Annotated in this window: 102 protein-coding genes, 5 tRNA genes, 7 rRNA genes, 3 pseudogenes and 1 riboswitch (2 of these 118 cut by a window edge); of the genes and pseudogenes, 86 read left to right on the top strand and 31 right to left on the bottom strand. The window is 48.2% G+C overall.

Annotation, left to right across the window (positions count from 1 at the left end; genetic code table 11):
- Both AC3CIC_RS15020 and AC3CIC_RS15015 read right to left on the bottom strand, forming a co-directional pair.
- Positions 1-948, bottom strand: the 5' portion of a protein-coding gene (locus AC3CIC_RS15020; protein WP_016961988.1) for a hydrolase. 21 nt of this gene lie to the left of the window's left edge; 948 of the gene's 969 nt are visible here — the first part of the coding sequence; its start codon is at positions 946-948; the stop codon falls past the left edge of the window.
- Positions 949-959: 11 nt separating this feature from the next.
- Positions 960-2,342, bottom strand: a complete 1,383-nt coding sequence (locus tag AC3CIC_RS15015; RefSeq protein ID WP_488514970.1) for an aminotransferase-like domain-containing protein — start codon at positions 2,340-2,342, stop codon at positions 960-962.
- Between the two features lie 124 nt (positions 2,343-2,466).
- Between AC3CIC_RS15015 and AC3CIC_RS15010 the strand changes: the two genes are divergently transcribed.
- Positions 2,467-3,069 carry a LysE family translocator gene (locus tag AC3CIC_RS15010; RefSeq protein ID WP_016961990.1) on the top strand — a complete coding sequence of 201 codons (603 nt, stop codon included), beginning with the start codon at positions 2,467-2,469 and terminating at the stop codon, positions 3,067-3,069.
- 12 nt (positions 3,070-3,081) lie between these two features.
- On the opposite strand, the gene AC3CIC_RS15005 is transcribed toward AC3CIC_RS15010, so the two are convergent.
- Together AC3CIC_RS15005 and AC3CIC_RS15000 are read right to left on the bottom strand one after the other, a co-directional pair.
- A complete protein-coding gene (locus tag AC3CIC_RS15005) occupies positions 3,082-3,600 on the bottom strand; it encodes a TIGR02444 family protein (protein ID WP_371732863.1) in 519 nt (172 codons plus the stop codon).
- The gene (locus AC3CIC_RS15000; RefSeq protein WP_016961992.1) at positions 3,543-5,465 is read right to left on the bottom strand and encodes an ABC transporter ATP-binding protein; all 1,923 of its coding nucleotides are present in this window, start codon (positions 5,463-5,465) and stop codon (positions 3,543-3,545) included. Before AC3CIC_RS15000 ends, AC3CIC_RS15005 begins: the two co-directional genes overlap by 58 nt.
- A gap of 258 nt (positions 5,466-5,723) precedes the next feature.
- Between AC3CIC_RS15000 and kefG the strand changes: the two genes are divergently transcribed.
- The 5 genes and pseudogenes from kefG to AC3CIC_RS14975 all read left to right on the top strand — a co-directional run bounded on the left by kefG (position 5,724) and on the right by AC3CIC_RS14975 (position 10,187).
- A complete protein-coding gene (gene kefG, locus AC3CIC_RS14995; protein ID WP_488514969.1) occupies positions 5,724-6,287 on the top strand; it encodes a glutathione-regulated potassium-efflux system ancillary protein KefG in 564 nt (187 codons plus the stop codon).
- Positions 6,287-8,082 (top strand): annotated as a pseudogene (kefB, locus tag AC3CIC_RS14990) (glutathione-regulated potassium-efflux system protein KefB). Before kefG ends, kefB begins: the two are co-directional and overlap by 1 nt.
- Before the next feature lie 73 nt (positions 8,083-8,155).
- On the top strand, positions 8,156-8,365 hold the full coding sequence (locus AC3CIC_RS14985) for a YheV family putative zinc ribbon protein (protein ID WP_016961995.1): 210 nt from the start codon (positions 8,156-8,158) through the stop codon (positions 8,363-8,365).
- A 110-nt stretch (positions 8,366-8,475) separates the two neighbouring features.
- Positions 8,476-9,051 carry a peptidylprolyl isomerase gene (gene slyD, locus AC3CIC_RS14980; protein WP_016961996.1) on the top strand — a complete coding sequence of 192 codons (576 nt, stop codon included), beginning with the start codon at positions 8,476-8,478 and terminating at the stop codon, positions 9,049-9,051.
- 167 nt (positions 9,052-9,218) lie between these two features.
- Positions 9,219-10,187, top strand: coding sequence for an isoaspartyl peptidase/L-asparaginase family protein (locus tag AC3CIC_RS14975; protein WP_488514968.1), 969 nt, complete (start codon positions 9,219-9,221; stop codon positions 10,185-10,187).
- Between the two features lie 70 nt (positions 10,188-10,257).
- Here the strand turns inward: AC3CIC_RS14975 and AC3CIC_RS14970 are convergent, their stop codons facing one another.
- Both AC3CIC_RS14970 and AC3CIC_RS14965 read right to left on the bottom strand, forming a co-directional pair.
- Positions 10,258-10,482, bottom strand: a complete 225-nt coding sequence (locus AC3CIC_RS14970; RefSeq protein ID WP_016961999.1) for a SlyX family protein — start codon at positions 10,480-10,482, stop codon at positions 10,258-10,260.
- Between the two features lie 7 nt (positions 10,483-10,489).
- Positions 10,490-11,473, bottom strand: a complete 984-nt coding sequence (locus tag AC3CIC_RS14965; protein WP_016962000.1) for a WD40 repeat domain-containing protein — start codon at positions 11,471-11,473, stop codon at positions 10,490-10,492.
- A 122-nt stretch (positions 11,474-11,595) separates the two neighbouring features.
- On the opposite strand from AC3CIC_RS14965, the gene fkpA reads away from it, so the two are divergent.
- The 52 genes from fkpA (at position 11,596) to metA (ending at position 47,299) form a co-directional block, all read left to right on the top strand.
- Complete coding sequence (fkpA, locus tag AC3CIC_RS14960; RefSeq protein ID WP_016962001.1) at positions 11,596-12,366, top strand: FKBP-type peptidyl-prolyl cis-trans isomerase; 771 nt, start codon at positions 11,596-11,598, stop codon at positions 12,364-12,366.
- 168 nt (positions 12,367-12,534) lie between these two features.
- Positions 12,535-13,257, top strand: coding sequence for a helix-turn-helix transcriptional regulator (locus AC3CIC_RS14955; protein ID WP_017002710.1), 723 nt, complete (start codon positions 12,535-12,537; stop codon positions 13,255-13,257).
- A complete protein-coding gene (gene tusD, locus AC3CIC_RS14950; protein WP_016962003.1) occupies positions 13,254-13,646 on the top strand; it encodes a sulfurtransferase complex subunit TusD in 393 nt (130 codons plus the stop codon). The genes AC3CIC_RS14955 and tusD overlap by 4 nt, the downstream gene beginning before the upstream one ends.
- 9 nt (positions 13,647-13,655) lie before the next feature.
- Positions 13,656-14,012 (top strand): sulfurtransferase complex subunit TusC, encoded by a 357-nt coding sequence (tusC, locus tag AC3CIC_RS14945; RefSeq protein ID WP_488514967.1) that lies wholly within the window; start codon positions 13,656-13,658, stop codon positions 14,010-14,012.
- A 27-nt stretch (positions 14,013-14,039) separates the two neighbouring features.
- Positions 14,040-14,330, top strand: a complete 291-nt coding sequence (gene tusB, locus AC3CIC_RS14940; RefSeq protein ID WP_488514966.1) for a sulfurtransferase complex subunit TusB — start codon at positions 14,040-14,042, stop codon at positions 14,328-14,330.
- Between the two features lie 179 nt (positions 14,331-14,509).
- Complete coding sequence (rpsL, locus tag AC3CIC_RS14935) at positions 14,510-14,884, top strand: 30S ribosomal protein S12 (protein WP_002535163.1); 375 nt, start codon at positions 14,510-14,512, stop codon at positions 14,882-14,884.
- 97 nt (positions 14,885-14,981) lie between these two features.
- Positions 14,982-15,452, top strand: a complete 471-nt coding sequence (gene rpsG, locus AC3CIC_RS14930; protein WP_016962006.1) for a 30S ribosomal protein S7 — start codon at positions 14,982-14,984, stop codon at positions 15,450-15,452.
- 72 nt (positions 15,453-15,524) lie between these two features.
- Entirely contained in the window at positions 15,525-17,621 is a 2,097-nt protein-coding gene (gene fusA / locus AC3CIC_RS14925) for an elongation factor G (protein WP_016962007.1), read from the top strand.
- 100 nt (positions 17,622-17,721) lie between these two features.
- Entirely contained in the window at positions 17,722-18,906 is a 1,185-nt protein-coding gene (gene tuf, locus AC3CIC_RS14920) for an elongation factor Tu (protein ID WP_016962008.1), read from the top strand.
- Between the two features lie 201 nt (positions 18,907-19,107).
- On the top strand, positions 19,108-19,299 hold the full coding sequence (locus AC3CIC_RS14915; RefSeq protein ID WP_488514965.1) for a (2Fe-2S)-binding protein: 192 nt from the start codon (positions 19,108-19,110) through the stop codon (positions 19,297-19,299).
- A gap of 90 nt (positions 19,300-19,389) precedes the next feature.
- Positions 19,390-19,866: a bacterioferritin gene (gene bfr / locus AC3CIC_RS14910; protein WP_016962009.1), complete on the top strand. Its 477-nt coding sequence runs from the start codon at positions 19,390-19,392 to the stop codon at positions 19,864-19,866.
- 339 nt (positions 19,867-20,205) lie between these two features.
- A complete protein-coding gene (gene rpsJ / locus AC3CIC_RS14905) occupies positions 20,206-20,517 on the top strand; it encodes a 30S ribosomal protein S10 (protein WP_016962010.1) in 312 nt (103 codons plus the stop codon).
- 15 nt (positions 20,518-20,532) lie between these two features.
- Positions 20,533-21,162, top strand: a complete 630-nt coding sequence (rplC, locus tag AC3CIC_RS14900; RefSeq protein ID WP_016962011.1) for a 50S ribosomal protein L3 — start codon at positions 20,533-20,535, stop codon at positions 21,160-21,162.
- Positions 21,163-21,178: 16 nt separating this feature from the next.
- A complete protein-coding gene (gene rplD / locus AC3CIC_RS14895) occupies positions 21,179-21,781 on the top strand; it encodes a 50S ribosomal protein L4 (RefSeq protein ID WP_016962012.1) in 603 nt (200 codons plus the stop codon).
- The gene (gene rplW / locus AC3CIC_RS14890) at positions 21,778-22,080 is read left to right on the top strand and encodes a 50S ribosomal protein L23 (protein WP_016962013.1); all 303 of its coding nucleotides are present in this window, start codon (positions 21,778-21,780) and stop codon (positions 22,078-22,080) included. The genes rplD and rplW overlap by 4 nt, the downstream gene beginning before the upstream one ends.
- A gap of 19 nt (positions 22,081-22,099) precedes the next feature.
- Complete coding sequence (rplB, locus tag AC3CIC_RS14885; protein WP_016962014.1) at positions 22,100-22,924, top strand: 50S ribosomal protein L2; 825 nt, start codon at positions 22,100-22,102, stop codon at positions 22,922-22,924.
- An 18-nt stretch (positions 22,925-22,942) separates the two neighbouring features.
- A complete protein-coding gene (rpsS, locus tag AC3CIC_RS14880; protein ID WP_016962015.1) occupies positions 22,943-23,221 on the top strand; it encodes a 30S ribosomal protein S19 in 279 nt (92 codons plus the stop codon).
- 10 nt (positions 23,222-23,231) lie between these two features.
- The gene (gene rplV / locus AC3CIC_RS14875) at positions 23,232-23,564 is read left to right on the top strand and encodes a 50S ribosomal protein L22 (RefSeq protein WP_016962016.1); all 333 of its coding nucleotides are present in this window, start codon (positions 23,232-23,234) and stop codon (positions 23,562-23,564) included.
- Positions 23,565-23,583: 19 nt separating this feature from the next.
- Positions 23,584-24,273 (top strand): 30S ribosomal protein S3, encoded by a 690-nt coding sequence (rpsC, locus tag AC3CIC_RS14870; protein ID WP_016962017.1) that lies wholly within the window; start codon positions 23,584-23,586, stop codon positions 24,271-24,273.
- Positions 24,274-24,284: 11 nt separating this feature from the next.
- Positions 24,285-24,695 carry a 50S ribosomal protein L16 gene (gene rplP / locus AC3CIC_RS14865; RefSeq protein ID WP_016962018.1) on the top strand — a complete coding sequence of 137 codons (411 nt, stop codon included), beginning with the start codon at positions 24,285-24,287 and terminating at the stop codon, positions 24,693-24,695.
- The gene (rpmC, locus tag AC3CIC_RS14860; RefSeq protein WP_016962019.1) at positions 24,695-24,886 is read left to right on the top strand and encodes a 50S ribosomal protein L29; all 192 of its coding nucleotides are present in this window, start codon (positions 24,695-24,697) and stop codon (positions 24,884-24,886) included. Before rplP ends, rpmC begins: the two co-directional genes overlap by 1 nt.
- Entirely contained in the window at positions 24,886-25,140 is a 255-nt protein-coding gene (gene rpsQ / locus AC3CIC_RS14855; RefSeq protein ID WP_016962020.1) for a 30S ribosomal protein S17, read from the top strand. Before rpmC ends, rpsQ begins: the two co-directional genes overlap by 1 nt.
- 160 nt (positions 25,141-25,300) lie before the next feature.
- Positions 25,301-25,672 (top strand): 50S ribosomal protein L14, encoded by a 372-nt coding sequence (gene rplN, locus AC3CIC_RS14850; RefSeq protein WP_016962021.1) that lies wholly within the window; start codon positions 25,301-25,303, stop codon positions 25,670-25,672.
- A 14-nt stretch (positions 25,673-25,686) separates the two neighbouring features.
- Positions 25,687-26,001 carry a 50S ribosomal protein L24 gene (gene rplX / locus AC3CIC_RS14845; protein WP_016962022.1) on the top strand — a complete coding sequence of 105 codons (315 nt, stop codon included), beginning with the start codon at positions 25,687-25,689 and terminating at the stop codon, positions 25,999-26,001.
- A gap of 14 nt (positions 26,002-26,015) precedes the next feature.
- On the top strand, positions 26,016-26,555 hold the full coding sequence (gene rplE / locus AC3CIC_RS14840; RefSeq protein ID WP_016962023.1) for a 50S ribosomal protein L5: 540 nt from the start codon (positions 26,016-26,018) through the stop codon (positions 26,553-26,555).
- A 17-nt stretch (positions 26,556-26,572) separates the two neighbouring features.
- The gene (gene rpsN, locus AC3CIC_RS14835; protein ID WP_016962024.1) at positions 26,573-26,878 is read left to right on the top strand and encodes a 30S ribosomal protein S14; all 306 of its coding nucleotides are present in this window, start codon (positions 26,573-26,575) and stop codon (positions 26,876-26,878) included.
- Positions 26,879-26,901: 23 nt separating this feature from the next.
- The gene (gene rpsH / locus AC3CIC_RS14830) at positions 26,902-27,294 is read left to right on the top strand and encodes a 30S ribosomal protein S8 (RefSeq protein WP_016962025.1); all 393 of its coding nucleotides are present in this window, start codon (positions 26,902-26,904) and stop codon (positions 27,292-27,294) included.
- 10 nt (positions 27,295-27,304) lie between these two features.
- Positions 27,305-27,838 (top strand): 50S ribosomal protein L6, encoded by a 534-nt coding sequence (rplF, locus tag AC3CIC_RS14825; protein ID WP_394213631.1) that lies wholly within the window; start codon positions 27,305-27,307, stop codon positions 27,836-27,838.
- A gap of 9 nt (positions 27,839-27,847) precedes the next feature.
- Complete coding sequence (gene rplR, locus AC3CIC_RS14820; protein ID WP_016962027.1) at positions 27,848-28,201, top strand: 50S ribosomal protein L18; 354 nt, start codon at positions 27,848-27,850, stop codon at positions 28,199-28,201.
- 13 nt (positions 28,202-28,214) lie between these two features.
- The gene (gene rpsE, locus AC3CIC_RS14815; protein ID WP_016962028.1) at positions 28,215-28,712 is read left to right on the top strand and encodes a 30S ribosomal protein S5; all 498 of its coding nucleotides are present in this window, start codon (positions 28,215-28,217) and stop codon (positions 28,710-28,712) included.
- Between the two features lie 6 nt (positions 28,713-28,718).
- Positions 28,719-28,898, top strand: coding sequence for a 50S ribosomal protein L30 (rpmD, locus tag AC3CIC_RS14810; protein WP_016962029.1), 180 nt, complete (start codon positions 28,719-28,721; stop codon positions 28,896-28,898).
- Between the two features lie 4 nt (positions 28,899-28,902).
- Positions 28,903-29,337 (top strand): 50S ribosomal protein L15, encoded by a 435-nt coding sequence (gene rplO / locus AC3CIC_RS14805; protein WP_016962030.1) that lies wholly within the window; start codon positions 28,903-28,905, stop codon positions 29,335-29,337.
- 22 nt (positions 29,338-29,359) lie between these two features.
- The gene (gene secY / locus AC3CIC_RS14800; RefSeq protein ID WP_017002713.1) at positions 29,360-30,685 is read left to right on the top strand and encodes a preprotein translocase subunit SecY; all 1,326 of its coding nucleotides are present in this window, start codon (positions 29,360-29,362) and stop codon (positions 30,683-30,685) included.
- 26 nt (positions 30,686-30,711) lie between these two features.
- Positions 30,712-30,825 carry a 50S ribosomal protein L36 gene (gene rpmJ, locus AC3CIC_RS14795; RefSeq protein WP_000868186.1) on the top strand — a complete coding sequence of 38 codons (114 nt, stop codon included), beginning with the start codon at positions 30,712-30,714 and terminating at the stop codon, positions 30,823-30,825.
- Positions 30,826-30,972: 147 nt separating this feature from the next.
- The gene (gene rpsM / locus AC3CIC_RS14790) at positions 30,973-31,329 is read left to right on the top strand and encodes a 30S ribosomal protein S13 (protein ID WP_016962032.1); all 357 of its coding nucleotides are present in this window, start codon (positions 30,973-30,975) and stop codon (positions 31,327-31,329) included.
- 19 nt (positions 31,330-31,348) lie between these two features.
- The gene (rpsK, locus tag AC3CIC_RS14785; protein WP_002541534.1) at positions 31,349-31,738 is read left to right on the top strand and encodes a 30S ribosomal protein S11; all 390 of its coding nucleotides are present in this window, start codon (positions 31,349-31,351) and stop codon (positions 31,736-31,738) included.
- A 30-nt stretch (positions 31,739-31,768) separates the two neighbouring features.
- Complete coding sequence (gene rpsD, locus AC3CIC_RS14780) at positions 31,769-32,389, top strand: 30S ribosomal protein S4 (protein WP_016962033.1); 621 nt, start codon at positions 31,769-31,771, stop codon at positions 32,387-32,389.
- Positions 32,390-32,412: 23 nt separating this feature from the next.
- Positions 32,413-33,402 carry a DNA-directed RNA polymerase subunit alpha gene (locus AC3CIC_RS14775; RefSeq protein ID WP_002541536.1) on the top strand — a complete coding sequence of 330 codons (990 nt, stop codon included), beginning with the start codon at positions 32,413-32,415 and terminating at the stop codon, positions 33,400-33,402.
- A 35-nt stretch (positions 33,403-33,437) separates the two neighbouring features.
- Complete coding sequence (gene rplQ / locus AC3CIC_RS14770) at positions 33,438-33,824, top strand: 50S ribosomal protein L17 (RefSeq protein ID WP_016962034.1); 387 nt, start codon at positions 33,438-33,440, stop codon at positions 33,822-33,824.
- Between the two features lie 1,039 nt (positions 33,825-34,863).
- Positions 34,864-36,408: ribosomal RNA gene (locus AC3CIC_RS14765) — 16S ribosomal RNA — on the top strand.
- Between the two features lie 62 nt (positions 36,409-36,470).
- Positions 36,471-36,546: transfer RNA gene (locus tag AC3CIC_RS14760), tRNA-Glu, on the top strand.
- Positions 36,547-36,892: 346 nt separating this feature from the next.
- A 23S ribosomal RNA gene (locus tag AC3CIC_RS14755) occupies positions 36,893-39,786 on the top strand.
- A gap of 123 nt (positions 39,787-39,909) precedes the next feature.
- Positions 39,910-40,025 (top strand): 5S ribosomal RNA (gene rrf, locus AC3CIC_RS14750).
- 423 nt (positions 40,026-40,448) lie between these two features.
- Positions 40,449-41,993 (top strand): 16S ribosomal RNA (locus AC3CIC_RS14745).
- Between the two features lie 111 nt (positions 41,994-42,104).
- Positions 42,105-42,180, top strand: a tRNA-Glu gene (locus AC3CIC_RS14740).
- A 1-nt stretch (position 42,181) separates the two neighbouring features.
- Positions 42,182-42,257 (top strand) — tRNA-Lys (locus AC3CIC_RS14735).
- 30 nt (positions 42,258-42,287) lie between these two features.
- Positions 42,288-42,363: transfer RNA gene (locus AC3CIC_RS14730), tRNA-Val, on the top strand.
- A gap of 413 nt (positions 42,364-42,776) precedes the next feature.
- Positions 42,777-45,670, top strand: a 23S ribosomal RNA gene (locus AC3CIC_RS14725).
- 123 nt (positions 45,671-45,793) lie between these two features.
- Positions 45,794-45,909 (top strand): 5S ribosomal RNA (gene rrf, locus AC3CIC_RS14720).
- Positions 45,910-45,994: 85 nt separating this feature from the next.
- Positions 45,995-46,070 (top strand) — tRNA-Thr (locus AC3CIC_RS14715).
- A gap of 13 nt (positions 46,071-46,083) precedes the next feature.
- Positions 46,084-46,199, top strand: a 5S ribosomal RNA gene (gene rrf / locus AC3CIC_RS14710).
- The 16S, 23S and 5S rRNA genes sit together here with 5 tRNA genes alongside, the layout of an rRNA operon.
- A 152-nt stretch (positions 46,200-46,351) precedes the next feature.
- Positions 46,352-47,299: a homoserine O-acetyltransferase MetA gene (metA, locus tag AC3CIC_RS14705; RefSeq protein WP_394211755.1), complete on the top strand. Its 948-nt coding sequence runs from the start codon at positions 46,352-46,354 to the stop codon at positions 47,297-47,299.
- Positions 47,300-47,337: 38 nt separating this feature from the next.
- Here the strand turns inward: metA and AC3CIC_RS14700 are convergent, their stop codons facing one another.
- Positions 47,338-48,678 carry a cation:proton antiporter gene (locus AC3CIC_RS14700; protein ID WP_488514964.1) on the bottom strand — a complete coding sequence of 447 codons (1,341 nt, stop codon included), beginning with the start codon at positions 48,676-48,678 and terminating at the stop codon, positions 47,338-47,340.
- Between the two features lie 191 nt (positions 48,679-48,869).
- Between AC3CIC_RS14700 and metH the strand changes: the two are divergent.
- Positions 48,870-52,551 (top strand): annotated as a pseudogene (gene metH / locus AC3CIC_RS14695) (methionine synthase).
- Positions 52,552-52,645: 94 nt separating this feature from the next.
- Here metH and lysC read toward each other — a convergent pair.
- The gene (gene lysC / locus AC3CIC_RS14690; RefSeq protein ID WP_488514963.1) at positions 52,646-53,998 is read right to left on the bottom strand and encodes a lysine-sensitive aspartokinase 3; all 1,353 of its coding nucleotides are present in this window, start codon (positions 53,996-53,998) and stop codon (positions 52,646-52,648) included.
- A gap of 107 nt (positions 53,999-54,105) precedes the next feature.
- Positions 54,106-54,281, bottom strand: a riboswitch (Lysine riboswitch).
- Between the two features lie 215 nt (positions 54,282-54,496).
- Between lysC and AC3CIC_RS14685 the strand changes: the two genes are divergently transcribed.
- Positions 54,497-55,615: a pyridoxal-phosphate-dependent aminotransferase family protein gene (locus tag AC3CIC_RS14685; RefSeq protein WP_488514962.1), complete on the top strand. Its 1,119-nt coding sequence runs from the start codon at positions 54,497-54,499 to the stop codon at positions 55,613-55,615.
- 78 nt (positions 55,616-55,693) lie between these two features.
- On the opposite strand, the gene AC3CIC_RS14680 is transcribed toward AC3CIC_RS14685, so the two are convergent.
- The 22 genes from AC3CIC_RS14680 to AC3CIC_RS14575 all read right to left on the bottom strand — a co-directional run bounded on the left by AC3CIC_RS14680 (position 55,694) and on the right by AC3CIC_RS14575 (position 84,584).
- A complete protein-coding gene (locus AC3CIC_RS14680) occupies positions 55,694-57,316 on the bottom strand; it encodes a Wzy polymerase domain-containing protein (protein WP_488515923.1) in 1,623 nt (540 codons plus the stop codon).
- Between the two features lie 78 nt (positions 57,317-57,394).
- Positions 57,395-60,217, bottom strand: coding sequence for an excinuclease ABC subunit UvrA (gene uvrA / locus AC3CIC_RS14675; RefSeq protein ID WP_394211746.1), 2,823 nt, complete (start codon positions 60,215-60,217; stop codon positions 57,395-57,397).
- A gap of 157 nt (positions 60,218-60,374) precedes the next feature.
- Positions 60,375-61,241 carry a UTP--glucose-1-phosphate uridylyltransferase GalU gene (gene galU, locus AC3CIC_RS14670; RefSeq protein WP_488514961.1) on the bottom strand — a complete coding sequence of 289 codons (867 nt, stop codon included), beginning with the start codon at positions 61,239-61,241 and terminating at the stop codon, positions 60,375-60,377.
- A 116-nt stretch (positions 61,242-61,357) separates the two neighbouring features.
- Complete coding sequence (locus AC3CIC_RS14665) at positions 61,358-62,671, bottom strand: flippase (protein ID WP_488514960.1); 1,314 nt, start codon at positions 62,669-62,671, stop codon at positions 61,358-61,360.
- A gap of 10 nt (positions 62,672-62,681) precedes the next feature.
- On the bottom strand, positions 62,682-64,403 hold the full coding sequence (locus AC3CIC_RS14660) for an SLC13 family permease (protein ID WP_488514959.1): 1,722 nt from the start codon (positions 64,401-64,403) through the stop codon (positions 62,682-62,684).
- Between the two features lie 3 nt (positions 64,404-64,406).
- Positions 64,407-65,450 carry a glycosyltransferase family 4 protein gene (locus AC3CIC_RS14655; protein ID WP_488514958.1) on the bottom strand — a complete coding sequence of 348 codons (1,044 nt, stop codon included), beginning with the start codon at positions 65,448-65,450 and terminating at the stop codon, positions 64,407-64,409.
- Positions 65,450-66,262, bottom strand: coding sequence for a putative capsular polysaccharide synthesis family protein (locus tag AC3CIC_RS14650; RefSeq protein ID WP_488514957.1), 813 nt, complete (start codon positions 66,260-66,262; stop codon positions 65,450-65,452). The genes AC3CIC_RS14655 and AC3CIC_RS14650 overlap by 1 nt, the downstream gene beginning before the upstream one ends.
- Positions 66,259-67,509 carry an O-antigen ligase family protein gene (locus AC3CIC_RS14645; RefSeq protein WP_488514956.1) on the bottom strand — a complete coding sequence of 417 codons (1,251 nt, stop codon included), beginning with the start codon at positions 67,507-67,509 and terminating at the stop codon, positions 66,259-66,261. Before AC3CIC_RS14645 ends, AC3CIC_RS14650 begins: the two co-directional genes overlap by 4 nt.
- Positions 67,493-68,566: a glycosyltransferase gene (locus tag AC3CIC_RS14640; protein WP_488515922.1), complete on the bottom strand. Its 1,074-nt coding sequence runs from the start codon at positions 68,564-68,566 to the stop codon at positions 67,493-67,495. The genes AC3CIC_RS14645 and AC3CIC_RS14640 overlap by 17 nt, the downstream gene beginning before the upstream one ends.
- 64 nt (positions 68,567-68,630) lie before the next feature.
- On the bottom strand, positions 68,631-70,040 hold the full coding sequence (cysN, locus tag AC3CIC_RS14635; protein WP_488514955.1) for a sulfate adenylyltransferase subunit CysN: 1,410 nt from the start codon (positions 70,038-70,040) through the stop codon (positions 68,631-68,633).
- 52 nt (positions 70,041-70,092) lie between these two features.
- Positions 70,093-71,010: a sulfate adenylyltransferase subunit CysD gene (gene cysD, locus AC3CIC_RS14630; RefSeq protein WP_016960834.1), complete on the bottom strand. Its 918-nt coding sequence runs from the start codon at positions 71,008-71,010 to the stop codon at positions 70,093-70,095.
- Between the two features lie 14 nt (positions 71,011-71,024).
- Positions 71,025-71,996, bottom strand: a complete 972-nt coding sequence (locus AC3CIC_RS14625) for a DHH family phosphoesterase (RefSeq protein ID WP_488514954.1) — start codon at positions 71,994-71,996, stop codon at positions 71,025-71,027.
- 32 nt (positions 71,997-72,028) lie between these two features.
- Positions 72,029-74,254, bottom strand: coding sequence for a GumC family protein (locus tag AC3CIC_RS14620; protein ID WP_488514953.1), 2,226 nt, complete (start codon positions 74,252-74,254; stop codon positions 72,029-72,031).
- Positions 74,255-74,287: 33 nt separating this feature from the next.
- Positions 74,288-74,779, bottom strand: a complete 492-nt coding sequence (locus AC3CIC_RS14615; protein ID WP_488515921.1) for a polysaccharide biosynthesis/export family protein — start codon at positions 74,777-74,779, stop codon at positions 74,288-74,290.
- Positions 74,780-74,805: 26 nt separating this feature from the next.
- On the bottom strand, positions 74,806-76,020 hold the full coding sequence (locus AC3CIC_RS14610; RefSeq protein ID WP_488514952.1) for an outer membrane beta-barrel protein: 1,215 nt from the start codon (positions 76,018-76,020) through the stop codon (positions 74,806-74,808).
- Between the two features lie 3 nt (positions 76,021-76,023).
- Positions 76,024-77,421 carry an undecaprenyl-phosphate glucose phosphotransferase gene (locus AC3CIC_RS14605; RefSeq protein WP_488514951.1) on the bottom strand — a complete coding sequence of 466 codons (1,398 nt, stop codon included), beginning with the start codon at positions 77,419-77,421 and terminating at the stop codon, positions 76,024-76,026.
- 491 nt (positions 77,422-77,912) lie between these two features.
- Positions 77,913-79,202 (bottom strand): HlyD family type I secretion periplasmic adaptor subunit, encoded by a 1,290-nt coding sequence (locus AC3CIC_RS14600; RefSeq protein ID WP_488514950.1) that lies wholly within the window; start codon positions 79,200-79,202, stop codon positions 77,913-77,915.
- On the bottom strand, positions 79,202-80,914 hold the full coding sequence (locus AC3CIC_RS14595; RefSeq protein WP_488514949.1) for a type I secretion system permease/ATPase: 1,713 nt from the start codon (positions 80,912-80,914) through the stop codon (positions 79,202-79,204). Before AC3CIC_RS14595 ends, AC3CIC_RS14600 begins: the two co-directional genes overlap by 1 nt.
- 122 nt (positions 80,915-81,036) lie before the next feature.
- Entirely contained in the window at positions 81,037-81,654 is a 618-nt protein-coding gene (locus AC3CIC_RS14590; protein ID WP_488514948.1) for a calcium-binding protein, read from the bottom strand.
- A 323-nt stretch (positions 81,655-81,977) separates the two neighbouring features.
- A complete protein-coding gene (locus tag AC3CIC_RS14585; RefSeq protein WP_488514947.1) occupies positions 81,978-82,595 on the bottom strand; it encodes a calcium-binding protein in 618 nt (205 codons plus the stop codon).
- Positions 82,596-83,041: 446 nt separating this feature from the next.
- Positions 83,042-83,659: a calcium-binding protein gene (locus tag AC3CIC_RS14580; RefSeq protein ID WP_488514946.1), complete on the bottom strand. Its 618-nt coding sequence runs from the start codon at positions 83,657-83,659 to the stop codon at positions 83,042-83,044.
- Positions 83,660-83,906: 247 nt separating this feature from the next.
- Positions 83,907-84,584, bottom strand: a complete 678-nt coding sequence (locus tag AC3CIC_RS14575; RefSeq protein ID WP_016960824.1) for a LuxR C-terminal-related transcriptional regulator — start codon at positions 84,582-84,584, stop codon at positions 83,907-83,909.
- 398 nt (positions 84,585-84,982) lie between these two features.
- Here AC3CIC_RS14575 and AC3CIC_RS14570 point away from each other — a divergent pair.
- Positions 84,983-85,518 (top strand): annotated as a pseudogene (locus AC3CIC_RS14570) (single-stranded DNA-binding protein).
- 172 nt (positions 85,519-85,690) lie between these two features.
- Positions 85,691-86,254 (top strand): YbhB/YbcL family Raf kinase inhibitor-like protein, encoded by a 564-nt coding sequence (locus tag AC3CIC_RS14565; RefSeq protein ID WP_488514945.1) that lies wholly within the window; start codon positions 85,691-85,693, stop codon positions 86,252-86,254.
- Positions 86,255-86,345: 91 nt separating this feature from the next.
- On the opposite strand, the gene AC3CIC_RS14560 is transcribed toward AC3CIC_RS14565, so the two are convergent.
- On the bottom strand, positions 86,346-87,224 hold the full coding sequence (locus tag AC3CIC_RS14560; RefSeq protein ID WP_394211719.1) for a LysR family transcriptional regulator: 879 nt from the start codon (positions 87,222-87,224) through the stop codon (positions 86,346-86,348).
- Between the two features lie 219 nt (positions 87,225-87,443).
- On the opposite strand from AC3CIC_RS14560, the gene csrD reads away from it, so the two are divergent.
- The 24 genes from csrD to tldD all read left to right on the top strand — a co-directional run.
- A complete protein-coding gene (gene csrD / locus AC3CIC_RS14555; RefSeq protein WP_488514944.1) occupies positions 87,444-89,396 on the top strand; it encodes an RNase E specificity factor CsrD in 1,953 nt (650 codons plus the stop codon).
- 155 nt (positions 89,397-89,551) lie between these two features.
- Positions 89,552-91,000, top strand: a complete 1,449-nt coding sequence (locus AC3CIC_RS14550) for a type IV pilus biogenesis protein PilM (RefSeq protein WP_488514943.1) — start codon at positions 89,552-89,554, stop codon at positions 90,998-91,000.
- Positions 91,000-91,656, top strand: a complete 657-nt coding sequence (locus tag AC3CIC_RS14545; RefSeq protein ID WP_488514942.1) for an MSHA biogenesis protein MshJ — start codon at positions 91,000-91,002, stop codon at positions 91,654-91,656. The genes AC3CIC_RS14550 and AC3CIC_RS14545 overlap by 1 nt, the downstream gene beginning before the upstream one ends.
- Positions 91,640-91,966: an MSHA biogenesis protein MshK gene (locus AC3CIC_RS14540; protein WP_488514941.1), complete on the top strand. Its 327-nt coding sequence runs from the start codon at positions 91,640-91,642 to the stop codon at positions 91,964-91,966. Before AC3CIC_RS14545 ends, AC3CIC_RS14540 begins: the two co-directional genes overlap by 17 nt.
- A gap of 5 nt (positions 91,967-91,971) precedes the next feature.
- Entirely contained in the window at positions 91,972-93,582 is a 1,611-nt protein-coding gene (gene mshL / locus AC3CIC_RS14535) for a pilus (MSHA type) biogenesis protein MshL (protein WP_488515920.1), read from the top strand.
- Between the two features lie 16 nt (positions 93,583-93,598).
- Complete coding sequence (locus AC3CIC_RS14530; RefSeq protein ID WP_488514940.1) at positions 93,599-94,432, top strand: ExeA family protein; 834 nt, start codon at positions 93,599-93,601, stop codon at positions 94,430-94,432.
- Positions 94,433-94,439: 7 nt separating this feature from the next.
- Complete coding sequence (locus tag AC3CIC_RS14525; protein WP_488514939.1) at positions 94,440-95,615, top strand: tetratricopeptide repeat protein; 1,176 nt, start codon at positions 94,440-94,442, stop codon at positions 95,613-95,615.
- Positions 95,605-97,320 (top strand): GspE/PulE family protein, encoded by a 1,716-nt coding sequence (locus AC3CIC_RS14520; RefSeq protein WP_488514938.1) that lies wholly within the window; start codon positions 95,605-95,607, stop codon positions 97,318-97,320. Before AC3CIC_RS14525 ends, AC3CIC_RS14520 begins: the two co-directional genes overlap by 11 nt.
- Positions 97,320-98,537: a type II secretion system F family protein gene (locus tag AC3CIC_RS14515; RefSeq protein ID WP_488514937.1), complete on the top strand. Its 1,218-nt coding sequence runs from the start codon at positions 97,320-97,322 to the stop codon at positions 98,535-98,537. Before AC3CIC_RS14520 ends, AC3CIC_RS14515 begins: the two co-directional genes overlap by 1 nt.
- A complete protein-coding gene (locus tag AC3CIC_RS14510) occupies positions 98,538-99,134 on the top strand; it encodes a hypothetical protein (protein ID WP_488514936.1) in 597 nt (198 codons plus the stop codon).
- Position 99,135: 1 nt separating this feature from the next.
- The gene (locus AC3CIC_RS14505) at positions 99,136-99,597 is read left to right on the top strand and encodes a prepilin-type N-terminal cleavage/methylation domain-containing protein (RefSeq protein ID WP_488514935.1); all 462 of its coding nucleotides are present in this window, start codon (positions 99,136-99,138) and stop codon (positions 99,595-99,597) included.
- A gap of 7 nt (positions 99,598-99,604) precedes the next feature.
- On the top strand, positions 99,605-100,069 hold the full coding sequence (locus tag AC3CIC_RS14500) for a type II secretion system protein (RefSeq protein WP_488514934.1): 465 nt from the start codon (positions 99,605-99,607) through the stop codon (positions 100,067-100,069).
- Positions 100,056-100,673, top strand: coding sequence for a type IV pilus modification PilV family protein (locus tag AC3CIC_RS14495; protein ID WP_488514933.1), 618 nt, complete (start codon positions 100,056-100,058; stop codon positions 100,671-100,673). The genes AC3CIC_RS14500 and AC3CIC_RS14495 overlap by 14 nt, the downstream gene beginning before the upstream one ends.
- The gene (locus tag AC3CIC_RS14490) at positions 100,673-101,455 is read left to right on the top strand and encodes a PilW family protein (protein ID WP_488514932.1); all 783 of its coding nucleotides are present in this window, start codon (positions 100,673-100,675) and stop codon (positions 101,453-101,455) included. The genes AC3CIC_RS14495 and AC3CIC_RS14490 overlap by 1 nt, the downstream gene beginning before the upstream one ends.
- Positions 101,445-101,885 carry an MSHA biogenesis protein MshP gene (locus AC3CIC_RS14485; protein WP_488514931.1) on the top strand — a complete coding sequence of 147 codons (441 nt, stop codon included), beginning with the start codon at positions 101,445-101,447 and terminating at the stop codon, positions 101,883-101,885. Before AC3CIC_RS14490 ends, AC3CIC_RS14485 begins: the two co-directional genes overlap by 11 nt.
- Positions 101,882-104,893 (top strand): DUF6701 domain-containing protein, encoded by a 3,012-nt coding sequence (locus AC3CIC_RS14480; RefSeq protein WP_488514930.1) that lies wholly within the window; start codon positions 101,882-101,884, stop codon positions 104,891-104,893. The genes AC3CIC_RS14485 and AC3CIC_RS14480 overlap by 4 nt, the downstream gene beginning before the upstream one ends.
- Positions 104,894-105,009: 116 nt before the next feature.
- Positions 105,010-106,053, top strand: coding sequence for a rod shape-determining protein (locus AC3CIC_RS14475; protein WP_016960804.1), 1,044 nt, complete (start codon positions 105,010-105,012; stop codon positions 106,051-106,053).
- Positions 106,054-106,094: 41 nt separating this feature from the next.
- Positions 106,095-107,075 carry a rod shape-determining protein MreC gene (gene mreC / locus AC3CIC_RS14470; protein WP_026024087.1) on the top strand — a complete coding sequence of 327 codons (981 nt, stop codon included), beginning with the start codon at positions 106,095-106,097 and terminating at the stop codon, positions 107,073-107,075.
- Entirely contained in the window at positions 107,068-107,556 is a 489-nt protein-coding gene (gene mreD / locus AC3CIC_RS14465; protein ID WP_016960802.1) for a rod shape-determining protein MreD, read from the top strand. The genes mreC and mreD overlap by 8 nt, the downstream gene beginning before the upstream one ends.
- Before the next feature lie 12 nt (positions 107,557-107,568).
- Entirely contained in the window at positions 107,569-108,156 is a 588-nt protein-coding gene (locus tag AC3CIC_RS14460; RefSeq protein ID WP_017007142.1) for a Maf family protein, read from the top strand.
- A complete protein-coding gene (gene rng / locus AC3CIC_RS14455; RefSeq protein ID WP_016960800.1) occupies positions 108,153-109,622 on the top strand; it encodes a ribonuclease G in 1,470 nt (489 codons plus the stop codon). Before AC3CIC_RS14460 ends, rng begins: the two co-directional genes overlap by 4 nt.
- A gap of 83 nt (positions 109,623-109,705) precedes the next feature.
- Positions 109,706-113,578, top strand: a complete 3,873-nt coding sequence (locus AC3CIC_RS14450; protein WP_488514929.1) for a YhdP family protein — start codon at positions 109,706-109,708, stop codon at positions 113,576-113,578.
- Between the two features lie 2 nt (positions 113,579-113,580).
- Positions 113,581-114,399, top strand: coding sequence for a carbon-nitrogen hydrolase family protein (locus AC3CIC_RS14445; RefSeq protein ID WP_488514928.1), 819 nt, complete (start codon positions 113,581-113,583; stop codon positions 114,397-114,399).
- A gap of 82 nt (positions 114,400-114,481) precedes the next feature.
- On the top strand, positions 114,482-115,343 hold the 5' portion of the coding sequence (tldD, locus tag AC3CIC_RS14440; protein WP_016960797.1) for a metalloprotease TldD. The gene runs 584 nt beyond the window's last position; the window shows 862 of its 1,446 coding nt (coding positions 1-862); its start codon is at positions 114,482-114,484; the stop codon falls past the right edge of the window.

Genomic DNA, 115,343 nt, shown 5'->3' with positions numbered 1-115,343 from the left:
CCAGCGTGGTACTTCCTTCTCAAGCCAAAACTCGGGGTGCTTGAGCGTACCTGACACGAAGCCAACATGACCGCCATACTCTGTTAAATGGTAATCAATGTTATCGGGCAGGTGACCGGTTGGTATCACTGCCTGTGTCATAAATGGGTCATCTTTAGCATGGATCACTTTCAGCGGTGTCGCAATGTCTTGTAAGACAGATAACCCACTGCATAGTTTGTAATAATCCTCCGCGCTTTTAAATGCATGGAGTGGTGCAGTGACGGTTTCATCGAACTGATACAGTGTTGAAATCTTTACTTTCTGACCACTTTTCCAATGACCGATTTCGGGGTGACGTTCGAGCTTTTTCGACAGGGTACGATTCATTGAACGCAGCAAGTAAGCCTGATAAACCTTGGAAAACCCGAGCTGGATGCGCGATGAACAAGCCGCTAAATCGAGAGGCGGGCTGATCACACAGCCGGCGTTAATCAACGGGTCATGGTTAAATTCGGCCAGATAGCGCACCAACATATTGCCGCCCAGTGACACGCCCGTTGCAACCCTAGGTACGTCGGGGAAACGGGTACTGATGTATTCCAGAACAAAGCGCGCATCGCTGGTTTCACCTGAATGGTAGCTGCGTGGCTGGCGGTTAATCAGACCGCTACAGCCTCGAAAATGCATCATGACACCGAGCCAACCTTGTTGTTTGAAGGCGTTGAGCAGGCCATTGGCGTATGGGCTGTAAAAACACCCCGCTAAACCATGAAACAAGATAACAACAGGTTTGCCTTGGGCTTGTTCTGGTGGCTCTGTCCAGCACAGATCGAGAAAGTCACCGTCAGGGGTATCTATGCGCTGCCAGATGGGTTCAAACAAGGCTTTGCGTCTGACAAAGCGAGGCAACAGTGTTTGCACGTGGGGGTTACGTCCCCATTTCATGGGCTCGAAATTTTCAGTCATCAAGGTCACACTCACATCGCAAATTCGGACAGCGGGGGGGTGGCTAGCAATTGTGCCAGCTGCTGGCAGCCGTTTTCCAGCGTTTCTCTATTGGGCGGCGCGCTCACTGCAATCCGCACGCAAGGTGGTGCAGAATACCCCGCTGGCACAAATAGCTCAGAGGATTTGATCTCTAGCCCTTGCGCTTTACAAGCGGTCAGAAATTCGCTCAATGACCATTCATCGGGGAGTCGTAACCAACCATGAAAACCATTGGGATGAAAACGCAGCTCCGCATTGCCAAGATATTGTTGTAGTAATGCCCAGCGTTGTTCCATTTCAGTACGGATAGTTTCTAAAATTTGGTTAGCGCCGCCATTTTCCAACAAGATCGCTGCCATGGCGGTGAGCAAGGGACTGATCATCCAACTGTGATTTTGCAGTGCATTGACAAATTGCGGGTAGAAACGCTCTGGCAGATGCAGAAAACCCAAACGTAACCCTGGTGCCAACGTTTTCGCCATCCCACCTATATAAATCACATCATCTGGCGCCAGATTGACAAAAGGCTGCGGTCGCTCTCGCGGCAGCAATCCGTTCACATCGTCTTCGACAATCACCAATTGCTGAGTTTGACACACGCTAATCAGTGCCTTGCGACGAGATTCGCTCATGATCGCGGTGGTAGGGTTTTGCAGGGTTGGTGTTAAGTACACCATGCGCGGTTGATACTGCTGACAGGCTGCTTGCAGCGAATCAGGCAACATGCCTTCGTCATCCATGTCCACTGGCTTGACCGTAAGTTGAAGTTGACGCGCGAGGCTCATTAAGCCGGGATACGTGAATTTGTCAGCGAGAATGGTATCACCAGCACGACAAAGGGTAAGTAAGCAAAGCTGCATGGCGTTTTGTGCGCCCGAGCAGAACAGCAATCGGCTGGGATCAGTGATGATGCTGTGTTGTGCTAGCCACTGCGACAAAATTTCACGATGACGGACAATGCCAGATGGCGGCTGGTACAGCATCAGGTTATTCAATTCATTGGGGTGTGAAGCCAATTGCTGTAAGGCGTCAGAAAACAAATCGGCGCGATTAATGGCTGGTGGTACGTTGTAGCCAAAGCTGGTGATCCCCGGACGTTCAGGGCTAGCAAAGGTCCAATGCGGTTTGTCGCTGTCACTGACATAAGTGCCCGCGCCGACTTTGGCTTCGACAATACCGCGTCGCTCGGCTTCGGCATAAGCGCGAGTGACGGTGCCAACTGTCACTCCGAGTGCATCCGCCAGTGCGCGATGCGTGGGAAGCTTTGTTCCCATCATTAATTCATGGCGTTGCACTTTGTCAGTGATCGCATCGGCGATTTGTCGATAAAGAGGTGCGCCCTGTTTATCCAACACAATATTCATGATTGTCATGGTGACAATAAACCTTTTGATTGAAAACTTGATCCCTGTTAGCGTAAATTCTGACCAATAATGGTGACTAATTCAACAAAACTGTATGGATTGTATCGATACAATGTGAGCGGGGAGACAATTCATGATGGAACTTTCATTTCTGGCAACACTGGCGATATTCGCTGCCACCATGACAGGCACACCGGGGCCAAACAATATGATGCTGACCGCCTCGGGGGCAAACTTCGGTTATCGTCGCACTGTTCCGCATCTTGTGGGTATTACGCTAGGTGTTGCCTCTCTCATCGCAGTTGTCGCTGGCGGGTTAGGGGTCGTGTTTGAAATGTTCCCATGGGTTCAGCAGGTGATGAAACTGGTGGCGAGCGCGTATTTGTTGCTTTTGTCATGGCGTATCGCCAATGCAGGTGCACCGAATCAGGCTGATTTGAGTGACAGACGCCCAATGACTTTGCTTGAAGGTGCCGCGTTTCAGTACGTGAACCCAAAAGCGTGGGCGATGGCAGTGAGCGCCGTGGGCACATTCACACTTGCAGGTGGCGATTACTGGTGGTCTGCCATGGTGATTGTACTGATTTTTATGGCGGTTGGTTTTCCGCTAACGTCACTTTGGGCTGGCTTTGGTGTCTGGGTAGGTAAAGTGCTGCCCACTGAAAGAAGCTGGATTGTGTTCAATCGCGTGATGGGTTTGTTAACCGCATCATGCTTGTTCTTCATTTGGGCGTAACGGAAAGCGGCGTTATTCCGTCAGGCCGTGCAGGCCTTTGGTCAAGGTTGGATACAGATAGCGGGCAGCGGGGTCGAGCTGTCCGCAATACATCTCAAGTGCTGAAGGACCATTTTCTCGCCATGGTTGTTGATTGATGCAGGCGAGTAGCACTTGTTGTTGAAACTTTTCCAGCGTCAATTCGTAGTTCAGCATTTTTTGGTAAGCGCCGCGTGATAGCTGAGGTTTAAGATCACGTCGCATCAAGCGGTAGCGACCGAGTAGTGTTTCAGATTGGGTGATGGATTGACGAAGCGCAGCCAGCGAGGTGTTGGTCAGTGAAAAGCCTGCATCTTCTAGCCATGCCAATAGCAACGCAACATTGACGTTACCTTTGAACTGGTCTTGAAGTTTCAGGCAGGCATGTTTCACTTCCTGCTGACTGTAGTGTTGCAGGCAAAACTGCCACAGCCCATCGGCGGTGGCATTGTTTTTTAGCGGTTTTGGTGTGCCGCGTCCATCTCTTCCAGTTGTTCCTGAAGATCCATCCATTCCAGTTCGACCTCTTCCAGCGACGATTTTGCATCTGCTTGTTTGCGCAGTAACTCTGTCAGCTTATCTTTATTGGTCACTTCATAAATGGAAGGTTCCGCAAGGGCTGATTCTACTTCGGCGATTGTGGCAGAGTAGGTTTCAAGTTTTGTGTCCAGACTGTCAATTTTCTTGCGTATTGGTGCAGTCAAACGTCGGAACTCGGCTTCAAGGCGCTTTTGTTCTTTGCGCGCGGCTTGGGAGTTGGTGCTGACAGGCTTAGCATTTTCCGCTTGTTCCTGACGACGCTCGGCGCGTTGCTGTTCGGTGAGCCATTGATGGTAGTCATTTAAATCACCGTTAAATTGCGACACTTGATGATCGTGAACCAGATACAAATCATCGGTCGTGGCGCGCAGCAAGTAGCGATCGTGACTGACAATAACCATTGCACCTTCAAATGATTGTAGCGCCAATGTCAGCGCGGAACGCATATCAAGGTCTAAATGGTTCGTTGGTTCATCGAGCAACAGCAGGTTTGGCTTTTGCCACACGATCAATGCCAGCACTAGGCGTGCTTTCTCGCCGCCAGAGAATGGGGCAATGATGTCCAATACCTTTTCGCCGACAAAGCCAAAACTACCGAGATAGTCACGTAACTGTTGTTCGGTTGATTTTGGGGCAAGGCGCATCATATGTTGCAGCGGCGTTTCGTCGGTACGAAGTGTTTCAAGTTGATGCTGCGCAAAGTAGCCAATTTTCACGCCTTGTGAGTATTGAAGCTCACCTGCTTGTGCTGGCAGATCACCAGACAGAAGTTTGATTAGCGTTGATTTACCTGCACCGTTACGACCCAATAGGCCGATACGGCTACCTGGCACTAAATTTAGGTGAATTTTTTCCAAAATCAGCTTGTTAGGATAGCCTGCCGCCACGTCTTTCATCATCAGAATGGGATTTGGCAGGGCGCTCGGCTCGCGAAACTCGAAACTGAAGGGGTTATCGAATTGTGCTGGCAGTACCTTTTCCATGCGCTCCAGTGCTTTGATACGGCTTTGTGCCTGGCGTGCTTTACTGGCTTTGTAACGGAAGCGATCAATGTATGACTGCATGTGCGTCATTTGCTTTTTCTGCTTCTGATACATCGACTGTTGCAACATCAGTTTTTCAGCGCGCATGGTTTCAAACGATGAATAGTTACCGGTGTACTCGTTCAACAAATCGTTTTCGATATGAATGATGCGATTGACCACAGGATCAAGAAAATCGCGGTCATGGGAAATCAATACTAAGGTACCGCGGTAGTTTTGCAGCCATTTCTCTAGCCACATTACGGCGTCTAAATCGAGGTGGTTAGTCGGTTCATCGAGTAGTAAAAGGTCTGAGCGACAAAGCAGAGCTTGAGCGAGGTTAAGACGCATGCGCCAACCGCCCGAGAACTGCGTCAAATTCCACTGCATTTGTTCTTGGCTGAAACCTAGACCGTCTAAGAGCTCTGAAGCGCGGGCTCGAATGCTGTAACCACCCACGGCATCAATCTTGTCGTGGATGACCGCAGCTTGGTGGCCATCATCAATCGCTTCAGCGTGACGCAGTGCCGCTTCTAGCGCACGGTATTCACGATCACCGTCAATGACGTATTCAACGGCTTCGCGCGCTAGGGCTGGTGTTTCTTGCGCGACCCATGCCAGTTGCCAACCACTTGGGAAGTTGCAGCTTCCTGCGTCGAGAGATAGTTCGCCTTTTAGCAATGCAAAAAGGGTAGATTTACCGCAGCCATTTTTACCAACCAGACCGACTTTATCGCCAGGGTGAATGGTGGCCGACGCTTGATTAAGTAGCGGTTTGCCGCCGCGAAGAAGCTGAATATCTGAGAGTGTGATCATGACAACTGACGGCCCCAGCCGTATGCTTTGAAGTAGAGAATTCTGGCGCAGTTATACCATAGGCCAGAAGTTTACTTAAGACGTGATCGCGTGAGGCGATGAAAAGATGCCATATTTACCGTATGGTGGAGAGGATACAGAGAGTGCCTCATGATAAGGCGTTTTGTGTCATCATAAAAAGACGATAAAAAATATTGCGTTAGTGCTTTTGCCTGTTAGATGCCGATGCATCACAGTGATATAGGAATTTGCTGCGAAATGGAAACCACAACGACGTCGCTTTTTCGATCAAAAGTGTTGGTCTTATTTGCTCATCCCGATCCGCATGAATCGGTGGCGAATAAGCGCATGGTTGATACTGCTCGTCAGTTCGAGCATGTGACGATTCACGATCTCTATGCCACGTATCCCGACTTTATTATTGACGTTCACCATGAGCGTGAGCTTTTGCTCGCCCATGATGTGATCGTATTTCAACACCCACTACAAATGTACTCTTGCCCGTCACTGTTAAAAGAATGGATTGATGTGGTGCTTGGCAAAGGCTTTGCACACGGTGGCGGAAATGCGCTGGCTGGCAAGACCTGTCGATTTGTCGTCACGACAGGCGGTGCCGCTGAAGCATTCAGCCAAACCGGTTACAACAAGTACAGCATGGGAGAACTACTTCAGCCGTTTGAACTCACCGCGCTATTGTGTCAAATGCGCTGGGTTGAGCCCTTAGTGCTGCACTGGGCGCGTCGAATAGCCAATGACGATAGAAATGCACACGCAGAGTTATACGCAGATTGGCTGTGTCATCCTGTGTCGGAGGTGGTGTGATGGAGCATAATTTCCTTCTCGATGCACTTATCTTCCTTGTGGCTGCCGTCGTTGCTGTGCCGCTTGCACAACGCCTTGGGATCGGATCTGTGCTTGGTTATCTTATCGCGGGTGTGGTCATTGACCCTGGGGACTTGGCCTTATCAGCGATGTGGAAGCCATATTGCACTTCGCCGAATTGGGCGTGGTATTGCTCTTGTTCCTCATTGGTCTTGAATTGAACCCGAAGAAGTTGCTGCAAATGCGCAAGCCGATCTTGGGGTTGGGCGGTAGTCAGGTGATGATTAGCGCCGTGGTTATCGGCTTGGTGGTAGCAATGTTTGGCGCCTCTAACGTGGACGCCTTAATTGTCGGGATGGGACTTGCCCTTTCGTCGACCGCTATTGCCATGCGCATCATTGAAGAGCAACGCATGATGCGCATTGAAGCCGGGCAATCGGCATTTGCGGTGCTGCTTTTTCAAGATATTGCGGTGATCCCTATGCTAGCTGTGTTACCAGCATTAGCCGGTGGCGCCAGCGGCAGTTGGCTCGATGTGGTCATTATGCTCGGTGCCGTTGTCCTTTTGTTGGTGGGCGGACATTACCTGTTACGACCCCTGTTGCGTTGGGTCGTGATGAGCCGCGTAAAGGAAATGTTTACCATTGCCGCCCTCTTGCTGGTAATCGGGTTTGCGCTTGGTATGCAGGCGTTGGGCTTATCGATGGCACTGGGTACGTTCCTCGCGGGTGTGCTGTTGGCCGAAAGTGAATATCGCCACGAGCTTGAAATTGCCATTGAGCCATTTAAGGGCTTGTTACTCGGTCTGTTTTTTATCGCAGTCGGAATGGCCGTCGATTTGGGTTTATTACTCGAATACCCGATTGAAATATTAAGTGCCGTTGTGGCCTTGATCAGCGTGAAAGCCGCCATCATATATGGATTGGTTCGCATGTTTGGCGGCAGCGCGAAATCGAGAAGTCAGGTGGCGCTTCTGCTCAGTCAGGGCGGCGAGTTTGCATTCGTACTTTTCACCGCCGCACGTGGTGAAGGCTTGCTAGACCCTGATCTCAATGCTTTCTTGTTGGTGGTCGTAAGCTTGTCGATGATGACAACACCCATCTTGCTGATGCTGCAAAATAAATGGTTTGCTCGCACCATTAATGCAGACGTGTCGTTGCCAGAAAACGAACAGTTTGATGATGAAGGTGGGCGCGTCATTATCACCGGGTTTGGCCGATTTGGGCAGGTGGTCGGGCGTTTGCTATTTGCCAACAAAATTAAACTGACAATCCTTGAGCGAGACCCGTCGCAAATCGCTTTGCTGCGTAGGTTTGGCTATAAGGTGTATTACGGCGATGCAACACAGCTGGACTTGCTGCGTGCTGCTGGCGCTGCATCCGCCGAAGCAATTATCATTTGTACGGATTCGCCGGAGGAGGTGATAGAAATTGTGACGATTTGTCAGCATCATTTCCCTAACCTCAAAGTGTTGGCGCGTGCTCGAAGTCGTGTTGAGGCGAATGAATTGCTCGGCCACAATGTGGACGGCTTTGCGCGAGAAACCTTTTTAAGCGCGCTGGATTTAGGTAAACAGACACTGATCGCCTTGGGTATGCATCCGTATAAAGCGAAACGAGCCGAAGCCTTTTTCCGAAAGTTAGATGAAATGCGTTTACATGAAATGCAGCCTCATCACAGTGATGATGTGTCGGCGGCGTCAAGAACGAAAGAAGCCCGTTTAGAGCTGGAAGAGTTGTTCGACCTCGAAATGAAAGGGGATACAGAGCGACACCAAAGCTGGAACAGGGAATAATATCAATCGCCTATCGTGGGATAAACACGGCTGATTTGGCGCTGTAATTGATGGAATAAGTACAAGGACTGACATGAGTAAGAAACGTTTTATTGCTGGCGCAACCTGTCCCTCATGCAAAGAGAGTGACACGATGCGCTGGTGGCAAGAGCATCATGTGGAAATGGTTGAGTGTGTTAAGTGTGGTCATACTGACCGCCGCTCACCAATAGCATCGGAAGCTTCTGAGTCAGATCCAAAGCAAGAAGATGGACAAGTGATAGGGATATTTAAACCGCAGTGATAGTCGTAGCGAACAGTTTTCTGTATTATCGGCGCCGAAATAAGCAGGTGGCCATGATGCAAACTCGCTATGGCAGCACCCAGACTTAAATAACCGCTTCCGGAGTAAAGATGAAAGTCACTAAAGACGTGGTAGTAAGCATTGCTTACCAAGTGAAAAACGAAGACGGTATCGTGGTTGACGAGTCAACACAATCGAACCCATTGCAGTACCTTCAAGGTCACGACAACCTGATCATTGGCCTAGAAAACGCGCTGGAAGGCCGCGAAGTGGGCGAGAAATTTGAAGTGACTGTTACGCCGGAAGACGCGTACGGTGAGCACATGGACGAAATGGTTCAACGTGTTCCTGCTGATGTATTCCAAGGCGTTGACGAAATTACTGTTGGCATGCGCTTCCTCGCGGATACGGACCAAGGTCCAATCCCAGTAGAAGTGACTGAAGTTGATGGCGACGAAGTTGTTGTTGACGGTAACCATATGCTGGCTGGCCAAACGTTGACGTTTGACGTCGAGGTAATTGAACTACGCGAAGCAACAGAAGAAGAGATCGCTCATGGTCATATCCACCAAGAAGGTGGTTGTGGCGGTCACCATGATCATGACCACGAAGGTGGTTGTTGTGGCGGCGAAGACAAAGGCGACGACCACGAATGTTGTGGCGGCGGCGGTTGTGGTTCTCACTAATTGCTGAATGCCTGAGGTCGACTGACTTCTGATTGAAACGCCGTAAGGGAAACCGAGCGGCGTTTTTTTTATTCGTTTTGTGAAAAGAGAAAAGCGCTTTACTTCAACATCATCAAGTTCTTTAATTGCCCACTTAACCTCGAATCTTAAACGCCAAGGAACCATCGATGCCTCAACCTTTCTCTATTGCTATTCACGGCGGTGCTGGCACCATCGAACGTAGCTTGATGACGCCAGAACTTGAGCAAGCTTATCGTGATGTGTTGGCGCAGTCTGTGTTGGCAGGCCATGCTGTGTTGGTGAGCGGTGGTAGTGCGTTAGATGCCACGGTTGCTGCCGTCATGGTGATGGAAGACAGCCCATTATTTAATGCGGGTAAAGGTTCGGTGCTCACTCACGAGGAAACGGTGGAGATGGACGCTTGCGTGATGAATGGACAGAATCTGGATGCGGGTGCAGTGACGCTTATTCGTCATATCAAAAATCCGATTCAGCTTGCCCGCGATGTCATGCTCAAAAGCCCTCATGCCATGCTGGCGGGGGATGGTGCAGAAGCGTTTGCATTTAAAGAATGTGGGTACGACTACACCGAGCAGGATTACTTCTTTACGACGCGCCGTTACAACGAATTAAAAGTGATGAAAAAAACCGGCGGCGTGGCACTGTCAGAAGCGCGTTATCCCGATGAGAAAAAACATGGCACTGTGGGTGCGGTAGCGCTCGATAAAAACGGTAACCTGGCAGCAGCCACAAGCACTGGCGGTTTAACCAACAAGCGCTGGGGGCGCGTGGGTGACACACCTATTGTTGGCGGTGGTAACTATGCGCGCAACGGCAATGTGGCGGTTTCTGCCACGGGTATGGGCGAGTTGTTAATGCGCTGCACAGTGGCTGGTGATATTGCAGGACGCATGCAATATGGAGATGCCTCGATAGAGCAGGCCTGTCGCGATGTCATACACGGCGATTTTCTTGATCTAGGTGGTGAAGGCGGTGTGATTGCGGTTGACGCAAACGGTAAGGTTAACTTTGAACTGAACTGTGCAGGGATGTACCGAGCGACAGTTGACGAAAGTGGAAATGCGCTGGTGGCGATATTTGCAGATGAGGCGTTGAGGGTTGAGAGTAATAGCTAGGCCCTAGAACCTGGGGAAGAATTGCTTGGTTCTTCCTCATACCTAGGACCCGTTATATCCACACCCCACTCTAATAATGCGGTGGCGGCGTTTCTTCATCCATGCCCGCAATGTTAGCCGGTTCCATAGAACGTAGTTTGGAGACCAAAAACGCAATTTGCGTATTCATTCGGTCAATCGCCTTTTGATGGGCAGTCACTGCGTCATTGAGTTCTTCAATGGTGTGCTCTTGAAACGCCTGCTTGATTTCAAGATCTTCAATGTGCTTTTGTAGCTGTTGTTCAAATTCGGTCATGGTGTTTTCAATCTTCCTGCGCTATCCAAGCTTGTGCGATACCGGCTGATGTGCCAGAGATGACGCGTCCGGTTGGATCAATCGCCACATCATACACCACTGCACTTGGCGGCCGGGTATTTTGTTGCTCTACCGCCAACCAACGACCGAGATTATCACCCGTCCCCGTGTCCCAATATTCTATTCTTCGCGCGGGTGTTCCCGTCACCAATTTACTGCCATCGTCTGAAAAACGGGCGGTGGTAAAGTTAGGGTAGCGGTGGAACATCTGCAGCTCGCTTATTGCCTCGCCCGTTGAAAGATCCCAGATGATGGCTGTGTCATCGCCGTCCGCGGAAAAGGCATATTTTCCAGTTCGGTGAAGTTCAACGCGTGTTATACGGTGGCTATGTGCAAATGTATTGATGATCTGCCCGGTTTCAGTGCTCCACAAATAAGCATTGTGGTCATTGCCGCCTGACAGGGCATATTTTCCATTGGGCGAGAGAGACACACTGTTTACTTTTTCTTTATGAGCAAGGAACTCTAAGCGTCTTCCTGTGCCTAAGTCCACGAACAAGGCTTTGCCGTTTGACAGTGCAAGTAGGATTTTCTGGCCGTTGTTGCTGATGTCTAGGCCACGGATGATCCCGTCTGATATCGACCAAAGGCCTTCTGCTTGTCCCCATGCCAAATCCCATACTGCAAAGTTTTGCGATGTGGCAGAGACCGCATAGCGATTGTTGTCAGAGATCTGACTGGCGATCACTGTGCTCTTATCTGGGTCTTGATAGCCAAAATCAGCAAGTTGCTTATTTTGCATTAGGTCCCAGAGAACGATACCTTGTTCAGTAGATGCTATGAGGGCAAAACGCCCATCTCGGCTGAGACTGAAACTGGTTACGCCATCAGGATGAAGCGCCCAACGCTGGGCTTCACGCGTAGAGTGAAAGCATCCTGAAAGTGCTAACAGTGTCAGAAATAAGCAAATTGTGCTGACGAATTGTCGCATCACGCTTGTGTTCCTTATCTTGGACCCCTATAACGTCGAGTATATTGATCGTTTCGGGCTTTCGCATTTTTATCGCGTAAGCGAATGAGAGAAATGTGGTTTTTATACCAACGGAGTAACTAATGAAATCAGTTTTTAAAATGTCATTGCTGGCGGCCACCGTTGCACTGGCCGTAGGTTGTCAAGAAGACGCGAAAGAAGAAACCGTGAAAGTTGAAGCGCCTGTCGCTGTTGAAACCGTTACATTCGCCACTGAAGATGACAAAGCCGCCTATGCAATTGGTGCTTCGTTAGCGCAATATTTAAAAGCAAATCTTGAGCAACAACAAGAAATTGGTTTGGCACTAAGCTCTGATCTGGTGCTTCAAGGTGTACAAGATGCCTTTGCTGATCAATCAAAATTGAGTGAAGAAGAAGCGCAAGTGGCATTGCAAGCGCTAGATCAGCGTGTGGCAGAAATGGCGCAAAAGCAATCGCAAGAGAAAGCAGCGGTTGCAGTGAAAGCCGGTGATGAGTACCGCACACAGTTTGCGAAAACCGATGGTGTAACCACCACAGACTCTGGCTTGATGTACATGGTTGAGAAAATGGGTGACGGTGAGAAACCGGCAGCGGAAGATACCGTTGTTGTGCACTACAAAGGCACCCTGACTGACGGTACGCAATTTGATAGCTCTTACGATCGTAACCAGCCAGCGACTTTCCCACTCAACCGCGTGATCCCAGGTTGGACAGAAGGTGTTCAGTTAATGCCTGTCGGTTCTAAGTTCAAATTCGTGATCCCTTCTGAGTTGGCATACGGCTCACAAGACACGCCTGCTATTCCAGCAAATTCAACGTTAGTGTTTGATGTTGAACTGCTAGAAATCAAAGGCAAACCAGCCGCTAATTAATACGGCCTTAAGCGATAGCATTGGAACACTCAAAACCCCGACGTCTGTCGGGGTTTTTACATCTTTTGAACCAAGTCTGTTAGACTTATCGCTAGATTTTAAAGATTGCAGATTTCGTTTATCTTTTGTCCGTTGATGAGCGAAAACTAACAAAAGGAAAATAGGCCTGTGGTATCAACAGACAGTTTCGGTTCAGATGTGATCGTCGACAGTGACTTTATCGAAAGTAATCCCTTTACCGAACAAGACAACATTATCCTAAAATCCTATGAGGCCGTGGTTGACGGGTTAGCTGCATTGATTGGCCAACACTGTGAAATCGTGCTGCACTCACTGGAAGACTTGAATACGTCAGCGATTAAAATTGCCAACGGCGAGAATACTGGTCGTCAGGTTGGCTCACCTATCACGGATTTGGCGCTACGTATGCTGCGTGATATCGAAGGATCTGAACGCAACTTCTCCCGTGCTTATTTTACGCGTGCCAAGGGCAACACTCTGATGAAATCCATCACGGTGGCTATTCGCAATGGCGAAAATCGTGTCATTGGACTGCTTTGTATCAATATCAATCTGGACGCCCCTTTTTCTCAGGTATTGCAAGCATTTATGCCAACCGAAGAAGCACGTCAGGCGGTTTCTGCGGTTAACTTTGCCAGCGACGTTGACGAGTTAGTGGACCAAACGGTTGAACGCACCATCGAAGAAATCAACGCAGACAAATCCGTATCCAATAACACCAAGAATCGTCAGATCGTTATGGAATTGTTCGATAAAGGTATTTTCGATATCAAAGATGCGATCAACCGTGTGGCAGACCGTCTCAATATTTCTAAGCACACTGTGTATCTGTATATCCGTCAGCGTAAAGGTGAGGATGAGGAAAGATGACACTAGATTACGTCATCGTGGTGAGTGCGCCCGTATATGGCCGACAATCGTCACTGACAGCCTATCGATTTGCTAAGGCGCTAGTGGAGAAAGGGCACACATTATCGCGTGTCTTTTTTTATCAAGATGGTGTGTCTAATGCTTCATCGCTAACCGTGCCTGCCAACGATGAGTTTGATTTGGTTGTGGCATGGCAAACGTTGGCAAAAGAAAACAATACCGAACTGGAAACGTGTGTTGCCGCAGCGTTGCGTCGTGGACAAGTGAGCCAAGATGAAGCCAAGCAACATCAGTTATCGTCATCCAATATGGCAGATGGCTTTTCGCAGGCTGGGTTGGGTGCGCTGTCAGAAGCGATGCTCACTGCCGATCGCGTTGTGCAGTTTTAAGGTTCGAACATGAAGAAACTTGGATTTGTCTTTTCATCAGCACCGCATGGATCTGCAAGTGGGCGTGAAGGGCTTGATGCCGTTTTGGCTACCTCAAACTACAGTGAAAATCTTGTGTTGTTCTTTGTGGGTGATGGTGTCTTGCAACTTCTCTCGCATCAGCAGCCATCTGACATTTTATGTCGTGACTACATTTCAACATTTAAAATGTTGGCACTTTGCGATGTTGAAGACATCTATGTTTGTGAAGCATCGTTGAGTGAACGCGGCTTGAGCAAACCATCGTTAGTTGTCGATGTCGATATAACAACGCCAGAAGTGATCGCTGAACAATTAGCTCAGTGTACCAAAGTACTTCAGTTCTAAAAGTGCTCCAGTTTTAAAGGACAGACGATGCTTCATACAGTCAGTACTTCTCCTTTTTCGTCGTCATCGTTGAGCAATTGTTTGCGCTATTCTGACCCAAACAGCGAGATCTTATTGATCGAAGACGCTGTGATCGCCGCAATTGACAGCGGGGAGTGGCAAGAAGCGTTGACGTTGTCAGGACGTCGTATTTATGTTCTTCATGACGATGTGGTGGCGAGAGGCTTAAGTCGTGAAATTAGTGAGGATTTCGAACTTGTTGATATTAAAGCTTTTGTTTTACTAACAGAGCAACATGTCACGCAAATGAAATGGTGAATATTGTCTCTTTCGACTAGCGTAAAAGCTCAGGATAGCAGCGTTTACAAATTGCTCGATGCAAAGATCGTTGTATAAATCTTGACACCCAAATAGACGACGCCTAAAATTTCGCGTCCCTACTTCTGTGGGGCATAGATTTTTCACACATATACGTAAGTAATATCAGGAGCTATTTAATGGCAACTATTAACCAGCTGGTACGTAAGCCACGCATCAAGCAAGTTGCGAAAAGCAACGTGCCTGCGTTGGAAGCGTGTCCGCAAAAACGTGGTGTTTGTACTCGTGTTTACACTACCACGCCTAAAAAACCTAACTCGGCTCTACGTAAAGTTTGCCGTGTTCGCCTGACCAACGGTTTTGAAGTTACTTCATACATCGGCGGTGAAGGTCACAACCTGCAAGAGCACAGCGTTGTTCTTATCCGCGGCGGTCGTGTAAAAGACCTTCCAGGTGTGCGTTACCACACCGTTCGTGGTGCACTTGACTGTGCAGGCGTTAATGACCGTAAACAAGGTCGTTCTAAGTACGGTGTGAAACGTCCGAAGTCTTAATGGAATCCGTTAAGTAAGGCCAAACACTAATTAATTTGTAATTTTGAAAAAACTGAAAAGTTTTGGATAAAACCTGAAGAAGACAACGGAGAATTCCATGCCACGTCGTCGCGTAATTGGTCAGCGTAAAATCCTTCCGGATCCTAAGTTCGGATCAGAGCTGCTGGCAAAATTTGTAAACATCGTAATGGTTGACGGTAAAAAGTCGACTGCAGAAAAAATCGTTTATGGTGCACTAGAAATCATGGCTGAGCGTTCTGGTAAAGAACATCTGTCTGTGTTTGAACTAGCTCTTGAAAACGTACGCCCTGCGGTAGAGGTTAAATCTCGCCGTGTTGGTGGTTCAACTTACCAAGTACCAGTAGAAGTACGTCCGGTTCGCCGTAACGCACTTGCTATGCGTTGGTTGGTTGAAGCAGCGCGTAAGCGTGGTGAAAAATCTATGGCTCAGCGTCTAGCTAACGAAATGTTAGATGCATCTGAGAACAAAGGTACTGCTGTTAAGAAACGTGAAGACGTTCACCGTATGGCAGAAGCGAACAAAGCGTTTGCTCATTACCGCTGGTAATACCTTTTTAGGCGCGGCTTCTGCCGCGCCTAAACCCAATTCCAAGATCGACCTGAGTAAGAGGATACTACTGTGGCTCGTAAGACACCTATTGAGCGCTACCGTAACATCGGTATTTGCGCGCACGTAGACGCAGGCAAAACTACAACAACAGAGCGTATCCTGTTTTATACCGGTCTATCTCATAAGATTGGTGAAGTGCACGATGGTGCGGCAACCATGGACTGGATGGAGCAGGAGCAAGAGCGTGGTATTACCATTACCTCGGCTGCGACTACAACCTTCTGGCGTGGTATGGATGCACAATTCGCTGAGCATCGCATCAATATCATCGATACCCCTGGACACGTTGACTTCACGATTGAAGTTGAGCGTTCATTACGTGTATTAGATGGTGCAGTCGTTGTATTTTGTGCAGCGTCCGGCGTTGAGCCTCAGTCTGAGACTGTTTGGCGTCAAGCCGACAAATATCAAGTCCCTCGTATGGTTTTCGTCAATAAGATGGATCGTACAGGCGCAGATTATTTGCGCGTAGTTAATCAAATTAAAGATCGACTAGGCGCTAACCCTGTTCCAATTCATTTGAATATTGGCGCAGAAGATGAGTTTCGCGGTGTAATCGACCTGATCAAAATGAAGGCGATTAACTGGAATGAAGCTGATCAGGGTATGACCTTCAGTTATGAAGAGATCCCTGCAGACATGCAAGAGCTGGCTGAAGAGTGGCATCAGAATCTGATAGAAGCCGCTGCTGAAGCAAATGAAGAGCTGATGGATAAATACCTCGAAGACGGGGAATTGACAGAGGCCGAAATCAAGCAAGCTTTGCGTGAACGCACGATTAACAATGAAATCGTACTGGCAACTTGTGGTTCTGCATTTAAGAACAAAGGTGTTCAAGCGGTGCTAGATGCCGTTGTTGAATACCTTCCTTCTCCGGTTGACGTGACAGCAATCAAGGGTGAAGACGAAGATGGCAATGAGATCGACCGTCATGCAGACGATAACGAACCCTTTGCAGCACTAGCATTCAAAATCGCCACTGACCCATTCGTGGGTACATTGACCTTCCTGCGTGTTTACTCAGGTGTGGTTAACACTGGCGACACAGTTTATAACTCTGTGAAGCAAAAACGTGAGCGATTTGGACGTATCGTTCAGATGCACTCAAATAAACGCGAAGAGATCAAAGAGATCTGCGCGGGTGACATCGCTGCGGCAATTGGTCTGAAAGACGTGACGACAGGTGACACTTTATGTGCACTAGAATCTAAAGTGATTCTTGAGCGTATGGAGTTTCCTGAGCCTGTTATTCAGATTGCCGTTGAGCCACGCTCACAAGCTGATCAAGAGAAAATGGGTATCGCGCTGGGTAAGCTGGCGGCAGAAGATCCATCATTCCGCGTTGAAACGGATAAAGAGTCAGGACAAACCCTGATCTCTGGCATGGGAGAATTACACCTCGACATCATTGTCGATCGCATGCGTCGTGAGTTCAGTGTGGAATGTAATGTAGGTAAGCCGCAGGTGGCATATCGCGAAACTATCCGTGGAAGTGCTGAAGTCGAAGGCAAATTCGTCAAGCAGTCCGGTGGTCGCGGTCAGTATGGTCATGTATGGATCAAACTGGAGCCATCTGAACTAGGCGAAGGCTTTGTCTTCGTTGATGAAATCGTTGGTGGTTCAGTACCAAAAGAATACATCAGTTCTGTTGGTAAAGGCATTGAAGAGCAAATGAGTAGCGGTGTACTCGCCGGTTACCCAGTGCTTGACGTGAAAGCGACGTTGTTCGATGGCTCTTACCATGATGTTGACTCTAACGAAATGGCGTTTAAAATCGCTGCATCTATGGCCTTCAAGAAAGGTGCGCTTGAAGCGCAACCTGTTATTCTTGAGCCAATGATGAAAGTGGAAATCACCACTCCAGAAGACTGGATGGGTGATGTAGTGGGTGACTTGAACCGTCGCCGTGGTTTGATTTCTGGTATGGATGAAGGTCCTGCTGGTTTGAGAATTATTCGCGCACAGGTACCGCTGGCTGAGATGTTTGGTTACGCAACTGACTTGCGTTCAGCGACTCAGGGCCGCGCATCTTACTCTATGGAATTTAGCGAATACGCTGATGTTCCAAAGAACGTTGCTGATTCAATCATCGCACAGCGTTGTTGATTAGTAACTTTGATGCTGGCATTGTTCGCCAGCATTGATAAAAACTTCTGATCGCACTTACGACGGTAGGTGCGGCTCATAACTAGGAAGGAACACGATCGTGTCTAAAGAAAAATTTGAACGTACGAAACCGCACGTTAACGTTGGTACAATCGGCCACGTTGACCACGGTAAAACCACTCTAACTGCTGCTATCTGTACTGTACTGTCAAAAGTATACGGCGGTTCAGCACGTGACTTCGCATCTATCGATAACGCTCCTGAAGAGCGTGAGCGCGGTATCACTATCTCTACCTCACACGTAGAATACGATACTCCTTCACGTCACTACGCACACGTAGACTGCCCAGGACACGCCGATTATGTTAAAAACATGATCACCGGTGCTGCGCAAATGGACGGTGGTATCCTGGTTGTTGCTGCGACTGATGGCCCTATGCCACAGACTCGTGAGCACATCCTACTAGGTCGCCAAGTTGGTATTCCATACATCCTTGTTTTCATGAACAAGTGTGACATGGTTGATGACGAAGAGCTGCTTGAGTTGGTTGAGATGGAAGTTCGTGAACTTCTTTCTGAGTACGACTTCCCAGGCGACGATTGCCCAGTAATTCAAGGTTCAGCACTAGGTGCATTGAACGGCGAAGAGCAGTGGGAAGCGAAAATTGTTGAACTAGCTGAAGCACTGGATTCTTACATCCCAGAGCCAGAGCGTGCTATCGACAAGCCATTCATCCTACCAATCGAAGATGTTTTCTCAATTCAAGGCCGTGGTACTGTTGTAACGGGTCGTGTTGAGCAAGGTATCGTTCGCGTAGGTGACGAAGTTGCTATCGTTGGTATCGTAGACACCATCACCACAACTTGTACTGGTGTTGAGATGTTCCGTAAACTTCTTGACGAAGGCCGTGCTGGTGAGAACGTTGGTGTTCTTCTACGTGGTACTAAGCGTGACGAAGTTCAACGTGGTCAAGTACTGGCTAAGCCTGGTTCAATCACTCCACACACCACTTTCACATCAGAAATTTATGTTCTGTCGAAAGATGAAGGCGGCCGTCATACTCCGTTCTTCAAAGGCTACCGTCCACAGTTCTACTTCCGTACAACTGACGTGACCGGTACTATCGAATTGCCAGAAGGCGTAGAGATGGTAATGCCAGGTGATAACATTGCAATGACTGTAACTCTGATCTCGCCAATCGCGATGGACGAAGGTCTACGCTTCGCAATCCGCGAAGGTGGTCGTACAGTTGGTGCAGGTGTTGTTGCTAAGATCGTTGCTTAATTTTAAGCTCCGATAGCACAATGCTTAAAAAGGACGCTTCGGCGTCCTTTTTTGTATCTGGTGTTTATCAAAGGCATAAAATACAAAAAAGAGTGCGTAAAAATTAGGCTAGAAAAGAGAGGAATAATTGATAAAAACGATTGGTAATACAAACCGTTCTCATTTATATTCCTTGTAAGATTGTTGTTGAGGTAGATTCAAATGTACGTTTGCCTATGTCATGGTATTTCCGATAAGACATTAAAAAAGTTAGCTTACGAGCAGGGAATGACAGACATTCGCGCTATTCGCAAAGCGCTACCTCTAGGCTCTCAGTGTGGTAAGTGTATTCGGTCAGCGAAAGAGATATTGCAAGACGTAGAATCCAATTCGCTTTATCAACAAGCATGCTGAGTCTGCTTAGCACGACTATGTACCATTTTTAACATTGACAGGCCTCTTCTCGCTTCTATTTTTACTAGAAGCCGAAAAGGAGCGTGAGTCATGAAATCTGACCCCAAAATCATTCAACACCTCAACAAATCCCTCGCCAATGAACTGATTGCTATCAACCAATACTTCCTTCACTCCCGAATGTATAAAGACTGGGGATTGAAAGTGCTCGCCGATAAAGAGTATGAAGAATCTATAGATGAAATGAAGCATGCTGACGATCTCATCGAACGAATACTATTCCTTGAAGGCATCCCTAATTTGCAAGATCTTGGAAAACTTCGAATCGGTGAAGATACGAAAGAAATGCTCGAATGCGATTTGGCGTTAGAAATGGATGCGATTCCTGATTTAAGGGATGCGATTGAGTATGCCGAAAGTGTTCGAGATTATGTTTCTCGCGATCTGTTCAATCATATTCTAGAAGATGAAGAAGAGCATGTTGATTGGTTAGAAACCCAACTCGGTCTTATCGAAAAAGTTGGGATTCAAAACTACAACCAAGCTCAGATGATTGAGGCCGAGTAATAGGTTTAAACGGCCTTAAAACGTGGCCTGTGATTAATTTTTAAACGTGGCTTGCAAAGCCATTTGCGATCTGTATAATGCCCGCACTGCCTGAGACAAAATGCTCTCGTAAGTACAGTTGTGAACCAATGAGCACAGGAGGAAGACTAGTCGCAGTAAGCGTTAAGCTTGATTAGTCTGTAATGTATACTCCGCTTATGTTCGCAGTCACGTTAAGTGGCTGACAATGTATCAAATATTGATACTACGGTTTCACATAAATCAATCGGCATTCCCTCGTTTTCACGTGGTAGAGTGGCGATATTGTTTGTGTAATTTTTTTATTTGGAGCTCTGTCTAATGCAGAACCAACGTATCCGTATCCGCCTGAAGGCTTTCGATCATCGTTTGATCGATCAGTCTACTGCGGAAATCGTTGAAACCGCAAAGCGCACTGGTGCGCAGGTTCGTGGTCCTATCCCACTGCCAACTCGTAAAGAGCGCTTCACCGTTCTTGTCTCTCCGCACGTCAATAAAGATGCACGTGACCAGTACGAAATTCGTACTCACAAGCGTCTGATCGACATCGTTGAGCCAACAGATAAAACTGTTGATGCTCTGATGCGTCTTGACCTTGCTGCGGGCGTTGATGTTCAAATCAGCCTGGGTTAAGAGGGGATATAAGTAATGATTGGTCTAGTCGGTCGTAAAGTAGGTATGACTCGCATCTTCACTGAAGATGGCGTTTCTATCCCTGTAACCGTTGTAGAAGTAGAAACTAACCGTGTTACTCAGGTACGTACTCCTGAAGTAGATGGTTACTCTGCTATCCAAGTAACTTCAGGTGTGAAGAAAGCAAGCCGCGTTTCTAAGCCAGCAGCTGGTCACTTTGCGAAAGCAGGTGTTGAAGCTGGTCGCGGTCTGTGGGAATTCCGTCTGAATGGTGGTGAAGAGTTCGAAGTCGGCGCTGAGCTGAACGTAGATCTGTTTGCAGATATTAAGAAAGTAGACGTTACTGGTACATCTAAAGGTAAGGGCTTCCAAGGCGCTGTTAAGCGTTGGAACTTCCGTACTCAAGATATGACCCATGGTAACTCTTTGTCTCACCGTGCTCCGGGTTCAATTGGCCAATGCCAAACTCCAGGCCGTGTATTCAAAGGCAAAAAAATGGCTGGTCACATGGGTGCTGAACAAGTAACAACTCAGAACCTAGAGATCGTACGTGTTGACGCTGAGCGCAAACTGCTACTTATTAAAGGTGCAGTCCCTGGTGCTACTGGCAGCAACGTGATCGTTAAACCAGCCGTTAAAGCGTAACGTCGAGGAGTTAGTAATGGAATTGGTAGTCAAAGGCGCTGATGCGCTAACTGTCTCCGAAACTACCTTCGGGCGTGAATACAACGAAGCCCTGGTACACCAGGTAGTCGTTGCATACGCAGCTGGTGCCCGTCAGGGTACTCGTGCTCAGAAAACCCGTTCAGATGTACGCGGTGGTGGTGCTAAGCCATGGCGTCAGAAGGGTACTGGTCGCGCCCGTGCAGGTACAATCCGTAGCCCAATTTGGCGCTCGGGTGGTGTAACTTTCGCAGCTCGTCCTCAGGACCATAGCCAGAAAGTTAACAAAAAGATGTACCGTGGTGCTCTAAAGAGCATTCTTTCTGAGCTAGTTCGTCAAGATCGTTTGATCGTTGTTGACAACTTCTCAGTTGAAGCACCAAAAACTAAAGAGCTGATTGCTAAGCTGAAAGAGCTTGAGCTAACAGAAGCTCTGATCGTAACTGCAGAAGTCGATGAGAACCTGTTCCTTGCAGCACGCAACCTGTACAAGGTTGATATCCGTGATGCAGCAGGCATTGACCCAGTTAGCCTGATCGCTTTCGACAAAGTCGTTATGACTGCTGCTGCAGTTAAGCAAGTTGAGGAGATGCTGGGATGATCACTGAAGAGCGTATCCTTAAAGTTCTACGTGCTCCGCACATCTCTGAAAAAGCAACCATGGCTGCAGAAAACGGTAACACTATCGTTTTCAAAGTAGCGATGACTGCAACTAAGAAAGAGATCAAAGCGGCAGTTGAGAAACTGTTCGAAGTTGAAGTTAAGTCTGTAAATACTCTTATCACTAAGGGTAAGACCAAACGTCAAGGTGCTCGCCAAGGTCGTCGTTCAGACGTCAAGAAAGCGTATGTCATCTTGAAAGAAGGTCAAGACATCGACTTCGCTGGCGGCGCTGAGTAAGACGGAGGAGTATTAAAAAATGGCAATTGTTAAATGTAAGCCTACTTCACCGGGTCGTCGTCACGTTGTTAAAATTGTTAACGCTGACCTGTACAAAGGTAAGCCTTACGCACCGCTTCTGGAGAAAAACCAGAAGTCAGGCGGTCGTAACAACAACGGTCGAATCACAGTACGTCACATCGGTGGTGGTCATAAGCAACACTACCGTTTGATTGACTTCAAGCGTACTAAAGACGGCATCCCAGCGAAAGTTGAGCGCCTGGAATACGATCCAAACCGCAGTGCAAACATTGCACTGGTTCTGTACGCAGACGGTGAGCGTCGTTACATCATTGCACCTAAAGGTATGAAAGCTGGCGATCAGATCCAATCTGGTCCAGATGCTGCGATTAAAGCAGGTAACACCCTGCCAATGCGCAACATCCCAGTAGGTTCAACTGTTCACTGTGTTGAACTGAAACCTGGTAAAGGTGCACAGCTGGCTCGTTCAGCAGGTGCATACGCACAAATCGTTGCTCGCGATGGCGCATACGTAACTATTCGTTTGCGTTCTGGCGAAATGCGTAAGGTTCTTTCTGAAGGTCGTGCGACCATCGGTGAAGTTGGTAACGCAGAGCACATGCTGCGTGAATTGGGTAAAGCTGGTGCAACACGTTGGAGAGGCGTTCGCCCTACCGTACGTGGTGTAGCAATGAACCCAGTGGATCACCCACACGGTGGTGGTGAAGGTCGTACATCAGGCGGTCGTCACCCAGTATCACCTTGGGGTATGCCAACTAAGGGCTTCAAAACCCGTAAGAACAAACGTACCGACAAGTACATTGTACGTCGTCGTAACAAGTAATTTTAAAGAGGATACGCCATGCCACGTTCTCTCAAGAAAGGTCCATTTATTGACCTGCACTTGCTGAAGAAGGTAGAGAAAGCGTTGGAAAGCGGTGACAAAAAGCCTGTTAAGACTTGGTCCCGTCGTTCAATGATCATCCCTCAGATGATCGGTTTGACCATCGCTGTCCATAATGGTCGTCAGCACGTACCTGTTTTCGTCACTGAAGAGATGATCGGTCACAAGCTGGGCGAATTTGCACCAACACGTACTTATCGCGGCCATGCTGCAGATAAGAAAGCTAAGAAGCGTTAGGAGTTAAGATATGGAAGCTATTGCTAAACATCGCTTTGCTCGTATTTCGCCTCAAAAAGCACGTTTGGTTGCAGACCAAGTGCGCGGTAAAAACGTCGCACAAGCTCTAGAAGTTCTGACGTTCAGCGACAAAAAAGCTGCTGAGCTGATCAAGAAAGTTCTGGAGTCTGCTATCGCAAACGCCGAGCATAACGAAGGTGCTGACATTGATGATTTGAATGTCGCAAAAATCTTTGTTGACGAAGGTCCAGTCATGAAGCGCATTATGCCTCGTGCAAAAGGCCGTGCCGATCGCATCTTGAAGCGTTCTAGCCACATCACTATTGTTGTAGCAGACCGCTAAGAGACGAGGAGAGAAAGCAATGGGTCAAAAAGTACATCCTAATGGTATTCGTCTTGGCATTTGTAAGCCTTGGAATTCCACTTGGTTTGCTAACAGCCAAGATTTCGCTGATAACCTAGATGGCGACTTCAAGGTACGTCAGTTCCTGACTAATGAACTGAAAAAAGCGTCTGTATCTCGCATCGTTATCGAGCGCCCTGCTAAGAGTATTCGTGTGACTATTCACACTGCTCGCCCAGGTGTTGTTATCGGTAAGAAAGGCGAAGACGTAGAAAAACTACGCGCTCGCGTTGCTCAACTAGCCGGTGTACCTGCACAAATCAACATTGCAGAAGTACGTAAGCCAGAGCTTGATGCTCAGCTTGTTGGTGACAGCATCGCTTCTCAGCTAGAGCGTCGTGTTATGTTCCGTCGTGCTATGAAGCGCGCGGTACAAAACGCAATGCGTCTAGGCGCCAAAGGTATCAAAGTGGAAGTAAGCGGCCGTCTTGGCGGCGCTGAAATCGCTCGTACCGAGTGGTACCGTGAAGGTCGTGTGCCATTGCACACCCTTCGTGCTGATATTGACTACGCAACTTCTTCGGCTCACACCACTTACGGTGTAATTGGTATTAAAGTTTGGATCTTCAAAGGTGAAGTTCTAGGCGGTATGCCAGTTGCTGAGCCACAGGCTGACAAGCCTAAGAAGCAGCGTAAAGGCCGTAAGTAAGGAGTCTATCGATGCTTCAACCAAAACGTACTAAGTTCCGCAAGGCTTTTAAAGGTCGTAACCGCGGTCTTGCTGCGGGTACTGACGTAAGCTTCGGTACCTTCGGCCTTAAAGCTGTTGGTCGTGGTCGTATCACTGCTCGTCAGATCGAAGCTGCACGTCGTGCTATGACTCGTCACATTAAACGTCAGGGTCAAATCTGGATCCGTGTTTTCCCAGACAAGCCGATCACTACTAAACCTCTGGAAGTTCGTCAGGGTAAAGGTAAGGGTTCTGTTAGTTACTGGGTTGCACAAATTCAACCAGGTAAAGTCCTGTACGAGATGGATGGTGTTTCTGAAACCCTAGCTCGCGAAGCATTCGAGCTAGCTTCACGTAAACTACCAATCAAAACCACTTTCGTAACTAAGGCGGTGATGTGATGAAAGCACAAGAACTTCGCGAAAAGAGCGTAGAACAGCTGAATGAAGAACTGCTGGGTCTGCTGCGTGAGCAATTCAACCTGCGCATGCAATCAGCTACAGGTCAACTTCAGCAGACTCACACTCTGAAGACTGTTCGTCGTGATATCGCACGTGTTAAAACCGTTCTGAACCAGAAGGGCAACGCATAATGAGCGACCAAATCCGTACTCAACAAGGCCTTGTAGTTAGCGACAAAGGCGACAAGTCTATTGTTGTTGCAATTGAGCGCCAGGTGAAACACCCGATCTACGGTAAGTTCATCAAGCGTACAACTAAACTACATGTTCACGATGAAAACAACGAATGCGCCCAAGGCGATAAAGTTGAAGTTCGTGAGTGCCGTCCACTGTCTAAGACTAAGTCTTGGACTCTGGTACGCGTAGTTGAGAAAGCACGCCTGTAAGGGTAACTTTCCAACGGTTAAAATTTAAACGGCTCCAACTTTGGGGCCGTTTATTTTTTATCTATTCATCTTTAAAAAATAGTGTTATTATTCGCCGCCCTTGTAATAAGGCAGCCCGACCCGAGATGGGTCTAGATGTAATAACAGCGGAGCACTTACCATGATCCAAATGCAAAGTATGCTGGATGCAGCCGACAACTCCGGCGCTCGCAGTGTAATGTGTATTAAGGTGCTGGGTGGTTCACACCGTCGCTACGCCCATATCGGCGATGTCATCAAAGTTACCGTGAAGGATGCAATCCCACGCGGTAAAGTTAAGAAAGGTGACGTCCTGAAGGCGGTTGTAGTACGCACCCGTAAAGGCGTTCGTCGTCCAGACGGCTCTGTCATTCGCTTCGACCGTAATGCTTGCGTATTGTTGAACGACAACACCGAGCAACCAATCGGTACTCGTATCTTTGGCCCTGTGACACGTGAACTTCGTGGCGATAAGTTCATGAAGATTGTGTCTCTGGCGCCTGAAGTTCTGTAAGGAGCGGTTTAAAAATGGCAGCTAAAATCCGTCGTGAAGACGAAATTATCGTTCTTGTTGGTAAAGATAAAGGCAAGAAAGGTAAAGTATCTAAGGTACTGACTACCGGTAAGGTTATCGTTGAAGGTATCAACCTAGTTAAGAAACACCAGAAGCCAGTCCCGGCAATGGGTGTTCAAGGCGGCATCATTGAAAAAGAAGCAGCTCTTGACGTTTCTAACGTGGCTATCTACAACGCGGCAACTGGTAAAGCAGACCGTGTAGGCTTCCGATTTGAAGACGGCAAAAAAGTCCGTTTCTTTAAGTCGAATGGCGAAACTATTAAGTAAGTTGGAGTAGTACTATGGCGAAACTGCATGATTACTACAAAGAGACTGTTGTAAAAGAGCTTGCTGAAAAGTTCGAATACAAGAGTATCATGCAAGTCCCAAGGATCGAAAAGATCACCCTGAACATGGGTGTGGGCGAAGCGATCAACGATAAAAAACTGCTTGAGAACGCAGCTTCAGATATGACCACTATTACTGGTCAGAAGCCGCTTATCACTAAAGCACGTAAATCTGTTGCTGGCTTCAAGATCCGAGAGGGCTACCCTATTGGTTGTAAAGTAACCCTGCGTGGCGAACGTATGTGGGATTTCTTTGAGCGTTTGATTTCAATCGCTCTACCACGTGTACGCGACTTCCGCGGCGTGAGTTCGAAATCTTTCGACGGTCGCGGTAACTATAGCATGGGCGTTCGTGAGCAAATCATCTTCCCAGAGATCGACTACGACAAAGTAGATCGTATCCGTGGTCTTGATATTACTATCACGACTACAGCGGCGACTGATGAGGAAGGTCAAGCTCTGCTGGCTGCCTTTAACTTCCCATTCCGTAAGTAAGGTGAAGGGTTACTGTAATGGCTAAGCAATCAATGAAAGCGCGCGAAGTAAAACGCGCGAAGCTGGTAGTAAAGTTTGCTGAAAAGCGCGCTGCACTTAAAGCTGCAATTAAAAGTGTAAACACGTCTGAAGAAGATCGTTGGGATGCAGTCCTGAAGCTTCAATCTTTACCGCGTGATTCATCCACGTCTCGTAAGCGTAACCGCTGTAACCAGACTGGTCGTCCACATGGCTACCTACGTAAATTCGGCCTTAGCCGAATCAAGGTCCGTGAAGCTTGCATGAAAGGCGAGATTCCGGGTCTGCGTAAGGCGAGCTGGTAATTGAATCTCGGGAGTAAAGACTTATGAGCATGCAAGATCCGATTTCGGATATGCTGACCCGCATTCGCAACGGTCAGACAGCAGCGAAAGTTGCTGTTAAAATGCCTTCGTCGAAACTTAAAGTGGCAATTGCTGAGCTACTTAAAGTTGAAGGCTATGTGGCTGACTACGCTGTTACAAGCGATGTTAAGCCAGAACTGGAAGTGACTTTGAAATACTTCGAAGCAAACCCAGTTATCGAGCAAATCCAACGTGTAAGCCGTCCAGGTCTGCGTATCTATAAGAAAAAAGATGCGTTGCCTTCTGTAATGGGTGGTCTGGGTATTGCTGTAATATCAACTTCTAAAGGTTTGATGACCGACCGCGCCGCTCGCAAAGCGGGTCTGGGCGGTGAGATCATCTGCTACGTAGCTTAAGGAGTAGGAAATGTCTCGTGTTGCAAAAGCACCCGTAGTAATTCCTGCCGGCGTAGAGGTGAACCTTAACGGTCAGGAAGTCACTGTTAAAGGTAGCTTGGGCGAATTGTCCCGCGTTATCAATAATGCAGTGGTAGTAAGCCAAGAAGACGACGCTGTGAAGTTTGCACCGCGCGAAGGTATCGCAAAGGCTAACGCCCAAGCTGGTACTGCACGTGCACTAGTAAACAACATGGTTGTTGGTGTTACTCAAGGCTTTACCAAGAAACTGATCCTGAAAGGTGTTGGTTATCGTGCATCAATCAAGGGTAACGCAGTAGCTCTAACTTTGGGCTTCTCTCACCCTGTTGAACACGACCTGCCTGCAGGCATCAAAGCAGAATGCCCAAGCCAAACTGAAATTGTTTTGACTGGTACAGACAAGCAATTAGTTGGTCAAGTAGCTGCTGACATCCGCGCATACCGTCAACCTGAGCCTTACAAAGGCAAAGGTGTTCGTTACTCTGACGAAGTCGTGCGTACTAAAGAAGCTAAGAAGAAGTAAGGTAACACTATGGATAAGAAAATTGCTCGTATCCGTCGTGCGACCCGAGCGCGTCGCAAGATTGCTGAACTGGGTGCGACTCGCCTAGTTGTGCACCGTACTCCACGTCACGTGTACGCACAGGTTATCGCAGCTAATGGCTCTGAAGTTATCGCAGCTGCTTCTACCGTAGAAAAAGCGATCCGTGATCAATTGACGAGTACCGGTAACAAAGACGCTGCAGCAGCTGTGGGTAAAGCAGTCGCTGAACGTGCGCTGGAAAAAGGCATCGAATCTGTTGCTTTTGACCGCTCCGGTTTCCAATACCACGGCCGCGTGGCTGCACTGGCAGATGCTGCCCGTGAAGCTGGTCTGAAATTCTAAGGTAGGCGGAAAGATGGCTAACGAAAAACAACAAAGTGATTTGCAAGAGAAGCTGATTGCTGTTAACCGTGTTTCTAAAACGGTTAAAGGTGGTCGCATCTTTAGCTTCACCGCTCTTACTGTAGTTGGTGATGGCAATGGTCGCGTAGGTTTCGGATACGGCAAAGCCCGTGAAGTACCTGCCGCTATCCAAAAATCAATGGAAAAAGCGCGTCGTAACATGGTTACTATCGCGTTGAATGACGGTACTCTGCACCACGCTGTTAAAGGTCGCCACACTGGTTCAAAAGTGTACATGCAACCTGCTTCAGAAGGTACAGGTATCATCGCAGGTGGTGCGATGCGTGCAGTACTAGAAGTTGCGGGTGTTCGCAACGTTCTGGCGAAAGCATACGGTTCTACTAACCCAATCAACATCGTTCGTGCAACGATTCTTGGTTTGGGTGGTATGAAGTCTCCAGAAATGGTAGCTGCCAAGCGCGGTCTGCCAGTAAACGAAATTCTGGGGTAATTCGACATGGCTAAAACTATTAAAGTAACTCAGACTCGTAGCTCTATCGGCCGACTGCCGAAACATAAAGCTTCGCTGCGTGGCTTGGGCCTTCGTCGCATCAACCACACCGTTGAACTTGAAGATACTGCTTGCGTACGCGGCATGATCAATCAAGTTTACTACATGGTTAAAGTGGAGGAGTAATCGCATGCGTTTGAATACTCTATCTCCGGCCGCGGGTTCTAAGCCTTCTAAGAAGCGCGTAGGTCGTGGTATCGGTTCAGGCCTGGGCAAAACTGGTGGCCGCGGTCACAAAGGTCAGAAATCACGTTCAGGTGGTTCTGTGCGCCCAGGTTTCGAAGGCGGTCAAATGCCTTTGAAACAACGTCTGCCAAAATTTGGTTTTACTTCTCGTAAGAGCCTAACTGCAGCTGAAGTTCGTCTAAGCGAACTGGCTAAAGTTGAAGGTGACGTAGTAAGCCTTGAGACACTGAAAGCAGCTAACGTTATCACTAAAGACATCCGTACGGCGAAAATCGTACTGTCTGGTGAAATCGCGCGTTCAGTGACTATTAAAGGTCTTCGCGTTACCAAAGGTGCTCAAGCTGCAATTGAAGCTGCTGGCGGTAAAATCGAGGAATAATTAGCTCGAGGACGAGGTACAGATGGCAAAACAACCAGGACAAAATTTTAGTAGTGCAAAAGGTGGACTTGCGGAACTCAAAAGCCGTCTACTGTTTGTGGTAGGTGCGTTATTGGTTTTCCGTGCCGGCTCTTTTGTACCAATTCCTGGTATTGACGCTGCTGTACTTGCCGATCTGTTCGAACAGCAACAAGGTACCATCATTGAACTGTTTAACATGTTCTCTGGTGGTGCTCTTGAGCGTGCTTCTATCTTAGCATTGGGTATCATGCCGTATATATCGGCATCGATTATTGTCCAACTGCTTACGGTAGTTCATCCAGCCTTGGCTGAGTTGAAAAAGGAGGGGGAGTCTGGTCGTCGCAAGATTAGCCAGTACACCCGCTACGGCACGTTAGTGCTGGCAACCTTCCAAGCGATTGGTATCGCTACCGGGTTGCCAAGTATGATTCCAGGCCTTGTGGTTAACCCAGGGTTTGGTTTCTACTTCACTGCTGTTGTGAGTTTGGTTACCGGTACCATGTTCTTGATGTGGTTAGGTGAGCAGATCACTGAGCGAGGTATCGGTAACGGTATTTCCTTGATTATTTTCACGGGTATCGTTGCAGGATTACCATCCGCTATTGGACAGACAGCGGAGCAAGCGCGTCAAGGTGAATTGCACGTGCTTCTTCTTCTGTTGATTGCGGTAATCGCATTTGCAGTAATTGCGTTCGTAGTGTTCATGGAACGTGGTCAACGTCGTATCGTCGTTAACTACGCCAAACGTCAGCAAGGCCGTCGTGTTTTTGCTGCACAGAGCACTCACTTGCCATTGAAAATAAATATGGCAGGCGTAATTCCGGCAATTTTTGCATCAAGCATTATCCTGTTTCCAGGCACCTTGGCCCAATGGTTTGGTCAAAGTGAACAGTTGGGCTGGCTAGCTGATGTGTCATTGGCACTGAGTCCTGGTCAACCACTGTATGTAATTCTTTATGCTGCAGCGATTATCTTTTTCTGTTTCTTCTACACGGCGTTGGTTTTCAACCCGCGTGAGACAGCAGACAATCTGAAGAAGTCTGGTGCATTCGTACCTGGTATTCGCCCGGGCGAACAGACTGCAAAGTACATTGATAAAGTAATGACTCGACTAACCCTTGCGGGTGCGTTGTATATCACCTTTATCTGTCTGATCCCCGAGTTCATGATGATTGCTTGGAATGTACGCTTCTATTTTGGCGGTACTTCCCTACTTATTGTAGTCGTAGTAATCATGGACTTTATGGCTCAAGTTCAGACACATCTGATGTCTCAACAATATGAGTCCGTGTTGAAGAAAGCCAATCTGAAAGGCTATGGCCGATAACAGATTGACATCTACGGAGTTTAGCAATGAAAGTTCGTGCTTCCGTTAAGAAAATCTGCCGTAACTGTAAAGTAATCAAGCGTAACGGTGTCGTTCGCGTGATTTGCAGTGAGCCAAAGCACAAGCAGCGCCAAGGCTAATAGCAGAATATTTTTCTTGCAAAATATAGGCAGGGTGGCTACATTAGCCAGCCCACCTTTTGTGTGTGCAAAAGAAGTGGTATAGCCGCTGCGTATCCTCAACGGGCTCTGCAGCGGTTCTTCTTGAAAAAGTACTAGGAGTGAATAGTGGCCCGTATTGCAGGCATTAACATTCCTGATCAGAAGCATGCCGTAATCGCATTGACTGCGATTTTCGGTATCGGTAAAACCCGTTCAAAAGCTATTTTGGCTGAGACTGGTATTGCTGAAAGCATGAAGATCAGTGAACTAACTGAAGAGCAGATCGATCTACTGCGTGATGGCGTTGCCAAGTACACCGTAGAAGGTGATCTACGTCGTGAAGTTTCAATGAACATCAAGCGTCTTATGGACCTTGGTTGTTACCGCGGTTTGCGTCATCGTCGCAGCTTGCCACTACGTGGCCAGCGCACGAAGACCAATGCTCGTACCCGTAAGGGTCCGCGCAAACCGATCAAGAAATAATCGGGGTAGGTGATTACTAATGGCTAAACAACCAAATCGCGCACGTAAACGCGTACGCAAGCAAGTTGCTGATGGCGTAGCGCATATCCATGCGTCTTTCAACAACACAATCGTTACCATTACAGACCGTCAAGGTAATGCTCTTGCATGGGCAACTGCAGGTGGTTCTGGTTTCCGCGGTTCTCGTAAATCAACTCCGTTCGCTGCACAGGTTGCTGCTGAGCGTTGTGGTGAGATGGCTAAAGAATATGGCCTTAAGAACCTGGAAGTTATGGTAAAGGGTCCTGGTCCAGGTCGTGAATCTACGATTCGCGCACTGAACGCGGCTGGTTTCCGTATCACAAATATTGTTGATGCGACTCCAATCCCACATAACGGTTGTCGTCCACCTAAGAAACGCCGCGTATAACGCTGTTTCTTAGAATTCTGGAGAAAGATCATGGCAAGATATTTGGGTCCTAAGCTGAAGCTTAGCCGTCGCGAAGGTACTGACTTGTTCCTAAAGTCAGGCGTACGCGCGATTGATACCAAGTGTAAAATTGACAACGCCCCAGGCGTGCACGGCGCTCGTCGCGGTCGTCTGTCTGAATACGGCGTTCAGCTTCGTGAGAAGCAGAAAGTTCGTCGTACTTATGGCGTTCTTGAAAAGCAATTCCGTAACTACTATCAAGAAGCTGCACGCCTAAAAGGCAACACAGGTGAAAACCTGCTGCAACTTCTAGAAGGTCGTCTGGATAACGTTGTTTACCGCATGGGCTTTGGCGCAACTCGCGCTGAATCACGTCAGCTGGTAAGCCACAAGGCGATTCTAGTAAACGGCAAAGTGGTTAACGTTCCTTCTTTCAAGGTAACGGCTAATGACGTTGTTAGCATTCGCGAGAAAGCTAAGAACCAAGCACGCATTAAAGCAGCACTTGAAATTGCTGCTCAGCGCGAGCTGCCAACTTGGATCGAAGTAGACAGCAACAAAATGGAAGGCACTTTCAAGCGCCTACCAGAGCGTTCAGATTTGTCTGCTGACATCAACGAACACCTGATCGTCGAGCTTTACTCTAAGTAAAGCTAAACTAAAGAGAGGACACAATGCAGGGTTCTGTAACAGAATTTCTTAAGCCGCGTCTAGTTGACATAGAACAAGTAAGCTCGACGCACGCAAAAGTAACTCTTGAGCCGCTAGAGCGTGGCTTTGGTCACACCCTAGGCAATGCTCTACGTCGTATCCTACTGTCATCTATGCCTGGTTGCGCAGTGACAGAAGTAGAGATTGATGGCGTGTTGCACGAGTACAGCACCAAAGAGGGTGTACAGGAAGATATCCTGGAAATCCTGCTTAACCTTAAAGGCCTGGCCGTTAAGGTAGAGGGTAAAGATGAAGTTATCCTTACTCTTAATAAGTCTGGTGCAGGCCCTGTTGTTGCAGGCGACATCACCCACGACGGTGGTGTTGAGATTGCGAACCCAGAACACGTAATCTGCCACCTGACAGATTCAAATGCTGAAATAAGCATGCGAATCAAGGTAGAACGTGGTCGTGGCTATGTACCAGCGTCAGCCCGTATTCATACTGAAGAAGACGAGCGCCCTATCGGCCGTCTACTTGTTGATGCGACGTTCAGCCCAGTAGACCGTATTGCTTACAATGTTGAAGCAGCACGTGTTGAACAGCGTACTGACCTAGACAAGTTGGTTATCGATATGGAAACCAATGGTACGCTTGATCCTGAGGAAGCTATCCGTCGTGCAGCAACTATTCTTGCTGAACAACTGGATGCATTTGTAGATCTTCGTGATGTACGAGTTCCTGAAGAGAAAGAAGAGAAGCCAGAGTTCGATCCGATCCTACTGCGTCCTGTAGACGATCTGGAACTAACTGTTCGCTCTGCTAACTGTTTGAAAGCAGAAGCGATCCACTACATCGGTGATCTGGTACAGCGTACGGAGGTTGAGCTTCTTAAGACGCCTAACCTTGGTAAAAAGTCTTTGACTGAAATCAAAGACGTGCTGGCTTCACGTGGTTTGTCTCTGGGTATGCGCCTGGAAAACTGGCCGCCAGCATCAATCGCTGAAGATTAATCAGATACTGATTACTTAGTTAGAAGGATTAGGTCATGCGCCATCGTAAGAGTGGTCGTCAACTCAATCGCAACAGCAGTCATCGTAAAGCGATGTTCAGCAACATGGCTAGCTCTCTGGTAACTCATGAAGTTATCAAAACAACTTTGCCTAAAGCAAAAGAGCTGCGTCGCGTAATTGAGCCATTGATTACCCTAGCAAAGATCGACAGTGTTGCTAACCGTCGTCTTGCATTCGCTCGCACTCGTAATGACGAAGTTGTAGCGAAGCTGTTCAACGAACTAGGTCCACGTTTTGCCTCTCGTGCAGGCGGTTACACTCGCATTCTTAAATGCGGTGTACGTGTCGGCGATAAAGCCCCTATGGCTTACATCGAGTTGGTAGATCGTCCTGAGCAATCTGCTGAGGAAGCTGCTGAATAAGCACGCTGAACCTATCGATAAAAAGCCAGGCATTGCCTGGCTTTTTATTTATCTAAATTTTGCAAATTCATAACGCGGCTTTTCCCTCTTCGCTTCATATCCTGCGCTACATATATCTATTATTGTTTGACAGCTATATAAAGAAGAGCAACGCTTTTCTACATCTACATCTACATCTACATCTACATCTACATCTACATCTACATCTACATCTACATCTACATCTACATCTACATCTACATCTACATCTACATCTACATCTATAGATATTTCCGATCTTTCTACGAACGAGATATTTCACTCCATCGCTGATATTTTCGTATTCAGGCTGATAAATTGCTAGGTAGGGGGAGATTGGGGTAAGTGAGAATTGATAGATATACACCGATACATGTGTGATAGCTGTTGATAAGATGTGTGGAAATAAGGCTTTCGCATGGAATTCATACAAAGACTTACTTTTTAATAAGAAATCACAAATAAGGCCTTGCCAAGTCCCGAAGCCTCCCTATAATGCGTACTCACTGACACGGCGACCTGCTCCACACGGAACAAACAGCCCAATCAGTACGGCGAAAACGGCTTCAAAACTGAACGGAAATAAACGCTTGACGTTAACGACCCAATCAGTAGAATGCCCGCCTGCTTCAACGGAAAAGCCCAGTGCTTATCGCGGTTGAAGGGAGTCAACAAGACGTTTTGGATGCGGTGAGCAGCACGCTGAAAAATCTCAAAATTTCTTCTTGACTTCATCGCCTGGCAGCGTAGAATTCGCAGCCCTGACGATGAGAAGACGTCTCCACGGAGTCGCTTCTACAGTCAACGTTCTTTAACAATTTGACCTATACAATCTGTGTGGGCACTCGTACTTGATAGACATAAGATTTATCAATGCACTGAGTGACCTAAGACGGTTGAGCTTTTCGAAGTGACACTGTCAACACAGTCAATGCAGATTTGCCTTAGGGCAAAAAAGTAATTCAGTATTCATTGAGCGTTAGACCTGTTTCTTCGGAAATGGGGATAACAAGAAAAATTCTAATTGAAGAGTTTGATCATGGCTCAGATTGAACGCTGGCGGCAGGCCTAACACATGCAAGTCGAGCGGTAACATTTCAAGAGCTTGCTTTTGAAGATGACGAGCGGCGGACGGGTGAGTAATGGCTGGGAACCTGCCCTGACGTGGGGGATAACAGTTGGAAACGACTGCTAATACCGCATGATGTCTACGGACCAAAGAGGGGGATCTTCGGACCTCTCGCGTCGGGATGGGCCCAGTTGGGATTAGCTAGTTGGTGAGGTAATGGCTCACCAAGGCGACGATCCCTAGCTGGTTTGAGAGGATGATCAGCCACACTGGAACTGAGACACGGTCCAGACTCCTACGGGAGGCAGCAGTGGGGAATATTGCACAATGGGCGCAAGCCTGATGCAGCCATGCCGCGTGTGTGAAGAAGGCCTTCGGGTTGTAAAGCACTTTCAGCAGTGAGGAAGGCGGATACGTTAATAGCGTGTTCGTTTGACGTTAGCTGCAGAAGAAGCACCGGCTAACTCCGTGCCAGCAGCCGCGGTAATACGGAGGGTGCGAGCGTTAATCGGAATTACTGGGCGTAAAGCGCATGCAGGCGGTTTGTTAAGCAAGATGTGAAAGCCCCGGGCTCAACCTGGGAACCGCATTTTGAACTGGCAGGCTAGAGTCTTGTAGAGGGGGGTAGAATTTCAGGTGTAGCGGTGAAATGCGTAGAGATCTGAAGGAATACCGGTGGCGAAGGCGGCCCCCTGGACAAAGACTGACGCTCAGATGCGAAAGCGTGGGGAGCAAACAGGATTAGATACCCTGGTAGTCCACGCTGTAAACGATGTCTACTTGGAGGTTGTGGCCTAGAGCCGTGGCTTCCGGAGCTAACGCGTTAAGTAGACCGCCTGGGGAGTACGGTCGCAAGATTAAAACTCAAATGAATTGACGGGGGCCCGCACAAGCGGTGGAGCATGTGGTTTAATTCGATGCAACGCGAAGAACCTTACCTACTCTTGACATCCACAGAAGCCGGAAGAGATTTTGGTGTGCCTTCGGGAACTGTGAGACAGGTGCTGCATGGCTGTCGTCAGCTCGTGTTGTGAAATGTTGGGTTAAGTCCCGCAACGAGCGCAACCCTTATCCTTGTTTGCCAGCACGTAATGGTGGGAACTCCAGGGAGACTGCCGGTGATAAACCGGAGGAAGGTGGGGACGACGTCAAGTCATCATGGCCCTTACGAGTAGGGCTACACACGTGCTACAATGGCGTATACAGAGGGCAGCAAGACCGCGAGGTGGAGCGAATCCCAGAAAGTACGTCGTAGTCCGGATCGGAGTCTGCAACTCGACTCCGTGAAGTCGGAATCGCTAGTAATCGTGGATCAGAATGCCACGGTGAATACGTTCCCGGGCCTTGTACACACCGCCCGTCACACCATGGGAGTGGGCTGCACCAGAAGTAGATAGCTTAACCTTCGGGAGGGCGTTTACCACGGTGTGGTTCATGACTGGGGTGAAGTCGTAACAAGGTAGCCCTAGGGGAACCTGGGGCTGGATCACCTCCTTAACGATACTATTAATGCAAGTGCTCACACAAATTGTATAGGTTGAAGAACAAAGAACAGATGTGTCCCATTCGTCTAGAGGCCTAGGACACCGCCCTTTCACGGCGGTAACAGGGGTTCGACTCCCCTATGGGACGCCACTTATTAAACACATTCTCTGAGTGTTGTTAGAAAGTGGTGATTCGAAAGAACATCATAGCTCTTTAAAAATCTGGAAAGCTGACTAGTAGATTTATGACTTCTCTTTATAGAGAGGAAATAAATTGAAATCTGTTTCTTATCTCTCTACCCGAGAGGTAACGAAACAAAAGTTCTCAAAACGTTAATCCTGATGGGATTAACACCAAACACATTCAAGTGTTCTTGGTTTCATCGAAAGATGAACATATTTGAGTCCGGCGAAAAACCGTTCATTAATTTGAACCGACTCTTTAACGAGAGTCACCTTGGTTGTTTGCCATACATAAAGACCTCTTGGGGTTGTATGGTTAAGTGACTAAGCGTACACGGTGGATGCCTTGGCAGTCAGAGGCGATGAAGGACGTATTAACTTGCGATAAGCGTAGATAAGGCAGTAAAAGCCACTTGAGTCTACGATTTCCGAATGGGGAAACCCACGTGCATAAGCACGTATCATGCAGTGAATACATAGCTGTATGAGGCGAACTCGGGGAACTGAAACATCTAAGTACCCGAAGGAAAAGAAATCAATTGAGATTCCGGCAGTAGCGGCGAGCGACCCCGGATTAGCCCTTAAGCAGTTTAAGTGTTAGTGGAAGCCTCTGGAAAGTGGCGCGATACAGGGTGATAGCCCCGTACACGACAATGCTTTTATTGTGAAAACGAGTAGGACGGGACACGTGGTATCCTGTCTGAACATGGGGGGACCATCCTCCAAGGCTAAATACTCCTGACTGACCGATAGTGAACCAGTACCGTGAGGGAAAGGCGAAAAGAACCCCTGTGAGGGGAGTGAAATAGAACCTGAAACCGTGTACGTACAAGCAGTGGGAGCCTCTTTTATGGGGTGACTGCGTACCTTTTGTATAATGGGTCAGCGACTTACTTTTAGTAGCAAGGTTAACCGAATAGGGGAGCCGTAGGGAAACCGAGTCTTAACTGGGCGAATAAGTTGCTAGGAGTAGACCCGAAACCGAGTGATCTAGCCATGGGCAGGTTGAAGATTGAGTAACATCAATTGGAGGACCGAACCGACTAATGTTGAAAAATTAGCGGATGACTTGTGGCTAGGGGTGAAAGGCCAATCAAACTCGGAGATAGCTGGTTCTCCCCGAAAGCTATTTAGGTAGCGCCTCGGACGAATACTACTGGGGGTAGAGCACTGTTAAGGCTAGGGGGTCATCCCGACTTACCAACCCTTTGCAAACTCCGAATACCAGTAAGTACTATCCGGGAGACACACGGCGGGTGCTAACGTCCGTCGTGGAGAGGGAAACAACCCAGACCGCCAGCTAAGGTCCCAAAGTTATCGCTAAGTGGGAAACGATGTGGGAAGGCTCAGACAGCCAGGATGTTGGCTTAGAAGCAGCCATCATTTAAAGAAAGCGTAATAGCTCACTGGTCGAGTCGGCCTGCGCGGAAGATGTAACGGGGCTAAGCGATACACCGAAGCTGCGGCATCAACTCTTCGGAGTTGTTGGGTAGGGGAGCGTTCTGTAAGCCGTTGAAGGTGAACTGTAAGGTTTGCTGGAGGTATCAGAAGTGCGAATGCTGACATGAGTAACGATAAAGGGGGTGAAAAACCTCCTCGCCGGAAGACCAAGGGTTCCTGTCCAACGTTAATCGGGGCAGGGTAAGTCGACCCCTAAGGCGAGGCCGAAAGGCGTAGTCGATGGGAAACGGGTTAATATTCCCGTACTGCTTATAACTGCGATGGGGGGACGGAGAAGGCTAGGTGGGCTTGGCGACGGTTGTCCAAGTTCAAGTGCGTAGGTGGGTGTCTTAGGTAAATCCGGGACGCTGTTAACACTGAGACACGATGTCGAGTCACTACGGTGATGAAGTCATTGATGCCATGCTTCCGGGAAAAGCCTCTAAGCTTCAGGTTATAAGGAATCGTACCCCAAACCGACACAGGTGGTCGGGTAGAGAATACCAAGGCGCTTGAGAGAACTCGGGTGAAGGAACTAGGCAAAATGGTACCGTAACTTCGGGAGAAGGTACGCTGCCTCCGGTGAAGTCCCTTGCGGATGGAGCTAGAGGCAGTCGCAGATACCAGGTGGCTGCAACTGTTTATTAAAAACATAGCACTGTGCAAAATCGAAAGATGACGTATACGGTGTGACGCCTGCCCGGTGCCGGAAGGTTAATTGATGGGGTTATCTTCGGAGAAGCTCTTGATCGAAGCCCCGGTAAACGGCGGCCGTAACTATAACGGTCCTAAGGTAGCGAAATTCCTTGTCGGGTAAGTTCCGACCTGCACGAATGGCGTAATGATGGCCACGCTGTCTCCACCCGAGACTCAGTGAAATTGAAATCGCAGTGAAGATGCTGTGTACCCGCGGCTAGACGGAAAGACCCCGTGAACCTTTACTACAGCTTGGCACTGAACATTGACCCTACATGTGTAGGATAGGTGGGAGCCTTTGAAGCATCGTCGCTAGATGGTGTGGAGGCAATCTTGAAATACCACCCTTGTATGCTTGATGTTCTAACGTTGGTCCCTTATCGGGATTGCGGACAGTGCCTGGTGGGTAGTTTGACTGGGGCGGTCTCCTCCCAAAGAGTAACGGAGGAGCACGAAGGTGGGCTAATCACGGTCGGACATCGTGAGGTTAGTGCAATGGCATAAGCCCGCTTGACTGCGAGAATGACAATTCGAGCAGGTACGAAAGTAGGTCATAGTGATCCGGTGGTTCTGAATGGAAGGGTCATCGCTCAACGGATAAAAGGTACTCCGGGGATAACAGGCTGATACCGCCCAAGAGTTCATATCGACGGCGGTGTTTGGCACCTCGATGTCGGCTCATCACATCCTGGGGCTGAAGTCGGTCCCAAGGGTATGGCTGTTCGCCATTTAAAGTGGTACGCGAGCTGGGTTTAGAACGTCGTGAGACAGTTCGGTCCCTATCTGCCGTGGGCGTTGGATGATTGAGAGGGGCTGCTCCTAGTACGAGAGGACCGGAGTGGACGAACCTCTGGTGTTCGGGTTGTCACGCCAGTGGCATTGCCCGGTAGCTAAGTTCGGAATTGATAAGCGCTGAAAGCATCTAAGCGCGAAGCGAGCCTCGAGATGAGTCATCCCTGACACTATAAGTGTCCTAAAGGGTTGTTGGAGACTACGACGTAGATAGGCAGGGTGTGTAAGTGCTGCGAGGCATTGAGCTAACCTGTACTAATTGCCCGTGAGGCTTAACCATACAACACCCAAGGGGTTTTAGCGGACTCAGATAAGAACGTTGAATGTGTATTGAGAAGTCACTAGTCAGAATTTTCCCAGATTTTTGTTTTTCGCCTTATGGCGGGGAACAGTACAAAATTTGCTTGGCGACCATAGCATTATGGACCCACCTGATCCCATGCCGAACTCAGTAGTGAAACGTAATAGCGCCGATGGTAGTGTGGGGTCTCCCCATGTGAGAGTAGGACATCGCCAGGCTTTAAATTTGAATGAGAGCCCGTTCAAGCGAACGGGCTTTTATTTCGCTCCTACTGATTGTCATGTGAGCGACGTCAAAAAAAGATTTTTACCCTTCATTTTCGAATGAAAATAGATGAAAGTTTTTTCTTGACTGAATATCAGAATCGCGTATTATACGCGGCCTGACTTGCTGAAGCGCAACGCGCCAAGGCCTTGAATAGTCAACGTTCTTTAACAATTTGACCTATACAATCTGTGTGGGCACTCGTACTTGATAGACATAAGATTTATCAATGAACTGAGTGACCCAAGATGGTTGAACTTTTCGAAGTGACACTGTCAACACAGTCAATGCAGATTTGCCTTAGGGCAAAAAAGTAATTCAGTATTCATTGAGCGTTAGACCTGTTTCTTCGGAAATGGGGATAACAAGAAAAATTCTAATTGAAGAGTTTGATCATGGCTCAGATTGAACGCTGGCGGCAGGCCTAACACATGCAAGTCGAGCGGTAACATTTCAAGAGCTTGCTTTTGAAGATGACGAGCGGCGGACGGGTGAGTAATGGCTGGGAACCTGCCCTGACGTGGGGGATAACAGTTGGAAACGACTGCTAATACCGCATGATGTCTACGGACCAAAGAGGGGGATCTTCGGACCTCTCGCGTCGGGATGGGCCCAGTTGGGATTAGCTAGTTGGTGAGGTAATGGCTCACCAAGGCGACGATCCCTAGCTGGTTTGAGAGGATGATCAGCCACACTGGAACTGAGACACGGTCCAGACTCCTACGGGAGGCAGCAGTGGGGAATATTGCACAATGGGCGCAAGCCTGATGCAGCCATGCCGCGTGTGTGAAGAAGGCCTTCGGGTTGTAAAGCACTTTCAGCAGTGAGGAAGGTTAGTACGTTAATAGCGTATTAATTTGACGTTAGCTGCAGAAGAAGCACCGGCTAACTCCGTGCCAGCAGCCGCGGTAATACGGAGGGTGCGAGCGTTAATCGGAATTACTGGGCGTAAAGCGCATGCAGGCGGTTTGTTAAGCAAGATGTGAAAGCCCCGGGCTCAACCTGGGAACCGCATTTTGAACTGGCAGGCTAGAGTCTTGTAGAGGGGGGTAGAATTTCAGGTGTAGCGGTGAAATGCGTAGAGATCTGAAGGAATACCGGTGGCGAAGGCGGCCCCCTGGACAAAGACTGACGCTCAGATGCGAAAGCGTGGGGAGCAAACAGGATTAGATACCCTGGTAGTCCACGCTGTAAACGATGTCTACTTGGAGGTTGTGGCCTAGAGCCGTGGCTTCCGGAGCTAACGCGTTAAGTAGACCGCCTGGGGAGTACGGTCGCAAGATTAAAACTCAAATGAATTGACGGGGGCCCGCACAAGCGGTGGAGCATGTGGTTTAATTCGATGCAACGCGAAGAACCTTACCTACTCTTGACATCCACAGAATTCGCTAGAGATAGCTTAGTGCCTTCGGGAACTGTGAGACAGGTGCTGCATGGCTGTCGTCAGCTCGTGTTGTGAAATGTTGGGTTAAGTCCCGCAACGAGCGCAACCCTTATCCTTGTTTGCCAGCGAGTAATGTCGGGAACTCCAGGGAGACTGCCGGTGATAAACCGGAGGAAGGTGGGGACGACGTCAAGTCATCATGGCCCTTACGAGTAGGGCTACACACGTGCTACAATGGCGTATACAGAGGGCAGCGAGACCGCGAGGTGGAGCGAATCCCAGAAAGTACGTCGTAGTCCGGATCGGAGTCTGCAACTCGACTCCGTGAAGTCGGAATCGCTAGTAATCGTGGATCAGAATGCCACGGTGAATACGTTCCCGGGCCTTGTACACACCGCCCGTCACACCATGGGAGTGGGCTGCACCAGAAGTAGATAGCTTAACCTTCGGGAGGGCGTTTACCACGGTGTGGTTCATGACTGGGGTGAAGTCGTAACAAGGTAGCCCTAGGGGAACCTGGGGCTGGATCACCTCCTTAACGATACTATTAATGCCAGTGTCCACACAAATTGTATAGGTTGAAAAAGTAAAGAGTGGTTGAGGTCCCAAGCCTCAACGCATCAGCAACGCGAGTTGTTGAAAGATAAGTGTCCCATTCGTCTAGAGGCCTAGGACACCGCCCTTTCACGGCGGTAACAGGGGTTCGACTCCCCTATGGGACGCCACGGGTCGTTAGCTCAGTTGGTAGAGCAGTTGACTTTTAATCAATTGGTCGTAGGTTCGAATCCTACACGACCCACCATTCTCTCCATGAGGGAATTAAAACTATCGTGGGCGATTAGCTCAGTTGGGAGAGCACCTCCCTTACAAGGAGGGGGTCACTGGTTCGAGCCCGGTATCGCCCACCACTCTCTAAAAATTTTCTGCAACGGAATCGCAGACCCAATAAGCAAATTATGTTATCGGGTGCGCATTTTTGCGTCGAAAATCATTAGAAAGTGGTTCCACTCTCTGTTTGAGAGACACACACTTTGCTCTTTAAAAATCTGGAAAGCTGACTAGTAGATTTATGACTTCTCTTTATAGAGAGGAAATAAATTGAAATCTGTTTCTTATCTCTCTACCCGAGAGGTAACGAAACAAAAGTTCTCAAAACGTTAATCCTGATGGGATTAACACCAAACACATTCAAGTGTTCTTGGTTTCATCGAAAGATGAATATATTTGAGTCCGGCGAAAAACCGTTCATTAATTTGAACCGACTCTTTAACGAGAGTCACCTTGGTTGTTTGCCATACATAAAGACCTCTTGGGGTTGTATGGTTAAGTGACTAAGCGTACACGGTGGATGCCTTGGCAGTCAGAGGCGATGAAGGACGTATTAACTTGCGATAAGCGTAGATAAGGCAGTAAAAGCCACTTGAGTCTACGATTTCCGAATGGGGAAACCCACGTGCATAAGCACGTATCATGCAGTGAATACATAGCTGTATGAGGCGAACTCGGGGAACTGAAACATCTAAGTACCCGAAGGAAAAGAAATCAATTGAGATTCCGGCAGTAGCGGCGAGCGACCCCGGATTAGCCCTTAAGCAGTTTAAGTGTTAGTGGAAGCCTCTGGAAAGTGGCGCGATACAGGGTGATAGCCCCGTACACGACAATGCTTTTATTGTGAAAACGAGTAGGACGGGACACGTGGTATCCTGTCTGAACATGGGGGGACCATCCTCCAAGGCTAAATACTCCTGACTGACCGATAGTGAACCAGTACCGTGAGGGAAAGGCGAAAAGAACCCCTGTGAGGGGAGTGAAATAGAACCTGAAACCGTGTACGTACAAGCAGTGGGAGCCTCTTTTATGGGGTGACTGCGTACCTTTTGTATAATGGGTCAGCGACTTACTTTTAGTAGCAAGGTTAACCGAATAGGGGAGCCGTAGGGAAACCGAGTCTTAACTGGGCGAATAAGTTGCTAGGAGTAGACCCGAAACCGAGTGATCTAGCCATGGGCAGGTTGAAGATTGAGTAACATCAATTGGAGGACCGAACCGACTAATGTTGAAAAATTAGCGGATGACTTGTGGCTAGGGGTGAAAGGCCAATCAAACTCGGAGATAGCTGGTTCTCCCCGAAAGCTATTTAGGTAGCGCCTCGGACGAATACTACTGGGGGTAGAGCACTGTTAAGGCTAGGGGGTCATCCCGACTTACCAACCCTTTGCAAACTCCGAATACCAGTAAGTACTATCCGGGAGACACACGGCGGGTGCTAACGTCCGTCGTGGAGAGGGAAACAACCCAGACCGCCAGCTAAGGTCCCAAAGTTATCGCTAAGTGGGAAACGATGTGGGAAGGCTCAGACAGCCAGGATGTTGGCTTAGAAGCAGCCATCATTTAAAGAAAGCGTAATAGCTCACTGGTCGAGTCGGCCTGCGCGGAAGATGTAACGGGGCTAAGCGATACACCGAAGCTGCGGCATCAACTCTTCGGAGTTGTTGGGTAGGGGAGCGTTCTGTAAGCCGTTGAAGGTGAACTGTAAGGTTTGCTGGAGGTATCAGAAGTGCGAATGCTGACATGAGTAACGATAAAGGGGGTGAAAAACCTCCTCGCCGGAAGACCAAGGGTTCCTGTCCAACGTTAATCGGGGCAGGGTAAGTCGACCCCTAAGGCGAGGCCGAAAGGCGTAGTCGATGGGAAACGGGTTAATATTCCCGTACTGCTTATAACTGCGATGGGGGGACGGAGAAGGCTAGGTGGGCTTGGCGACGGTTGTCCAAGTTCAAGTGCGTAGGTGGGTGTCTTAGGTAAATCCGGGACGCTATTAACACTGAGACACGATGTCGAGTCACTACGGTGATGAAGTCATTGATGCCATGCTTCCGGGAAAAGCCTCTAAGCTTCAGGTTATAAGGAATCGTACCCCAAACCGACACAGGTGGTCGGGTAGAGAATACCAAGGCGCTTGAGAGAACTCGGGTGAAGGAACTAGGCAAAATGGTACCGTAACTTCGGGAGAAGGTACGCTGCCTCCGGTGAAGTCCCTTGCGGATGGAGCTAGAGGCAGTCGCAGATACCAGGTGGCTGCAACTGTTTATTAAAAACATAGCACTGTGCAAAATCGAAAGATGACGTATACGGTGTGACGCCTGCCCGGTGCCGGAAGGTTAATTGATGGGGTTATCTTCGGAGAAGCTCTTGATCGAAGCCCCGGTAAACGGCGGCCGTAACTATAACGGTCCTAAGGTAGCGAAATTCCTTGTCGGGTAAGTTCCGACCTGCACGAATGGCGTAATGATGGCCACGCTGTCTCCACCCGAGACTCAGTGAAATTGAAATCGCAGTGAAGATGCTGTGTACCCGCGGCTAGACGGAAAGACCCCGTGAACCTTTACTACAGCTTGGCACTGAACATTGACCCTACATGTGTAGGATAGGTGGGAGCCTTTGAAGCATCGTCGCTAGATGGTGTGGAGGCAATCTTGAAATACCACCCTTGTATGCTTGATGTTCTAACGTTGGTCCCTTATCGGGATTGCGGACAGTGCCTGGTGGGTAGTTTGACTGGGGCGGTCTCCTCCCAAAGAGTAACGGAGGAGCACGAAGGTGGGCTAATCACGGTCGGACATCGTGAGGTTAGTGCAATGGCATAAGCCCGCTTGACTGCGAGAATGACAATTCGAGCAGGTACGAAAGTAGGTCATAGTGATCCGGTGGTTCTGAATGGAAGGGCCATCGCTCAACGGATAAAAGGTACTCCGGGGATAACAGGCTGATACCGCCCAAGAGTTCATATCGACGGCGGTGTTTGGCACCTCGATGTCGGCTCATCACATCCTGGGGCTGAAGTCGGTCCCAAGGGTATGGCTGTTCGCCATTTAAAGTGGTACGCGAGCTGGGTTTAGAACGTCGTGAGACAGTTCGGTCCCTATCTGCCGTGGGCGTTGGATGATTGAGAGGGGCTGCTCCTAGTACGAGAGGACCGGAGTGGACGAACCTCTGGTGTTCGGGTTGTCACGCCAGTGGCATTGCCCGGTAGCTAAGTTCGGAATTGATAAGCGCTGAAAGCATCTAAGCGCGAAGCGAGCCTCGAGATGAGTCATCCCTGACACTATAAGTGTCCTAAAGGGTTGTTGGAGACTACGACGTAGATAGGCAGGGTGTGTAAGTGCTGCGAGGCATTGAGCTAACCTGTACTAATTGCCCGTGAGGCTTAACCATACAACACCCAAGGGGTTTTAGCGGACTCAGATAAGAACGTTGAATGTGTATTGAGAAGTCACTAGTCAGAATTTTCCCAGATTTTCGTTTTCCGCCTGCTGGCGGGGGACAATACAAAATTTGCTTGGCGACCATAGCATTATGGACCCACCTGATCCCATGCCGAACTCAGTAGTGAAACGTAATAGCGCCGATGGTAGTGTGGGGTCTCCCCATGTGAGAGTAGGACATCGCCAGGCTTTAAATTCAATCTGTCATTTTGCTTCGCAAACGATAGATTCTTAAACAAAGCATCAATGAGTAAGACTTTGTTAGAGAAAATTTGCTGATATAGCTCAGTTGGTAGAGTGCACCCTTGGTAAGGGTGAGGTCCCCAGTTCGAATCTGGGTATCAGCACCAGCTTTAAAATTTTTCTGGCAGCCATAGCGCAATGGTACCACCTGATCCCATGCCGAACTCAGAAGTGAAACGTTGCTGCGCCGATGGTAGTGTGGGGTCTCCCCATGTGAGAGTAGGTCACTGCCAGATACCTCTTCAAACCCGTAGCGGAAACGCTGCGGGTTTTTTCATTTCTAGCACTCAACGATCTATCTCACAAATGTTCTTGAACCCTGATTAGGGATGTTATAGGGTTATTGGAATTCTAGACGTCTATACATCTTAAAAGGGAGTGCTTTAAGATGCCCATTAAAATTCCTGATCAGTTACCTGCGGCCAGTATCCTGCGTCAGGAGAAAATCTTCGTGATGTCAGCGACGCGCGCAGAAAGTCAGAATATCCGTCCACTGAAAGTACTATTGCTCAATCTTATGCCTAAAAAGATTGAGACCGAAACGCAGTTTATGCGGATGCTTTCTAACAGCCCGCTGCAAGTGGATGTAGAACTACTTCGTATAGACGACAGGCCAAGTAAAAATACACCGACTGAGCACTTAGATACGTTTTATAGACAGTTTCAATCTATCCGTGAGCGTAACTTTGATGGGCTGATTGTGACGGGTGCACCGCTCGGGCTGGTTCAGTTTGAGGATGTGATTTATTGGGAACATCTTCAGGACATCATGACTTGGGCGAAGGAGCACGTTACTTCGACCTTGTATGTCTGTTGGGCTGCACAAGCAGGTCTTAAGCTTCTTTATGATCTACCAAAGAAAACAAGAAAAGATAAGCTCTCCGGCGTGTATTGGCACAGCACCAATAAAGCGTTAAGTCATAATCCTATATTGCGTGGATTTGACGATTCGTTTCTGGCACCTCACTCGCGCTACGCGGATTTTTCTCCAGAGTACCTTGCTGACAATACAGACCTCGATATTCTGGCTACCTCAGACACTGCAGGTGTTTATCTTGCCGCGACGAAAGATAAGCGAAACGTATTCGTGACGGGTCACCCTGAATATGATTCTCACACTCTTCATCATGAGTATGCTCGAGATGTGGGTGAGGGGATGGAGCCAGTTGTGCCAATGAATTACTACCCTAACGATGACCCATCTAAAGAGCCTTATGTTAGCTGGCGAAGTCACGGACACCTCTTGTTCTGTAATTGGCTTAACTACTGCGTATACCAACAAACACCATACGATCTCGACCAGTTCTCGGAAGCGGCATTTACCAAAGACGATTAAAAAAAGGCCTGCATTGCAGGCCGTTTTTTTGTATATCTCTATTCTTTTGCCGTTTCTGTTTGAGTCTTCGTCTCAGCCTGTTTGTAAGTGCTGGGTTGTATACCCATATCGCGTTCAGCAATTTTGGCTTTTTCGATTAACTTGGTGATGGTTGAGCCTTGAATGAGGATTGAGAAAACAACAACAGCGTAGGTCATGACAAGAATGATCTCTCGCACATCGATGTTCTTCTCGGGAACAATCATATAGCCTGCAGGTACCGCCATTGCCATTGCAATCGCTAGCCCTCCGCGTAGCCCTCCCCAAGTTAGAATGCGTATTGAGTAAGGGTTATAGTCGCGGTAACGGTTAAAGCCCAGATAGCATATCTGAATACTGATATAGCGTGCGATGAGCACTGCCGGTATGGCAAATGCCATGATGATCCAATCTTCCTTGTGGAAAGTGAAGGTCAGCATGCTAAGACCAATTAATAAGAACAGTACTCCATTGAGGAACTCGTCAACGAGCTCCCAGAAGTGATCGAGATGATCTTCACTTTCTTTTGAAAAACCAATGTAGCGGGTCCAGTTACCAATCATTATCCCTGCCACTACCATCGCAAGAGGACCTGAAACGCCGATTAAACTTGCAAATACATACCCAGCAGTTGGAATGCCGAGTGTCAGCAATAACTCCATAGAGTGATCATCGGTATGACATATCAGATAGTGAAATAGCAGCCCTAAGAGAAACCCATAAACAATACCGCCAATGGCTTCATGCAAGAACAACTCTACCACGCCGAACGCTGTTGGTGTTTCAGAGCCAAAAGCCACTGTAAAAAGAGTCATAAAGATGACTAGGCCAAAGCCATCATTGAACAGCGATTCACCTTCAATCTGTGTTGAAATACGTCTTGGTGCATTTAGCTTCTTAACAATCGCTAAAACAGCAATTGGATCCGTTGGAGAGATGAGTGCGCCGAACAGTAGGCAATAGATAAACGCGAAAGGAATACCAATTAACTGAAAGAACAGCCAAGTTACTCCTCCAATAAAGAACGTGGAGATGAGTGTCGCTAATAGTGCGAGTACAGTTATTTCCCACTTCTGATCTTTAAGGTTTGGCAGTTTTACACCGAGGCCTCCCGCAAAGAGTAAAAATCCAAGTACACCTTTTAGTAAAAAGTCATCGAAGTGCACTTCGTTCAAAGTCTCTGCGGCAAAGTCTTTTAATTGGAACCAGTTATTATGACCGGAAATCACAATACCTAGAGAAAGGATCAGAGCACCGGCAGTGATCGCGATAGTGGTTTGCATCTGCCCTATTTTACTGTTGATAAAGGCAATGAGCATCGCTGCTGCAGCTAAGAAACAGAGAGTGGTATAGACGGTCATGGATGACCCCGTGTCGGATAATATGAGAAATCAAAATGAGTTGTAACGAAATATAAATCGATGTGATGAAGAAAACTACAACAAATCTGAGTGTTTTCGGGGATCCTTTAGAAGTGAGCCACTCATAGACGTCTAGATTTCCATTTGAGCTGTGATACTATGCGAGTAGCGAGCAATATAAGAAGGAATTTGTGGCTGTGAGTAGTAAGGACATTCTAAAAAAACTGTTGGTTGAGCGCATTCTGATTATCGATGGTGGAATGGGTACCATGATCCAAGACTACAAACTGGATGAATCTGACTATCGTGGTGAGCGCTTTTCTGATTGGCACTCGGACCTAAAAGGAAACAATGACCTTTTAGTTCTGACGCAGCCAGAGCTTATCAAACAGATTCATGGTGAGTACCTCGAAGCAGGTGCAGATATTCTGGAAACCAATACCTTCAATGCAACCACCATCGCCATGGCTGACTATGATATGGAAAGCTTGAGCGCTGAAATTAACCTCGAAGCTGCCAAGCTAGCGCGCCAAATGGCCGATGAATGGACCGCAAAAACGCCTCAAAAGCCGCGTTTTGTTGCTGGCGTATTAGGGCCAACAAACCGAACGTGTTCGATTTCGCCTGACGTAAATGATCCGGGCTTTCGGAATGTATCATTTGACCAATTGGTTGAAGCCTATACAGAATCCACGCGCGCATTGATTGCAGGCGGGGCTGACATCATCTTAGTTGAGACCATATTTGATACCCTGAATGCCAAGGCATGTACCTTCGCGATCGAGACGGTGTTCGATGAAGATGGCATCATTCTGCCTGTGATGATTTCTGGCACGATCACAGATGCCTCAGGTCGCACGTTATCCGGGCAAACTACGGAAGCTTTCTATAATTCTCTACGTCATGTTAAACCGATCTCTTTTGGACTTAACTGTGCGTTGGGGCCTGATGAATTACGCCAGTATGTTGAAGAATTGTCTCGTATTTCGGATTGTTCTGTTTCTGCCCACCCGAATGCAGGCCTCCCAAATGCATTTGGCGAATATGACCTTAGCCCTGAAGACATGGCAGAGCATATTGAAGAATGGGCGAAAAGCGGGTTTCTCAATTTAGTCGGTGGTTGCTGTGGTACGACGCCTGAGCATATTCGGCAAATGGAAGTGGCAACACGAAATGTCGTGCCGCGTTCACTTCCTGAATTGCCAAAATACTGCCGTTTGTCGGGTCTAGAACCTTTAAACATTGCGCCTGACACCTTGTTCGTCAATGTGGGTGAACGTACCAACGTGACAGGCTCTGCACGTTTTAAGCGTCTAATTAAAGAAGAACTCTATGACGAAGCGCTTGAAGTGGCTCGCCAACAAGTTGAATCCGGCGCCCAAATTATCGACATCAACATGGATGAAGGGATGCTGGATGCAGAAGCAGCCATGGTTCGCTTCCTCAATTTGTGTGCGACAGAGCCTGATATTTCCAAAGTACCTATCATGGTCGATTCCTCGAAATGGGAAATATTGGAAGCAGAACGTTCTGAAGTGTGTTCAAGGCAAACCCATCGTTAACTCTATTTCAATGAAAGAGGGTGTTGATAGGTTCATCGAACAAGCGAAATTGATTCGTCGCTATGGTGCCGCAGTCATTGTGATGGCATTTGATGAAGTTGGTCAGGCAGATACGCGCGAACGCAAAATCGAAATATGTACCAATGCATATAACATCCTTGTGGATCAGGTTGGCTTTCCGCCTGAAGACATAATCTTTGACCCTAATATTTTTGCAGTCGCAACTGGCATCGAAGAGCACAATAACTATGCGGTTGATTTCATTGAAGCTGTGGGCGATATAAAACGCACCTTGCCCCATGCCATGGTATCTGGCGGCGTGTCTAATGTGTCATTTTCATTCAGGGGCAATAACGCGGTCCGTGAAGCCATTCATGCAGTGTTCTTGTATTACTGTTTTAAAAACGGCATGGACATGGGCATCGTGAATGCAGGTCAGCTTGCCATCTATGATGATCTGCCGGATGAACTTCGCGAAGCGGTTGAAGACGTTGTATTGAACCGTCGTGATGACAGTACCGAACGCTTGCTTGATATTGCGGCAAACTATCGCGATAGCGGTGCGGTAGAAGAAGACCGTACCGCGCAAGAGTGGCGCGGTTGGCCTGTTGATAAACGTTTGGCGCACGCATTGGTCAAAGGGATCACTGAGTTTATTGTTGAAGATACAGAAGAAGCACGATCCAATGCGAGTAAGCCTCTCGAAGTGATTGAAGGCCCGCTTATGGCAGGCATGAACATCGTGGGTGATTTGTTTGGTGAAGGGAAAATGTTCTTGCCGCAAGTGGTGAAATCAGCCCGTGTAATGAAACAAGCTGTGGGGTATTTAGAACCTTACATCAATGCAGAGAAGCAAGCGGGTTACACCAATGGCAAAATTCTCCTCGCGACAGTAAAAGGCGATGTTCATGACATCGGTAAGAACATTGTTGGCGTAGTACTCCAATGTAATAACTACGAAATCATCGATCTTGGTGTCATGGTACCCACGGATAAAATCCTAAAAGTGGCGATTGAAGAGAATGTCGACATCATTGGTTTGTCCGGCCTTATCACACCGTCACTCGATGAAATGGTGCATGTTGCCAAGGAAATGGAACGTCGCGGGTTTGATATTCCTTTGCTGATTGGCGGTGCAACGACATCTAAGGCGCATACCGCGGTGAAGATCGAAGAAAACTACCACGCGCCTGTCGTGTATGTTTCAAATGCCTCTCGTGCGGTAGGGGTGTGTTCTTCGCTCCTGTCTGACGAGCATCGCCCTGGCTTTATAGATCGTATCGCAAAAGAATATGTCACTGTTCGAGAGCAACATGCTCGCAAAAAACCGCGTACTGCTCCTATCACATTAGAAATGGCGCGTGCGAACAAGGTGCCATTGGATTGGGACGGATATACACCGCCACAGCCAAAGAAACCCGGTGTACACGTGTTCACTGATTTTCCTATCTCAGAAATCCGTCAGTATATCGATTGGACGCCTTTCTTCATGACGTGGTCGTTAAGTGGTAAATACCCGACCATTCTTCGCCATGAAGTGGTGGGGGAAGAAGCTCAGCGCGTGTTTGATGATGCCAATGAGATGCTGGATGAAATCGAACGTACTGGCATGATTAAAGCCAATGGAGTTTGCGGATTATTTCCTGCAAATAGCATTGATGATGACGTGGAAGTGTATACCGATGAATCCCGTACCGAGGTGTTGACGGTGTTGCACGGCCTGCGTCAACAAACGAAAAAGCCGAAAGGGCCGAACTACTGCTTGTCTGATTACATTGCACCAAAAGACAGTGGGAAAGCGGACTGGATTGGCGCGTTTGCGGTGACGGGGGGGATCGGTGAGTATGACATCGCAGAGCAATACAAAGCCCAAGGCGATGACTACAACGCGATTCTTGTTCAGGCAGTTGCTGATCGCTTGGCGGAAGCGTTTGCGGAATGTATGCATGAAGCGGTACGTAAAGACCTATGGGGATACTCACCAGATGAAGCGTTGGATAGAGAAGACTTGATCCGAGAAAAGTATCAAGGAATCCGTCCTGCACCTGGTTATCCTGCATGTCCAGAGCATACAGAGAAAGGTGCAATTTGGTCGTTGCTGAATGCTGAAGCAAACACGGGCATGGTATTAACGGAAAGTTATGCAATGTGGCCAGGAGCCGCGGTATCAGGCTGGTACTTCTCACACCCAGAATCGCGTTATTTTGCTGTCGCGCAGATCCAAGAAGATCAACGTGATAGCTACGCAGATCGCAAAGGGTGGGATCTGATCGAAGCTGAAAAATGGCTAGGTCCTAACCTTAACGGGTAAGTCGCATAAATCATTGAGTGACAAAAAGGGGCGTTCAAATTGAGCGCCCTTTTTTTGTTTTCTAAGATTTGAGTTGAAAGAGTATGCCGATGGATTAGCCTTCAAACAGTTCCTTATGAAGTGCTCTTACTACGTCTTTTGATTCGTTTGTGCTCGTCAAAAAACACAGATTATGGCTGCTGGCACCATAGCAAATCATACGCAGATTATAGTCTTCGAGTGTTCCGAAAATTTTGGCAGCTGCGCCGCGTGACTCGCCCATATGGTTACCAATCAAAGCAACTAAGCACATATCTTGCTCCACGGTGACCTTACACAGTTTTGCTAACTCTTTTTCTGCACCGTCCGGTAAGGTGGGCGCCCCGCCACGGGTGTTGGTCTGATCAAGAGTCAAAGAAACACTGACTTCAGAAGTGGTGATGAGATCCACGGAGACCTTGTGCTTGGCCAGAATGTTGAAGACCTCGGCAAGAAAACCGTAAGCGTGGAACATATTCAGGCTAGTGAGCGTCACCATGGTTTGGTTGCAACGCAGTGCCAGTGCGCGAAACAGAGGAGATTGTTTCGCGGTATCGCGAATCCAAGTTCCACCTTGCTCAGGCGCTTTTGATGAGCCAACAAACACCGGTATATCGTGGCGCATTGCGGGTACTAAGGTGGATGGGTGCAAGATTTTCGCACCAAAATTGGCCATCTCAGACGCTTCACTGAAGCTGATTTCATCAATGGGGCTGGCTGCAGGCGCAATACGAGGATCGGTACTGTAGATACCTGGCACATCCGTCCAGATTTCCAGCGAGGTTGCTTGCACGGCTTCTGCCAGCAACGCGGCGCTATAATCTGAACCACCACGGCCTAGGGTGGTGGTATTGCCGTCATTGTCCGCGCCAATGAAACCTTGGGTTACCGCGACCTTTGCATCACACAGCGGGCGAAGAACTCCTTGAGCATGAAAGGCAGTTTCAACCAAATCTGGGGTTGCATTGCCAAAGACATTGTCTGTTTTTAATATTTGGCGTACGTCGACGCGTTCAGCATCAATGCCTTGGGCATTTAACAGGTGCGTGAAAATATGCGTAGACATTAATTCGCCGCATGCAACCAGGCTATCCGTTAAACGGTCAGAAGGGGACGTAGCAGCGGCAGTTGCGAAAGTCGCAACTTCATCAAGAACGTCATTGATGGCAATGTCCACCGCTGCGTTCGCAGGCAAGTGTTCCAAAATGCTGAAGTGAATATCGGCAATTTTGGCCAACACATCTTGTTGTTTTTTTGCATCGGCAACACCATTTGCCAATTCAACCAGTAAATTTGTCACGCCAGAACAAGCGCTAATCACTACCAGTCGAGTGTCTGAATTCCCTTTGATCACCGATGCGCTGTTTGACATAGCAGCGTAGTCGGCGACACTCGTGCCGCCAAATTTTGCGACATTTAATGCGTTCACTTCCCTTTATCTCCCTTGATTGCGAATGGAGTTATCCCAAAATATTTGAAACTTAAAATAGTAAAAATTGTATGGCAGTAAGAGGGCGGGTACGGAAGAAAGGATATTTCTCCAGAAGCGCTCCATCTCATTAGAGATGACAATCCGAAGGATTCAACCCTCAAGACCGACAATCCAACCCCCAAGGTTTGGTTTTGTCTCGGCGTCTTATCCCCTGATCGGTTTGCTTTGGAGTTGGGGCTCCGCAAACAGACTGCCTGATAGACGCGCCTCTTCTGCTTTTGCGTGGCAAAAATGCACTGCGCAAAAATTGCTCTCTATTGATAATGTTTTGTGACGTTTTTGTCAATTACCGATTGCATCAACTTGCATCTCTTTTCGATTCAGTCGATCAAATGAAGCATGACGAAGCTTGGGTTTATGCGTGGACGGGGGTTTGGCAAATGCAGTTCCGGTGATAGGGTAAGTAAACGAATGGATGCTTATGGAGAGCCGACAATGACAATATCCCGATTTATTCCGCCGCAACGTACCTTGATGGGCCCTGACCCTTCAGACGTATCACCGCGGGTATTGCAAGCTTTGTCCCAGCCAACGATTGGTCACTTAGACCCACTTTTTGTCGGCATGATGGATGAGGTCAAGGCGCTACTTCAATACGCATTCCAAACTGAAAACGCATTCACCATTGCTGTTTCTGCCCCCGGCAGCGCGGGCATGGAAACGTGCTTTGTTAACCTGATTGAGCCGGGCGATACCGTTATCGTTTGCCGCAATGGCGTGTTTGGCGACCGTATGCGGGAAAACGTTGAACGCTGCGGTGCAACGGCGGTAATGGTAGACGATGAGTGGGGTAAGCCAGTAGACCCAGCCAAAGTTGAACAAGCATTGCGTGACAACCCTCAGGCGTCATTGTTGGCATTTGTGCATGCAGAAACCTCTACCGGTGCGCTTAGTGACGCAAAAACGTTATCGGCTTTAGCGAGAGAGCATGATTGCTTGACCATTGTCGACGCTGTGACTTCGTTAGGCGGTGTGCCATTGCTGGTGGATGAATGGCAACTGGATGCGGTGTATTCCGGCAGTCAAAAATGCCTGTCTTGCGTACCAGGACTATCGCCCGTGACCTTCTCTCCACGCGCGGTTGAGAAAATGCAAAAGCGCACTGAGAAAGTACAAAGCTGGTTCCTCGATCAGAGCCTGGTGCTCGCATATTGGAGTGGCACAGGTAAGCGCAGTTACCATCACACTGCACCTGTAAATAGCTTATATGCGCTCCATGAATCGCTGCTGATGCTCAAACAAGAAGGGCTAGAAAATGCATGGCAGCGTCATCGCGATATGCATGCGTTTTTGAAAGCCGAACTTGAATCGTTGGGCATCCGCTTTCTTGTCGATGAAGCCGATCGTCTTCCACAGCTAAATGCAGTGTCAGTGCCTGATGGTATTGATGATGCCAGTGTGCGTAGCCGTTTGCTCAATGAATACAACCTTGAGATAGGCGCAGGACTCGGCGCATTAGCAGGCAAAGCATGGCGTATTGGCTTGATGGGATACACCGCGAGAAAAGAAAATGTTGCCCTGTGCGCCAAAGCATTAAAGGACGTATTGGGTTAGTCATAGACCCCATCATCAATTAACAAAAAACGCCTCTCGGGGCGTTTTTTATTGTCAGTGTTTGGTCGCGCGGGATAGTTACTCAGAAAACGAGGGTTGAAATAAACGGTTAGGGAACAATGAGTTGGCTTCCTGTTTTATCTGTTTCGCCATCGCTTTGTTGCCCGTTAACATTGCAAGCTCAATCAGTGACTGATAATCATCGGCGTTCGGGTTTAACGTTAGTCGCTGTACTTGCTGGCGTAAATAAGCCTCCTGCGCACGTATATCTCTGCGCTCTACGCTGGTAAGAAATGCACGTTTTCCAGCTTCTTCATGATAGAAACTGCGCCACCATGGGTGTGCCTGATATTGAGCCAGTTTGCTATCACTGATTTGATAGGTATGCAGCGCCTGCTCACCAAGATACACAGAACTTAACACAACGGTGGATGCCAAAATCAAACTTGAAGAGGCAACCAGTTTGACGGTTTTTATTGGGCGTACGGAAATGCGTTGATAGCGAGCTGACAGGTTATCAATCCAATAGAGCAAGACCACAAATAGCAAAGCCAATGCCGGATTCACACTGACAAAAGGCGTTACAACAATGCCGATTAATGATGGCAACATGATGGCCGTTAGCATTAAACGTGTCCCCCAAGGGGCATCATTTAGGCGTCGAATCACCAATGCAGTGAGCAACCCAATACCTGCGCAAAGAGCAAGTCCACCTTCGGTGAGCGATTTGACTAACCAACTAGGGTGAAGGGTGGGCATTGGCAATACATTCTGAGATTCAACACCGAAAAGTAATTGTGCAGTGAACTGTTGGCCTAGGCCGACCCCTTCAAATTGTGCACTTTTTAGCAGCGCTAAGGATTGTTCGACAACGGAAAACTCTTGCGTTGAAAAGCGGGGAGAGAACAAGGCGGCAGACGGCAGCCAGTCAGCATAACCTGCGATCAAAAAACCTAAAAAAACGGCGCAGTTCCAAAGGCCATGATGAAGCTTACGACAAAAGCGATACAAGAATGGCTGGATGAGAATAATGATCAGCACTGCAATGGTAACCAGCCATGCTTGGCGTAAGGCCATAAGGGCGCATAACGTCACTGTTGGTGTTGCCAATAATAGGATGTGAACGGGCGCAATGTTGCGTTTGTAGACGCGAGTACGCGCGAGTAGATATGCCGACAGTGCCAGTGATGTGAGTAACACAATACTGGCGGTGTCTTGGTACAAGCTATCAGTTTGCCAAGCCAATTGTTGTAATCCTGACTTATTCAGAATACTGGGTAGGAAAAACAAAAATGCAACTAGCCAACCCGACAGTAACGGTAGCCAAAGCAAGTATTGGCGCTGTAAATGGTTGAAACTGAATTGTTGTAAGGTGCTAAATGTGAGTAGCGCGATGGCAATACTGGAGACATGCCAAAGCGATGCACCAAAACTAGCGTGAAGGTAAAACGCGGGTACAACGGAAAACAGTGCACTGAGTGACAGCCATCCAGTGAGAGATGTCCTGCAAAAACGTTTTTGGCGTGCAATTTCCCAAAGCCCAAAACAAACGATGGCGACCGCTAATAAAAAAGTGAGCGCAATAGAAGGGTGCTGTATGCCAGACACCGCAAGCTGGATCTGATTCAAAGGAAGACAGAACAGAAACAGTGCGGCCATAGCAATCAATACTGGCTTGACCAATGGCTTACTGGCCACCATTGATGGCCAGTGAAGATGGAGTCGTGTTGTTGGCATGCTTAACTTATTCAGTACCTAACGTTCGATGATATAGGCTTTTTACGCGAGAAGCGGCTTCAAAAAGCGTGCAGTATGCGATTCTTTCGATTTCGCTACTTTCTCAGGTGTGCCTTCAGCAATGATCATTCCGCCGCCATTACCACCTTCAGGACCCAAATCAACAATCCAGTCTGCGGTCTTAATGACATCCAAATTATGTTCGATAACCACGATAGTGTTCCCGTGATCGCGAAGACGATGCAATACATTCAGTAGCTGTTGGATGTCGTGAAAATGCAGCCCCGTTGTTGGTTCATCCAAAATATACAACGTCTTACCGGTATCTCGCTTAGAAAGTTCTTTTGCAAGCTTAACACGTTGCGCTTCACCGCCAGATAACGTCGTTGCCGCTTGGCCCAGACGAATGTATGACAGACCCACATCCATTAAGGTTTGCAGCTTACGTGCGATGGCAGGTACTGCATCAAAGTATTCACGAGCATCTTCGACCGTCATTTGCAGCACTTCGTCGATGGTTTTTCCTTTATAGCGAATTTCCAATGTTTCTCGATTATAGCGTTTGCCCTTACAGAGATCACAAGGAACATAAACATCAGGTAAGAAGTGCATTTCAACTTTAATCACGCCATCGCCCTGACATGCTTCACAGCGACCCCCTTTGACGTTAAAGCTGAAGCGCCCCACTTTATAGCCACGCGTGCGCGACTCTTGAGTACCTGCAAACAGCTCACGAATAGGGGTGAAAATACCGGTATAAGTTGCGGGATTGGAGCGAGGTGTACGACCTATCGGGCTCTGATCAATGTCGATCACCTTGTCAAAGTGGTTAATCCCTTCAATATCTTTAAACGGGGCGGGCTCGCCGGTGGTCGCGCCATTTAAACGCTGGTGGGCAATTTTGTAAAAGGTGTCATTGATAAGTGTCGATTTACCTGAGCCAGATACACCAGTGACACACGTAAACAAACCGACAGGCAGTGTCAGGTTAACGTTTTTCAAGTTATTACCCGATGCACCTTTGAGCTTCACTACTTTCGTTTTGTCATACGGCACACGTTTAGCTGGAATATCGATTTTCTTCTTACCACTAAGGTACTGACCTGTTAGTGAAGCCTCATTAGTAATGATGTCTTCATAGGTGCCTTCTGCAACGACGAAACCGCCGTGAACACCAGCTCCGGGGCCAATATCAATAATGTGGTCAGCCGCACGAATAGCATCTTCATCATGCTCAACCACAATCACTGTATTACCGAGGTTACGCAGGTGGTTCAGTGTGCTGAGCAGACGTTCATTGTCACGTTGGTGAAGACCAATTGAAGGTTCATCAAGCACATACATCACACCGACTAAGCCCGCACCAATTTGGCTGGCTAAGCGAATACGCTGCGCTTCACCGCCGGAGAGCGTATCTGCACTGCGCGATAGGTTGAGGTAATTTAAGCCTACATTGACCAAAAAGTGCAAACGGTCATGAATCTCTTTCATCACTTTGTCGGCGATCTGCGCACGTTGCCCGGTCAAAGAGAGATCTGCAAAAAACGTCAATGCTTGATGAATGCTCATTTCGCACACGGTCGGCAAATTGGTTTCGCCAATAAATACATGACGTGCTTCTTCGCGAAGTCGAGATCCGCCGCAGCTAGAGCAAGGCTTGTTGGCAATGTATTTCGCTAACTCTTCACGTACTGCCATAGATTCAGTGTCGCGATAGCGCCGATTAAGGTTATTTAAGATACCTTCGAATGGGTGCTTACGTACGGTGAGGTCGCCGCGGTCATTGACATATTTAAAGTCGATGTCGGTTTTACCTGAGCCGTCGAGTACCACATCTCGAATCGCGTCAGGCAAGTCTTGCCATGGCGTTTCGATGTCGAACTTATAGTGCTCTGCCAATGAAGTTAACATTTGAAAATAGTAAAAATTGCGACGGTCCCAGCCACGAATAGCACCACCCGCCAAGCTAACCGCGACATTTTGCACAACGCGATTTTCATCGAAATACTGCTGCACGCCCAAGCCATCGCAAGTCGGGCAGGCGCCCGCAGGGTTGTTGAATGAAAACAGGCGTGGTTCCAATTCCTGCATACTGTAGCCGCAGTGCGGACAGGCAAAGTTTGCGGAGAAAATAAGATCGTCGCCATCGCCATCCATGTGGCTAATCACTGCCGTGCCGCCGGTTAATTCCAGTGCAGTTTCAAATGATTCCGCTAGGCGCTGATGAAGGTCGTTGCGCACTTTAAAGCGATCAACGACCACTTCAATCGTGTGTTTTTTATGAAGTTCAAGTGTCGGTGGATCGGAAAGATCGCACACTTCTCCGTCGATACGGGCACGAATAAAACCATGGGCGACCAAGTTTTCAAGGGTTTTGAGGTGCTCGCCTTTGCGCTCTTTGACAATTGGCGCCAGCAACATCAGTTTGGTGCCTTCTTCCATCTCCAGCGCTTTATCGACCATCTGACTGACGGTTTGTGCTTCCAATGTCACGTTGTGCGTGGGACAGCGCGGATCGCCGACTCGTGCATAGAGCAGACGCAGGTAATCGTAAATTTCAGTGATGGTACCCACGGTTGAGCGCGGGTTATGCGAAGTAGATTTTTGCTCAATGGAGATCGCGGGCGAAAGGCCCTCGATGTGGTCAACATCTGGTTTTTCCATCAGTGACAAAAACTGACGAGCATAAGCAGACAGCGATTCAACATAACGACGTTGGCCTTCCGCATACAAGGTATCGAATGCGAGAGAGGATTTTCCTGAACCGGAAAGCCCTGTGATCACAATCAGCTTATCGCGAGGGATCGTCAGGTTAATGTTTTTCAGGTTATGGGTGCGAGCCCCTCTGACGTCAATTGTATCCATGTCTACCTTGCCTACTTATCAGACCTGAGTCTGAAGAAAAACGGATGAGAGGAGTATCCCACAATATCGTGTAATGAAAAAGAAGAAAGCTGTATAAATATACAGCTTTCTTGGTTTAAATAGCGACGATATTAAACGTGAAACTCGCGAAAAAAGATCATTCGCATTTGACGGTTTTCTGAGGCTGTTTAGGCGCGTCAGATTGAAGGTAAATATTTTGATAGCAGTAGTTAGTCGCTTCAATAAAGCCTTCTACACTGCCGCAGTCAAAACGTTCACCTTTGAATTTGTATGCGAGTACACAACCGCTTTGCGCTTGTTGTAGCAATGCATCGGTGATCTGGATTTCTCCGTTTTTACCCGGCTCCGTTGTCTCCAGAATATCAAAAATATCTGGAGTTAGGATGTAACGGCCAATGATGGCAAGGTTACTTGGCGCTGTGCCCGGCTCGGGTTTTTCAACCATATTATCAACGCGAAACAGGTTATCTTTGATTTTTTGGCCTGAAATAACGCCGTATTTATGTGTCTCGTCGTCTGGCACTTCTTCAACGGCGACAATTGAGCAACGGAACTGTTTGTACAGTGCGACCATTTGCGACAAAACGCCTTGATCTTGGTTGACACAAAGGTCATCGGCAAGGACAACGGCAAAGGCTTCGTCACCGACCAAATCACGTCCGGTCAGTATGGCGTGTCCAAGACCGCGCATTTCTTTTTGGCGAATATACGTAAAAGATGCGGCATCAATGGTGGCGCGAATATCTTCCAGCAGGGCTTCTTTATTGGTGCCTTTTATCTGATGCTCAAGTTCGTAGTTTTTATCGAAATGATCCATCAGGCTGTGCTTACCACGTCCCGTCACGATACACATACCGTCAATTCCTGCCTCAATGGCTTCGTCGACGCCGTATTCAATTAACGGTTTGTTGACGATTGGCATCATCTCTTTGGGCATGGATTTTGTGGCAGGCAAAAAGCGGGTTCCGTAACCCGCTGCCGGGAATAGGCACTTCTTAATCATCAGATATCCTTAATTTTTTACATCTAACTAACTGTGGGTCATGTCGTTTTAATTGGGCAATAAATACTACCACTAACCCATGACAATATTGATTCTTTCTTAGAGTATGGCTTCGTTCAGCCTATAGGCCAAAAGCCGAGGCGCTTTTTCACTTTGTGCAGCGCTAACAGATTCTGAGTGCTGACACCTAAGCTCACCGCAATAGCCGCACCGAGTATTCCCCATATAGACGTAAATATAACCGTTAGAGTCACGGTTAAAACCCCAGCAAAAACGGTGACGTTACGCATGTCTTTTTCATAGCCACACATGGTCAGCAAGAAACCGACCGAGCCTGTCATCACGTTGATCGTCTGACCGATAGCCAGAATAACAAGCAGTTGCCCTGATTGAGAAAAGGCATTTCCAAACAAAGACATGATGGCATTTGGCCAAATAAGTACGATAAACAATACGGGGAGTGAAAAGCCAATCATCAACCGTGTTGATAACTGTGCCAATCTCTTAAGCTGATTGAATTCACCGGCTTTATACAACGCTGAGAATCGAGGTGCCGCGACGAAGTTTACCACCATCAACATAAAACTGATGAGCATAGAGGTGCGCTGCGCCGCAGAAAAAAATGCAACCTCCTCGCTGGTTACAAAAAAGCCAACGATCACGACTGATGCCCAAGGGATCGCCTGCCCGGTTGCTGAAATAAGCCAAAGGTTGGGGGCTGCTCCCCAAAGGGCAGGCATACGTAAATGGGTACTATCGATGCGATGTTCAGGCACGTTGAACCACAGCCATAAGCCAGCGATAACAACCAGCACTGACGCCAAGACATAGACGAAAGAAGCGCTGCTGGCGAGAGGAACCGCTTGATAGTGTGGCAAACAAAGCAGCGCGGGGAGCGCAATTATCGTAACCCCAAGTTGCATTGAACAGACCGATGCAATCACTTTTCGTGTCGCTTGAAGGGCGTACCCATTTAAGAAAAATAGGCTGACAAAAGGGATAGCCGCTGCAAAATAACGCAACGTTGCTGTCGCTTCGGGTTTATTGAACACTGCATCAGCTAGCCAGGGCGAACAGAGATAGACTATTACGCCAGATAACACTGAAACGGGCACGACCGCTGCGTAAGCATTGGTAAATACCTGATTGGTTTGCACCGGGTTATCGGAAGTATGGGATTGACCAATAAAGCGCAGCATGGCGTTATCCATACCGAGTAAACACAAAGTGCCGATCAATGTGGCAAGGCTTAAACCAAGGAAAAACAAACCTGATTGTTCAGCGCCGAGTACCCGCGCGACGACAACACTAAGTAAAAAAGCAGCGCCTGCTGCGAACACGCGAAATAGTGCGGCTAGGGCAGCATGGTAAAGAAACTGCCGACGATCTGGCGACATGGATTGAACGCGGTTTATGAGGGTGGAAAGCATGACTCGATCCTCACCAAGGGAATGCAAGTGGAACAAGAGTGATAACGCCAAGTCCGTAAATCACAGTCAGGGGCAAACCCGCTTTGATATAGTCTTTGGGTTGGTAGCGTCCGGCTGTAAACACCATGAGGTTGGTTTGGTAACCAAACGGCGAGAGAAAGCTGGCGCTGGCTGCGAAAGCGACGGTCATGATATAAGGCATGGGATCAACTTGGTACTGGGCGGCAATGGCGAGCCCAATAGGAAATGCAATCGCCGCTGCGGCATTGTTAGTGATAAGTTCCGTCATTACCCATGTGGCGAGGTACAACATAACTAAGGCCCCAAACGGGCCACTGTTTTGGCTCCATGACATCATGTTAGAGGCGATATTATCGGCCAATCCTGTCTGGCTAATGGCCTGAGCAAGTCCAAGCGCTGAGCCGACGACCAAGACCAATTCAAATGGGAATCGACGACGAAGGTCGTGTATCGACACCAGTCGACTACCAATTGCGGCTGCCAGAAGTAAAATAAGTCCTTTGTATAGCGGCAACACTTCAACGAAGCTCGCGAGCAATGCAATGACAGCACCTAAGCAAAATAACGCGGATTGTCGTGCGCTGAGAAATGTCCCGTGTTGGCGCTCTCCGACTAAGACGAAGTTTTGTACTAGCGTATCGCGACGATAAAAATCGTCACCCACTGCCAACACCAACAAATCACCGCCTTGCAGTCTGACTTGACCGAGACCGCCTCGAAGTTGATGGTCACCGCGCTTTACGGCAACAACCGCTGCGTCAAATTGGGTGCGAAAATTGAGAGATTTAATGGTCTTCCCTGACACCATGGCATGCGGTGCCACCACCACGTCCATTAAGTTATCAGAGGGCAATTTCTCGCCTTGGGAGTGAAGGGTGAGGCCTTTAAAGCGAGCCAACAGTGGCGTAGCCTCAAGATCACCAGAAAAGACTAAAACGTCATTTGCTTGCAGTGGTTCACTGGGCGTGACGGGGGAAATGATTCGATCCCCGCGGATGATCTCCACGAGAAATAGTCTTTCTAGGTGCCGGAGTCCGCTGGCTTCAACACTAAGGCCTATCATGGGGGAGTCAGCATCAAGGCGGGATTCGAGTAAGTACTGGTGTGTATCGTTGTCGGGTGCCGTATCGCGGCTTGGTAAAAGAGGCAGTGAAAGAAAAACAATCACTACAATACCAATGACAAACAACGGACCACCGACCAAGGTGAAATCGAAGAAATTGATCCCCTCAAATCCGGCATTGAGGGTGAAGCCATTAACCAGCAAATTGGTAGATGTCCCAATTAAGGTCATGGTGCCACCAAGGATCGCAGCATAAGAGAGCGGAATAAGCAGCTTACTGCCTGGATGCTTGGTGCGGGTCATGCTGCGCATCAGTGTTGATACTACGGCTGTGTTGTTAATGACCGCCGATAACAATCCGGCTGACACTGTAGTTTGCAGTACGACACGACGCAAGCTTCCGCGAGTGCACCAGTGACCGAGAGCGCTGATTAAAACCGTGCGTTCCAGTATCACTGACACCAGTATCAGCAAAACCAAAGTGATGAGTGCCGGATTGGTGAAGTTATTAAAAAGTTGATTAGCTGGCACGATATCCGCGAGAAGCAATACCGTGAAAACTGCACCAAACACCAATGCAGGACGAAGGCTGGTGAAAACCAGTGTCACCAGCAATCCCACTATAATGAGTGCGACTAACCAACTCACTGGCTACACCTCGTAGATGGACAGTAAGGTGTTACGTTGCTTATCGGCACTGAAATCGTTGTTAAATAGCATAAGTGCGCTTTGGTAGTCCGGGTGTTCGGGATGGCGACAAAATTCCACGATTTGCTTTGCCATCGTTTCTGGTGAGCTAACCATATATGGATACGGTAGGCTTTGCGTTGCGCCAATAATGCGCAAAATCATCGGTACCTGCATGCGAGCAGCTTCAAGAAGTGTTAATGGCATGCCTTCCCATGCTGCAGCATGCAGATAGAGATCGGCATTCTGCAGTGTTTGCATGACCTGCTGGTGGGGGATCATCCCCGTTACTTCTATGCCAACCTTTCTTAGTGCATCTTCTTGTTCCTGATCGCCCCCTCCCAACCAGCGGATATGTATCTGCTCATGCTCGGGGTAGGCTTTTAAACTTCTTACGGTTTCGAGCAAAAAACCTGGGTCTTTTTGTGCGGACACGCGACCAACCACGACGACATTGAAGGGAGGAGGCGCTGACTTTTCCGCTTTATTGTTTTTTAATTCGCTGGGTAAATCGGCGTAATTATTGAGATGAACAGCGCGCTTGGCGCCAAGTTCTAATGCCAGCTCGCATTCACGCTCACTGCACCCTGCCACCACATCAATACGCGATAATCCTAGCTGTTCAAGGCGCATGTACGCGTTTTGCATCAAATCAGAAATGTCGCGTCGTTCAAATGCATAACAGTGCGGCGTATAAACAATTTTAGCGTTGCCTTTGGGTAAATAGCGCCCAAGAAAACCAGCGAAGCTCGAATGCAGATGAATGATATCGGGCTGAATTTCTTTTACGGCATCACGCGCTGCGCGATAGAAAGCGAGCAGTCCGCCTTCTACGGTTTTCACTTCATCAAACAGTGACTGGATTGCCATGCCCGTATTGTCTTTAGGGCGCAAACGGGCGAGCAAATTATGACGAATTGGATCATCTTTTGTCGAGCGAGCATAGCTGCACAGTGCAGTTTGAATACCGCCACCAAATGCCTCGGTGATATGGAGAACCGTTTTCATCACTGGCTCCATTTGTTTTTAAAGCGTGTGATTTCTTCTTCACTGTAGACTGCGCGATACAGTGGCGCGTCATAAAGATGGAACAAACGTTCAAACGAATAGGTTTCTTTAAAACGTTGATAAAGCGCAGAATACCACTTGTTAGATCCTTCGTTGCTGGACTCAAGCGTGAACTCCGGATGATCTAAAAAAGTGGCCAACACATCGGCAGATTGATTGATAGCTTCGCATTTCATCAGCAAGACATCGCAACCATTTTGTTCAATGTGCCAATGGGTTTGTGTTGGATCGGAAATGTGCTTGAGCACATCTACGCCAAACCGACGCTTTAGCTCTCGGTCAAACCACTCAGTGAAATAATCCAAATGCATTTGGTTTTCAAACGCATCGGTAAGGTGCTTTAGCGTGGTATCGATGTCACCGTGAATCGCATCATTCTTTTTACCCGAAATAAACTGGATGTGCAGATCTTGAAAGAAGCGAGAAACCACGGTGGCCACAGGATCACGAACCAAGGTGATGATTTTGAGGTAATCACGTTTTTGCAGCACGCGGCAGCGATGCGCCAACGTCAATCTATACGCGGTTCGTACTGGCCAATCAAAGAAACAGGCAACATCAGCGGTATTGCGGTACATCTGGAACTCTTCATTGTCATCAAAGGTATGAATGTGCCAACTTGGGATCCCTGCATGTTCGAGTGATGCTTCGATAGATGACGAGCCAACTTTGCCCATTTGGTATACCAAAACGAAATCCTTTTCGCGCAGAGTTTGGTCGAAGGCGCGTTGTCGGGCCAGACTGAATTTCATTGCTTATCCTTATGCATAACGACGTTTGAAAATGGTTTAGCGGTGACGGTGGTTTTTATTGATCGAGTATTTATCGATGGGTCCGGTGACTCTTGAGTCTCTGCGCGAGTGTTGACGAAGAACGGGAATAAAAACATCAGCATGATGGTGCTGTTGATGGCAACAAACAGCACCATAGCAAGAATGTAGACGGCCATAAGAAACGCGACAGGGTTTAGCATGCGCTGATGGAATAGCTGGCGCATGCTAAGCACAAAACCGCCAATGAGGATCGTAAGACCCACAAGGCCGTACTCGATCGCAACATCAAGCGCAAAATTATGGGTATAGATGGCCAGTTCCTGATTATGGAAATAATTCGCCATGTATTCCGGCAGCATTTTTGGGCCGACACCAAAAATGGGGTGCTCTAAAAACAGCGAGAAGCCATTAGCAAGGAGCAGTTTTCGCCACACTTCAGAATCCCAGCGGGCTTGTTCTTGGTCGGCAAACAGAATGTCAAACTGTGTAAACTCTAGATGGTTCAATATGGCAGGGAGCCCCATCAGAGACCAGATAGAAAACAGGGCGATAATGGCACCAAAAAAAACCATAAAGCCGAGAGTATGAAAGGCGCGTTGCGTCTTGGCATCGCCCATCTTGCGACAAAATGCGTAGTCACATGCAATCATCAGCATGACGCCAAGCAACGCTTTTCGCTCGCCAGACATCACTAATAAAACCAACGCGATGCCAAGTAGAATATGGCTGAAACGGATGTGATCACGCATCAGATATAACATCACGCAGCAGAAACCAAAGAAGTACTTGGTGTTAGCGAGCTGTTTGAAATCGGGCATGCCTGGCTGCATTAAGTGCCAGATGGCGGTATAGACTGCGCCAGCGAATGCATAAAGTGCCACGATGGACAAAAAGCGTGGTGAAGCAAGCAGGCCTGCTTGATGAAGCACGCCGAGAAATGCGGCCACAGATAGCCATTGGATCATTTCAATCATGACCAGCTTGAAGGAGACATTACTGAGCACCCCAGCGAGCAGTATATAAACCACAAACACCAGAATAAAACCTGTTGCTTTGATGGTCGTTTGCTTCAATTGGCCTCGAAACAGGATAATGGTAAGAATGCCCAGGGCTGCAATACTTTCGAGGTCAGCCAGATACAGTGAAATGCCAGACACATTTACTTTAAGAGGAATAAAAAACAAGATGACGGCAAGTGCCGCCAAATGCTCAAGAGGCCTTGCCATCGGCTAACCTCTGTTTGTTGTCGACTAATGATTGATAAGTGTCGTAGTACTGTTCACGAAATGCCGATAAGGTGAAGTGTTGGCTGCGCGAAACCGAATATTGTGCAGATGTTTGGTAGCTAGCGGCATCGTCGCACAGCGAGGCGACCATTTGTGCCAGCATCTTTTCATCACCCACGTTGAACAGAGATGCTTCGTTGTCGATAACCTCACTCATGCCTTGCACCCTTGATGCCAAAACAGGCAAGCCCGCAGCCATGGCTTCCACTGCGGCTAGACCAAATCCTTCGACAATGGAGCTTTGAACATAAATATCCACTCCGTCGAGAAACGCAGGAATATCCGCCCGGACACCATGAAAGACAACGCGATCATCTAACCCAAGCGATTTAACCAATGTTTGGTATTCCTCTCGTCGGTCGCCGTCACCAGCAAAATGAAGTTCGTACTTTGCCGGTAACAGGGCAAGCGCGCGGATCAACGTCGGATGATCTTTGTACACATGAAAACGTCCGACCATGCCGATGCGGATCGGCGAATCCGATTCAGGTTTTGACTTAGCAATTAACGGATACTTACTTAAATCAATCCCGTTTAAGATCACCTGATAATGACTTTTCCACTGTGGCAAAAATGCTTCTAACGCATGCTGAACCTGTTCGGTAATACACACTGTGGTGTGATAGCGCCAATAGAGGAAAAACTCGAACGGCTTCATCCATGCATGATCACGACGACGATTGTGAGTGGCGTGCTCGGTTTGAATGCGCTTCTTCCCAAAGGCCGCCAAGGCGATGTAGATAGACGGGAACAGATGCCCGTGCACCAAATCTGGCCAACGTAAAAGTTGCCATTTTTCTTTTAGTGACAGTCTATCCCACACATAACAGGCCACACCTTGTGCTTCAATTTCAGCACGGAAGTCATTGGTGTCTTCCAGCGTGATCACGCGAATTTCATAACCGTCAGGCGGCGGTGAGATCAAATCGATCACGAAACGCTGTGCGCCGCCATTGCGTGACAAGTCATTGATAATATGTAAAACCTTGACGGTCATGGGTAGATCGCTCTCCTTGTCAGCGTGTAAAGACACAGTGTCCATGCTGTTTCTTTCTCGCGGATCACTTAATCGGTTTGGTTTCCCACTCTGGGAAGTGTTCACGAATATAGTGATTAAGTGCGACTTCAGCGGCAGTGTAGCTGCGGCTTTGCTGTGCTTCTTGCGACGAATGCAATGCTTCAACCATGCCAGCGGCAACGGTAATATTACTCAGTCGGTCAATGACAATAAAGGCGCCCGTTTTACGAATGTCTGCGTAGTGATCGACTGCGACTGGTGCATTGAGTTGAAGCTCAACCACACCAATTTCATTCAGTGCTAGTTCGTTGGCAGTCAGCGTTTCGAAATTGTTGATATCGATTTTATGTACGATGTCCGTGATTCGCCCAGTGACATTATGTGTCGCGAACTTGAAGTCATAATCGTGACGGGATTTCAGCGTATCTTGCGCCATCCAAACCAGACTGGCTGTAAGGCGGTCTGTGGATACCGGAGCCGTGTCTGCGTGAACCAACATGTCGCCACGTGAGATATCAATTTCATCAGCAAGGGTGACGGTGATGGCATTGTTTGGGGCAATGCTTTCCAGTTCGCCGTCGAAAGTGACAATGGCGGTGACAGTACTCTTCTGACCTGAAGGCAGTGCTACGACTTCATCGCCTTTGCGCAAAATGCCAGAAGCGAGCGTACCGCAGTAACCGCGAAATCCATCGTCAGGGCGATTAACAAACTGAACAGGAAAACGCATTAGATCGAGGTTCTGATCTCTGCTGATTTCCATACCTTCTAAAAGCGCCATCAAAGATGGACCTGTGTACCACGGCATGTTGTCACTGTTGGAGACGACATTGTCGCCAGTGAGCGCTGAAAGGGGGACGTAATGCACGTCTTTGATCCCAAGTTGTGCAGCCATTGCCTGATAGTCAGCTTTAATGCCATCAAACACAGCTTGGTCGAAATTGACCAAATCCATTTTGTTGATCGCGACAACAACGTGTCGGATCCCGAGCTTGTTAACGATATAGCTGTGGCGGCGAGTTTGGGTTAACAGCCCTTTACGTGCATCAACCATCACAATGGCCAATTCACAGTTAGATGCGCCAGTTGCCATGTTACGCGTGTACTGCTCATGCCCCGGGCAATCGGCAATGATGAATTTTCGCTTTTCGGTGGAGAAATAGCGGTAGGCCACATCAATGGTGATGCCTTGCTCGCGCTCGGATTGCAGGCCATCGACCAACAAGGCAAGGTCGAGTGATTCGCCCGCGTTACCGACACGTGCATTGTCTTTGTGTAAGGTTGAAAGATGATCTTCAAAGATCAGCTTCGTGTCGTAAAGTAGGCGGCCGATCAATGTAGATTTACCGTCGTCGACGCTGCCGCAGGTCAAAAGACGCAGCAGATCTTTATTTTCATGCTGATGGAGATACGCTTCGATATCCGAGGCGATCAAAGTTGAGCTATGACTCATGGGTCATTCCTTATGCAAATAAGCAAATTCATTCAGTAAAGTGGTGAGGCTTTTAGAAATAGCCTTCTCGTTTTTTCTGCTCCATAGAACCGGACTGATCGTGATCGATAACCCGACCCTGACGCTCAGAGGTTTTGGTTAGAAGCATCTCTTGAATGATTTCTGGCAAAGTCGCAGCGGTAGATTCCACAGCGCCCGTTAATGGGTAGCAACCCAGGGTGCGAAAACGCACGGATTTCATTTCAACCTTCTCGCCTTTTTCTAATGGCATGCGCTCGTCATCTACCATGATAAGCGTGCCGTCACGTTCAACAACCGGGCGTTGTTTGGCGAAATACAAAGGAACGATATCGATATTTTCCATGTAAATGTATTGCCAGATATCCAGCTCAGTCCAGTTAGATAGAGGGAACACGCGAATACTTTCGCCTTTGTTTACACGGCCGTTGTAAGTATCCCAAAGCTCCGGACGTTGATTCTTCGGATCCCAGCGATGGTGTTTATCTCGGAATGAGTACACGCGTTCTTTGGCACGGCTCTTTTCTTCATCGCGACGGGCACCACCAAATGCAGCATCAAAACCATGCTTGTCCAGCGCCTGTTTTAGACCTTGTGTCTTCATGATGTCAGTGTGTTTTGCACTGCCGTGTTCAAAGGGACTGATCCCCATGTCGACGCCGTCTTGATTAATGTGAACAAGAAGATCTAGCCCCAGTTTTTTGGTGAATTCATCGCGAAACTGAATCATTTCCTTAAACTTCCACGTCGTATCGACGTGGAGTAGCGGGAAGGGCGGCTTACCGGGATAAAATGCCTTCATGGCAAGATGCAGCATCACCGCTGAGTCTTTGCCGATGGAGTACATCATCACGGGGTTATCGAACTCAGCAGCGACTTCACGAATGATATGAATCGATTCGTTTTCAAGCTGTTTGAGATGGGTCTGGTTTAGCGAAATCTTATCCACCATTGTGTATCCTTTTGTTACGTTGCCAGCGGATAACGCTGGTGGAACGCTTCTATAAATTCAGGGAGTAGTTCTGCGGGCAGAGCATTGATGCCGGCGGCGGCTTTTCTGCCCCCCCCAGTTGGAAATGTTGCGGCAAGTTCGTCTGCACCGATGCGATTTTTCAGTGGTGCACGAATACTGACCAAGTAGCTACCGTCTGCTTTTTCAGTAATAACGGCATTAGCCACACTGGGGTCTTGGTTTGCCAGATCGTTTGAATACACGCCGCTAATACGGCGAGCCCAAGCTTCATCAGGCAGCATGTAAACGCGCGAACCTGATTGCTCAGAAAAAGGCACAATGGCAGCCGCTTTCTCGCTGTCATTCATGAAGCCATTTTCTAGTGTGTCGAAAACATCAGGGCGTTCAGCAATAAAGTTGAATGGCGAAGGATAAGGCGACATCAGTTTGTAAATCTCAGCAGGAGAGAACAACAAATCTGCCAGCGACGAGCCATAACCGTTGTAGTTGAGATAAGTACCAAATTGCTTGAGCGTGAGCCTATCTTGATCGCAAAGATCCGCTTTATTTGCCAGCGTATCGGCAACTGCAAACAAATTGTCACCATAAGCACCAACCAAAGCCCATTCGCGGTATCGACCATCAAGCAGCTTATCGACGATCAAGCTAGTGCATGTATTGGCAGCAGTGTTGATGTGGGTGGTTAACCCATTGTGCTCAGGGATATCGTCTGGATTATGGTGGTCGGCATAAAATACCCGCACGCCTTGCGACAGGAGATTATCCAACGCAGCCCGGTTTTTGCCCAGGGCGACATCCAGCACAGTGACATCTTGTGCAATGGCAGGATCGACTTGCTTGAGCAAAGCAATATCACGTTTCACACCCGTGATCAGCACGCTGTCTTTTGGGGTGGCTAATCGAAGCTGTAAGAGTGCGCAAATCCCATCGGCATCGCCGTTAAATACATCAAAACTTGTCTTCATTCTTGTTATATGTCCTTGTCATCACTCGAGCCTTAGCTGGCTTCGAGCGCGTCATCACTTTGTTTGTTAGCGTTGTAATACCCATAGTGCAGCTTGTATTTTTCCTCGGCAAACTTGCTGGAGAGCTGATTGAGCACCACTCCGTCTATGGCGATGTCATGGCGTACGAGCTGAGAGACCGTAAAGTTGATTTGCTTCTCTGTGGTCGACTCCGCTTTCACGACAAGCACCATGCCACCGGCTAAGCGTCCGAGGAGCAAGCTGTCACTCACAACATGTACCGGCGGCGTATCAAGAATGATGCGGTCATAGCTTTGCTTTAACTGATCAATTAACGCGGCAAACTTGGGCGAGCCTAGCAATTCTTGCGGATTCGGTGGCAACAGACCTGCTGGCAAGAGATCCAGTGACGACTCTTCATCATGGTAGATACACTCCCTTATAGGAGTGCCCATGACCAGTGCATTGGTGAGGCCTGCTTGGTTACGTGGTAAACCATAGCGACTACCAATAGCTGGCATGCGCAGATCGCAATCAATCAGTAAAGTGCGCTCCATCTTCGCCAATGATTGAGCCAAGTTAAGTGCTACGGTGGTTTTGCCTTCAGCAGGCAAAGAAGACGTCACCGCCAATATTTTGCGTTTACTGTTTGTTAAAGTGAGTAGTATCGAGGTGCGTATTGTCCTCACTGACTCACTGAATAGCGTGGCATCGGGGTCAAGATAAAGGGTGTGATCCAGTGGTGTATTTTTGAATCGCTTCGCTTTGACCCGGGGAAGAAAGCCTAAATGCTGCAAACCGAGTTTCTCCTCAACATCATCGGGTTTTTCAATCGTGTTGCGGTAAGCATCTGCCAAAAATGCACCCGCGATAGCGATCAGAAGAGCGAATGCGGCGCTGATCACGATTAATTTGGTGGTTTGCGGACGGAAGGGGTCTTGCGCTGTTTTCGCTTTGTCGGTAAACCGAGCAATCACCGATTCAAAATCACTGGTTGCAGTCGTTTCTTTCTGTCGACTCAAGAACATATCGTAAAGCTGGCGACTGGAGTCAACATCGCGCTTGAGCGATTCGTATTGTGCACGCTTTGAACTAATGTGTTGATAATCCGTCTTTTTGTTGGCGAGCGAAGTAATCAGCGACGCTTCTTGTTTGCGTGCATTGGTGAGTTCTTTTTCGATACCGCGTGCCAATTCGTTGATCACAGAGTTGGCGCGATTGCGGACAGCCGTCAGCTGAGCACGAGCCTGGATCATCTTGTCGTGTTTCTCGCCATAACGCTTTGATAGCTCAGAAACTTTGCGCTGCGCATCGGTCTCGGCATTTTTGACATCACGAACCTGTGGATGGTTTGAGATTTCAGGTACCGACAGCAAGGCTGCACTGCCTGCACCTTTGCCTTGCATCAATGAATACAAACTTTCAGCGGCGACGCGTTTTTCTCTGGCTTCAGCCACGCGAATGGTTAAGTTAGTGAGCTCGGTACCAGCGAGTTCATCGATATCATCCAGCTCAATCAGTCCTTCGTCTTGCAGGTATTGAGTCAAGGCTAGCTCGGAAATGTCCAAGTTGTTTTTAAGCTCACCCAATCGATCTGTAATCCAGCCTGATGCAGTCTGTGTTGCAACCAGTCGTGCTTCAAGGTTTGACTCTATATACGCTTGACCGAGTGCGTTGGCGACATTCGCGGCTAGCACGGGGTCGGCTGAACCAAATTGAATTCTGACTAACTGGGTGTTGCGAATAGGCTCTATTGCTAAATGGGATTTGAATTTCTTCAAGACAGCTTGATCTGCTGCACCCTTATCAACGGCGTCAGTTAGCGGCTTTTGCTTGGGTAAAAAGCCCTGTAAAAACTCTACTTGATGGAGCATGGCGAGCAATTTATCTCGCGAAGAAGGTTTTCCGACGAGGTTATTGAACTCTCTAATTTGCGATATACCCAACTCTTCGATGACTTTTTCTGATAGGTAATCCGACCGAAGGATCTCAAACTGTGTTTGGTAATATTCTTTCTTGCTGGTATCGAGCGCGTACACTTCTTCGATAGAAATTGTTTTACTGGCCTGAGACTCGATAAGCAGTGTGGCTGTCGCGCGGTAAACTGGTGTGATGGCAAGGACCAGCAGCGTAGCAATGAGCGTAACAACAATGACAAACAAAGTGATGGGCATCCAGTAACGCCCGATCGCGCTGAAATACCGTTTAAGATCGATACGTGATTGCCCGCTTGCCGGGTTAGGCTCGGTCAGTTTCATGGTGGTAATTTCCTTTTATTCTCGCAGCGCTATCTAAAAAAAGCTCTGATCAACCACGATGATGTCACCGGGGACCACAGTTTGTGACAGGCCAACATTTTTTTGTGTTCTTCCATTTTTGGCTTCTGTCTTTTGAATTTTTTTACGTGATGCTCGGTCGGTAAATCCGCCCGCAATCGCAATCGCTTTACCAATGGTCAACCCTGGTTGATAGTCATAACCGCCAGGCTGATTCACTTCACCATTAACATAAAACTTGCGAAACTGAATAACGTTAACCGTCACCTTAGGGTCGATTAAATAATCACCACGAAGACCCGTTTCGATAATGCGTTGCAGTTGACCGACAGATTTCCCTGCAGCCTCAAGACGCCCTAGATAAGGGTAATCAAAGCGTCCTCGTGTGCTGAGCAAAATGTCCATGGAAAGATCTTCTTCCCCGTACACTTTGATGGAGATACGATCTCCATCATCTAACACATATTGCTCTGTCTCTGCGGCTCCACTAAAGAAGGGTAGAAACATTAAAAGGAGTAATAGAAATCGATGGCTCACAAACTCACCTCCATGCCAATGAAAATACGTGTTTGGTCGTAGCTGTATCCTGCAAAGCTTGAATCGCGCTCAAATTTGCTTGCCCCCACAGACACGTCCCACCATCTCGTTAAGCTATAAACCACAGAAAGCTCAAGTAGTGTGTCGTCATCATTTCGCAACCCGCCAGGGTAGTCGTTGGTGCCATAACGGGCTGTGGCAATGGATGTTAGTTGTGGTGTCCAACTGTGCTCCCAATCGAGCTTAATTGAACGATCTTGAACGTAGTCAGCATTAATGTCGGGATCGCGAGCATAATCGCGTCCTTCCAATTTGAACGTGCTGTAATCTGTTGGTGCCCAACTTACATTCGCGCGCCAACTAAACCCTTGAAAGTCCTTGCGATTAGAGTCATCAAAGTCTTTATTTTGCATGCCGACGAGTAGCTTGCCTTGGGTTTTTCCTGTGATGTCCCATTCCAGACCGCCATACAGCAAGGTGTTTTGGTTATCACGGGAGCCTGATGTCGGCGGAACAAACTCATAGCTACGATCTTCAACACGCGCCATGGCGATAGCATGGAAATAGCTTGAGAAGGCGTAATAGAATTCACCACTTAGATAAGGCTGCTCCCAATTGTAATAGCGGCTTTCATCGGTTTGACCGCCATTGTTTACGTAGGTCACGTCTTTGTAGTCTTTGCTCTCGTAGCCCGCGATACCGACTAAACGACCTTTGGCACCCGCTGCACCATAGGTATAGCGGGCATTGAAATCTTGAAAGTGAAAACGTAGAGGTTCTTCAACGGCCAGACTATTACCTTCGGTCAAGCCTGTACCTCGTGGTTCGCTAACGATTTTGTAAAGGTAATCTAGACGTAGACGATTTCGGATATTGAACAGCCACAACCCAGCGGCATGAGCTTGTTGGTCAACCGTGTTGTCATCGCTGCTATCGGTGAAATACAACGCATCCATACGATAATCGAATTGATAGGCAGTGCTTTCTGTTTCCAGTAACGCGATAACTTTAGGGGAAATGAGCGTCATAGGGGAACTGACCTGATCCTTGGTCGTTCGGAGAACATTGTCGTTGTGTCCCGCGCTGACTTTTAGCGTTGGGATGATGTCGATGCCATTTTCTGTTTGGTATGCCAAAGGTTCGACCGCAGCCACAGAGAGCGGCAGCAAGACAAGGGGACACACCCAAAAATTATTGCGAATCACACCCATCTCCTAGTACGCCGATTTGCCAACAAAGCCTTTAAACACAGTGGCAAAGACGATCTTGATATCCATCCATAACGACCAGTTTTGGATATATTCCAGATCAAACTGGATGCGTTTTTCCATCTTATCTAGCGTATCTGTTTCACCGCGATAACCATTGATCTGCGCCCACCCGGTAATTCCGGGTTTCACTTTGTGGCGTAGCATGTAGCGATCAACAATGGCGCGGTATTGTTCGTTGTGAGCTACAGCGTGAGGACGAGGACCAACAATAGACATAGAGCCGCGCAATACGTTAAAAAATTGCGGAAGTTCGTCGAGCGACGTACGGCGAATAAATGCGCCAAATGGCGTGACTCGAGGATCATTTTTTGTCGCTTGTTTCACTACGTCACCATTGTCCGTGGTGGACATAGAACGAAACTTCCACACTTTGATCTGTCGGCCATCTAGCCCGTATCTGTGCTGTTTGAAGATGACTTTTCCGGGCGATGACATTTTCACGCCAACCGCAACAGCGATCAAAATCGGAGAGATCAAAATGATGATAAGCGTCGATAGAATAATGTCTTCGACTCTTTTCGCCCACGCAGCAATGCCACTAAAAGGCGTATCGTGCACGCTCAATGTGTGAACATGACCAATGGTTTGCCAGCGGCTGTGGAGCAGATTGTAGGTAAAAAAATCTGGGACTAAATAGGTCGTGGCGGTGGTATCTGCAAATTGGTTGAGATATCGCGCTATGCGATCTTTGGCATGCATGGGCATTGCAATGTAAATATGTTGAAGCTTGCCTTGTTTTGCTTGCTCAAGTGCATCATCGACTTTGCCTAACATTGGTGCAGGTAAACCGCCTTCGATACGGTCGCTGCTGCGATCCTCGTAAAAGCCTACCAATTTTATCCCTAGTGCGTGGTTATTCTGGAATTCCTGAGCGAGCTCAATACCGTTTGCCGTGGTGCCAATAATGGCTGCACAACGGGTGTTAATACCGTGGTTTCGAAGACGACTCAATGCAACGCGAGCAAGGAATCGCCACAGTACCAAACCAATGGCTCCCATTACAAACCAGATCGTCATGACCACTCTGGAGAATTCGATACCACGTTGAGTGAAGAAAAAATACGCAACAAGAATCACGCACGCACCAAGCCATGGAAGTAGGGTTGCCGTCATTTGACCCTGAAAATTACTAACACGCCAAGAGCGATATAAGTGAGAGCTTTCAGCAAAAAGCAAGTAGCAAATCGAAGTCAGCGTTGCGAGCAGCAGACAGTCGTCACATGCTTTTCCCAGGTAAAGATAGCTTGCTAAGACAAGTGAGCCACCGATTACCGCGAGATCACAAAGGCGGTAAAGAATGGTGGACTCAGTTCCATTTGTTCGTATTTTTCTGCTGTCCATAAGATATAAAGCTCATTTTTTTTTGTGATTCTGATTATTGATCACTTTTTTTTAATTAAATTCATTCTGTTAACAGTACACCATGCAACTGCGACGTGTGATGTAGATCAATTTTTTTTCTTTCACATATTACTAATAAAAGTAAACCACGCATCGCAACCTCGCTAGGGAGGTATTTTTTTAATAACGGGTGTATTCTTCCAACAAGACATCGCAAGTAGAACAGCATGAGGGTTAAGAAAGAAGATGAACTTTGTCCGATTTTTGCTCGTTAAATTTATATTGCCTAAAAAAATGAGATACATTGTCTTGTAAAGTGGGAGCAAATCTCGTTGCATTCAAAGTGATTTGCGTCTCATAAATTGCAGTGACTTGCTTTGAAATTGAGATATTCAACGTAAAAAGTATTTCAATATCTTCATTCTATTTTGGTGAAAAATAATCACCTTCAGCCTTAAGTATTAATTAAGACTGAGGGTTTATGATTAAGATCACTCTTCACGAAATGCGCGATTGAGACTCTCTGTGAGAGGTTTGGCTAAATATTCTATCGGAGTGCGAGGTTCAGTAAGCAGCATGACTTCAGCTTGCATGCCGGGATAAAGAACGATGCCATTAAGAAGTTCGTTAACATTGTCGATGAGCTTGACGCGCGCCAGATAATAAGCAAGCCCTGATTGCTCATCGATGAGCCTATCTGCAGACACGGTTAGTAATTCACCGTTGAGGGGCTTGATGCTTCGCATACTCAAGGCTGTAAGACGGATTTGTGCTTTCATGCCAGCGCGGACCTGGTCGATATCAGAAGGGTCAACACGCGCTTCAATCATCAAGCTTTCGTTGTTAGGCACGATATCGAGTAGCGGTTGCCCGGGGGAAATGACACCTTCTTCCGAGTACACCTGAAGGTTTAATACCGTTCCTGACAGTGGGGCAACAATTTTTGTGCGATTGAGAATATCTTGCGCCGTCGCCAATTGTTCATCTAATTCGTAACGCTCTTGCCGAGTTTCACGTAACTGCTCAACCACCTCTTTAATGCGCTCAAGTTCTTGTTCTTTCAACTGAGCCTGACTTTCAGCCACATTTTGTGCCAAGCGGCTGGCATTGGATTGCAATTGACTGATGGTACTTAATATTTGGCTTTCCTCGCGTTCTAACCGCAACACTTGTGTCTTGCTCGCATAGCCTTTTTCTGCCAATTTTCGGTTGCCAGCAATTTCTTCGCCAATGATGGCTAATCGACGTTTTTCAATCACGAAGCGCTGCTTCTGTCCATCAAGCTCTGCGCGATTCTGCGCGAGTTGTGTTTTTAGGACTTCCTGTTGTGAGGCGTAAAAATCATTTCTGGCTTGGAAGATCCGACGCTGATTGGTGAGGATCTCCTCTACACGTGGGTCCTGTTTGTTCGATTCGAGTTGCTCGCTAAATACAATCGTGTCGAGATTATCGCGCTCAGCGATAAGTCTCGCTTCACGTGCCAATGCGTTTCGCTGGCGGCTGTTGTACTGTTCCAGTTGGCTTTTCGCTTGTGTGTCATCAAGTAAGATAAGCGTTTGACCTTTGATGACATTCGCTCCTTCTGTGACGGTTATTTTGTCAATAATGCCACCTTCAAGGTGCTGTACTGTTTTGCGCTGACTATCGACGGTAACAACGCCGGGTGCGATAGAAGCCCCTTCGAGCGGACTAAATACGGACCAGACACCAAACGTGCCGAAAAACAGTGCAATGACACCGAAGCCGAAGAAAGCGAGTTGGCGAATAGCAGGAATGCCCATTACTGCTTCCCTCCTTTGTTGGAAGAAATGGCTGCGCTTTGTTCCATTAACGGTTTGAGTACTTCGTCTCGCTCACCAAAGGCGCGAACTTGGCTATCTTGCAGTACGAGTAGTTTGTCCATCGATTGCATCATGCTGGGTCTGTGCCCCACTAAGATAACAGTGGCTTTGCGGGATTTAAGATAGGCAATGGCACGCTGAAGCGCGACTTCACCGACGCCATCAAGGTTGGCATTTGCTTCATCGAGGATCACCAAGCTTGGGTCGCCGTAAAGCGCTCTGGCAAGCGCTACGCGTTGACGTTCACCGCCTGACAGCCCAAGCCCTCGTTCACCGACAACGGTGTCGTAACCTTGACGCTGACGTAAAATGAGTTCATGACAGCCTGCGAGTTTTGCGGCTTGAATGACAAGCTCCGGCTCACCTTCTGACATGCGAGCTATGTTCTGGCGGATCGTGCCTGGAAACAGTTCAACATCCTGTGGTAGATAGCCACAATGGGGGCCAAGATCATCGGGATCCCATTTAGCTACGTCCATATTATCGAGACGGATAGTACCTGCAGTGGCGGTTAAATTGCCGAGCATCAAACGTGCCAGTGTGGATTTTCCTGTACCGGATGGTCCAATGATCCCAAGTGCATCTCCTGCATTGAGCTTGAATGTGATGCCATGCAGCACGGGCTCAGGTTGGCCCGCATGGAAGTAGGTCACTTTTTCTACCGATATGACACCTTGTGGTTTTGGCAATGGCATTGATTTGGCACGTTCTGGAAACGCTGGGATTTGCTCTTTGAGGCGCTGATAGCTTTGTCTTGCAGAGATAGCAGTCCCCCATGCACTAATGGATTGCTCTACTGGCGCCAATGCGCGTGCCATCAAAATGGAACCGGCAATCATGGCGCCCGCAGTGAGTTCGTTTTCGATGACAAGCCAAGCACCCACACCCAACATCGCAATTTGTAGCAGCATTCGGATGAACTTAGACGTGGCAGTCAGTAGTGCGCCTTTGGAGTTTGCGCTGACTTGGCTATCGATGCTTTTGTTATTCAGCTCAGACCAGTTTTTGATGAAGTTTGGCATAATACCCATGGCTTCAATGGCATCTGCGTTTCGGGCTGCTGACTCTGCTTGTTGCATGGCGAGAATTGCTGATTCGTTAGCGCTTTTGTGAGCTTTTCGCGTGGTGGCATCATTAATAATGGCGATAGAAAATAGTATGAGTGCCCCTGCCGTCGCGATGATACCGAGCAAAGGATGCAAGAGAAAAACAAAGGCTAGGAATACAGGAGTCCAAGGTGCATCTAAGGCGGGTATGACTGCATTGCCACCGATAAATGCTCGAATGGCGGCGATATCACGCAGACTTTGCACGGAGGCTGATAGCCCTTGTCGAAGCTGCAGCGCAATGCTGCCGCTTAAAATGTCGGGGGATAAGCTTTGATCAAACCACGCACCGATTCGCACCATGATGCGGGTACGCACGTTTTCTAGTATTGCCATGGTGAGTAGGGCAAACACGGTGATCATCGTCAGCAGTAGTAGTGTGTCTATTGAGCGAGAGCTGATGACACGGTCATAGATTTGCAGCATGTAAATGGGAACGCTCAGCACCAGAATATTGATGAAAAAGCTGAAAGCGATAACAAATACCATGGCTTTTTTACATTGTTCGATGGTTGTTTGTAGCTGTTTTTCTGTAGAAAGAGACATGTCGTATCCAATGATTTCTAATCACTTTGTCTTTTTTATACTGCAACGAAGCGAATGCTTAAATGACCCTAAAAAAAGCAACCAGTTTATGCACTGATTGCCTTGAGTATAGCTTGCTTAAATCAGACGATTTGAAAGTCGTCGGCAGAGAGATCCCCGACGGAAATATTGTTAAGTATAACGTTTGAACCGTCGGCCAAACTGATCAAGGTATTGTTGCCTACTTGAGCAAGGTCAAGTGAACCAAAGTCAGTGTCGCCAGTTGCACGGATAAAGATAGTGTCAATACCAATTTCAAAATCCACCACTCGGTCATTGCCTGTGTGTGTATTGAGGATATTGTCAAACAGGAAAGTGTCAGCACCTGCACCACCAATTAGGAAATCATTGCCTGATCCACTGACTAACCAATCATCACCTGAACCGCCAAACAATCTGTTTGCGCCTGAACCTGCGTAAAGGGAATCGTTCCCCGTTCCACCAAGAAGGTCATCGTTGCCTTCTCCGCCATACAAGGTGTCATCGCCGCTACCGCCGCCAACGTAATCGTCACCTGACCCGCCGCTAATAACGTCATTACCGCCACCGCCAATCAGAAAATCATCACCGCTACCGCCAAATATCGTGTCGTCGCCACCATAGCCAATGATGCGGTCATCACCGCCTAAACCATTGATTACATCTGTGTCACTGGTTCCATCCAATGTATCTGTAGTTGCTGTTCCATTAATATTTGCCATTACTGCTTCCTTTTAAACTACTAAGTACCTTTGTCATGTTGCTTTGCTGACAAACATCTCGCCAACTCGCCGTTTTCGGCAACCTGAATCTCTGGTTCGATGATCTTGCCAAAAAATTAACGCTATACTCTGACGTACTTATGAAAAGGATAATGTCTCACTAGTGAGTAACTATGAGAGAACGCTAACTGGCATCCAAGGAATACAGACAACTTTCTTCATGAAATTCGATAAATATCAATTAATAAAAGGGATTTTGCTGACTTAAGTAGGGCAATACGCGAAATGCAATATTGCCCGTAAGAATTTGAATCTTTGAGCGATTAAACGATCTGGAAATCGCTTCCGGAGAGGTCAGTCGCAGTAATGCCGTTTAGGACAAAGCTTGAACCGTCAGCCAAATCGACCAAAGTGTTATTACCCACTTGGGTGATCGAGAGAGACGCGAAATCTACGTCACCTGTTGCTCTGATAAAGAGAGTGTCGATACCAATCTCAAAGTCAACAACGCGATCATTGCCTGTTTGTGTACCCATGATGTTGTCAAATAGAAACACATCAGCGCCAGCGCCGCCAACCAAGAAATCGTTGTCGATACCGCTGACTAACCAGTCATCACCATCACCACCAAATAGCTTGTCATTACCCGACACAGCATACAATTTGTCGTTGCCAATACCACCTAATACAAGGTCATTACCTTCGCCGCCATATAGGATGTCATCGCCGCTGCCACCGCCGACACGATCGTCGCCAATACCACCGCTAACAAAATCGTTACCAGCACCACCAGTGATATTGTCATCACCTCGACCACCGAACACGAAATCATCGCCACCGTTGCCCACAATGACGTCATCACCACCAAAGCCAGTGATGGTATCATTCTGACTGGTTCCAATCAGCGCTTCAGAATCCGCAGTTCCATTAATTTCTTTCACAGTATCAACCCTTATATTCGAATATACCTAAGCCATTAAGCGTAAAGATGGGATGCGATCTACGACATTCAGGGTGCAGCCCACTTACTGGTTGCAGACATCAACGAGGTAAGTGGATTATTAGAAACAATGAGCTATTGCTTACCGACGTTTTGCAATTGTTGCCAATATGATGTGAATTGGTGAAAATTGGTATGCGATGTATTTTATATGTGATCTGTTGCATTTTGGGTTGCTGTTTTTTTGTAATGGATGGTGTTTTTAATTTAAGTCCATCGCAAATAAGTATTTTTTCGCGTCAATTTATTGGCGATGTGGGTTTGAAGGAAAAATGTGGGTTGGGGGAAGTTGGGGGCAATAAGACGGGAAGGCACAGGAAGAATAAAAGGGCAATTAACACAAGGTGCTAAATTGCCCATTGGATATATAAATCTTATTTCATAATGTTAAACGATATGGAAATCACTGGCCGAGAGATCGGTGGCAGTAATGCCATTCATAATGAAGCTTGAACCATCAGCCAGATCAACGAGCGTGTTACTGCCCACCTGAGTCATGGAAAGAGAAGCGAAATCAGTATCTCCCGTTGCTCTGATAAAGAGCAGATCGACCCCGATTTCAAAATCAACCACACGATCGTTCCCAGTGTGAAAACCAAGAATGTTATCGAACAGGAAGGTATCAGCCCCCGCGCCACCGACGAGGAAATCATTATCTATGCCACTGACTAGCCAGTCGTCACCATCGCCGCCATAAAGCACGTCATTGCCTGATACTGCGAACAGTAGATCGTTACCGACGCCACCCAATACAATGTCATGGCCTTCACCGCCAAACAGAATGTCGTCACCGCTACCACCGCCAACGATATCGTTACCAATACCACCGCTGACGAAATCGTTACCTGCACCACCTGTCATGGTGTCATGGCCTCGACCACCGAAGACAAAATCGTCTCCACCGTAGCCGACTTTTACATCATCTCCACCGAAGCTAAAAATATTGTCACTTTCACTGGTGCCTAATAGTGTCTCCGCGTAAGCGGTACCGTTTATATTAGCCATAATGCTAACCCTCTATTTTTGAATATACCTAAGTCACAAAACGAATAGATGGGATGCGTACGTCGACATTGAGGAGCAGTCCTCGCATCAGTGCAAACATCAACGAGGCAAGCGAATTATGGGGAATTATTAGATATTGCTTACCTACGCTTTGCAATTCTAACTATGGCGCAAAAGCGCTTAGGTAAGTGTCTCACTCATGAAGATATATGAGCGTTTACTTATAAAGAGGAAAGGCCTCAGTGGGTTAGCCTTGGTAGTCTAATCCGATCACAGACAAATTGTTTTTTGCCCAAAACACAGCTTGGACGCGGTTTTTAACGTTTATCTTTTTGAAGATATTATACAAATGCGATTTCACCGTGTGTTCTGATACAAAAAGGCCATCAGCAATTTCGCTGTTGGATGCGCCGGTGACGAGCTTGCGCAGAATTTGCTGCTCACGGTTGGTCAGGCAGATTTCTGAGTAGTCGATGGCGTTGTTATTGTTCTGTTGGTAGTAATGAATGAGCTCAGCCAGTTTTTGCCTTGGCAACCAATATTCCCCTGACAACATTTTTTCAATGCCGTGGCAAAGGTGTTCGAGATCATCCTCTTTCTTAAAAACGCCTTTAATGAACGGCCAACTGGCGAGTTCTTTGGCAGATAAATCATGAGCATTAAACAGTGCAAAAACATGCTGCTCACTAAAAGGAGACAGGCTCTGTTTGACAAAATTTACCGTATCGCCTTCGAAAGCGCTTAAATCGATCAAGACCAGACCTGAAGAGGTAGCGAGCTTTTCGCTGATGGTCTGCTTCTCTACCAGAGATACACTACTCTTAATTTCTTTTTCGAGGCATGAAATTAGCGCAGTGATCGTCATGCTTGGCTCGGAAACAAGGAGAATCGTGTATTTGTCAGAGGTGGTCTCAATGTTCTGCATGTGTATCCCTAATGCTTTTGATGATGACTTCGCGTTTTTCCTCGCTATCTCACGGTAACAGATTAAAAAACGCATTTCGCAGCATTCTAAAGCGCAATCGGAAAGCCTTTCGTATCATTTTTAGAACTCTCAGACTGAGCTTTGCTCGCAGCAACTATCTCAAACTCTTTGTTAGTCTAATACAAATTCGTTCTTATCGCTGATTTCTGCCTTCTACTTTTCATCTTTAAAGTGAGGTTTTCATCATGTTGCGCTGGGACTGAGCGGTCTTCGAAGTTTCAATTGAAAGCCTGTGATCAATGTTCTGGCTTCTGTTATCATCGCCGTTGAATTGTCATCCGCGCACTCAGTGGTGCAATGTACCTGATGACGCAATGAAGAAGGTTTGGGAGCAAAATATGGCCAGCCGTGGTGTAAACAAAGTAATTTTGATTGGCAACTTGGGTAACGATCCTGAAGTTCGCTATCTGCCAAATGGCGGTGCGGTTGCCAATCTGACTGTTGCGACCTCAGAAACGTGGCGTGACAAGAGCACTGGTGAAAACAAAGAAATGACGGAATGGCACCGTGTGGTGATGTATCGTCGTTTAGCTGAAATTGCCGGTGAGTACCTGAAAAAAGGGTCAAAAGTGTATTTGGAAGGCCGTCTGCAAACACGCAAATGGCAAGACGCCAAGACGGTCAAGACCGTTACACAACTGAAATTGTTGCGAATGAAATGCAGATGCTAGATAGCCGTGCCGGTGGTGGCATGGGTCAAGGTCAGCCTGCGCAGCAAAATCCGCAACAAGGTAATTGGGGCCAGCCGCAACAGCCGCAACAGCCGGCTTACCAGCAGCAACCTGCGCAACAAAAAGCCCCTCAGCAGGCTCCGCAACAGGCGCCTCAGCAATACAACGAAATGCCTGATTTTGATGACGATATTCCTTTTTAGGAATAAATTAGTTAGCTAAAGACATTCAAAAGCCCCGTATCTACGGGGCTTTTTTGTTTCTATGGTATGACGAATTAAGTGCAGCAAGTATTAGCTATGAGCCGTTTGCCCATCAGCATCACGACGATACTTCGATCGCCCTAACGTGCATTAATCAATCGGAGTGAATACGATGAATAAAGCGAGACGAAATGGATTGGGCATCGCCCTGTCAATGGTGTTGGTGTCGATGGGAACGTCAGCGCTAACCTTGACTAGCCCGCAGGTTGTTGAAGGTGAAACGTTAAAAACACAGCAGATATTCAATCAATGGGGTTGTGAAGGTGATAACAAATCCCCCGAACTTAGGTGGACAGATATTCCTGAAGGAACAAAAAGTTTCGCGGTCACCATGTATGATCCAGATGCACCGACAGGCAGTGGTTGGTGGCATTGGTCGATGATCAATATTCCAGCCGATGTCCATCATTTGCAGCTTAATGCCGGTGATGAAGGTGGCAAATTGATGCCAGCGGGTGCGCAAATGCAGCGCAATGACTTCGGCTTTCACGGTTTTGGTGGTGCATGTCCACCGCCCAAAGCATCACCTCATAATTATCAGATCACGGTTTATGCGCTTGATGTTGAAAAACTGGGGGTTCCCGTCAATGGTTCTCCAGCACTCGCGGGCTACTATATTCTCCAACACCGAGTGGGTGAGGCGCAGTTAATCGCGCCAACCAAGGCGCGGAAGTAAGCCAATGTGCTTTCCATCAGTCAATTTTCCGCGGTGGTAGTCATATTGTTAGTTAAATGAAAAGCGTCAGCGTGATACGTTGACGCTTGCATTAACGCACCACTTTTTGCTTGAGGAAATCGATAAACAATCGTGTTTTGGTGTGGTTGTATTCCAGTTTGGGATAATACGCGTAGGCTGGGCTTTTGGGTTGACGTACATCGGACAAAACGGGAACGAGCAATCCTTGGTCGAGCTCTTTTCGGATGGTGACATCGCCCACCAAAATAATGCCAAGTCCTGCTACGGCAGCATTGACGAGCGCTTCTGGATTTGGCGAGACAAAGTTTCCGCTTAAACGCAGTCGGCGACCATGTTCAAATTCATGCTCTTGTGGGTGGCTTGTTGAACCGTACAGCAAGCAATTATGGTGGAGCAGTTGCTCGGGCTCAATGATCGGTGGATGTTGAGCGAGATAGGTTGGGGATGCAAAAAAACGCGGCTGGAAATCAAACAGCTTGGTGGCAATAAAACTGGATGAATTAAAGTCTGCTAACTCGCGAGTGATCACTATGTCTAAATTCGGGTCAGGTAACTGACCGGGCGCTAGTGTGTGTAGCTCAACTTGAATATTGGGGTAAGTGGCAAGAAACTCCCCGATGTTGTTTACCAGCAATCGACTGCCCGTCGCCAGTGGAGCACCAATACGCAACACCCCACTGACTTCACCATAGGTTGAGGTGGTTTCTGATACTAACTGTGTCCAATCATCGAGTAACAGCTTTCCTCGCTGGTAAAACAAACGTCCCGCATCCGTCATGGTGAGGTTACGGGTGGTGCGTTTTAGTAGCTGTACACCAAGTTGGTTTTCTAGCCATGCTAGGCGCTTTGATAACGCAGAGCTGGACGTGTTGAGCTTGGTTGCGGCTTGCGCCAACGAACCCATCTCAACAACGGTGATATAGCTTTTGGCGCAGGTAATCCAATCCATCTACTGATTCTTTCCATTGTGTATCGAGTTTGCGTTCACTTTCGCTACGTGAAAAACGATAGGTATACCCAAGCAACCTCAAATTGAACGTGATGAATGATTCTGAATCCAGCATCTTGAGGTTGTTTGGGTATAATAGCCAATTGGGCGGCGTAAAAAAGCGTTAAGCCGTTAAAATTGCTGAACAGTAAGCCGTACATTCCTTTAGTTGGATATCGAATGCGAAAAGTTGCAGGGATGAAGCTGACCAACCGTTTGGTCGCTTTCGTTACGTTAATCGTTGTCTGTGCCATGTTTGTTTTATTTATTGGCGGTGCAGTGAGTTTTCGTAAATTAGGCACGGATTTTCTTTCTCATTATCTCGGGAAAGTGGTGGTCGAAATTGACCAAGCCATTGCCGATCCTAACACCAATGAAAATATCGGCCTTTGGCTGCCCCAGCTGTTAAAAGCGAGTGACGTCGTTGAACTGGAAATCAGCAGTAAAACAGGGATGCTCTATCGTTATGAGCAGATCCAAACGGCAGTCAAGCCGCTTGAATTGATTGAAAATCGCTATGACTTACCGAGTAACCCTGGCTTTTTCATTACGATAAAATCCGTCCCGCCCTATGCCGATTTTGCCTACTCCATCGGTGCAATGTCCTCGCTAACTCTTGCCGTACTCGTCATTGTGCTCGCGCTGACGTGGGGGATTAAATGGTTGCGTACGCAGTTACTTGGTGCTGAATTGCTTGAACATCGTGGGCGACTCATTTTGGCTGGGCGAGCCGAAGATGTGCAAACAGGCGATGACAGAGAGTGGTCGTCGACGGCAAGTATCGCGTTGGATCAGATGATTGTTGAATTGCGTGATGCTCGGCAAGAGCGAAGCCGTTTTGACATCTTTATTCGAAGTAATACCTTTTTGGATAAACTCACAGGCGCGGCAAACCGCGTGATGTTTGATAACCGTCTGCAAACGCTATTGCAAGACAAAGGCGCGCAAGGCGCAGTATTGATGCTTCGAATTGGCGATTGGGAAACGCTTACTCAGAATAGCGGGAAATCGGGTGCCGATGAATGGGTGAAGGAGGTGGGTAACGTCTTATCTAACGCCATTCAACGTTTCCCCGATGCAATACTGGCACGTTATTACGACACGGAATTTGCCATTTTGCTGACTCATCAATCTGCGAAAGATGCGCGTCTTTTTGCCAATCAACTGATGAAAGCGTTAGCACGATTATCACCGCCAGATCCCTTGGAAGAGGAAAATTGGGCGCACATGGGCATGACCTTTTTCAGCACCGGTGAGCGTCGCGGGCGGTTAATGGAAGAGGCGGATATGGCCAAGCGCAGTGCGGTGCTGCAACGCAGTAACGGCTGGCATGCCTTCAAAAAAGATGTGGTCGCTGACGAGGCACGCGGCAGTGTTCGCTGGAGAACACTGTTTGGCCGAGTGTTTGAGAACGGTGGCCCTGAGCTTTATCGACAAGTGGTGCAAAACACGCAGGGAGAATTACTTCACACCGAATTGCTTGCTCGTATCAAAGACGAAAATGGTTTGGTGATTAAAGCGTCCCGTTTTTTAAATGGCATTGAACTGGTCGGTATGAACACAGTCCTTGATCGTAGTGTGGTGAGTAAGACGCTGCATCAACTGCGCAACGGCGATGGTCGCGAAGTCTTGTCATTGAATATCTGCGCCGATTCGTTGCGACAGCGTACCTTCCAAATATGGTTACGAGATATCTTATTGCAAACGCCTCGAAGCGTACTGAACCGTATGCAATTTGAAGTGTCAGAAGGGCCATTGGTGAAGCATTTTGACGCTGCTCGTCCCGCATTACGCATGGTTCGTGCGCTAGGGTGTCCACTGGTTGTCGATCAAGCCGGACGTTCAGTGGTAAGTACCCACTACGTCAAAGATATTCAACCCAAATACATCAAGCTTCATCGAAGCCTGATCCGAGACATTCATCAACGCCCAGAAAATCAGCTTTACGTTCGCAGTATGCTGGGTGCCTGTGAGCCAACACCGACCGAAGTTCTGGCCGTTGGTGTGGAGTCTGAGCAGGAGTGGAATACGCTGCTACAACTGGGCGTTCAAGGTGGGCAAGGTCGCTTCTTTGGCGCTGAACTGTCTGCAAATCCGGTAACCTTGAAACGCCAACGCTGGCGTAAAAAATGACCTAACTCGAAGATTGTTTACAAAGCACTCAGTTGTGTCATAAAACTGTCGGCCACAGACTTATTTTTTGGCGGGAATTTTGATAGAATATGCTGTACGCCAAAAAATGATTTACAACCATCCTTTTAACAGCTTCGAGTAATTATTAGTCGTAAATGGCCGTTCCCACTCTTCTTGCGCGTTTTTCTTCATCAAGGCAGCGAAATGTTGTTAGCCTTGTTGTATCTGCCAGTCAGGTTGTTATTGGCTTTCGTGTTGATGGGAGTGCGCAAGTTGATTGCCAGCCCATCACGCAATCTGATCCTTGGACGGCTGCATTACAGCTGCTGAAGCGGCATGAGATCACCAAGTCAGACATCCATTTGGTATTAGGGCATGGGCTCTATCAAACCTTGCTGATTGATGACCCACAATTGTCCGATGAAGACAAACGTGCAGCGTTGCCGTTTAAGCTCAAAGATTTCATTTCTGATTCTCCGTCCGATATTGTCGCTGATGGCTTTTCTTCCCCTATCGCTAACCGTTACCAAGCGTTTGTTTGCCATAAGTTACCCTTAATTCAGCTCAGTCACGCACTTGAAAAGCGTCAATGCCAATTAGCCAATGTTTCGTTGGAGGATGTGGTGTTGCGCCAGTGGACGCAACTGGATAAAACCGAAATGGTGCTGACCCGTGATGGTCAGGGCATGCTCCAGATCGCCGTGTTTGACCAGGGTAAGTTGTGCTTTCAGCGCCAAGTTCGTGGCGTGATATTTGAAGGTCAGCAGCTACCACCATTGGTGGTTGACGATCTGGCTTTGGAAATTCAGCGATCGCTCGATTATTTACGCTCACAGCTTAAAAATGCGCAAGTCAGTGGCTTGGTCGTGGGCGTACAGAACATCGATGATACCGAGCTGGCATTCCAGCTTTCTTCAAGGCTTACCGTCGCCGTTCGTCCACAAACCCTGTTTGATTCTGGCGAGCATCACCAGCACATTGCATTGGCCGCGCTGAATCGAGAATGCTCGCCTGATATTAACCTGTTCAGCGATGATCTTACGCCTCGCGGAGCTTTGCTGACGTTCGAGAAAATGGTGGTGATGTGGGGGCTGACAGGGCTTATCATCGTGTTAGTGGCCGCTTACCAACAGTGGCAATTGGCGCAGTCTGACAAGATGTTGAGTATTGCGACACAGGAGCAAAGCACGGCAGAGTCGCTATCCAATCAGTTGAATGAGCAACTCAAACTTCATGTTCCTTCTTTGAATTTGGTCAATGACGTCAATCGCACTGAAGAAGCGATTGCGGCGAAACGCAAGGCACTTGAAGCTGTTCGCCAACACGACATTGCTTTGCAGCAAGGTTATGCGTCGGTATTTCGTGCGCTGTCCGATGTGTCGCGCCGAGATATCTCAGTGTCAGACATTGCGATCAGCCAAGATGCATTGGATGTGAAAGGGCTAGCTTCAACCCCTTCGTCTGTACCTGCGTGGTTGCAAAGTTTTCAAACCCAGCCGCCACTTGCGGGGCGTGTGTTTGAGCAAATGGCATTGACCCGCGATGAAAGTCATCGCCTGTCGTTTAGCTTGACCTCTAAGCGCGAGAAGGGGGAAGTGTTGTGATGAATCCATTGATTGAACGCATGAAGCAGGGCTTTGATGGTCTCTCTGGCCGTGAACAATGGTTGATTGCGCTGGCGGGTTGGGGCGCAATTATCGCCATGGGTGCACTGTTATTTCTTGAACCCATGACCAAGACGCTGACTCAGATCAGCAATCAAATCACGCAGCAGCAACAAAGCACTCAAGATTTACTGACGCTGAATCAGCTTAAACAAGAAAAACTGAGCGTTTCACCAAGCGTCGAGCTTGAACAAAAGCTTGCTCAATTGTCACAACAGCTTGTTGATTTAGACCAGCGCATGGCTGACAAAGTGGAAGGCTTAGTCAATGCCGATCAAATGGCGTCCTTGATGGAAAGTGTGCTCAATCAGTCTGATCGTCTTACGCTCCTTTCGATGGCATCACTGCCCCCCGAGCAACTGACACACACCGAAGATGCGGGCTACTTTATTCATCCTATCGAAATGACGCTTAAAGGGCGCTATTTCGACATTGTGGAATACCTGACAGCGCTCGAAAACCTTCCGGTGAAATACTACTGGAAGGGGTTGGATTATCGCGTCACTGATTACCCTTGGGCTGAAGTGACTGTGCAGGTTTATACCTTGGGCGAAAGCGCCGTGTTTATTGGAGGTGCGAGTGAAAGTGCTGAATAAACTGGCCGTGCTATTTGCCATGAGTGTGATGTCATTTTTGGTGTTTGCGGATAACGATCCGACCGCGCCATTGGGCTATCAAGCGCCGAGTCAGGCGAAGAAAGTCACGACGCAACGTTTACCGAACTTAAACGCCATTTTGTGCAGCAGTGACAACCGCTGTTCGGCGGTGATGAATGGTCGCAGCCTAACCGCAGGGCAATCCATTAGTGGGTATGTTATTAGCGCGATCAATGACAGCAGTGTGACGTTGAAACGTGGCGAGCGTCGCTGGTCACTGACAGTATTTAACGAGCAGGTAGTACAGTGAGCAAAATGAATCTATTGAGCAAGCGATTGATAATCTGTTTCGCAGGCTTGCTGTTATCAGCGTGTCAAAGTGTCGGCCACCAGAAACCCACGGAAGTGCAAGAAGCGCTAAACCAAGCGTATGCGCAAAACAGTGGTCAGCCGCTGAATGATTTACCCGATGCGGTTTCTCAAGATCTCATGGGCGATTTTTCAGATCGTTCCGGCAGCGGTGAATTGTCGGAAAACCGTCTGCGTATTAATGCCAATCATGTTGATGCAAAAGCTTTTTTTGGCAGCTTAGTACAGGGCACGGATTACAACTTAGTGATACATCCGGATGTGAGCGGGAAAGTCACCGTATCGCTTAAAGACGTGACGGTTCCAGAGGCGCTGGAAGTGGTGTCTGATATCTATGGCTACAACGTCGAGATGCAAGGGCGCCTGATCCAAATTTTCCCCGCCATTTTGCGTACTGAAACTTTTCCGGTTGATTACCTGCAACTGCAACGCTCAGGCGTTTCGCTGACATCGATTAGCACAGGGGCTATTTCTACCGATTCAACGTCAAGTAGTGGCGACAGCGAAAGCACGGAACGTTCATCGGTATCAACCGGTGGCACCGTGATTGAAACGCGTGCAGAAAGTAATTTCTGGGGGCAACTTGAACGCGCAGTCAGTGCCATGATTGGCCCTGGCGAAGGACGAAGCATTGTGGTGTCACCGCAGGCGAGTCTTATCACGGTCAAAGCGTTTCCGAGTGAACTGCGTGAAGTGAAGCGTTTCCTTGAAGTGTCACAAAAACGCTTAAAGCGCCAGGTGATCCTCGAAGCTAAAATCCTCGAAGTGACCCTCAGTGACGGTTATCAGCAAGGTGTTAGTTGGAACAATATTGGCAAGGCCATTGGAAATGGCGGGGTGAATATCAGTCGACCAGTAACAGATCTCGCTGGCGATTTGATTTCCAATGCCATTGGCGGGCAGACCAATGTCACCATCACCGATGGGCATTTTGATGCGGTACTGAGCTTTCTTGATACGCAGGGCGACGTGAACGTGCTGTCTAGCCCTCGTGTTACCGCGGCAAACAACCAAAAAGCCGTGATCAAAGTCGGTGGCGATGAATACTTCGTGACGGATATTTCCTCTAGCGATTCTTCTGGTGACAATTCAGACTCTGGGCCCAATATCGAACTCACGCCGTTCTTCTCGGGTATTTCGCTCGATGTGACGCCGCAAATTGATGACGATAACGGTGTCTTGCTGCATGTCCATCCTGCCGTGATTGATGTGATCACCGAAGAAAAAACGATTCAGCTAGGTAACTCCTCTGTGCCTTATGTATTGCCATTGGCGAAAACCTCGATCCGTGAATCAGATTCTATTATTCATGCCCGCTCGGGTGATGTCGTGGTGATCGGTGGCTTGATGAAATCGAGCTACGAAGAGGCGGTCTCGAAGGTACCTTTGTTGGGCGATATTCCCGGTCTTGGTCACTTATTCCGTAACGTGAATCGCATGAAGCAAAAAACCGAATTGGTGATTTTGCTGCAGCCGTCGGTGGTGGGCGATCAGACATGGCAAGAAGAAATTCAGCGTTCACGCGATCTGCTGAACGACTGGTTTCCTGAAAACTAATCGTCACTGAACGCAGATGTATTTAGCGCACTTTGGCCTCAATGCCGCTCCTTTTAGCCTGACCCCAGATACTCGGTGCTTTTTTGGTGTCCGCTCACATGTGGATGCCATCAATACCTGTATGTCTGCAATGGAAATGGGCGAAGGACTGGTGAAAATCACTGGAGAGGTTGGCACGGGAAAAACCATGGTGTGCCGTCTGCTGGTTAAAGCTTTGACCGATGCATTCACTCTGGTTTTTTTGCCCAATCCCGCCAACACGGTGGCAAGCTTACATCGCATGATCGCCGATGAACTTGGCGTTGATGGGGCATTGTCACACGACAAATTACTGGGCGCTATTCAGCGCGCTGCTATTGAATCCGCGCGCCAAGAAAAACCCGTCGTGATCTTGTGCGATGAAGCGCAGACCTTGCCCGATGACGTACTAGAAGCCATTAGGTTGCTGGGTAACCTAGAAACCGAGCAACAAAAACTCATTCAACTGATCATGCTGGGCCAGCCCGAGCTTGATGAGAGATTGTCTCAGCACAACATGCGCCAACTGTTGCAACGCATTAGCTTCAGTGCCCGTTTAGCGCCGCTGACGTTTGCCGAAGCTTCGGCGTATATCGATCACCGCATTCGCGAGCAAGGCGCTTCAACGCGTTTGTTCAGTGTGTGGGCCAAACGACGCATTTGGGTTGCCAGTCATGGCATTCCCCGTTTAATGCACCAGCTTTGCCATAAAGCGCTGTTGCTGAGTTTCGGTAAAGGACAGAAAAAGGTATCAAGCCGCGCTGTCCGATTAGCCATTAAAGATACGCCACTTGCCAAGCAGCACACCATGCTGCAAGCGATGTGGGGGTAGGAATCACATGAGTGAATTGAACCGCATGCTGAGCGATCTGACATCGCCAGATAACAACGCTAATCGTGTCGCCGCGGCAACCATTCCTTCTACGTGGGGATTTCGTTTCGCTCGTGTTGTGCTGGCGCTAGTGGCCACCTTGGTGTGCGCGACGGGTATTGCGTGGGCGGTATCTAGTGGTGACCATCATGCTGTCGCTTCTACTGAAGTATCAGTGCCATCTCAAGTTCTGGCGCTAGCACCTCAAGAAACAGAAACGCCTGCGATTGCCGCTCCGTCACCGACGCAAAAAGTGTCGACACGTGATAGAAACTTTGTGCATGTCAATGCGGTGGAAGAGCGCGTTCGCGTCACGCCAACATCGACAGCGACAGCGACAGCGACACCGACACCAACCCCCGTTGCTGATGTGCCTGAGCCAGTCTTGGTCGCGCAAGTCCAGTCGCCGAAAGCTGATGCTTTGCCAATCAAAGCGACACCTGCAAAGGCTGCGGTAATCCCCGAATTGGTTACTGAGCCAATGGTGGAAGAGGTTGCACCTGAATCCTCCTTGTCGGTAGAAACCATCGCATTGAGCGGCGAGCAATTGGCGGATATCGCCTACGACAAAGCGCAAAAACGCGCACAAGTGGGTGATACCCAAAAAGCCATTGCCTACTTGCGCGATGCCGTGAAATACGATGCGAATCATATCGCTGCGACCAATCAATTAGCGGGTTTGCTTTATGGTCGTAATAAGCTGCGTGATGCGGAATCGGTATTGCGAAAAGGCATCAGCGCGAACCCATCGTCGGCGTCACTGAAACTCACACTGGCGCGTATGTATCAACAAAGTCAGCGTGAAGAATCTGCGCTGAATGTGCTGATGGCACCTGAGCATGGACTCGATGGCGAACATGTTCGCTATGTGTCTTTGCGCGCGGCATTGGCACAGAAACTAGCGAAATATGACATCGCCAAACAAAGCTATCAATGGTTGGCTGAGCGCGAGCCTGCCGATGGTCGCTGGTGGTTGGGTTTAGCCATTTCAGCCGAGCGTGAAAAAGACTATGACGCTGCGAAGCGCGGTTACGCGAAAGCGATAACGGCAGGTGACCTCAGCAATGAGTCGGTGCAATTTGCTCGTCAGCGCTTGGCTTATATCAATAGTCAGCCCGCAAAAGGAGCAGAAAATGGCCGTTAAACTGCGAAAGCGTCTCGGTGATTTGCTGGTTGAAGAGCACATCATTACTGATGAGAATCTGAACGCTGCGCTGAAGCGTCAATCTCAAACTGGCAACAAGCTTGGTGATACCTTGATTGAGATGGGTATCTTGTCAGAAAGCCAGATGCTGGACTTTTTGGCGCGTCAGTTAGGCGTTCCGCTGATCGATCTCAGCCTGACGCAGGTTGATCCAAGTGCGGTGACCTTAATACCTGAAGTGCATGCTCGCCGTTTGCGAGCATTGGTGATTGGTCGTATTGGAAACACAGTGCGCGTGGTGATGTCTGATCCTGCCGATCTCGCGTCACAGGAAAGCGTACTTAACCTGCTCAATCAATACCAAGTAGAGCTATTGATCGCAGCCGAACAATCATTGATCGACGCGTTCGACCGCTACTATCGCCGCACCAGCGATATCGCCTCATTTGCTGAACGTTTACAAGCCGAACACGGCGTGAAGCTTGAGCAAAACTTTGGCGCTGAAGACGATCAGTCTGAAGAAGTCACCGTTGTTAAGCTGGTTAATTCTTTGTTTGAAGACGCTGTTCAGGTCAACGCCTCAGATATTCATATCGAACCTGATGCCGACATGCTGCGTATTCGCCAGCGTATCGACGGCGTGCTGCATGAAACCTTATTGAAAGAGCGCGCCATTGCCTCTGCGTTGGTGCTGCGCCTCAAACTCATGAGCGGCATGGATATTTCGGAAAAGCGTTTGCCGCAAGATGGGCGCTTTAACCTCACCGTGCGTGGTAATGCCATTGACGTGCGTGTGTCGACGCTACCCGTGCAATACGGTGAGTCGGTGGTGATGCGTTTGCTGAATCAATCCGCAGGCATATTGCAACTGGAAGACGTCGGTATGGACGCACACATGCTGCAACGTTTTCGCAATCAATTGCGTCGTCCACACGGCATGATCTTGGTCACGGGGCCAACAGGTTCCGGTAAAACCACCACGCTGTATGGCGCATTGAATGAACTCAACGTGCCGGGCAAGAAAATACTGACCGCTGAAGATCCGGTGGAATACCGTCTGCCGCGTATCAACCAAGTTCAGATCGCGAACAAAATTGGCCTGACATTTTCGTCAGCGCTGCGCACCTTCTTGCGCCAAGATCCCGATATCATTTTGGTCGGTGAAATGCGCGATCTCGAAACCGTCGAAATCGGCCTTCGCGCCGCTCTGACAGGACACTTGGTCTTGTCGACGTTGCACACCAACAATGCCATCGACAGTGCGTTGCGTCTTTTGGATATGGAAGCGCCGGGTTATCTGGTGGCGAGTGCAGTACGTACCGTATTGGCGCAGCGTTTGATCCGCCGTATCTGCCCCGATTGCAAAGTTCCCCATGCGACAGAAGACATGGAGAAGATGTGGCTGAGCGTGACCCAACTCGACATGGTCAATCTGGGGTTTTATAAAGGCCGCGGCTGCCAAAGCTGTAACTTCACGGGCTACAAAGGCCGAATCGGTGTGTTTGAGCTGCTGGAAATTACGCCTGATTTGATGGACGCATTACGCGCCAATGATACTCAAACCTTTGCCATGCTCGCTGAGCAGCAGCCGGGTTACAAGCCGCTGGTGCACTGCGCGCTAGAGTTCGCTAAGCAAGGACAAACCTCGCTGGAAGAAGCCATGAAGCTTTCTGAAGCAGCGACCTTGTCGATGGCGAGTGCGTAATGGCGCGTTTTCGCTACACGGCACGTAACGCCAAAGGCAAGCGCATCACTGCGGTTGTTGATGCGGCGAGCGAGCGAGAAGCGATCGCATCAGTAGGCGATTTAGGCATGGTATTGCTCTCGCTCGAGCCGACGAAAGCGAGTGTGAAAAAAGCCTCGACGCCGCTGTTTCAGCGCAGAGTGAAACTCGAATCACTGGTGGTGTTTTGCCGCCAGATGTACAGCCTGACCAAAGCAGGCGTGCCTTTGCTCCGTGCTATTAAAGGCTTGTCGCAAAGCACTACGGATAAGTCGCTAAAAGAGGCGTTAGATAGCGTCGGCAGCGAGCTTTCCAATGGTCGCCCTATGTCATCGGCAATGCGCGATCACAGCAACGTGTTCAGCGATCTGTTCGTGTCTTTGATCCAAGTGGGTGAGAACACGGGCCGCCTTGATGATGCCATGTTGCAGTTGGCGGAATATTACGAGCAAGAAATGGAAACCCGTCGCCGCATTAAATCGGCGCTGCGTTATCCCACCTTTGTATTGATCGTGATCGTCGCGGCGATGGCGTTTTTGAATGTGAAAGTCGTGCCGCAGTTTGCGGGTATGTTTGCCAAGTTTGGTTCGGATTTGCCACTGCCGACCAAGATATTGATGGCCACCTCGAGCTTCTTTGTCGATTTCTGGTGGTTGATTGTGTTCTCCACCGTTTGTCTGACCATGGGGTGGCACGTCTGGAAACAAACCGACAAGGGTCGGGTGCAATGGGACCAATTTAAACTTCGTATTCCCTTGGTTGGCCCCTTGGTGAACCGTGCCTTGATGTCGCGTTTCTCCCGTACTTTTGCCTTGATGCTACGCGCCGGTGTGCCACTTAACACGGCATTGCAGATGTCAGGTGAAGCGCTGGATAACCATTTCCTTGCGGGGGAAGTGGACAAAATGAAAGCGGCGATTGAATCCGGTATTAACCTCAGTTCGGTCACCGCAGACAGCAAACTGTTTACGCCGTTAGTGCACCAGATGATCCAAGTCGGCGAAGAGACGGGACAGATAGATAATTTGCTGTTGGAAGCGAGCGATTTTTACGACCGCGAAGTGGATTACGATCTGAAAACACTGTCAGCGCGCATGGAGCCTATTTTGCTGATGATCGTGGCGGGCATGGTGTTGATCCTCGCATTGGGTATTTTCTTGCCGATGTGGAACATGCTTGATCTGATCCGCGGCGGATAAATGCGATTTCTTAGCTGGGATCGCACCCCGGCAGAGTGGGGGATTGTCACTCTGATTGTGGGCGTTTTGGCATTGGCAGTGCTCCCTGTACTCGATCGGGTGATGCAGTTTGCCGATGACGTGGAATTTCGTTATCTCGCGAATGCGTTTGAAGGTTCAGCCCAAAACATACAAATGCGATCAGCATTAAAAAAAGAGAATAAACAAAGCGATATCGTTACTGTCGATAATGTCAGTTTCAGAATGACACACAGTGACAACGCACTCAGTGGTTTTCCGTTTGCACTGGAAAACGGCGCAAAACAACTCAGTAACCTTACCGCGCAAGATTGCGGAGCGTTACTGAATCATTTTACTGATCAGTCTTACTGGTTAGAGACAGATATACGGCCGGGGGCACTAAAACGCCCTCAGCCAAATGTTCGCGCAGTAGTGATGCAGGATAGCGATAACTTGCAGCCCTATTGTCGATTTGAAAGACCGGTTCGCACCGGGTTTTGGAGTGATGGTGAGCCCGACTTTTTGGATCACCATGTTTTTACTTACTACCCGGTGACTGGCCGCGTAGAGGTTTTGAGAGAAAATCAGGAGCAATAAAATGAAACGTCAAGGTGGTTTTACACTGATCGAAATGATCGTGGTGATTGTAATTTTGGGTATTTTGGCGGTAACGGCTGCGCCTAAGTTTTTGAACTTCCAAGATGATGCGCGTGATGCTGCGCTTGAGGGGCTTCGAGGAGCAATTAATAGTGCGAGCAGCATGGTTCAGGGCAAATATTTAATCAATGGTAAGGAGAGTGACGGGACTGTTGATGATGTTTTGGTCGCAACTAATGGCTACCCTGTAGCATCAGATGCTGGTATTTCATTAGCCATTGTTGGTGTGGCGGAGGATGCAAGTGACACCACCAGTGATTGGAAAGAACATAAGGTTGTCGGCACCGCGATTGAATACACCTTCAACAATTCGCAAGGTGGAAAACGTTGTGTTGTTTATTCAAATGCATCAGCGAATACGACCGATATTCCTTCAACTGAAGTAAAAAACTGTACACCGTAATATTTACATGACAAAAGGATTCACCCTAATCGAGCTGGTCACTGTCTTGGTGATCCTCGGTGTTATTAGTGTGTTTGCCGTACCGCGCTTGTCGGGATCTGAAGCTTTTTCAGTGAACGGGGCGCGGGATGCTGGCTTGTCTGTCGCTAGGCAAGTTCAGCTTAGGGCAATGCAGCAGGAAGACCCTTCTGCTGACTGCCATGCCCTGAACGTGACTGCCTCCCGCATGGGGGGCAGTGCTGCTTCTGGCTGTGGTTTCAAAACCGATCGCAGTGATGTGGTGGATTTATCGGATTCTTCTGTTCGCATCGCACCACAACAAACGATTCGTTTTGATTTGTTGGGGCGACCTGTAGCCGCCAATAACAATCGAATTTGCATCGCGTCTGAATGCAAGATCACCTTCTCGCAAGGTTCAAGCTCTGCGAGTATTTGTTTAAACAGCGAAGGTTACTTCTATGCCTGCAGCTGAAAAAAAAACACAAGCTTCAAACCCAATTTCTCGCCATCAGCGTGGTTATACGCTGGTGGAATTAGTTATCGGCATTGTCGTATTCGGCGTTGCCTTGGTGCTGATCAGCACCACGTTATTCCCCATGTTTGCCAAATCCGCCAACCCGCACTTTGAAGCCCGTGCCGCTGCGCTTGGGCAAGCGGTGATGAACCAAGTATTAGCGCGACAATTTGATCGCAATTCCGATCCCAATGGTAGCCGTTGGCGCTGTGATGAAGACGCCGATGCGCTATTGGCGCAAGGCATTATTTCCCCTAACCCCGTACCTACATGCACACCGACGCTCTCAGCGAACGAAGGGTTTATTGCCACAGAAGATTACATTGGCTGTTGGGGAGACCTCGGTTCCTGTCCACGAACACATCGCGGCGCGCTAGATACATTGATTGGCGGCACAGCGGATGATTACCGTGGTTTCACGGTAGATATTAACGTGGTGTATGACAACAGCACGTTTGATGATTCGACAGGTAACAGCAAGCTTTATAAGCGAATTGATTTGTATGTGGATACCGGTCAATTTGGCCGTTTTGATTTCACGGCGTATCGGAGTAATTTCTGATGTCGGGCCTGCGATTTCCACGACAACGCGCACCATCAAGGCGTGTAAACCAAGGTTTCACACTGGTTGAACTGATCGTTACGCTGACGATTTTGGCGATTGTGTCTGTGGGAATCTTTGGCTTTATTGAATCCAGCGCCACGGGTTACGTAGAATCCCGTGACCGTGAAGCGCTGCAATCCCAAGCGCGTTTTGCTGTTGAACGCCTGGGGCGAGAACTTCGCCATGCAGTGCCAAACAGCATGACGGTGTGGGATGGCGGTTCGTGTTTAACCTATACCCCAATTCGTTATTCTGGTGTGTATAACCAGTTAGAAGAAAATACGAAGACAATGGATGTCGCGCTTTCTACAGAGCAAACCAATTGGCAAGACGCAGTCAAAGGCGGTGATCATCGCTTGGTATTTTTGCCTATGACACCATCCGATCTTGTCGGTGGAGCGGCGAACAGTTTTGCGATTACTGATGCGTCGGGGAGCACTCTGACGCTTGATAAACTTCCCGCTGCTGAATGGCCTGCAGTGTCACCGTCTCAGCGTGTTTACCTTTACAGCCATTCAGTGACGTTGTGTTTTGATAATGGCGAGCTTCGTCGACGCGTGAACGATGGCGCGACGCCAAAAAACGTCACGCTGGCACAAAATATCGCGACCGGTAGTCGTTTCAATCTGTCTGGTGAATCACTCTCAAGCGGTAACCTGATCAACATTTACTATCGCTTCAATCAATCCGGTGAAACCTCTATCTATAACCAACAAGTGCAGGTTCTCAATGCGCCTTAGTTCTTCGTCTTCTTTACAACGCCAACAGGGCAGTATGTTGATTGTTGCGGTGTTTGCGATTACTGCATTGGCTGCGCTTGGTGCGGCCTTAATGCAAATCACTTGGTCACAAAGCGACACCACGACCCGAGAAGTGCTGGGTACGCGCGCATGGCTTGCTGCAAATAGCGGAACTGAAATGGCGATGGCGAGGCTGTTTCCGTTGGCGACCGATAAAAATAATCTGCCAACGGCAAGTTGCAGCGCTTCAGCAATAACAACGAATTTTAATTCCGCTGGCCTGACGGGTTGCTCTGTCTCTGTCACCTGTAACACTGTTGGTGTCGCGCCGTTGGCGCAGTATCGTATTGAGAGCAAAGGTGAGTGCGGAAGCGGGCATTTGAAAGTCGTGCGCGTGCAAGAGAGCTGGGCTAAGGAGTTAACGCCATGAGTCTTCGTTTACCTTTTGTCTTTATCATTGCGTTTTTAAACGCTCATGCTTTTGCCTCCGATGCGCGGTACTTTCCGGGGCCTGCGCAATCGCCTTCGAATACCGACTCATTAATTGAGCTGGCAGGTACATCGAAGATTGTTTCAATTGGTTCGAAGAAAATTGAATTGGGATTTAGTCGATTTAACATTGGGCAACAAGCCTCACATTGCTCTGATGGCTTTGATGCTTTTCCATGCATACCTAATCCCAGCCTCCGTGGGGATAATAGGTATTTAGAACCATTAGTAATTGGAAGTGGACCACAAGATTTGTCCAAAGAGGCTTTGCCGATTCCAGGTGTTAATGTTGATTACAACCTCACTCCAAATGACCCTAATTACAATGAAGTCATGATCGGTCAATATAAAACACTAAATCTGGCTAGTGGCGTTTACTATTTCGGAGATTTGACACTGAATGATTCCGCGAAGCTCAATGTTAATGGACGAGTAGAGATTCACCTTAACTCACTCAAAACGTCCAGTAATTCAACGGTGAATATCGATGGTGACCCAGATGATTTGGCTATTTGGGTTCATGGCCAGAAAGCTAGCTCTTCGGAGTATGATGCGCTTCTCGGGTACCGAAGTGAAACTCACGCATATATATACGCTCAAGGCAGTGTAAAACTTGCGGGTAGCAGCGAATTGAGGGGAGCAGTGACTGCTGGACGCTTTTTAATGAATGACTCAGCATCAGTGACTTATGAAGAAAATAAGCATGACTTCAAGTTAGTGATTTCTCCGAAGTCATCAGTCGTTAGCTCATGCACTAGAGTGCCAGTCTCTTTTTCTGTCGAAGATACATCTGGAAATTTGCAGCAGCAATTGACGAGCACATTAACAGCCTCTATCACGCGCTCTAAAGAACTATCTTGTTGGGCTAAATCCCAAGATGCACCTTGTGAGCCTGGAAATACAACCTCGATTACTCTCGAAGGAGGGCGCGGACTGCTATGGCTGCAAAGTGATTCGAATAACCGAGTTTCAATCTTTGGCGAGACCAAAGGCCCAGACGGCAACGCAATCAATCAAATTGGTGGGCCCTATAGATTTACTCCAGTTGGTTTTCGCATAGCACCAAATCCATCAAAAATGGTTGCAGGGAAAAGCGAAAACTTAAGTCTCGAGGCTGTTGCTTCCAGTGGTGGGAACTGTGAGGTTGTCGGAGACTATAAAGGCTTTAAAATGCTTCATGTTGGTACCACTGATTATTTAGAACCCCTATATCTGAATGAGAATGTAGCACCTCATAAAATAGTCATTTCAGGCTTAAATAAAGATAGAACAAAAATTGTAGAATTTGTCGCTGGACGCGCAGAAAGTGCATTTATTGTTCGATACGAAGATGCTGGCAGAATTGCATTTGATGTTACAGATCTAGATTGGAAGTATCGCGATGACGATGACGATGACGATAGAGAGCTGGGAGCCAGTGAACGCGACGCTCCCAAAGATAACATCGTTAAAGGGACGGCAAATTTAGATGTTCGCCCCTACACCCTAGCAGTTTGTGATATTGACGCTTCTGATAAGGGACACTCTACAGCATCAGATGCTTTTACTTATGCGGGAGCGCCATTTAGTGTGAATCTAAAACCCGTCATTTGGCTTGATGGCGACAAAGACGACGAGTCTAAAATAAATTTATGGTCGGAGGATTATTGCTCACGCCCTTCAACGCCTAGTTTTTGGCATGTAAATGCACCCGAAGCGACAGTAACTATTCGAAATAAAGCAAAAATTGCTTTTCCTGTTCTTGGTTCAAGTACGAATGTAGAAGGTGCTGTTGCTCAATCAAATATCGATGCTGTTAATGGTGTTTATGCATTCCCTTCGTTGAAGGTTAACGATGTTGGCATATTTAATCTCCGATCTAAAGTTAATGGAAAATATTTGGATATGAAGGTTAACCGAGGTGATATGCACATCGGACGGTTCTATCCATCACATTTCTCTCTCGCATCTACATCTAAAATTTCACCGGGCGTAGAAAAAGCATACGACGAAAAGGCTAACGGTTTTACGTATCTCGGTCAGCCATTTGAAGGAATGTTTACCGTTTACGCGATGACAGCACAAAATAAGCCAGTGAAAAACTATCATCGTTACTTAGATGCTGGGGATAAGGCATCTTTTACTGATTGGGTAATACATTCCAATTCACGCTATCCATATGCTGGGAAAGATTTGTCTTCTCGTTGGAGTCATAATGAACTGCCTAACGTTCAGTGGAAGTCTGGTCTAGGGGAGTATAGTGAAGTTACTATCGGTGGACTGATGGATATTCAAAGAGCTTCTTCTCCCGATGGGCCTTTTGAGCCTCTTCATTTTGCTGTTGGTGTAGCTCAGTCAGATCGCGATGACACTGACTTCGACTATTGTCACTCACCAAATGGGACAAACTGCGTCAATAAAGTACAAAACCCTAAATCGAATAGATTTGGTGCTGAGTTCGGCAAAGGCGACTTCTTCTTTGGCCGTATGCGCATTGAAGGTTTCACTGAAACTCAAGATTTAACGAATGAACAAACCCTGCCTGTTGCAGTCGAAGTCTTTAACGGCACGCACTTTGTTACCAATACACGAGACAACGCGACAATTGTTTCGACAGACATTGGTAAGAAAGACGTGTTGTTCAGTGATAACTCCGCTTTACAGGCTAAGATAGAGCTGCGTGACGATGCAAAAAACGTCGTGGCTACAAAAAACGTTAAAGAGGGCCGTGCCGATTTTCACGTGATCGCACCCGACCAAAGTTCAGGATTAAACCGCGAGCAGTTCCGTTACTGGCAGCAACTGGATAAAGCTGTCAGTGGTGTGGTGCCGCAAACTTGGTTACAGCATAATTGGCAAGGAACCCAATTTGATGATGATCCTTCTGCAATAGGAACATTCGGTTTTTATCGAGGAAGTGATCGGGTTATCTATAAAGGTGAAAAAAACATCACTTTGACAGGGGAATGAAAAAAAAGACTGATCTCATTCAGGTTTGTAGATCATCACCTTGCCGCGCCCCGTCTGCGTTGGTACATTTAGCGCAATTTGAAGAATTTTAACGCTTGCAGGATTAACCGAAGACTATGTTTAAGAAACTTCGTGGTATGTTCTCCAACGATCTGTCTATCGATCTGGGAACCGCTAACACCCTTATCTATGTTAAAGGACAAGGAATTGTTCTTGATGAACCTTCCGTTGTTGCTATCCGTCAAGATCGTGCAGGCTCACCAAAAAGCGTTGCGGCAGTCGGTCATGAAGCAAAACAAATGCTGGGCCGTACGCCAGGAAACATTGCAGCCATTCGTCCAATGAAAGACGGCGTTATCGCTGATTTCTACGTGACTGAGAAAATGCTGCAGCACTTCATCAAAACCGTGCATGACAACAGCTTCATGCGCCCAAGCCCTCGCGTGCTGGTTGCAGTTCCTTGTGGTTCTACACAAGTTGAGCGTCGTGCGATTCGTGAATCGGCACTGGGTGCTGGTGCACGTGAAGTGTATTTGATTGATGAGCCAATGGCCGCGGCGATTGGTGCTGGCTTACCTGTATCAGAAGCAACCGGTTCTATGGTTGTCGATATAGGTGGCGGTACGACAGAAGTGGCCGTTATCTCACTGAACGGTGTGGTTTACTCTTCGTCTGTTCGTATTGGTGGTGACCGTTTTGATGAGTCTGTGATCAACTATGTGCGCCGTAACTACGGCAGCTTGATTGGTGAAGCAACTGCTGAACGCATCAAACACGAAATCGGCTCTGCTTACCCTGGTGATGAAGTGCTTGAAATTGAAGTGCGTGGTCGTAACCTTGCTGAAGGTGTGCCGCGTAGCTTTACGTTGAACTCAAATGAAATTTTGGAAGCGCTGCAAGAGCCGCTATCCGGTATCGTTTCTGCTGTGATGGTTGCCCTTGAGCAGTGTCCACCAGAGCTAGCGTCAGATATTTCTGAGCGCGGAATGGTGTTGACGGGCGGTGGTGCATTACTGCGCGACCTAGATCGCTTGCTGACAGAAGAAACCGGTATTCCTGTTGTTGTGGCTGAAGACCCCCTCACTTGTGTTGCTCGTGGTGGTGGTAAGGCACTGGAAATGATCGACATGCATGGTGGCGATCTATTCAGCGAAGATTAAACCTCTTCGATCAACTAATCGGTTTAACAGGTTGTAACTGAATGAAACCAATGTTTGGCCGTGGGCCATCTTTACAATTACGCCTGTTGTTTGCTCTTTTGATATCAGCCAGCCTTATGCTGGCTGATAGTCGTCTTGGTGCCTTCACTAATTTTCGCTATCTGCTTAATTCAGTGGTCGCTCCGCTGCAATACGCGTCGAATATGCCGCGAGACCTCCTTGATAACCTGTTCCGTCAATTTTCGTCTCATCAACAACTTTTGATTGATAACACCCAGTTGAAAGAAGAAGTCTTGATGCTTCGCAGCAGCCAATTGCTGTTTGATCAGATGGAGCAGGAGAATCAACGATTGCGCGAACTTCTTGGTTCTCCGTTTGTGCGTGATGAACGCAAAATGGTGGCAGAGGTGATGGCAGTCGATTCTGACCCTTACAAGCATCAGGTCATGATCGATAAAGGGCGAACAAACGGCGTATACGAAGGACAACCCGTGATTAATGAACGCGGGATTGTTGGGCAAATTTCTTACGTTGGTGCTCACAATAGCCGAGTGCTATTGATCACTGACCCTACCCACGCTATTCCTGTTCAAGTCGTGCGTAACGACGTACGTGTTATCGCAGCAGGTCGTGGGCAAACTGACAATATTCAGCTTGAGAACATTCCAAGCAGTGCGGATATTGAACCAGGCGATATGTTAGTGACGTCTGGCTTGGGTGGCGTGTTTCCTGAAGGCTACCCAGTGGCGAAAGTGACGTCGTTTTCTTTTGACAATCGTCGTCCGTTTGCACAGGTAGATTCTAAGCCTGAAGTGCAGTTTGATCGTCTGCGTTATCTGTTGTTGGTATGGCCAAGCAATGTTGAAAAAGGTCATGCTCCGGCAGCCGAAGCGAATATGTCGCTTAACGCCGAAGGCGATTTAGCGCCAGAGACCGATAAGAAAATGCCTGAAGGCCAAAGGCCAGAAGCCGAACAACAAGCACCTGCAGCAGATGCACAAAAAGAGATAACCAATGGCTAATTCTACGTTTCGCGGTCATGTGTTCATCTGGCTCTCGTTTGTTGTTGCTTTGATTTTGCAAGCGGCTCCTTGGCCTGGAGAGCTCGCGCCTTTTCGTCCTTCTTGGGTGCTATTGGTGGCTTTCTACTGGGTACTCGCCTTGCCACATCGTGTGAATGTGGGTACAGCTCTTGTGGTTGGCTTACTGTGGGACCTCATGCTCGGTTCAACACTGGGCGTGCGCGGTTTGATGATGTCTGTTCTCGTCTACATTGTCGCGCTGAACTTCCAGATGCTACGTAACATGTCTTTGTGGCAACAAGCCGCCATTTTGGCCTTGCTGACTTTAGCCGGGAAGGTGTTAGAGTTTTGGGCAGAATACTTGGTGTCCAACGTGCAGTTTGATCCAACACAGCTTTGGGCGGGTGTGCTTAACTTCTTATTGTGGCCTTGGCTATTTTTATTGCTGCGACGGGTTCGCCGTCAGTTTTCTATCCGATAATCTGGAGAAGCAATGGCAGATATTCAGCTTTACCTCGCGTCTGCTTCACCTCGCAGGAAGGCGTTGCTTGAACAGCTCTCTGTATCCTTCTCTGTTCTGAGCGTTGACGTAGAAGAGCAACGACAACCCCATGAAGAAGCGGCGGACTATGTCCGCCGTTTGTCACTTGATAAAGCAAAGGCTGGCGTGCTGGTTGCGCCATCTCCACATCCTGTTTTGGGTTCGGACACCATCGTGGTATGTGATGGCGAGGTGTTGGAAAAACCCCGAGACCTTGATGATTCTCGCCGTATGCTGAGTATGCTCTCTGGGCGTCAGCATCAAGTTATGACGGCAGTCACTTTGGCTGACAGGAACCAATCACTCACGACGCTTGTCACAACTCAGGTATGGTTTAAGCCATTGTGCGTCGAGGAAATTGATGCCTATTGGCAAAGTGGCGAGCCTTGCGATAAAGCTGGCAGTTACGCAATTCAAGGGCTGGGTGGCCGTTTCGTCATACGTATCGACGGCAGTTACCATGCTGTGGTGGGCTTGCCACTTTACGAGACAGATGCTCTGTTGAAAGAATTCCAAAAATTATGTGGTGAATCCCTATGAACGCAGAGTTATTGATCAACGTTACGCCTACGGAAACCCGTGTTGCCATGATTGAGGGTGGTAGCCTTCAGGAAATTCATATTGAGCGTGAAGCGAAGCGCGGCATTGTCGGCAATATATACAAAGGCAAGGTGAGCCGAGTCTTACCGGGCATGCAGGCCGCGTTCGTGGATATTGGTCTTGATAAGGCCGCTTTTCTTCATGCGTCAGACATTGTTCCTCATACCGAATGTGTGTCAGAAAACGAAAAGCAGCAATTTCAGGTTCGCGACATTTCTGAGTTGGTCCGTCAAGGACAAGACATCGTGGTGCAAGTGGTTAAAGACCCGCTAGGAACCAAAGGCGCGCGGCTGACTACGGATATCACCTTACCCTCACGTTATTTAGTCTTTATGCCAGGGGCATCCCATGTTGGGGTTTCACAGCGTATTGAGAGCGAGAAAGAGCGCGATCGTCTGAAAAAAATCGTGTCGCGTTACTGTGATGATTTGGGTGGTTTTATTATCCGAACCGCAGCAGAAGGTGCCTCTGATGAAGAGATGAATCAAGATGCGGCTTTCCTCAAACGCTTGTGGAACAAAGTGATTGAACGTCGCTCGAAGCGCCCGTCAAAATCTATGTTATATGGCGAACTGGGTTTGGCTCAGCGCATTCTGCGTGACTTTGTTGGAACGGAACTGAGCATTATTCGTGTTGATTCCCGCACGGGAATGGAAGCACTGCGTGAGTTTACGGAAGAGTTCGTTCCTGAGCTGACGGATAAGCTAGAGCTTTACACTGGCGAGCAGCCTATCTTCGACATGTATGACACAGAGAATGAAATTCAGCGCTCATTGGATCGTAAAGTTGAATTAAAATCTGGCGGCTACATCATCATCGATCAGACCGAGGCGATGACCACTATCGACATTAATACGGGTGCGTTTGTTGGTCGTCGTAACCTCGAAGAGACAATTTTCAACACCAATACTGAAGCGACAAAGGCCATCGCCCGTCAGCTTCGTTTGCGTAACCTCGGTGGCATTATCATTATCGATTTCATTGATATGATTTCTGATGAGCACCGTCAGCGTGTGGTTCAATCGCTTGAGCAAGCGCTGCAAAAAGACCGCGTTAAAACCAACATCAATGGTTTCACTCAACTTGGTTTGGTGGAAATGACACGTAAACGTACCCGCGAAAGCATAGAGCACGTGCTGTGTGGACAGTGCCCAACCTGTGTCGGACGTGGCTCGGTTAAAACGGTAGAAACCGTGTGTTATGAAGTGCTGCGTGAAATTACCCGCGTTAATCGCGCTTACGATGCAGACAAATTTGTTGTGTATGCATCGCCTGCTGTCGGTGAGGCACTGGAAGGTGAAGAGTCTCATGCTGTCGCTGAGCTAGAAGTCTTTATCGGTAAGCAAGTCAAGGTCCATGTTGAGCCGCTGTATACCCAAGAGCAGTTTGATGTGGTCATGATGTAATGATGGGCGCAAATGTTGCGTAGTGAATATAGCGTCATGATGAAAAGCTGCATGATGAATAGCGATACAATGAATAGAATCACATGGTGAGATTTGCCAAGCGTTTAGGCGCAATTGTCACTTGGCTGGTAGTTGTTCTGCTGGTGGCTATCGCTATTTTGACTGCTGCCATGCGGCTTGTTTTACCCAATTTGGATACGGCCAAGGCGCCTATCCAGCGTTGGGCGAGTGATGCCAGTGGTTTTCACGTCGAATTCAGCACATTTAAAGGGCATTGGCGCTATCTGGTGCCCTCGTTATCCCTCCATGATTTCTCGCTTTCTTCGACAGAGGGCGGGCAAAAAATTCTTACGGCTGACAGCATCGACATGCAATTCGACCTGTTTGCCAGCTTGCAGCATCGAGAGCCAACGTTTTCCAATATCAGTATTGATGGGTTGAATGTTGACGTTACGCAAATACCTGAACGAAAAAACACCCCTGATGGCAGCTTAAAAACACAGCTAGAGCGCTTGTTCTTAGTAGGACTGGGACAGTTTGCTGTTCACAATGCTAGCGTCACTGTGATGTCACCGTCTGACGAGCGTAAAACCATCAACATTGAGTCACTGCGTTGGGATAACCAATCCGGTCAACATCATGTTCAAGGCGTGGTGAGTGTGGTTGGAACATCGCTCAATCAGGTCGATATTCGTGGTGTCTTCACGGAAAGCAATGGGCTTGGCTCACTCGATGGTGATTTTTACCTTCATGCTGAGGACGTATCTTTACGGGCTTGGATTGCCAAATTCATTAATCCAAAGATCACTTTATCGCATGCGAAAGTGGCGGGTGAGGCGTGGTTAACGGTTGCAGATGGTATGCCAAAAACTGCGCTAGTGAGCCTAACCAACAGCGCCATGGCGTGGCATTCAAAGACGCCCTCGTTGCAAGCGCATGATACGTTGCAGTCGGTCTCGATTGAGAACGGCCATATCCTCCTGGAACGGTCAGACGATGCGGGCTGGCGAGTGGCGACAGATAATCTAGCGATTAAAACCGGAAAGGAGCTTTGGCCCGAACCGGGGCTGCGTGCTGAATTTTCTGACAATGAATGGAGGATGAGTCTGGCGATGCTAGACCTGCCTTTATTGCTGCCACTGAGGGAAGTGTTCGATATTCCTTCCGGCGTAGAGCAGGCCATCACCTCCCTCCTACCGTCAGGACAAGCAAAAGACATTCGTATTGCTAAGCCAACAACATCAGATATTGCTTACTCGGCGACGTTTGAGGATCTAGCATTTAAACACTGGAGCTATTTACCAGAAGTGCACAAGCTTCAATTGGCATTGGTTGGCGAAGGGACCAACGGCAAAGTGACGCTGGCAATGCAAGATGACACCTTACCTTATGGCGAGTTCTTCCAAGCGCCATTGGATATTAAGCAAGGTGATGTCACTGCGTTTTGGGACTATAACGACGATCGCGTTGTGATTTGGTCAGACAGTGTTGCCGTGCGCTCTCCGCATTTGGATGTAGTGGGTGAGTTTAGACTTGATATTCCGTTTGAAGGAAACAGTTGGCTGGCTTTTTACGCCGAAGCGAGTCTGAGTGATGCTGGGGAAATATGGCGCTATTTACCGACCTTGGCACTCGGTCATGATCTGACGGACTTTCTTTCTGCGGCTATTAGAGGTGGGCAAGCGGATCTTGCTAAATTGGTGTGGTACGGAGATTTCAGTACATTCCCTTACCCAGAGCATCAAGGTGTTTTTCAAGCATCTGTGCCGCTCAGAAATGCAAAATTTAGCTTCGATACCCAATGGCCGACGCTGACAGGTCTCGATCTCGATTTATTGTTTCAAAACGACACGCTTTTCTTGGAGGCCAGTAACGTCGATCTGATGGGCGCCAGAGGCTATGATCTGAAAGGTGAAATTCCGTCGCTCAGCAATGAGAATGGCAAATTGTTTATTGATGCAAAAATCGCGTCTAGCGGGAAAGATTTGCACCAATATATGCTCGCAACACCATTGGTTGATTCGGTCGGCGCAGCACTGACCCATGTACAGGTAGATGGCCAAGTCATGGGAGGCATCTCATTGGCGATTCCGCTCAATGGAGACGATGTCAGCGTTAAGGGTTCCGCGTCATTAAATGATAGCAAGGTGGCGATTGTTAGCCCGCCAATCACCCTTAACAACGTGAAAGGCAAACTAGAGTTTGATAACGATCTGATTTGGGCAAAAAACCTTAAAGCCAATTTGCTCAACCAGCCTATTAGCGTTGGGTTTAAAGGGGAAAGTGAAGCGGATAATTACTTGGTCAATATCGACATTGCAGGAAAATGGCAGGCCGATAAGTTAAAAGCTGCGCTGGAATTGCCGGATCTTGATTTCATTGAAGGACGCTCATCATGGGATCTTGATGTCGGTATTGCATTGCGAGACATTGGTTTTACCTACGATGTACTTTTGGATGCAGACCTCACTCAAATGGATGTGAACCTGCCTGCACCACTTGAAAAGTCGTCATTTATTAAAGGCCATGGCTACCTCAAAGCGTCGGGGAATGGGCAAGCTTTGGTCGGGCAAGTCGAGTTACCGCAACTCAAATACCAAGCGGACGTGGATATCAGTGGTGAGAAACCCACGATTACACGCAGCCGAATACTCATGGGAGAAGGAGAGCTCTCGTTAAAGCCGCTTTCTGGCAATGCTGTGAGTGTGGATGTTCCCTTACTGGATGTTGTGGCATGGAAGGAAGTACTTTCACGTTACCAGCAAAGCCAAGTAGGTAAGAAGCAGGAAATGCCAGTTAACGTGCCTTCGCCTTCTCGAGTGAACGTGAAAGCGGAAAAAGTCCTAGCTGGTGAGCTGACGTTTAACCATTTCTCGCTGGCTGCTAGAGAGAAAAGTGATGGCTTCCATATTCTCGTGGGCAGTGAGGAGCTCTCAGGTGATGCGTGGTGGGATGAAGATAAATTCCTAACCGTCTCTATCGAGCATTTATTCCTCAATATTGATCTAGATGATGACGTAAAACTGCGCGATTCGACAAAGAAAAACCCGACCGCAACTGAGATAGATCGCGCGTTGATGGCGAAAATCCCCTCGACTGATCTCGTGATCAATGAATTGTGGCTGCAAGGCTATCGCATTGGTCGTGTGGAATCACAGCTTTTGAAATCGGGTGAAAAACTGACGTTATCCAAATTTAACCTCGGCAGTGGTAGTACCCAATTAACGGCCAATGGTGATTGGGAAATCACTCCTCAAGGGATAAACAAGAGTCAGTTTTCTTTTGATATTCAGGGTAAAAACAGTAGCGATTTGATGGGGCGCTTTGCGGTGACGGGGGGCATTCAAGATGCCAGCGTAAAAACCAAAGGCGATCTGCGCTTTGAGGGTGCGCCCTGGTCGATGGATATCGCCAGTTTGAACGGTATGTTAGAGACCAAGATAGAAGATGGATACGTCAGCGGTGTGGGTGGTGCAGGGCGCTTGCTTGGGCTGTTTAGCCTAGATTCTATTCTGCGAAAAATGCAGCTCGACTTTACCGGCGTGTTTGAAGATGGTCTGGCATTTGATGAGATCAGCGGTAGCGCATCAATCACTAACGGGGTCGTTGTCACGGATAATATCCAGATGAAAGCGCTGGCAGGTGATATGTTTATTAAAGGGATAGCGAATCTGGTGAAAAATCAGGTAAATGCTGAGGTGCGCTTCATCCCTGATATAACGTCGGGCATTCCGGTCTTAACCGCGTTTGCTGTGGCGCCTCAGACTGCGCTCTATGTCTTGGCGGTGACAACCGTTCTTTCGCCTGTCGTGGATGCGTTTACGCAAGTTCGATATCAAGTAACTGGGGCAATTGATGACCCATTAGTCAGGGAAGTGTCGCGAAGTTCAAGCGAAGTGACGTTACCGGAGCAGGCCACAGAGCGCCTGCGTACCGAGCAGCAAGGGAGCAAATAGTAATGACCAAGTTTGGTGTTGTACAAATGAACTCGGGTGTAAATGCTGAAGATAACCTTGATGTGCTGGAAAGTCAGCTCAAGCATTTACAAGCACAAGGTGCCCGTTTGATTTTGACGCCTGAAAATGCACTCGTTTTCGGCCGTAAAGAAGACTATGAGAAGTATGCAGAAGAATTGGGCCATGGTCCGCTTCAAAAGCGATTATCAGAGTTAGCGTTTGAACTCGGTATTTGGCTAGTGATGGGTTCGTTTCCGATCCGTAATCATGACGGTACATTGAGTACCACGTGTTTAGTCTATGACGCTGCAGGCAATTTGCGTGCTTCTTACGAAAAGCTGCACATGTTTGATGTTGATATTGCGGATAATCATCGCAGTTATCGCGAGTCAGATACTTTCCGTGCCGGTGAAAATATTGCACTGGTTGATACGCCATTTGGCATGCTTGGCTTATCCATATGTTACGACATTCGCTTCCCGCAACTTTACTCAGCACTTCGTCAGCGCGGCGCTGACATCATTGTTGTGCCTGCGGCGTTTACCAAAGTAACGGGTGCAGCGCATTGGGAAGTTTTACTTCGTGCTCGTGCGATTGAGACCCAGTGTTGGGTACTTGCAGCAGCGCAATGCGGTGAGCATCAAGGCGGACGCGAAACCTATGGGCACTCAATGATTATTGACCCTTGGGGTCAAGTTGCGTGCGAGCTAAACAACAATATTGGCACTGCGTGGGCTGATGTGGATTTGGCTTCTAACAGCGCGATACGCAGCAAAATGCCGCTATTACAGCATGCTCAGTTGCAATGCGTGATGAAATAGCGCAACCTCAATTCATTATTAATCCCGTGACTAAACCCGTGACGGGACATTTCTTTTTTCAGCGCTAAAGAGCAATTTATCCATGAGTCTGGAACACGTCGAAGAAACGATGCTGCACCTGTCGGGTGTGAGCAAAAGTCAACTCAGCCAAACGCTGGAGCATCTGGCCGCAAGAAACATCGATTACGGTGACGTTTACTTCCAGTCTTGCTGGCATGAGTCGCTCGTCTTGGAAGACAGCATTATTAAAGATGGTTCTTTCAACATTGATCGTGGTGTTGGCGTTCGTGCTATTAGCGGTGAGAAAACCGGTTTTGCGTATTCAGACCAAATCAATGCTGATGCTTTGATGCAAAGCGCAACGGCGGCGCGCGGTATTGCAGATAAAGGCGGTAAGCTCAAAGTGTCTGCTTTTGCTAATCGCGCATATCCTATGATTTATCAAGCCATTGACCCGCTTCAAAGTATGTCAAAGCAAGATAAAATTGCGCTGCTAAAAGAAGTGGATGTGTATATTCGCGCGAAAGAGCCTTTGATCCAGGAAGTTTCGGTCAGCATTAGCGGCGTGTATGAACAAGTGTTGATTGCAGCAACAGATGGCACTTATGCTGCAGATACTCGCCCATTAGTGCGTTTATCTATTAGCGTACTAGTAGAAAAAGACGGACGTCGTGAGCGTGGCTCTGCAGGTGGTGGCGGTCGATTTGGGTATCAATACTTCGTGTCAGATGAAGACGGAAAAACAGTGGCGATGCATTATGCCGATGAAGCTGTCCGTCAAGCATTGGTTAACCTTCATGCGAAAGCAGCACCTGCAGGCACTATGCCCGTGGTATTGGGTGCAGGTTGGCCAGGCGTACTGCTTCATGAAGCGGTAGGCCATGGTTTGGAAGGTGATTTTAACCGTAAAGAGTCCTCTGTGTTTACCGGACAAATCGGTGAGC

It is taken from the genome of Enterovibrio sp. QJM3NY_24 (assembly GCF_057786035.1).
This window is presented reverse-complemented; position numbering and strand designations above follow the sequence as displayed.

Coding starts and splice junctions, on each gene's coding strand:
- AC3CIC_RS15015 (WP_488514970.1), bottom strand. CDS start 2,342: ATGACAATCATGAATATTGTGTTGGATAAACAGGGCGCACCTCTTTAT.
- AC3CIC_RS15010 (WP_016961990.1), top strand. CDS start 2,467: ATGATGGAACTTTCATTTCTGGCAACACTGGCGATATTCGCTGCCACC.
- AC3CIC_RS15005 (WP_371732863.1), bottom strand. CDS start 3,600: ATGGATGGATCTTCAGGAACAACTGGAAGAGATGGACGCGGCACACCA.
- AC3CIC_RS15000 (WP_016961992.1), bottom strand. CDS start 5,465: ATGATCACACTCTCAGATATTCAGCTTCTTCGCGGCGGCAAACCGCTA.
- kefG (WP_488514969.1), top strand. CDS start 5,724: ATGGAAACCACAACGACGTCGCTTTTTCGATCAAAAGTGTTGGTCTTA.
- AC3CIC_RS14985 (WP_016961995.1), top strand. CDS start 8,156: ATGAGTAAGAAACGTTTTATTGCTGGCGCAACCTGTCCCTCATGCAAA.
- slyD (WP_016961996.1), top strand. CDS start 8,476: ATGAAAGTCACTAAAGACGTGGTAGTAAGCATTGCTTACCAAGTGAAA.
- AC3CIC_RS14975 (WP_488514968.1), top strand. CDS start 9,219: ATGCCTCAACCTTTCTCTATTGCTATTCACGGCGGTGCTGGCACCATC.
- AC3CIC_RS14970 (WP_016961999.1), bottom strand. CDS start 10,482: ATGACCGAATTTGAACAACAGCTACAAAAGCACATTGAAGATCTTGAA.
- AC3CIC_RS14965 (WP_016962000.1), bottom strand. CDS start 11,473: ATGCGACAATTCGTCAGCACAATTTGCTTATTTCTGACACTGTTAGCA.
- fkpA (WP_016962001.1), top strand. CDS start 11,596: ATGAAATCAGTTTTTAAAATGTCATTGCTGGCGGCCACCGTTGCACTG.
- tusD (WP_016962003.1), top strand. CDS start 13,254: ATGACACTAGATTACGTCATCGTGGTGAGTGCGCCCGTATATGGCCGA.
- tusC (WP_488514967.1), top strand. CDS start 13,656: ATGAAGAAACTTGGATTTGTCTTTTCATCAGCACCGCATGGATCTGCA.
- tusB (WP_488514966.1), top strand. CDS start 14,040: ATGCTTCATACAGTCAGTACTTCTCCTTTTTCGTCGTCATCGTTGAGC.
- rpsL (WP_002535163.1), top strand. CDS start 14,510: ATGGCAACTATTAACCAGCTGGTACGTAAGCCACGCATCAAGCAAGTT.
- rpsG (WP_016962006.1), top strand. CDS start 14,982: ATGCCACGTCGTCGCGTAATTGGTCAGCGTAAAATCCTTCCGGATCCT.
- AC3CIC_RS14915 (WP_488514965.1), top strand. CDS start 19,108: ATGTACGTTTGCCTATGTCATGGTATTTCCGATAAGACATTAAAAAAG.
- bfr (WP_016962009.1), top strand. CDS start 19,390: ATGAAATCTGACCCCAAAATCATTCAACACCTCAACAAATCCCTCGCC.
- rpsJ (WP_016962010.1), top strand. CDS start 20,206: ATGCAGAACCAACGTATCCGTATCCGCCTGAAGGCTTTCGATCATCGT.
- rplC (WP_016962011.1), top strand. CDS start 20,533: ATGATTGGTCTAGTCGGTCGTAAAGTAGGTATGACTCGCATCTTCACT.
- rplD (WP_016962012.1), top strand. CDS start 21,179: ATGGAATTGGTAGTCAAAGGCGCTGATGCGCTAACTGTCTCCGAAACT.
- rplW (WP_016962013.1), top strand. CDS start 21,778: ATGATCACTGAAGAGCGTATCCTTAAAGTTCTACGTGCTCCGCACATC.
- rplB (WP_016962014.1), top strand. CDS start 22,100: ATGGCAATTGTTAAATGTAAGCCTACTTCACCGGGTCGTCGTCACGTT.
- rpsS (WP_016962015.1), top strand. CDS start 22,943: ATGCCACGTTCTCTCAAGAAAGGTCCATTTATTGACCTGCACTTGCTG.
- rplV (WP_016962016.1), top strand. CDS start 23,232: ATGGAAGCTATTGCTAAACATCGCTTTGCTCGTATTTCGCCTCAAAAA.
- rpsC (WP_016962017.1), top strand. CDS start 23,584: ATGGGTCAAAAAGTACATCCTAATGGTATTCGTCTTGGCATTTGTAAG.
- rplP (WP_016962018.1), top strand. CDS start 24,285: ATGCTTCAACCAAAACGTACTAAGTTCCGCAAGGCTTTTAAAGGTCGT.
- rpmC (WP_016962019.1), top strand. CDS start 24,695: ATGAAAGCACAAGAACTTCGCGAAAAGAGCGTAGAACAGCTGAATGAA.
- rpsQ (WP_016962020.1), top strand. CDS start 24,886: ATGAGCGACCAAATCCGTACTCAACAAGGCCTTGTAGTTAGCGACAAA.
- rplN (WP_016962021.1), top strand. CDS start 25,301: ATGATCCAAATGCAAAGTATGCTGGATGCAGCCGACAACTCCGGCGCT.
- rplX (WP_016962022.1), top strand. CDS start 25,687: ATGGCAGCTAAAATCCGTCGTGAAGACGAAATTATCGTTCTTGTTGGT.
- rplE (WP_016962023.1), top strand. CDS start 26,016: ATGGCGAAACTGCATGATTACTACAAAGAGACTGTTGTAAAAGAGCTT.
- rpsN (WP_016962024.1), top strand. CDS start 26,573: ATGGCTAAGCAATCAATGAAAGCGCGCGAAGTAAAACGCGCGAAGCTG.
- rpsH (WP_016962025.1), top strand. CDS start 26,902: ATGAGCATGCAAGATCCGATTTCGGATATGCTGACCCGCATTCGCAAC.
- rplF (WP_394213631.1), top strand. CDS start 27,305: ATGTCTCGTGTTGCAAAAGCACCCGTAGTAATTCCTGCCGGCGTAGAG.
- rplR (WP_016962027.1), top strand. CDS start 27,848: ATGGATAAGAAAATTGCTCGTATCCGTCGTGCGACCCGAGCGCGTCGC.
- rpsE (WP_016962028.1), top strand. CDS start 28,215: ATGGCTAACGAAAAACAACAAAGTGATTTGCAAGAGAAGCTGATTGCT.
- rpmD (WP_016962029.1), top strand. CDS start 28,719: ATGGCTAAAACTATTAAAGTAACTCAGACTCGTAGCTCTATCGGCCGA.
- rplO (WP_016962030.1), top strand. CDS start 28,903: ATGCGTTTGAATACTCTATCTCCGGCCGCGGGTTCTAAGCCTTCTAAG.
- secY (WP_017002713.1), top strand. CDS start 29,360: ATGGCAAAACAACCAGGACAAAATTTTAGTAGTGCAAAAGGTGGACTT.
- rpmJ (WP_000868186.1), top strand. CDS start 30,712: ATGAAAGTTCGTGCTTCCGTTAAGAAAATCTGCCGTAACTGTAAAGTA.
- rpsK (WP_002541534.1), top strand. CDS start 31,349: ATGGCTAAACAACCAAATCGCGCACGTAAACGCGTACGCAAGCAAGTT.
- rpsD (WP_016962033.1), top strand. CDS start 31,769: ATGGCAAGATATTTGGGTCCTAAGCTGAAGCTTAGCCGTCGCGAAGGT.
- AC3CIC_RS14775 (WP_002541536.1), top strand. CDS start 32,413: ATGCAGGGTTCTGTAACAGAATTTCTTAAGCCGCGTCTAGTTGACATA.
- rplQ (WP_016962034.1), top strand. CDS start 33,438: ATGCGCCATCGTAAGAGTGGTCGTCAACTCAATCGCAACAGCAGTCAT.
- metA (WP_394211755.1), top strand. CDS start 46,352: ATGCCCATTAAAATTCCTGATCAGTTACCTGCGGCCAGTATCCTGCGT.
- AC3CIC_RS14700 (WP_488514964.1), bottom strand. CDS start 48,678: ATGACCGTCTATACCACTCTCTGTTTCTTAGCTGCAGCAGCGATGCTC.
- AC3CIC_RS14685 (WP_488514962.1), top strand. CDS start 54,497: ATGACAATATCCCGATTTATTCCGCCGCAACGTACCTTGATGGGCCCT.
- AC3CIC_RS14680 (WP_488515923.1), bottom strand. CDS start 57,316: ATGGTGGCCAGTAAGCCATTGGTCAAGCCAGTATTGATTGCTATGGCC.
- uvrA (WP_394211746.1), bottom strand. CDS start 60,217: ATGGATACAATTGACGTCAGAGGGGCTCGCACCCATAACCTGAAAAAC.
- galU (WP_488514961.1), bottom strand. CDS start 61,241: ATGATTAAGAAGTGCCTATTCCCGGCAGCGGGTTACGGAACCCGCTTT.
- AC3CIC_RS14665 (WP_488514960.1), bottom strand. CDS start 62,671: ATGCTTTCCACCCTCATAAACCGCGTTCAATCCATGTCGCCAGATCGT.
- AC3CIC_RS14655 (WP_488514958.1), bottom strand. CDS start 65,450: ATGAAAACGGTTCTCCATATCACCGAGGCATTTGGTGGCGGTATTCAA.
- AC3CIC_RS14650 (WP_488514957.1), bottom strand. CDS start 66,262: ATGAAATTCAGTCTGGCCCGACAACGCGCCTTCGACCAAACTCTGCGC.
- AC3CIC_RS14645 (WP_488514956.1), bottom strand. CDS start 67,509: ATGGCAAGGCCTCTTGAGCATTTGGCGGCACTTGCCGTCATCTTGTTT.
- AC3CIC_RS14640 (WP_488515922.1), bottom strand. CDS start 68,566: ATGACCGTCAAGGTTTTACATATTATCAATGACTTGTCACGCAATGGC.
- cysN (WP_488514955.1), bottom strand. CDS start 70,040: ATGAGTCATAGCTCAACTTTGATCGCCTCGGATATCGAAGCGTATCTC.
- cysD (WP_016960834.1), bottom strand. CDS start 71,010: ATGGTGGATAAGATTTCGCTAAACCAGACCCATCTCAAACAGCTTGAA.
- AC3CIC_RS14625 (WP_488514954.1), bottom strand. CDS start 71,996: ATGAAGACAAGTTTTGATGTATTTAACGGCGATGCCGATGGGATTTGC.
- AC3CIC_RS14620 (WP_488514953.1), bottom strand. CDS start 74,254: ATGAAACTGACCGAGCCTAACCCGGCAAGCGGGCAATCACGTATCGAT.
- AC3CIC_RS14615 (WP_488515921.1), bottom strand. CDS start 74,779: ATGTTTCTACCCTTCTTTAGTGGAGCCGCAGAGACAGAGCAATATGTG.
- AC3CIC_RS14610 (WP_488514952.1), bottom strand. CDS start 76,020: ATGGGTGTGATTCGCAATAATTTTTGGGTGTGTCCCCTTGTCTTGCTG.
- AC3CIC_RS14605 (WP_488514951.1), bottom strand. CDS start 77,421: ATGGACAGCAGAAAAATACGAACAAATGGAACTGAGTCCACCATTCTT.
- AC3CIC_RS14600 (WP_488514950.1), bottom strand. CDS start 79,202: ATGGGCATTCCTGCTATTCGCCAACTCGCTTTCTTCGGCTTCGGTGTC.
- AC3CIC_RS14595 (WP_488514949.1), bottom strand. CDS start 80,914: ATGTCTCTTTCTACAGAAAAACAGCTACAAACAACCATCGAACAATGT.
- AC3CIC_RS14590 (WP_488514948.1), bottom strand. CDS start 81,654: ATGGCAAATATTAATGGAACAGCAACTACAGATACATTGGATGGAACC.
- AC3CIC_RS14580 (WP_488514946.1), bottom strand. CDS start 83,659: ATGGCTAATATAAACGGTACCGCTTACGCGGAGACACTATTAGGCACC.
- AC3CIC_RS14575 (WP_016960824.1), bottom strand. CDS start 84,584: ATGCAGAACATTGAGACCACCTCTGACAAATACACGATTCTCCTTGTT.
- AC3CIC_RS14565 (WP_488514945.1), top strand. CDS start 85,691: ATGAATAAAGCGAGACGAAATGGATTGGGCATCGCCCTGTCAATGGTG.
- AC3CIC_RS14560 (WP_394211719.1), bottom strand. CDS start 87,224: ATGGATTGGATTACCTGCGCCAAAAGCTATATCACCGTTGTTGAGATG.
- csrD (WP_488514944.1), top strand. CDS start 87,444: ATGCGAAAAGTTGCAGGGATGAAGCTGACCAACCGTTTGGTCGCTTTC.
- AC3CIC_RS14550 (WP_488514943.1), top strand. CDS start 89,552: ATGGCCGTTCCCACTCTTCTTGCGCGTTTTTCTTCATCAAGGCAGCGA.
- AC3CIC_RS14545 (WP_488514942.1), top strand. CDS start 91,000: ATGAATCCATTGATTGAACGCATGAAGCAGGGCTTTGATGGTCTCTCT.
- mshL (WP_488515920.1), top strand. CDS start 91,972: ATGAATCTATTGAGCAAGCGATTGATAATCTGTTTCGCAGGCTTGCTG.
- AC3CIC_RS14530 (WP_488514940.1), top strand. CDS start 93,599: ATGTATTTAGCGCACTTTGGCCTCAATGCCGCTCCTTTTAGCCTGACC.
- AC3CIC_RS14525 (WP_488514939.1), top strand. CDS start 94,440: ATGAGTGAATTGAACCGCATGCTGAGCGATCTGACATCGCCAGATAAC.
- AC3CIC_RS14520 (WP_488514938.1), top strand. CDS start 95,605: ATGGCCGTTAAACTGCGAAAGCGTCTCGGTGATTTGCTGGTTGAAGAG.
- AC3CIC_RS14515 (WP_488514937.1), top strand. CDS start 97,320: ATGGCGCGTTTTCGCTACACGGCACGTAACGCCAAAGGCAAGCGCATC.
- AC3CIC_RS14510 (WP_488514936.1), top strand. CDS start 98,538: ATGCGATTTCTTAGCTGGGATCGCACCCCGGCAGAGTGGGGGATTGTC.
- AC3CIC_RS14505 (WP_488514935.1), top strand. CDS start 99,136: ATGAAACGTCAAGGTGGTTTTACACTGATCGAAATGATCGTGGTGATT.
- AC3CIC_RS14500 (WP_488514934.1), top strand. CDS start 99,605: ATGACAAAAGGATTCACCCTAATCGAGCTGGTCACTGTCTTGGTGATC.
- AC3CIC_RS14495 (WP_488514933.1), top strand. CDS start 100,056: ATGCCTGCAGCTGAAAAAAAAACACAAGCTTCAAACCCAATTTCTCGC.
- AC3CIC_RS14490 (WP_488514932.1), top strand. CDS start 100,673: ATGTCGGGCCTGCGATTTCCACGACAACGCGCACCATCAAGGCGTGTA.
- AC3CIC_RS14485 (WP_488514931.1), top strand. CDS start 101,445: ATGCGCCTTAGTTCTTCGTCTTCTTTACAACGCCAACAGGGCAGTATG.
- AC3CIC_RS14480 (WP_488514930.1), top strand. CDS start 101,882: ATGAGTCTTCGTTTACCTTTTGTCTTTATCATTGCGTTTTTAAACGCT.
- AC3CIC_RS14475 (WP_016960804.1), top strand. CDS start 105,010: ATGTTTAAGAAACTTCGTGGTATGTTCTCCAACGATCTGTCTATCGAT.
- mreC (WP_026024087.1), top strand. CDS start 106,095: ATGAAACCAATGTTTGGCCGTGGGCCATCTTTACAATTACGCCTGTTG.
- mreD (WP_016960802.1), top strand. CDS start 107,068: ATGGCTAATTCTACGTTTCGCGGTCATGTGTTCATCTGGCTCTCGTTT.
- AC3CIC_RS14460 (WP_017007142.1), top strand. CDS start 107,569: ATGGCAGATATTCAGCTTTACCTCGCGTCTGCTTCACCTCGCAGGAAG.
- rng (WP_016960800.1), top strand. CDS start 108,153: ATGAACGCAGAGTTATTGATCAACGTTACGCCTACGGAAACCCGTGTT.
- AC3CIC_RS14450 (WP_488514929.1), top strand. CDS start 109,706: ATGGTGAGATTTGCCAAGCGTTTAGGCGCAATTGTCACTTGGCTGGTA.
- AC3CIC_RS14445 (WP_488514928.1), top strand. CDS start 113,581: ATGACCAAGTTTGGTGTTGTACAAATGAACTCGGGTGTAAATGCTGAA.